The organism is Streptomyces sp. NPDC058650, assembly GCF_042717315.1.
Lineage (GTDB): Bacteria > Actinomycetota > Actinomycetes > Streptomycetales > Streptomycetaceae > Streptomyces.
The window spans coordinates 1-112,499 of the sequence record NZ_JBHXRL010000002.1 but is presented as its reverse complement, the minus strand read 5'-3'; the positions used below and the strand labels follow the sequence as shown (position 1 = coordinate 112,499).

Below are 112,499 nucleotides of genomic sequence, written 5' to 3'. Positions count from 1 at the left end.
GGTGGAGGCGTCGTCGTTCAGCACCTCACCGAGCGTGTTGAACACACGGCCCTTGGTGACGTCACCGACGGGGACCGTGATGCCCGTGCCCGTGTCGGTCACCGGGGCCTGGCGGACCAGGCCGTCGGTGGGCTGCATGGAAATGGCGCGGACGACGCCGTCACCGAGGTGCTGGGCGACCTCGAGGGTCAGCGTCTTGGTCGCGCCCTCCTCGGTCGGGTCCATGACCTCGACGTGCAGCGCGTTGTAGATCGCCGGCATCGCGTCGACGGGGAACTCCACGTCGACGACCGGGCCGATGACCCGGGCGACGCGGCCCGTGGCGGCGGCCGTCTCAACAGTGGTCGTCATTACTTGTCACTCCCCGCGGTCGCGTCGGCCAGGGCTGCGGTGCCACCGACGATCTCGCTGATTTCCTGGGTGATTTCGGCCTGGCGGGCCGCGTTGGCAAGTCGGGAGAGATTGTTGATCAAGTCTCCCGCGTTGTCGGTCGCCGACTTCATCGCGCGGCGCGTGGCGGCGTGCTTGGAAGCAGCCGACTGGAGCAGCGCGTTGTAGATACGGCTCTCGACGTACCGGGGCAGCAGGGCGTCGAGGACGTCCTCCGCCGACGGCTCGAAGTCGTACAGCGGGCGGAGCGTGTCCGACTCGCCGGCCTCCCTCGTCACCTCGTCGAGGCTGAGGGGCAGCAGCCGGGCCTCGACCGCCGTCTGCGTCATCATCGAGACGAACTCGGTGTAGATGATGTGGAGCTCGTCCACACCACCCTCGGCCGTGTCCTTCTCGATCGCCTCGATCAGCGGTGCCGCGATCGTCTTGGCGTCGCCGTACGACGGCTGGTCCGTGAACCCGGTCCACGTACCGGCCAGCTTCCGCTCGCGGAAGTTGTAGTGCGCGATGCCACGACGGCCGACGACGTAGACGATGACCTCGCGGCCCTCGCCTTCCAGCTTCGCCGTCAGCTTTTCCGCCGCCTTGATGGCGTTGGAGTTGAAGGCGCCGGCCAGACCGCGGTCGCTCGAGAGGAGCAGGACCGCGGCACGGACGGGGTTCTCCGCCTCGGTGGTCAGCGGGTGCTTGTCATTCGCACCCGTGGCCACCGCCGTGACCGCGCGGGTCAGCTCGGTCGCGTACGGAGTCGACGCCTGCACCTTGCGCTGCGCCTTGACGACACGCGAGGCGGCGATCATCTCCATCGCCTTGGTGATCTTCTTCGTCGCGGTGACGGATTTGATGCGACGCTTGTAGACCCGGAGCTGCGCTCCCATGAGTCAGGTCCCTTCCGTCGTCACTTCGAGACGTTGACGGCGGCAGGAGCGTCCTCGCCCAGCAGCTTGCCGTCAGAGGTCTCGAACTGCTTCTTGAACTCCGCGATGGCGTCACCGACGGACTGCAGGGTGTCGTCGGACATCTTGCCGCCCTCACGGATGGAGGTCATGAGACCCGAGTGGTTCTGGCGGAGGTACGCCAGGAGCTCGGCCTCGAAGCGACGGATGTCGACGACCGGGACGTCGTCCATCTTGCCGGTGGTGCCGGCCCAGACGGAGACGACCTGGTTCTCGGTGGGCATCGGCTGGTACTGAGCCTGCTTGAGCAGCTCGACCATGCGCTGTCCACGCTCCAGCTGCGCCTTGGAGGCGGCGTCCAGGTCCGAACCGAAGGCGGCGAACGCCTCGAGCTCACGGAACTGGGCCAGGTCCACGCGGAGGCGGCCGGAGATCTGCTTCATCGCCTTGTGCTGGGCGGAGCCACCGACACGGGAGACCGAGATACCGACGTTCAGGGCCGGGCGCTGGCCGGCGTTGAACAGGTCGGACTCCAGGAAGCACTGGCCGTCGGTGATGGAGATGACGTTGGTCGGGATGAACGCCGACACGTCGTTCGCCTTGGTCTCGACGATCGGCAGACCGGTCATCGAACCGGCACCGAGCTCGTCCGAGAGCTTCGCGCAGCGCTCGAGCAGACGCGAGTGCAGGTAGAAGACGTCACCCGGGTAGGCCTCACGGCCCGGCGGGCGGCGCAGCAGCAGCGACACGGCGCGGTAGGCGTCGGCCTGCTTCGACAGGTCATCGAAGACGATCAGGACGTGCTTGCCCTGGTACATCCAGTGCTGACCGATGGCGGAACCGGTGTACGGCGCCAGGTACTTGAAGCCGGCCGGGTCGGACGCCGGGGCGGCGACGATCGTCGTGTACTCGAGCGCACCGGCCTCTTCCAGGGCGCCGCGAACGGACGCGATGGTCGAGCCCTTCTGGCCGACGGCGACGTAGATGCAGCGAACCTGCTTGTTCACGTCGCCCGAGCGCCAGTTGTCGCGCTGGTTGATGATCGTGTCGACACACAGCGCGGTCTTGCCGGTCTGACGGTCACCGATGATCAGCTGACGCTGACCACGGCCGACCGGCGTCATGGCGTCGACGGCCTTGTAGCCGGTCTCCATCGGCTCGTGCACCGACTTACGGGCCATAACGCCCGGGGCCTGCAGCTCGAGGGCGCGGCGGCCCTCGGTCGCGATCTCGCCGAGACCGTCGATCGGGTTGCCGAGCGGGTCGACGACGCGACCCAGGTATCCCTCACCGACACCGACGGAGAGGACCTCGCCGGTGCGCTGCACCGACTGTCCCTCCTCGATGCCGCTGAACTCGCCGAGGACGATCGCACCGATCTCGCGCTCTTCGAGGTTCAGCGCGAGGCCGAGGGTGCCGTCCTCGAACTTCAGCAGCTCGTTCGCCATGGCCGAGGGAAGACCCTCGACCTTCGCGATGCCGTCGCCGGCCAGGCTGACCGTGCCGACCTCCTCGCGCGAGGCCGCGTCCGGCTGGTACGACTGGACAAAGTTCTCCAGTGCGTCCCGGATCTCCTCCGGCCGGATCGTGAGCTCCGCCATCTGGGTTCCCTGCTCTCCTTGTTGGGCCCGAAGTTTCTTAAGGGGTCTGGGGGCCGACCCCCAGGAATCTTCTGCAATCTCTGCACGGCCCAACCGGGCCGCTGGTGATGCTGTGATGCTTGTTGCTTTGGTGGCCGCAGCCGTCAGCCGGCCAGTCGCCGGGTCGCCTCGCCGAGGCGCTCCGCGATGGTCCCGTTGATGACCTCGTCGCCGACCTGCACCGTGATCCCGCCGAGGACCGCCGGGTCCACGTCGAGGTTCAGGTGCATCTCCCGGCCGTACAGCTTGGCCAGAACGGCACCGAGGCGCTGCTTCTGCTGGTCGGACAGCGGCACCGCCGTGGTGACGACGGCGACCATCCGGTTCCGGCGCGCCGCGGCGAGCTTGGAGAGGGACTCGAGTCCCGCTTCCAGGCTACGTCCCCGGGGCTGGGTCACCAGACGGACGACCAGACGCTCGGTGGTCGCGTGGGCCTTGCCGCCGAGCAGGCTGCGGAGCAGCGCGCCCTTGGCGGTGGCCGTGGCGGCCTTGTCCGTCAGCGCCGAGCGGAGCTCGGGGCTGGAGGACACGATCCGGCCGAACCGGAACAGCTCGTCCTCGACGCCATCGAGCGCGCCCGCCTTCTGCGCCGCGGTGAGGTCGGCGATGTTCGCCAGCTCCTCCGCGACGTCGACGAGGTCACGCGAACGCGACCAGCGGTTGCGCACCATGCCCGAGACCAGGTCGACGGTCTCGCCGCCCACCTGACCGCTCAGGAGTCGCTGCGCGAGCTCGGCCTTGGCCTCACCCGACTGCGCGGGGTCGGTCAGGACCCGGCGCAGCGACACCTCGCGGTCGAGGAGCGCGGTGACGGCGGTCAGCTCGTCCGAGAGCTTCGTCGCGTCGGCCGACGTGTTGTCGGTCAGCGCGTCGAGGGACTCGCGGGCGGCGGACAGTGCCTCGCGGCTCGCTCCGTTCATCGGACGGCCTCTGCCTTCTCCTCGAGCTCATCGAGGAAGCGGTCGATCGTCCGGCTCTGGCGGGCGGTGTCCTCAAGGGACTCGCCGACCAGCTTGCCGGCCAGGTCGGTGGCGAGCTTGCCCACGTCCTGACGCAGCGACGCGGACGCGGCCTTGCGGTCGGCCTCGATCTGCGAGTGGCCGGCCGCGATGATCTCCTCGCGCTGGCGCTGGCCTTCCGCCTTCATCTCCTGGATGATCGCGGTGCCCTGCTCCGTCGCCTCCTGGCGAAGACGCGCGGCCTCGTGGCGGGCCTCGGCGAGCTGGGCCTTGTACTGCTCCAGCACGCTCTGGGCCTCGATCTGGGCCGACTCGGCCTTCTCGATGCCACCCTCGATGGCCTCGCGACGCTCGTCCAGAACCTTGTTGATGTTCGGGAGGAGCTTCTTGGCGAGGAAGCCGAAGACGATGACGAAGGCGATCAGGCCGATGACGAGCTCGTCAAGATGCGGCAGCAGAGGAGGCTGGGGCTCCTCCGCCTGCGCAAGAAGAAGCGCGTTCACATCAGTGCCTTCCGTAAAAGAATCGGGCTGTCGGTCCGGCTTACTGGTAGACGAAGCCCATGACGATGCCGATGAGGGCGAGCGCCTCACAGAAGGCGAAGCCCATGATCTGGTTGGTGCGGATCAGACCGGCGGCCTCGGGCTGGCGGGCGAGGGCCTGCGTACCGTTACCGAAGATGATGCCGACGCCGACGCCGGGGCCGATCGCGGCGAGGCCGTAACCGATCGAGGCGACGTTGCCGACGACGTTTTCCTTGGCGCCGGCGGCGAGGTTGACCATGTCGAGAGCAGCGGACATGCCGTTACTTCCTTCTCTTTCAATGACCCGGTGGGGGTTGGCCACCGGACGACTGATGGTTTCGGGGGTGGAGCTACGGGGCCGGGACGGCTCAGTGGTGCTCGGAGAGCGCGCCCTGGATGTAGCTGCAGGCCAGGAGCACGAACACGTACGCCTGGACGGCCTGGATGAAGAGCTCGAAGGCGGTCATCACGAGGACCATCACGAACGAGGCGCCGGCGTAGACGAAGCCGAGACCGTTCATGAGGTACCAGGTGGCCAGCGAGAACATCACGATCAGCAGGTGACCGGCGAACATGTTCGCGAACAGTCGCACCGCGTGCGTGAAGGGCCGGATCAGGAGGTTCGAGAAGAACTCGAGGACGACGACCATCGGGAGGATGGCACCGAGGGACTTGTCGTACCCGACGATGTTCTTCCAGCCGCCCACGAAGCCGTGCTTCTTGAAGGTGAGCGAGATCCACATGACGTACACGATCAGCGCGAGACCGGCCGGGAAGGCGATCAGCGAGGTGACCGGGAACTGGGCGAGCGGAACGATCGACCAGAGGTTCATGATCCAGACGAAGAAGAACAACGACACCATGAAGGGGACGTACTTCTCGCCGTCCTTCTTGCCGATGATCTCGTAGACGATGCCGCGGCGCACGAAGTCGTAACCGGCCTCGCCGACCATCTGCATCTTGCCGGGGATCAGCTTGGGCTTGTTGAAGGCGGCCCAGAAGAACCCGACGACCACGATCGACCCGAGCACGGCGAGCAGCATCGGCTTCGTGAGCTCGATGCCGGCCACCGTGGCGATGGGCTCGTACATGAACGTGTGCAGGCCCGGAGCCGGGAAGCCGCATCCACTGAAGATGTGGCAATCCGGGTCGAAGGCAAGCGTCTGGTCAGCACTCACCGCGGGCTCCTTCAGCGTGGCGCATAGGTACGGCAACCTCGTTGTGTCGGCGCGGCACGCAGCCGCGGGTCGGCACTGGACTGGTCTTACGGATAAGGGGGCGGCGGTTCGGCATCGAGCCTCGCGCTGGGACAGGCGTCAGCTCGGATGCCCGCGCCCGCAGTGCCGCAGTTGGCACCGGACGATAGCAGGAAGCCGAACGTGGCTTTATCCCGGCCCTACCCTTCACGACTTCGACCCCGTGTTTCCGGGGTCGATGTACGTGATCTTGGCCTTCATGTACGCACGGGCCTGCGCGGCGACCCACACCACGGTCGTCGCGAGCAGCGTGAAGGCGAAGGCCTTGAAGTCGAACAGCGTCGTGTTCTTGAGCAAGGCAAGGAAGATGAAGAGCACCAGCAGCTGGGCCGTGTAGAGCATCAGCCCCATGGCCTGGAAGAGGTGCGGAAGCGACTTCGCCGTCCGCTGCAGAACCAACTGCCCGATACCCATGAAGAGGATCACGACCAGAGTGCCGACGACGGCGCCGATCGCCCCCTTGCCACCCGCGAGCACGCCGCTGATGGCCGTGGCGACAGCGCCGACGACAGCGGTGGGAACGATGGTGTGCAGAAGGATGCGTGCGTCGTTGGACGGCATGGCGGTGTCTCCGCTTGCTGGAGGGGGCGATGGTGTCGTCATGGACGAGCGTAAGCCCGGTCCGAGGTGGGTCTCGGGGCCAACGGACCGTCGCACTACGGTCTTTCGGCTCTGTCGCCGGGTCTCGTGAACGGTATCACAAACTATTTGAGTAGTTCTTTACCCACAAGGTGTGCCAACTGTCACACATGAGGGCTACACCGCGCGTGTGTGCGCGACACGAGGGCGAGTTGTCTGCTAATGGCCGCCGAAGCGGCTTTCGTCAACTCGGTGTTCCGGCCTTCCGCCGATCGGAGAAGCGCCCGCGGTTGCCGATGGCGGTGGCCCCGTGGAGCCCCGCGGGCACCGGAACCAGCTCCTCCGCCGCGACCGCGTCCCCATCGACGTCGACGCTTGCGGCCGTCTCCGGTACGGGGGCCGGCTTGCGGCGCCGGTAGCGCGGCGGGACGACGGCCTCCGCCCAGCGCGGGGCCCGCGGCGTGAAGCGCGGCAGCAGGAGCAGCACCAGGCCGATCGCGCTGAGCACGGTGATGCCGAGGACGATCCACATCGACGCCGAGTGGACCGAGTACGCCAGCGTCCCGAAGGCGATCAGCGCCGACCAGAAGTACATGATCAGCACCGCGCGGCTGTGCGAGTGCCCGATCTCCAGGAGCCGGTGGTGCAGGTGCCCGCGGTCGGCCGCGAACGGCGACTGCCCCTTCCACGTACGGCGCACGATCGCGAGGACCAGGTCCGCCATCGGGATCGCGATGATCGTGAGCGGCAGCACCAGCGGGATGAAGACGGGCAGGGCGGCGTGGGTGGCCTGCCGGGTCGAACCCTCGAAGATCTTCAGCGCGTCCGGGTCGACCTGGCCGGTGATCGAGATCGCCGAGGCGGCCAGGATCAGACCGATCAGCATCGAGCCCGAGTCGCCCATGAAGATGCGCGCCGGGTGCATGTTGTGCGGCAGGAAGCCCAGGCACATGCCCATGAGGATGGCGGTGAAGAGCGTCGCGGGGGCGGCGGCCTCGATCGTGTAGCCGTACCAGAGCCGGTAGGCGTACAGGAAGAAGGCCGCGGCGGCGATGCAGACCATGCCGGCGGCGAGGCCGTCGAGACCGTCGACGAAGTTGACGGCGTTGATGGTGACGACGACCAGGGCGACCGTCAGGAGCGTGCCCTGGCCCGGGGTCAGGGAGACCACGCCGACGCCGGGGATCGGCAGCCACAGGATCGTCAGACCCTGCGCGACCATCACGCCCGCCGAGATCATCTGGGCGCCCAGCTTGATGAGCGCGTCCAGCTCGAACTTGTCGTCGAGGACGCCGATCAGCCAGATCAGCGCGGCGCCGGAGAGCAGCGCGCGCGGTTCGTTGGACAGCTCGAAGACACTGCTCAGGTTCTGCAGGTGGTCGGCGACGAGCAAGCCCGTGCACAGCCCGAAGAACATGGCGATGCCACCGAGCCGCGGAGTCGGTTCTCGGTGTACGTCGCGGGCCCGGATCTCCGGCATCGCCCCGGTCGCGATGGCGAACTTCCGCACCGGACCGGTGAGCAGATAAGTCACCGCGGCCGTGACACAGAGCGTCAGCAGGTAATCACGCACGGGCTGCCCCACAGGAATCGCTGGCCATCTCAGCCCCACACCCTAGCCGTGCCGTCCATGTGCTTGGAGACACGCGGGCCACCCGAACGGTTGCGCTCGGGCTTTCCTCAGCGTCCAAACGGGGGAAATCGGCCGGTCAGGGCACGTACTTCCGCCCTGACCCGGGCGGTCTCGGCGGGATCATCACGCAGCGCGGCGGTGAACAGTGCGGCAATTCTCGCCATCTCCGGGGCGCCCATGCCCTGTGTGGTGACGGCGGCAGTGCCCAGCCGGATGCCGCGCCCCTCCCCGTAGGGCAGGGCGCAGGTGTCGAGCACCATGCCGGCGGCGGCGAGCCGGGCCCGTGCGGTGCGGCCGTCGACGCCGAGGGGCGCGGGGTCGGCGGTGATGAGGTGGGTGTCGGTCCCGCCGGTGGTGAGCGCGAAGCCCTCGGCGGCGAGCGCGGCGGCGAGCACCCGTGCGTGTTCCACCACCTGATGGGCGTACGTGGCGAACGCCGGAGTGGACGCCTCGCCGAACGCCACCGCCTTGGCCGCGATCGTGTGCATCTGGGCGCCGCCCTGGGTGAACGGGAACACCGCCCGGTCGATCCGGCCCGCGAGCTCGGCGCCGCACAGGACCATCCCGCCGCGCGGACCGCGCAGGACCTTGTGGGTGGTCGCGCAGACGACGTCGGCGTACGGGACGGGGCTGGGGGCCGCTCCCCCGGCGACCAGCCCGATCGGGTGGGCCGCGTCGGCGATGAGATAAGCCCCGACCTCGTCGGCGATCTCCCGGAAGATCCGGTAGTCGAGGTGGCGGGGGTACGAGATGGAGCCGCAGACGATCGCCTTGGGGCGGTGGTGCCGGGCGAGCGCGGCGACCTGCTCGTAGTCGACGAGGCCGGTCTCGGCGTCGACTCCGTACGGGACGAAGTCGAACCACCGGCCGGAGAAGTTGGCGGGCGATCCGTGCGTGAGGTGCCCGCCGTGCTCCAGGCCCATGGCGAGGACGGTGTCCCCGGGCCTCAGGAGGGCCGCGTAGGCCGCCAGGACGGCCGAGGAGCCCGAGTGTGCCTGGACGTTCGCGTGGTCGGCTCCGAAGAGCGCGGTGGCCCGTTCCACGGCGATCCGCTCGGCGGCGTCGGCGTACTCGCAGCCGCCGTGGTGGCGGGCGCCGGGGTAGCCCTCGGCGTACTTGTTGGCGAGGGCGGAGCCGAGGGCGGCGAGGACGGCGGGCGAGGCGAAGTTCTCCGCGGCGATCAGCTGCAGACTGTCGCTCTGCCGCCGCACCTCGCCGAGCAGCACGTCGGCGATCTCCGGGTCCTGCCGGCGCAGGACGTCGAGATCCTCATCGGGGGGCGCGGTGACCGGCATGCCCCCAATGTAGACACGCTCCCCGCACCCCGCGCGTCGACGCCTCCCGACGCATTAGTCCGTCGCGCGCGGCGACACCCGAGGCCGTCAGTCGCGCGACGCGACACCCGTCAGCGCCGTCACCACGGGCTCCAGCGCCTGGTTGAGCCCCTCTTCCCGACACGCCCCTCGCACCGCTCGGCCCCAAAGGGCCTCCCCGGCAGCGGGACGCTGCGGCGGCCTCCGACCGCCGGACGTCGCAGACCTCAGTCGCGCGACGCGACACCCGTCAGCGCCGTCACCACGGGCTCCAGCGCCTGGTTGAGCCCCGTTCCCGACGCGCCCCTCGCACCGCTCGGCCCCAGGGGGCCTCCCCGGCATCGGAACGCTGCGGCGGCCTCCGACCGCCGGACGTGGCAGACGTCAGTCGCGCGACGCGACACCCGTCAGCGCCGTCACCACGGGCTCCAGCGCCTGGTTGATCTCGTCGCCGATCGAGCGGAAGAAGGTGATCGGCGCGCCGTACGGGTCGTTGACCTCGTCCGCGTCCACCGAGGGGGCGAGGAGCCACCCGCGTAGAGCCGCGGCAGCCCGGACCAGGGCTCGGGCGCGTTCGACCATGCCCTCGTCGTGCGCGTCCGGGAGCGTCGCGGGGTCGATCGCGCGGACCAGGCGGGTGAACTCCTTCAGGGTGAAGGTGCGCAGGCCCGCCGAGTGGCCCATCGAGATGACCTGGGCGCGGTGGTCGCGGGTCGCCGTGAGGACCAGGTCCGCCCGGATGACGTGCTCGTCGAGGAGCTCGCGCCCCACGAAGCCGCTGTAGTCCGCGCCGAAGTCGGCGAGGACCAGTTCGGCGTTGGCCTCCATGGGGGCGCCCTCGTGGCCCCAGGTGCCCGCGCTCTCCACGATCAGGCCGCCGCCGAGAGGGTCGCCCAGGCGGTCGCACAGGGCATGGCGGGTCAGCCGCTCGGTGATCGGCGAGCGGCAGACGTTGCCGGTGCTGACGTGGAGGATGCGGAAGGTGCTGCTGTCGTCGAACCCCGCTATGCCACGCCCCTCAGGGGCGGTCAATGTGCCACCTCGAGGTCGGGTACGACCTTCCGGAGCTCCTCCGGGGACAGCGCGCCCTCGCGCAGCAGCACCGGCACCTTGCCCGTGACGTCGACGATGGAGGACGGGACGATGCCGGGCGTCGGGCCGCCGTCGAGGTACACGGAGACGGAGTCCCCCAGCATCTGCTGGGCCGCGTCGCAGTCCTCAGGGGACGGGTGGCCGGTGAGGTTCGCCGACGAGACGGCCATCGGGCCGACCTCGGTGAGGAGCTCGATCGCGACCGGGTGCAGCGGCATGCGGATGGCGACGGTGCCCCGGGTGTCGCCCAGGTCCCACTGGAGGGAGGGCTGGTGCTTGGCGACCAGGGTGAGCGCGCCGGGCCAGAAGGCGTCGACGAGCTCCCAGGCCTGCTCGGAGAAGTCCGTGACCAGGCCGTGCAGGGTGTTCGGGGAGCCGATGAGCACGGGCGTGGGCATGTTGCGGCCCCGGCCCTTGGCGGCCAGCAGGTCCGCGACGGCCTCGCTGCTGAAGGCGTCCGCCCCGATCCCGTACACGGTGTCGGTGGGCAGCACGACCAGCTCGCCCCGGCGGACGGCGGACGCGGCCTCGCGCAGACCGGTCACACGATCGGTGGCCTCGTTGCAGTCGTATCGCCGTGCCATCAGTTCCCGGCCTCCTCGTACGCGTGGTTCGTCATGGCAGTCATGCCGGTCATGGCATCGCCTTGCGGGCGGTCGCGAAGCGCGGCCGGTTGTTCAGGTCCGGGTGGTCGGCGGCGTCGGCCCAGCCGGCCTCTTCGTTGAAGATCCACGGCACCTGCCCGCCCTGGGTGTCCGCGTGCTCGATGACGACGAGGCCGCCGGGGCGGAGCAGCCGGTGGGCGGTGCGCTCGATGCCGCGGATGGTGTCGAGGCCGTCCTCGCCGGAGAAGAGGGCCATCTCCGGGTCGTGGTCACGGGCCTCGGGTGCCACGTACTCCCACTCGGTGAGCGGGATGTACGGCGGGTTGGAGATGACCAGGTCGACCTGGCCGTCCAGCTCCGGGAGGGCGCTCAGCGCGTCGCCCTGGTGGACGGAGACGCGGGACCCCTCGGCGTTCTTCCGGGTCCAGACGAGGGCGTCGTCGGAGAGCTCCACCGCGTGCACGCGCGAGCGCGGGACCTCCTGCGCCATGGCGAGGGCGATGGCCCCGGAGCCGGTGCAGAGGTCGACGATGAGCGGTTCGACGACGTCCATGGCGCGTACGGCGTCTATGGCCCAGCCGACGACCGACTCGGTCTCGGGGCGGGGCACGAAGACGCCGGGCCCCACCTGGAGCTCCAGGTAGCGGAAGAACGCCCGGCCGGTGATGTGCTGGAGCGGTTCGCGGGCCTCGCGGCGGGCGATCGTCTCCCAGTAGCGGGCGTCGAAGTCCGCGTCCTTGACGTTGTGCAGCTCCCCCCGCTTGACGCCGTGCACGAACGCGGCGAGCTCCTCCGCGTCGAAACGCGGTGAGGGCACGCCGGCGTCGGCCAGCCGCTGGGTGGCCTGGGCCACCTCGGCAAGCAGCAGGTTCACGCTGGTCCTCCGTGGTGCGGGGTGGGGCTTACGGAACTTACGCCGCGGCCAGCTTGGCGGCCGAGTCGGCGTCGACACACGCCTGGATCATCGCGTCCAGATCACCGTCGAGCACCTGGTCCAAGTTGTACGCCTTGAAGCCGACGCGGTGGTCCGAGATGCGGTTCTCCGGGAAGTTGTACGTCCGGATCTTCTCGGAGCGGTCGACGGTACGGACCTGGCTGCGACGGGCGTCGGCGGCCTTGGACTCGGCCTCCTCCTGCGCGGCGGCGAGCAGCCGGGAACGCAGGATACGCATGGCCTGCTCCTTGTTCTGGAGCTGGCTCTTCTCGTTCTGACAGGAGGCGACGATGCCGGTCGGCAGGTGGGTGATGCGGACGGCGGAGTCGGTGGTGTTGACCGACTGGCCGCCGGGGCCCGACGAGCGGTAGACGTCGATGCGCAGGTCGTTGGCGACGATCTCGACCTCGACCTCCTCGGCCTCGGGCGTGACGAGCACGCCGGCGGCGGAGGTGTGGATGCGGCCGGCGGACTCGGTCGCGGGCACGCGCTGCACGCGGTGGACGCCGCCCTCGTACTTGAGGCGCGCCCAGACGCCCTGGCCGGGCTCGGTGGCGCCGTTGCCGCCCTTGGTCTTCACGGCGACCTGGACGTCCTTGTAGCCGCCGAGCTCGGACTCGGTGGCGTCGATGATCTCGGTCTTCCAGCCGACGCGCTCGGCGTACCGGAGGTACATGCGGAGCAGGTCGCCGGCGAAGAGGGCGGACTCGTCGCCACCGGCGCCCGCCTTGATCTCCAGGATGACGTCCTTGTCGTCGCTGGGGTCGCGCGGGACGAGCAGGAGGCGGAGCTTCTCGGTGAGCTCCTCCCGCTGCTTGTCCAGCAGCTTGACCTCGGCGGCGAAGTCGGGGTCGTCGTGCGCGAACTCGCGGGCGGTCTCGATGTCGTCACCGGTCTGCTTCCAGGAGCGGTAGGTGGCGACGATCGGGGTCAGCTCGGCGTAGCGCTTGCTCAGCTTGCGCGCGTTCGCCTGATCGGCGTGGACCGAAGGATCCGCGAGCTTCGTCTCGAGATCGGCGTGTTCGCCGACCAGTTCCTCGACCGCCTCGAACATCGGGGGCTCCTGGGTTTTCGTCAGTTGCTACGGGGACGGCAAAGCGCCGGTCCCGGCCACCCGCGCGGGGCGACCGTGGACCGGCGCAGGGGCTCGCTACTTCGCGGCGGAGCCGGCCTTGCCGAAGCGGGCCTCGAAGCGGGCGACGCGGCCGCCGGTGTCGAGGATCTTCTGCTTGCCCGTGTAGAACGGGTGGCACTCGGAGCAGACCTCGGCACGGATGGCGCCGTCGGTCAGGGTGCTCCGGGTGGTGAACGACGCGCCACAGGTGCAGCTGACCTGGGTCTCGACGTACTCGGGGTGAATCTCGCGCTTCAAGGTGTCTCCTAGTTTCGGGAGGGCTCCGGGTCGCTTCCGCGGGTTGCGGCAAACGTGAACCGGGGCCGACGTACCAGTCTGCCAGGACCGGCCGCATCTCCCCAAACCGGGGTCCGGCCGAAACTATTCCTCGGTTGTCCGGGGAGCTACTTCACGACGCCGTCCGCCTTGCCCGTGGCGGCGTCCTTCGTCGCCGACGCGGGGATCGGCTCGTCGGTCTTGAGGGCGGTCCAGACCTGCTGGGACTGGGCCTCCAGCGGGATGACGCGGTTGAGGTCGGCGGGGTCGTACTCGACCGGCAGCGTGACCATGTGGACGTTCTGGGGGCCGATGCCGGAGAGGCCCCGGGCGAAGCCCATGAGCTCCTGGACCGAGTCGAGGTCGGAGTCCGGGGTGATGGCCTTGGTGGCCGCGTCGGCGAGGTCGAGGAGCTTCGCCGGGTTGGTGAGGACGCCGACGTCCTTGACCTGGTCGATGAACGCCTTCATGAAGGCCTGCTGGAGCTGGATGCGGCCGAGGTCGCTGCCGTCGCCGACGCTCTTGCGGGTGCGGACGAGGCCGAGGGACTGTTCGCCGTCGAGGGTGTGGGTGCCCGGGGCGAGGTCGAGGTGGCTCTTGGAGTCCTGGATCGGCTGGGTGGTGGTGATCTCCACGCCGCCGAGTTCGTCGATGAGCTTCTTGAAGCCGGTGAAGTCGACCTCGATGTAGTGGTCCATGCGGATGCCGGACATCGCCTCGACGGTCTTGACGGCGCAGGCAGGGCCGCCGACCTCGTACGCGGTGTTGAACATCGCGCGCCGCTCGCCGGGGACGGACGTGCCCTTGCCGTCGGTGCACCGCGGCCGGTCGACGAGGGTGTCGCGGGGGATGGAGACCACACTGGCCTTCTTGTGGCCCTCGTTGACGTGGACGACCATCGCGGTGTCGGAGCGGGCGCCGCCCTCGTCCTCGCCGTACGCGGCGTTGTCGCCGGAGCGGGAGTCGGAGCCGAGGACGAGGATGTCCAGGGAGCCGTTGTCGACGTCGTCGGGGCGCTCGGTGCCGAGCTGGGCGTTGATGTCGACGCCCTTGATGTTGCCGTCGAGCTTGACGTACACATAGCCCAGACCGGCCCCGCCCAGGACGAGGACCGCGGCGGCCCCCGACAGGAGGACCGTCAGGCGGCGTCGGCGCTTCGCGGGCGGCTTGCGTCGGCGGCCGCTTCCCGCGCCGGATATTCGGCCGCTGTTGTTCTGTTCGGTCATCGTCTTCCCTCGGGCCTTCGGTTCACCATGTGTGACGGCGAAGCGCCCAAAAGGGTTGCATACGGACCTGCGAGGTTTCGGTGGGCAACGCACTGCGCCCACCGTGCGGGGCACGGTGGGCGCAGTGGTTTACGCAGGTCACGACAGGGTTACGAGACCGGGGTCTCACCCTTGCCGCACGCCTGGCGTGTGACGCGGGTCACACGTCAGTCGTCGTTCTTGCCGCCAGGCGTCGTCTTCTGGATCTGGAGCAGGAACTCACCGTTCGACTTCGTCTGCTTCATCTTGTCCAGGAGCAGCTCGATCGCCTGCTGCTGGTCGAGCGCGTGCAGCACACGGCGCAGCTTCCAGGTGACGGCGAGCTCGTCGGCGCCGAGCAGGATCTCTTCCTTACGGGTACCGGACGCGTCGACGTCCACCGCCGGGAAGATGCGCTTGTCGGCGAGCTTCCGGTCGAGCTTGAGCTCCATGTTGCCGGTGCCCTTGAACTCCTCGAAGATCACCTCGTCCATGCGCGAACCGGTGTCGACGAGCGCGGTGGCGAGGATGGTCAGCGAGCCGCCGTCCTCGATGTTGCGCGCGGCACCGAAGAAGCGCTTCGGCGGGTAGAGCGCGGTCGAGTCGACACCACCGGACAGGATGCGGCCAGAGGCCGGCGCCGCGAGGTTGTACGCGCGGCCCAGGCGGGTGATCGAGTCGAGCAGGACGACGACGTCGTGACCCAGCTCCACGAGACGCTTGGCGCGCTCGATGGCCAGCTCGGCGACCGTCGTGTGGTCCTCGGCCGGACGGTCGAAGGTCGAGGAGATGACCTCGCCCTTGACCGACCGCTGCATGTCGGTGACCTCTTCCGGACGCTCGTCGACCAGGACGACCATCAGGTGGCACTCGGGGTTGTTGACGGTGATCGCGTTGGCGATCGCCTGCATGATCATGGTCTTGCCGGTCTTCGGCGGGGCCACGATCAGACCGCGCTGGCCCTTGCCGATCGGCGCCACGAGGTCGATGATCCGCGTGGTCAGCACGCCCGGGTCGGTCTCCAGACGGAGCCGGTCCTGCGGGTACAGCGGGGTCAGCTTGTTGAACTCCGGGCGGCCGCGGCCGGAGTCGGCCGCCATGCCGTTCGCGGAGTCCAGGCGGACCAGCGCGTTGAACTTCTCGCGGCGCTCGCCGTCCTTCGGCTGACGCACGGCACCGGTGACGTGGTCACCCTTGCGCAGGCCGTTCTTGCGGACCTGGGCGAGGGAGACGTACACGTCGTTCGGGCCGGGCAGGTAGCCGGAGGTCCGGATGAACGCGTAGTTGTCGAGGATGTCGAGGATGCCCGCGACGGGGATCAGGACGTCGTCGTCGGAGACCTGCGGCTCGCCGGCCTGGAAGTCGTCACGGCCACGACGGCCACGACGGTCGCGGTAGCGACCGCGACGGCCACGACGGCCACCGTCTTCGTCGAAGTCGTCCTGGGGGCCGGACTGCTGGCCACCCTGCTGACCCTGACCCTGACCCTGGCTCTGGCCCTGGCCCTGGCCCTGCTGGCCCTGGCCCTGGCCGCCCTGACGCTGGCGCTGGCCGCCCTGGCCACCGCCCTGCTGCTCGTCGCCCTTGCCGCGGTCGCGCTGACGGTCACGGCGGTCGCGGCGCTCGCCACGCTCCCCGCGCTCGCCGCGGTCACGGCGGCCTCGGCCCTCGGCGCCGTCGACGGCGGCCTCGGCCTTGGCGTCGGCCTGCGTGTCGGCCTTGGCCTCGGTACGGGTCTCGGCGCGGGCCTCGGTCTTGACGACCTGGGCGGCCTCGGCCTTGGCCTCGCCCTCCGGCGAACCGGCGGGCGCGGTGGCGCGACGACGACGGCGCTCACCGGCCGGCTGGTCGTCACTGGCCGGCTGACCCGGGATGTCGATCTGCTGCTGGGCGACGGCCTTCTCGGCCTTCTCCGCCTGGGGCGCGGCGGCCTCGGCCGCGGTCTCGCCCGTACGGGTCTTGGAGGTGGCGCGGCGCTTCGGCTTGGTCTCAGCGGCCTCGGCGGTCTTGGCGGGGGCGGCGGAGCCTCCACCGGCCTGCGCTTCCTTGATGACCTCGATCAGCTGGCTCTTGCGCATGCGCGCGGTGCCCCTGATGCCGAGGCCGGACGCGACCTGCTGCAGCTCGGCCAGGACCATGCCGTCGAGGCCGGTGCCGGAGCGGCGGCGCCGTGCGGTGCCGCCGGTGGCAGCACCTGCGGCGGGCGCGGCGGTGTCGACACTGTTGTCGGCAGTCACGCCCATCAGATCGGTGGTGTCGCTCACGAAGGGTCCTTCCCTGGAGCGGACGTCGGCCATCTGGCTCGGCGACCGGTTGTGCTGTCCGGCAGGGTCCTGGCTTGTGGACCGTGTCCGGGGCGGTGGTCCCGCCGGGTACGGCGGAGAGAGAAACGTGCTGTGGGTCCGGCCCGAGCGCCCCACTGCTCGGCCCTCACTACGAAAGAGCGAGGGGTGTCGTGCCGGTTCCGGAGCGTGCTCGAAACTGCTCAGGCAGGCTGCTCAGGCAGTTGGGGAGGCTCCCGGAAGAATCGGTGGTCCCTGATGGGGACACTCAGCACCGCGCCACAAAGGCGCCGGGTGCTGACTTGAGGTTAACACTACCGGCTCCGACAAACATTCCCCCTCTCCCTCACCGGCAATCTCGTGTCCGGAGCACTGCGGGGGTGCTGCCCGGCGCCCCCGCCGCCGCGCCCTAGGGCGCCAGTGGCAGCACGCTCGCTCCGGACGCGTCGAGGTCGAGCCGGTTCGCGGCCCAGCCCTCGCCCGCCAGTCGGGCGACCTTGTCGGCCGTCCCGTGTTCGGCCAGCGCGAGCACCGTGGGGCCCGCGCCGGAGATGACCGCGGGGACGCCGTCCGCGCGCAGTCGGTTCACAAGGGCGATGCTCTCCGGCATCGCGGGGGCCCGGTACTCCTGGTGCAACCGGTCCTCGGTGGCCGCGAGCAGCAGCTCGGGACGACGGGTCAGGGCCTCGACGAGGAGCGCGGCGCGTCCGGCGTTGGCCGCGGCGTCCACATGCGGGACCGTGCGCGGCAGAAGTCCGCGGGCGGTCTCGGTCAGTACGGCCTTACCGGGAACGAAAACCACCGGAACGATGGAATCCGAGGGATCCATCCTGATCGCCCGCGCGGCACCGGACTCGGTCCAGGCGAGCGTGAATCCGCCGAGGAGACAGGCGGCGACGTTGTCGGGGTGGCCCTCGATCTCGGTGGCGAGTTCGAGCAGGGCCGCCTCGTCGAGCTTCGCGTCCCCGCCTATGGTCACGGCGCGGGCGGCGACGATGCCGGCGCAGATGGCGGCGGAGGAGGAGCCGAGGCCGCGGCCGTGCGGGATGCGGTTGGCGCAGACGACCTCAAGGCCGCGCGGCTGCCCGCCGAGCAGGTCGAAGGCCGTGCGCAGGGACCGTACGAGCAGGTGGCTCTCGTCGCGCGGGAGGGTCTCCGCACCCTCGCCGGCGATGTCGACGTGCAGCCCCGAGTCGGCGACACGGACGACGACGTCGTCGTAGAGGCCCAGCGACAGGCCGAAGGCGTCGAAGCCCGGGCCGAGATTGGCGCTGGTGGCGGGGACGCGCACCCGTACGGCGGCGGCGCGGAACGCTGGACCGGCCATCGCTCGATGACTCTCCTTGATTGCGACAACGGTGTTTCGAACAGCAGGTGTTGCAGACAGAAGGTGGTGCGGACTGCGGGTGTTTCGGACAGCGGGTATTCACGACGGGTACACGGGGACCCGGGGTCCGTTTCGGCCTTGGGGGCGACAACGGCAACAACACCGCGCATATGCGTCGGGGCGGGTTCGGTACAGCCTATCGAAGGAAGGTTCTGTCGCGACATAGGGCGCACAGGAGGCGCACGATGCGTGTCGCGAGCCAACCTGTGCGCCTATGTACGTTCCTGATCGGGTTTCGATCAGTGCTTCACCCCGCGCGAGGGCGGGGTGAAGCGGTGGGATCAGGCCAGACCGAGACGCTCGGCGGCGGCCGCGGCGTCGACCGGGACGGTCACCGGCTGCGGCGCGCCGGCCACGGCCCAGTCGGGGTCCTTCAGGCCGTTGCCCGTGACGGTGCAGACGATCGTCTGGCCCGGGTCGACCTTGCCCTGCTCGGCGGCCTTCAGCAGACCGGCGACCGAGGCGGCCGACGCGGGCTCGACGAAGACGCCCTCCTGGGCGGCCAACAGACGGTAGGCGCGCAGGATCTCACGGTCCGTCACCTCGTCGATGAAGCCGCCGGACTCGTCGCGTGCGGCGATCGCGTAGTCCCAGGAGGCCGGGTTGCCGATGCGGATCGCGGTGGCGATCGTCGACGGGTCCTTGACGATCTCGCCGCGCACGAGCGGCGCGGAGCCGGAGGCCTGGAAGCCCCACATGCGCGGCCGGTGCGTGGACATGGCGTCGGCGGCGTACTCGCTGTATCCCTTCCAGTACGCCGTGATGTTGCCGGCGTTGCCCACGGGCAGCACGTGGATGTCGGGGGCGTCGCCCAGCATGTCCACGATCTCGAACGCGGCGGTCTTCTGGCCCTCGATGCGGACCGGGTTGACCGAATTGACCAGCGCCACCGGGTAGTTCTCGGAGAGGCTGCGGGCCAGCGTCAGACAGTCGTCGAAGTTGCCGTCGACCTGGAGGATCTTCGCGCCGTGCACGAGGGCCTGGCCCATCTTGCCGAGCGCGATCTTGCCCTGGGGCACGAGGACGGCCGACACCATGCCGGCCCGTACCGCGTAGGCCGCGGCCGAGGCGGAGGTGTTGCCGGTGGACGCGCAGATGACGGCCTGCGCGCCCTCCTCCTTGGCCTTGGTGATGGCCATGGTCATGCCCCGGTCCTTGAAGGAGCCGGTGGGGTTGGCGCCCTCGACCTTGAGGTGCACCTCGCAGCCCGTGCGCTCGGAGAGGACCTGAGCGGGGACGAGCGGCGTACCACCCTCACGGAGCGTGACGACCGGCGTCGTGTCCGTGACCGGAAGGCGGTCCCGGTACTCCTCGATGATGCCGCGCCACTGGTGGGTGCCCTTGCTGGTCATGGGTCCTTACTCCCCTTCAACACGCATGATGCTGGCGACACCGCGTACGGTGTCGAGCTTCCGCAGCGCGTCGACGGTCCCGGAGAGGGCTGCGTCGGGCGCTCGGTGGGTGACGACGACGAGGGAGGCCTCGCCGTCCTTGCCCTGCTGGCGGACCGTGTCGATCGACACGCCGTGCTCGGCGAAGACCGTCGCGACCTGGGCGAGGACGCCCGGCTTGTCGGCCACGTCGAGGCTGATGTGGTATCGCGTCACCACGTCGCCCATGGGGCTCACGGGCAGCTGGGTGTACGCGGACTCGCCGGGGCCGGTGGCCTCGTTGAGCTTGTTGCGGCACACGGCGACGAGGTCGCCGAGGACGGCCGAGGCCGTCGGGGCGCCGCCGGCGCCGGGGCCGTAGAACATGAGCTGCCCGGCGGCGTCGGCCTCGACGAAGACCGCGTTGTACGCCTCGCGGACGGAGGCCAGCGGGTGGCTCAGCGGGATCATCGCCGGGTGCACGCGCGCGGTGACGGACTCGCCGTCGGCGGCCCGCTCGCAGATCGCGAGCAGCTTGACGGTGCAGCCCATCCGCTTCGCCGAGGCGAAGTCGGCGGCGGTGACCTCGGTCATGCCCTCGCGGTAGACGTCGTCGAGACGCACGCGCGTGTGGAAGGCGATCCCGGCGAGGATGGCGGCCTTGGCGGCCGCGTCGAAGCCCTCGACGTCGGCGGTCGGGTCGGCCTCGGCGTACCCGAGGGCGGTCGCCTCGTCGAGCGCCTCGCTGTAGCCGGCGCCCGACGTGTCCATCTTGTCGAGGATGAAGTTCGTCGTGCCGTTGACGATGCCCATCACACGGTTGATCTTGTCGCCGGCGAGGGACTCGCGGAGCGGCCGGATGAGGGGAATGGCCCCCGCGACGGCGGCTTCGTAGTACAGGTCCTGCCCGTGCTGCTGGGCTGCGGCGTAGAGCGTCGCGCCGTCCTGCGCGAGGAGCGCCTTGTTCGCGGAGACCACGGAGGCCCCGTGCTCGAAGGCGGTGGTGATGAGGGTGCGGGCCGGCTCGATCCCGCCGATGACCTCGACGACGACGTCGATGTCGCCCCGTTTGACGAGGGCGGTCGCGTCGGTGGTGATCAGCTCGGCCGGGATGCCCCCGCGGACCTTGTCCGGGCGGCGGACGGCCACGCCGGCGAGCTCGACCGGGGCGCCGATGCGCGCGGCGAGGTCGTCGGCGTGCGTCGTCATGATGCGCGCCACCTCTGAGCCGACCACTCCACAGCCCAGCAGCGCCACCTTCAGCGGACGCGTACGCATCATCCGACCTCTTTCTCGTACTTCTGCTTCGTATCTCTACGTTCGTATTTCTACGGTGGAACCAGTCTCACTCACCGGACGGGGGTTTCTGCCCCTTGTCCGGATCCTGAGACATCTATTTCATCACTCGACTATTACTCGACTATTTCATCACCCGACGTCGAGGCGCAGGAGATCTTCCTCCGTCTCGCGCCGGACGATCACGCGGGCCTCGCCGTCACGGACGGCGACGACGGGCGGCCGGAGCGCGTGGTTGTAGTTGCTGGCCATGGAGCGGCAGTACGCGCCGGTGGCGGGCACGGCGATGAGGTCGCCGGGCGCCAGGTCGGCCGGCAGGAACGCGTCCCGTACGACGATGTCACCGCTCTCGCAGTGCTTGCCGACGACCCGGGAGAGCATCGGCTCGGCGTCGCTGGTCCGCGAGACGAGGCTGACGCTGTACTCGGCGTCGTACAGGGCGGTGCGGATGTTGTCCGACATGCCGCCGTCGACGCTCACGTACGTGCGCAGCCCTTCGAGGGGCTTGACGGTGCCGACCCGGTAGAGCGTGAAGGCGGTGGGCCCGACGATGGCGCGCCCGGGCTCGACGGAGATACGGGGCGTGGCGAGCCCGGCAGCGTCGCACTCCCTTGTCACGATCTCGCCGAGCGCCTTGGCGATCTCGTGCGGCTCGCGCGGGTCGTCATCGGAGGTGTACGCGATGCCGAGGCCGCCACCGAGGTCGATCTCGGGCAGCTCGACCCCGTGCTCGTCACGCACCTCGGCGAGCAACTGGACGACACGCCGCGCGGACACCTCGAAGCCGGCCATGTCGAAGATCTGCGAGCCGATGTGCGAGTGAATGCCGATGAGCTCGAGACCGTCGAGCTTCAGCGCGCGGCGCACGGCCTCGGCGGCCTGCCCGCCGGCGAGCGCGATGCCGAACTTCTGGTCCTCGTGCGCGGTGGCGATGAACTCGTGCGTGTGGGCCTCGACGCCGACGGTGACCCGGATCTGCACGCGCTGCCGCTTCCCCAGCGACTGGGCGATGTGCGCGACGCGGACGATCTCCTGGAAGGAGTCGAGCACGATCCGCCCGACGCCGGCCTCGACGGCCGTGCGGATCTCGTCCTCGCTCTTGTTGTTGCCGTGGAAGGCGATGCGCTCGGCGGGCATGCCGGCGGACAGCGCGGTGGTGAGCTCCCCCCCGGAACACACGTCAAGGTTCAGCCCCTCCTCCTTCAGCCACCGGACGACGGCCCGCGAGAGGAATGCCTTACCGGCGTAGAACACGTCGGCGTCCGTGCCGAAGGCGTCGGCCCAGGCGCGGCAGCGGGCGCGGAAGTCGGTCTCGTCGAGGAAGTAGGCGGGGGTGCCGAACTCCTCGGCGAGCGCGTCGACCCCGATCCCGCCGATGGTGACGACCCCCCGCTCGTCCCTGCTGACGGTCCTGGCCCAGACCTTCGGGTCGAGGACGTTGAGGTCGGCGGGCGGCGCGGAGTAGTGGCCCTCGGTGAGGACGTCTGCGTGGCGGGGCCCTGCGGGGTGGGCGGAACGGCTCATGTCTGTTCTTCTGCTCTTTCAGATCCGGTCGGGTGCGCTGATGCCGAGCACGGAGAGGCCACCGGCGAGCACCGTCCCGGCGGCTTCGGCGAGCGCCAGCCGGGAGCGGTGGGCGGCCGAGGGTTTCTCGTCGCCGAGCGGCAGAACGGTGTGCTGGAACGCGAGCAGCGCGTCGGCGATGGCTTCCAGGTGCCGGGCGACCCGGTCGGGGGCGCGGTGGCGGGCGGCGGCGAGGAGGACGACGGGGTGGTCGCCGAGGGCGCCGAGAAGTCGGGGTGCGTCGACGGGGACCTCGCAGGCCGGCGTGACGCCCAGCTGCTCCCCGTTGACGAGCAGCCTCCGCACCCGGGAGTACGCGTACCGCACCCGGAAGAGGGAGTTGCGCTCGTGCTGGTCGAGGAGGGGCGCCCCGTCGAGGGGCCGGTCGTGCGGCGCGGCCCGCAGGAGGGCCCACCGGGCGGCGTCGGGCCCGAGCGACTCGACGTCGTACGCGCCGGGATGCACGTACACCCGCTCGCTCCCCCCGAACCCGGCATCGGCTCCCTGGGAACGCAGCAGTCGGACGACGACGTGGGTGACGAGAACGCCGCGCGACTCTGTCACGTCGGCGAAGCGGACGGTGGTGCCGGCGAGAGCGGTGCCGTGCCCGTACGCGGCTCCGCCGGCGAGAACGGTCCGGACGAGGTCACTCCCCGCATCGCTACGGAGGGTGAAGTTCAGGAACCCTGGCCCGGTGATCTCGACACCGCGGAGCCCGGGTGCGTCACGGAGGCGTTCCTCGATGATCCCGGCGACCTCACGTGCGCTGCGCCCGGCGGAGCCGGCGAGGGTGAGGGCGATGTTGCTGGCGTACTCCCCGGCACCGCCGGGCCGGGCCCGCTCGACCTTGACCCGCGGGGGCACCTCGACCCGCAGCGCACCATCGTCGACCGCACGGCGCACGGCGTGCAGCACGGTGAGGGAGAGGTCCGCGGGGGTCACGGGACAAGCGTAGGGGAGGAGGGGGGTCCGAACGCGAACCGGTTTCGCCATGCGGGCACCGGGGTCCCGCCGACTCGCTCCTCAGTGAGCGCCGGGCGCACTCCCGAGGCGCCGGGATTGATCCCGCGCGTCCTGCCGCGCGTCCTCCCGAGTGGTGTCCTGCCGGGAGTCCTGCCGCCCGCCATCTGCGGGCGGCTCCTCTCCCCCGTCCGGCCCGGCGGCCTCCCGGCGCTCCCGGCGCTCGTGGTGCATCAACTGACGCACGACACGGACGAGCTCGGAGGGCTCGAAGGGCTTGGCGAGAAAGGCGTCGACACCGGAACCGGCCCCGCCGACCACCTCGTGCTCACCGCAGGCACTGATGATCGCCACCGGCAGATGTCTGGTCCGCGGATCGGCCCGCAGCCGCTCGGCCGTCTTGATCCCGTCCAAGCGGGGCATGACGACGTCCAGGGTGACGACATCAGGACAGACCTGATGTACGACATCCAGACACTCGGCACCATCGGCCGCGGTCACGACCTCGAACCCCTCGAGTTCGAGATTGACCCTGATCAACTGCCGGATCACCTTGTTGTCATCGACAACGAGCACCCGACCGGACACGCCTGACACACGAACGAGAGTAGGACGCCCCGAGGGGCTGCGTCCGGGTTTTGCCCACTTCCGACCCGCGCGGGGGACCCAGCCCCTGGTGACGCCCCGGAAATACCTGTTCACAGCCACTCCCCACGAGCTGGTAGGGTTCTACCCGTCGCCGCCGAACGCGGCGGACGCCCCCGTAGCTCAGGGGATAGAGCAACGGCCTCCGGAGCCGTGTGCGCAGGTTCGAATCCTGCCGGGGGCACTTCGCGAGAAGTGCCAAAAGACCCCGTTCACAGCGGAAACGCTGAGGACGGGGTTCTTTGCTTGTGCGCTCAAGGGCATCTCCTCACCGGCTTGGCCAACAGCTGCCGACGCCGCCGATCCGGTACGAGGACTGCCGGCGGCTCCGACAGGCGATCATGCGGTGAACTGGGGGTACCAGTGGCGGGCCGGAACGATCCTTACGCGCGGGAGTTGGCGCGACAGGCCAGGGAGCAAGAGCGGGCTTTGATCTGGCGATCCGCCGTTCGTCCGGGACGTGGTCACGGTGCGGTCCGACGGTCCCCCGCACCGGGCCACCACTCCCGGGCGGGGGCCGCCGGCGGTTCGCCGGGCGGCCCCTGGGGGTATCGCAGGACTACTTGACGTTGATCGCCGTCCAGGCCTTGGCGACCGCCGTGTACTCAGGGCTCGTTGCGCCGTAGAGGTCAGTGGCCGCCGAGAGGGTGGCCGTGCGGGCGCCGGCGTAGTTGGTGGAGGAGGTCATGTAGGTGGAGAGGGCCTTGTACCAGATCTTGTAGGCCTTCTGGCGGCCGATGCCTGTGAGGGTGGAGCCGTCGTAGGTCGCGGAGGAGTGGACCACGCCGTTGATCGTCTTCGTGCCGCTGCCTTCGGCGAGCAGGTAGAAGAAGTGGTTCGCCGGGCCCGAGGAGTAGTGGACGTCGAGGCGGCCGACCGAGTTGGACCAGTAGTCGGCGGAGTTGCCGTCCTTGCTGGGCTTGTCCATGTAGCGGAGCGGGGTGCCGTTGCCGCGGATGTCGATCTTCTCGCCGATGAGGTAGTCGCCGGCGTCGGTGGCGTTGGCCGCGTAGAACTCGACCGAGGTGCCCAGGATGTCGGAGGTGGCCTCGTTGAGGCCGCCCGACTCCTTGCTGTAGCGGAGGTTCGCGGTGGCGGCGGTCAGGCCGTGGGACATCTCGTGGCCCGCGACGTCGAGGGACGTGAGCGGCTTGAGGTTGCCCGCGCCGTCGCCGTACGTCATGCAGAAGCAGGAGTCCGACCAGAAGGCGTTGACGTACGCGTTGCCGTAGTGGACGCGGGAGTAGGCGGCGACGCCGTCGCCGCGGATGCCGTTGCGGCCGAGTTCGTTCTTGTAGAAGTCCCAGGTGACGGCCGCGCCGTAGTGGGCGTCCGCGGCGGCGGTCTCCCGGTTCGTCGCCAGGCCGTTGCCCCAGGTGTCCGTGCTGTTGGTGAAGAGGGAGCCGGTGCCGTTGGTGCCGCCGTTCAGGTCGTACGTCTTGTGGCCGCCGCGCGTCGCGTCCGTGAGCGTGTACGAGGGCGCCGTGCCGAGCGTGACCTGGCCGCTGTACTGGGTGTTGCCGGTGCCCGTCTCGATCGCCTCGTAGGAATAGAGCTCCTTGCCCGTGGCGGCGTCGGTGATCACGTGGCGCTCGCTCGGGGTGCCGTCCGGCTGGGTGCCCGTGACGGTCGTCTCCCAGGCGAGCGTCGGCTTTCCGGTGGCCGCCCAGATCACCTTGCGGGCCGTGCTCCTCGCCGTCGCCGCCGGGGCCTTGGCCTCGGTCGTCGGCACCGATATTCGGGCGCCGGTGGCCTTCGTCGTCGCGCGCGAGCCGTCCTTCTTCTGGTGGACCACCAGGTCGCCGCCCAGGACCGGCAGGCCTTCGTACGTGCGCTCGTAGCGCGTGTGGACCGTGCCGTCGGCGTCCTTGACGACGTCCCGGACGAGCAGCTTCTCGCGGTCGGCGAGGCCGATCGCCTTGGCGGTGGCGGCGGCTCCCGCCTGCGCCTCCTGGACGGCCGCGGCGCGCTGCGGTCCGGTGAGGACGAGTGCGGTGGCGCCCGCCTCGCGCTGGGCGTCGGCGCTGGCGGATCCGGTCTGGACTCCTACGACGAGCATGGCCGCCGAGGCGATGAGGGCGGTCGAGACGACGGTGCGGCGGTGCGAGGACTGCTGGCGGGTCACGCGGGCTCCTTCGCTGAAGCACGTGGGGGTTGTGGGGGGGGTGGCGGTGGTGGCGCGGCTGTGAGCGTGCCAGCGAAGGGAATTTCCTGACAGGTCTGCGACAAGAATTTGACCATCTGTTGTCCGAACGTCGGTCACGTCCGTCCGGATTGCGGGGAGTTGACGACCTGCCCCGGACGCAGCCCAGAGGCCCCCGGCGCTGTGTCCGGGGGCCTCTGGGGGTGCGGTGCGTGGTTCAGGCCGGGCGTTTGCGTGACGTCTTCTTCGCGGCCGTCTTCGTCTCCGCCGATTTCTCCGCGGGTTTCTTGGCCGTCGTCTTCTTCGCGGTCGTCTTCTTGGTCGTCGTCTTCTTGGCCGTCGTCGTCTTCTTCGCCGCCCTCGCGCGCGGTTTGAGTTCCGTGACCTCCGCGTCCTCGCCCCGGGCTTCCTTCGCCGCCCGTACGCTGTTCTCCAGCGCCGCCATCAGGTCGATGACCTGTCCACCCCTCTCCTCGCCCGGCGTCGGGAGTGCCACCGCCTCGCCGCCCTCCGCCTTGGTCGCGATCATCTCCTCCACCGCCGTGCGGTAGTCGTCGTGGAGCGTGTCGAGGTCGACCTCGCCGAGGGTGGCCATCAGGGCGTCCGCCAGGTCGAGTTCCGCTTCCTTCACCGTCACCGGCGTCTCCGGGGCCACGCCCTCCGGTGCCCGGATCTCGTCCGGCCAGAGCAGGCCGTGCATCGCGATCACGTCGTCCACGACCCGGAGCATGCCGAGCCGTTCCCGCCCCCGTAGCGCGAACTTCGCCACCGCCACCTTGTCGCTGCGCTTGAGGGCTTCGCGGAGCAGGGTGTAGGGCTTCGCGGCGGGTACGCCGTTCGCCGAGAGGTAGTACGCCGCCTCCATCTGGAGCGGGTCGATCTCCCCGGCCGGCACGAAGGCCACGATCTCGATCGTCTTCGCCGTCGGGAGCGGCAGCGCGGCCAGGTCCTCGTCGGTGATCGGGATCATGGTCCCGTCGGCCTCCTCGTACGCCTTGCCGATCTCCGCCGCGGAGACCTCCTCGCCGTCGAGTTCGCACACCTTCTTGTAGCGGACCCGGCCGCCGTCCTCGGTGTGGATCTGGCGGAACGAGACGGACCGGCTCTCGGTGGCGTTCACCAGCTTGATCGGGATGCTGACCAGCCCGAAGGAAATGGCGCCGTTCCAGATGGATCGCACGGTTTTCTTCTCTTTCGCGCAGAGATGCCCGGTAAACGTGGGATTCTCATCGTATGACGCCCATCACAGAGGTGGAGGGGCGGCGCCTGGCGCTCAGCAACCTGGACAAGGTGCTCCACCCGCTCACCGGCACGACGAAGGGCGAGGTGCTGCACTACTACGCCACCGTCGGGACCGCGATCCTGCCGCATCTGCGCGATCGGCCCGTCTCCTTCCTGCGCTATCCGGACGGTCCCGACGGGCAGCTCTTCTTCACCAAGAATCCGCCGCCCGGCACACCCTCCTGGGTGAGCACCACCCCCGTGCCCCGCTCCGAAGACCCGCGGGCGCGGCAGGTCGTGGTCCAGGACCTGGCCTCTCTGATGTGGGGCGCGAACCTCGTCGTCGAGTTCCACACGCCCCAGTGGCGGACCTCCTCCCCCGCCGTCGCCGACCGGCTCGTGTTCGACCTCGACCCCGGGCCGCCCGCGACGGTCGTCGAGTGCTGCCGGGTCGCGCTCCACCTGCGCGAGCGGCTCGCCGCCGATGGTCTGGAGGCCTTCGCCAAGACCTCCGGGTCCAAGGGGCTCCACCTCCTCGTTCCCGTCGTGCCGACGCCCTCCGAGCGGGTCTCGGCGTACGCGCGACGGCTCGCCGTCGAGGCCGAGCGCGAGCTGCCCCAGCTCGTCCTGCACCGGATGGCGCGGGCCCTGCGCCCCGGCAAGGTCTTCGTCGACCACAGCCAGAACGCCGCCGCCAAGACCACCGCCACCCCCTACACCCTGCGGGCCCGGGCCCTTCCCTCCGTCTCGGCGCCCGTCACCTGGGAGGAGGTGGCGGACTGCGCCACGCCCGCGGCGGATCCGGAAAAGCTCGTTCTTCTGATGGATGACATCACGCCACGTCTGGAGCGGTACGGGGAGCTCCTGGCGCCCCTTTTCGCGCCCGAGCGCGCCGGGGTCGTGCCGTGAACGAGGGGCGTGCGAGCCGCGCGGAGGCCGGGGGCGACGGTGCCGTGGCGCTGCCGCCGCCCGTCGACGTCATGCGGCCCCGGTCCGCCGACGAGATCCCCGCCCAGGCGGAGCCGCCCCGGGAGCTCCAGTACTCCCTCAAGCTGGACGGGTTCCGCGCCCTCGCCTTCGTCCTCGCCGACGGGAAGGTCGTCCTCCAGTCCCGCTCGCGTCGGGATCTCGCGCCCGAGTTCCCCGAGATCGCCTCCCACCTGCGTGAACAGCTCCCGCCCGGGATCGTGCTCGACGGCGAGCTGTGCGCCTACCGGGAAGGGCGGCTCAGCTTCACCGACCTGCTCCGCTCGCACGGCGACCGGGTACGGGCCGGGGTGCCCGTCTCGTACATCGCCTTCGACCTCCTCGCCGTGCCGGGGCGTGACGTGCGGGGACTCCCCCTCCGCGACCGGTGGGAGCTGCTCGGGGCGGCCCTGCGGGAGGCGGAGCCGCCCCTCCAGCGCGTCCTCGCCACCCAGGACGAGGAGACCGCCCGGGGCTGGTTCCGCGACCTGCGGGACGCCGGCGTCGAGGGGATCGTGGTCAAGTCCCTCGGCTCCGTCTACCGGGCCGGCGGCACCTGGGCCTGGCGCAAGATCCGGCACGCCGACACGAGCGACGGTCTGCTGCTGGGCGTGATCGGCCCGCCCGAGCGGCCCCGTGACCTGCTCGTACGGCTGCCCGACGGCCGTACCGTGACGACCTCGCCCCGGCTGACCCCGGCGCAGTCCCGCCAGGTCGGCGCGCTGGCGGCCGACCGCGTCGGCGCCCTCGCCGAGGACCCGGAGCACGGGCCGGTGCGATGGGTGGCCCCACCCCTTCCCGTCGAGCTGCGCCGGCTCGCGGGGCGACACGAGAACGTGGCGTTCGTCCGCGTCCGATCGGAGGGGTGAGCGGAGGGGTGAGCGGAGAGGTGATCGGAGGGGCGATCGGAGGGGCGGTTGGAGGGGTGGTTGGAGGCGTGAGAGGTGGATACCCAGAGCAACCGCCCTGCTCCGCCCCGTACATGGCGCAAAGAGACCGCAACCAGGGCCCCGCGCGCGGCCGGTGGCGCCGGCACGGCGTTGTTGCCCTTCCTGTGGTGCACACTTGCTCCCTGGTACAGCGCTCACGGGGAAGGCGGCCTGGCAATGCTGACGGGGATCGAGGAGGTCGACTGGGCCTCGCTGGGGCACGCCTACGGCCCCGCGGACGACGTGCCGGCGCTGCTCCGCGGACTCGCCTCCGCCGATCCCGCGGAGCGTGAGACCGCCCTCGACGGCATGTACGGCGCGGTGCACCACCAGGGCGACGTCTACGACTCGACACTCGCGTGCATCCCCTTCCTCATCGAGCTCGTCGCCGACCCTGCCGTCCAGGACCGGGGCGGCATCGTCGAGTTGCTCACCAGCATCGGCGGTATCGAGCTCGACGACGACGAGGAACTGGACGAATTCGACCCGGACGACGAGGACTTCATACCGGCGGCCAACTATGCGATGGCCGCGGCCGCCATCGCCGCCGGGGCCGACGTGTTCCTCGGGCTCGTCGGCGACCCCGACCCCGAGGTGCGGCTCGCCGCGCCCTGCGCGCTCGCCTCGCTGCACCCCGAGCCCTCACGCGTCCTGACGCTGCTGCGGGAGCGCCTCACCGTCGAGCGGGATACCGAGGTGCGGCTCGCCCTGGTGGCCGCGGTCGGGCGGATCGCCCTGCGGCACGCGTCGCTGCGCTCCGAGACCGTCGAGTGGCTCGACTGGCTCGCCCGCGCCGCGCAGGACCCCGGGCTCCGGCTCGCCTCCCTCGCCCAGCTGGCGCGCTGCGCGCCGGGCGAGATCCCGGACGACATCGTGCGGTGGGTGACGGAGCTCCTGGAGGAGATCAGGACGGCCGCGCTCAGGACCGGGGGCGGGGCCGGGAGCGGTGGCTTCACCCTGGGTGCCGAGGGCGGTACCGGCACCGACGGCGGTACGGGAGCCGACGGCGCGTGGCCCGGCGACGGCGCGTGGGCCGGTGAGGGCGGGTGGCCCGGTGAGGGCGGGTGGCCCGGTTCGCCCACGCTCGCCGGGCAGGTCCGGGAGCTCCTGGAGGAGCACGCGGCCGGTCGGCCCGCGCCCTGGACCGAGGAGCTGCTCCGGACCCTGCACGCCGCGCTCGACGACCGCGTCGACGACCGGATCGCGCTGATCCTCGCCCAGCTGCGCAGCCCCGACCGGTGGCAGCGGTCGGACGCGATCTGGCTGTGCGGTGGGTTGATACGCGTGTGGCGCGGGCGGTACGAGGAGATCGTCCGGCTCGTCGGCGCGCAGCTGCACGATGCGGAGCCGCGGCTCCGGGAGGCCGCCACCTCGTTCCTGGAGCGGCTCTTCGAGCTGGGCGGGCCCGCCGCTGACGCGCTGGCGGTCCGGCTGACGGACGACCCGGGTGTGCCCGGTGCCTCGCGGGACGGCTCCGGCGGGCTCGTCGGGCGGTCCGGGCGGGACGGGGCGCTCCTCGCGTTGGCCCGTGCCGGGGACACCCGCGCGGTCCCGCTGCTCGCCCGCGCCCTGGAGGAGCCCGACGTGCGGCGCGAGCTGCTGTACGCCATGGACGGCCTCGGGCCGGCCGCGGCGGGCCTCGCCCCGCTGCTGCGGCGCAGGCTCGCCGAGGTCGAGCTCGACGAGGGGCTGTTCGACCGGGCGGCGCCCTTGCTCTACGCCCTCGCGGCCGTACGGGGCGGACAGGCGCTCCCCGAGGTGCTGCGGGTGCTGCGCGGTGCGCCGGAGCACCGACGCGACTGGGTGCGGGAGGCGGCCCTGCGGACCCTGGCGGCCTTCGGCCCGACGGCCCGGGAGGCCGTACCGGACCTGCGCGGGCTGCTGGACGCCGAGTCGGCGGCGGTCTCCACGATGGCGGCGCGGGCGCTGTGGGCCGCGGAGGGGGACAGGGGGGACGTGCTGCCTGCCCTGGAGCGGTGGCTGCGGCCCGGCTCCTCGGCCCCGGACTGGTGTTGCGCGGCCCTGGCCCTGGGGGCGATCGGCCCGGCGGCGGCCGGTTCGGCGGCCTCGCTCCGGCCCGGTCTCGCCTCGCGGGACCTGTGGGTACGGGTCCGCAGCGCGACGGCCCTGTGGCGGGTCTCCGGCCGCGCCGACCAGGCGCTGCCGGTGCTGCTCGCGGCCTGGGAGGAGAACCGGCACGCGCGCGTGGACATCGCGGAGTGTCTGGCGGAGATGGGCCCGGCGGCGTCGGACGCCCAGCTGACGATCCTCACCGAGCTCACCCGAAGACGCCGTCACAACGCCCGCGAGGGCGGCTCGGGCAGCCACGACATCCATCAGGACGAGAAGCTCCTGACCTTGTGCAGGGCGGCCCTGGCGCGGATGGAGCGGGGCGCCTTCTAGGGCACGGGGCGGGGCGCTTTCCAGGGGTCGGGGCGGACGCTTTCCAGGGCAAGGGGCGGACGCTCACCAGGGCACGGGGCGGACGCTTCCCGAAGCCCTGGGGCGGTTGCTTTCCGAAGCCCTGGGGCGGTTGCTTTCCGAAGCCCTGGGGCGGTTGCTTTCCGAGGTCCTGGGCCCTCGGGCGGCAGGCCCGGCAGGTGGGCAAATGGGGCGTGCCGTTGAATAGGCTCCATGGGGAGACCCGTCGTGCCGTCGTCCGTCCCGAGGAGCAGAGTGAGACCGCGCGGAGTGCTGCTTGCCTGCGGCGTGCTGTGCTCCCTCCTGCTCACCGGCTGTGGCGGGGAGCGGGAGGGCGGGCTCAAGAGTGCCGGGCCCACGCCGACCGCCGTCGGGCCCGTACGGCTCTGGCCCGAGTTGCCGCCCGCCACCGATCCGCCGTTCGACTACGGCGAGTCGGACACCCAGCGCGTCCCCGGTGTGAAGGTGCCGGACAACGACGTCCGCCGCGTCGCCCCCGTGGCGGTCGTCCTCGCCGAGGTGCGCGCGGATGCCGAGACGTATCCCGGTGCGGACGGCGTCCCCGAGGAGACCCTCCGGGCGATCGAGGCGTGCGTCGCGAAGCCCGACGCGTGCCCCGTCATGCCGCCCTACTACCGCGACCTCACCGGCAACGGCCGTGACGAGCTGATCGTCGGCATCCGGCTGCCGGACCAGCAGGTCGGGGTCCGCGTCTACCTCGCCGAGAACGGCGGGCTCACCCGGATCATGTCCACCGTCGACCAAGTCATCAGTGTGGAGCTGGCCGGCCGGGACCTGATCATGCGGGTGAGTTCGGCCGGCATTCCCGGGTACGAGTACCGCACGGCCTGGTCCTGGGACGAGCAGCAGCACAGCATGCTGCCCACCCGGGACGAGATCGTCCGCGTGGCGCCGCCGGGCGCCCGGGCGTCGGTCGTGCCGCCCGCGCCCGATCTGGTGAGCCCGGCGCCCACGCCCGCGCTCCCGGCGCCCGTACCCGCGCCCGTGCCCACCCCCGCGCCCCTGTCCGAGGAGCCGGGCCCGTGAGAGCGCCCCGGCTGCCCGCCTGGACGGCGACCCTCACCTGGAAGGCCGCGGTCTTCATCGCGGTGATGTGCTGCGCCCTCGCCGCGCTCCTCGGCGTCCTCGTGCACGTCTCGGTGACCGGCCAGACCGTGGGCGACGCGCGGGAGAAGGCCCTCACGCGGCTCACCGAGGTCAGCCGTCTCTACGAGGCGGGCGAGCCCCTCCCCCGGTTCTCCGGCCTCGACCCGGAGGGGCTCCCAGCCTCACTGCGGGCGCTCGCCGTCCGGGGCGAGCACGGCACGATGGTCGCGGACCACCAGGGCCGGCCGACGATGTGGGCGGCGGGTCCCGCGGACGGCCGCGCGCTCGCCGTCCGGTTCGACTACACGCAGAGCGCCGAGACGATCGACGCGCTCGACCGGTCGATCGTCGGCTCCTCCGTCCTCGCGATCGGGGCGACGCTGCTCGTCGGCGCCTTCGCCGTCACCCGGGTCACGCGCCGGCTGCACCTCACCGCCCAGGTGGCCCGCCGGATCAGCGCCGGGGACCTGGACGCGCGCGTCGACGACCCCCGTACAGAGGACCCTTCGCGCCCCCAGGACGAGGTGGCGACGGTCTCCGGGGCGCTCGACACGATGGCCTCCTCGCTCCAGCGGAAGCTGCAGAGCGAGCAGCGGTTCACCGCCGATGTGGCGCACGAGCTGCGGACCCCGCTGACCGGGCTCTCGGCCGCCGCCGAACTGCTGCCGGACGGACGGCCGTCGGAGCTCGTCCAGGACCGGGTGAAGGCGATGCGCGACCTCACCGAGGACCTCCTGGAGATCTCGCGGCTCGACGCCCGCAACGAGGCCGTGGACCTCGCGGTGCACGAGCTCGGCCCGCTCGCCGCGCGGGTGGTCCGCGCCTCGGGCACGCCGACGGAGGTGCGGGTCGTCCGGGACGCCACGGTGGAGACGGACCGGCGGCGCCTGGAGCGGGTCCTGGGCAATCTGATCGCGAACGCGCACAGGCACGGCGCGCCTCCGGTGGTGGTGACGGTGGACGGGCCGACGGTGACCGTGCGGGACCACGGGCCCGGCTATCCCGGCTACCTGCTGGAGTCGGGGCCGCAGCGGTTCCGTACCGAGAGCGGGGGCAAGGGGCACGGTCTCGGGCTGACGATCGCCGCGGGACAGGCGGAGGTGATCGGCGCCGAGCTGGTGTTCGCCGACGCCGCGGACGGCGGGGGCGCCGTCGCCCGGCTCCGGCTGCCGGAGTACGTACGCCTCGCCGAATCCGACCCCGACCCCGTACCGACGGACTGAACGGCGCCACACGACGCCACGCAGCGCCACACGGCACCACACGGCACACCGTCACACAAAAGGGACATAGGGCATACCGCTTGCTACGTTGCGGACCATGACCGCCACTCCGCGCACGGACGCTCCCCCGCCCGGGGTACGCATCCCGAAGCGCCGCGGCGTGGAACTCTCCCTCCTCGTCTGCGCCGTCCTCATCTCCGTCTCCGGCTACGCCGCCGTCGGCCTCGCCCGCAGCGGCGCCGTGCCGCCGGACGCCGCCCGCTACGGCGCCGGGCTCGGGCTGCTCGCGCTCGTCGCCCATCTCGCGGTCCGCTTCCGCGCCCCGTACGCCGATCCGCTGCTGCTGCCGATCGCGGTCCTGCTCAACGGCCTCGGCCTGGTGCTGATCTACCGCCTCGACCTGGAGACGCCGAAGGACCAGGCGGCGGCGACGCAGCTGGTCTGGTCGACGCTCGGGGTCGCGCTCTTCATCGTGGTCGTCCTGCTCCTGCGCGACCACCGCACGCTCCAGGGGTACGCGTACGTCTCCGTGGCCGCCGCGCTCGGCCTGATGATCCTGCCGATCTTCTTCCCCGCGGTGAACGGCGCCAAGATCTGGATCAGGATCGGCGGGCTCTCCTTCCAGCCCGGTGAGTTCGCGAAGATCCTGCTCGCCGTCTTCTTCGCCGCGTACCTCTCCGCCAACCGCAACGCCCTCGCGTACACCGGCCGCCGGATCTGGAAGTTCCAGTTCCCCACGGGCCGGGTGCTCGGGCCGATCGTGGCGATCTGGCTGCTGAGCGTCGGCGTCCTCGTCCTGGAGCGGGACCTCGGCACCTCGCTGCTCTTCTTCGGCCTCTTCGTGATCATGCTGTACGTGGCGACCGGACGGATCGGCTGGATCGCGGTCGGGCTCGTCCTGGCCTCCGCCGGGGCCTTCCTCGTCGGCTCGCTCGAACCGCACGTGCACAGCAGGGTGGAGGACTGGCTCGACCCCTTCGCCTCGATCCGGGCGGGCGAAGGGCCGGGACAGCTCGCGCAGTCGCTGTTCGCCTTCGCCGCCGGCGGGATGCTCGGTACGGGGCTCGGTCTCGGCCATTCCGTCCTCATCGGCTTCGCCGTGAAGTCGGACTTCATCCTGGCGACGGCGGGCGAGGAGCTCGGGCTCGTCGGCCTCACCGCGCTCTTCCTCCTGTACGCGCTCCTCGTCGCCCGCGGCTACCGCGCCGGCCTCGCGCTGCGCGACCCCTTCGGGCGGCTGCTCGCGATCGGGCTCGCCTCGATCGTGGCGCTCCAGGTCTTCGTGATCGCGGGCGGGGTGATGGGGCTGATCCCGCTCACCGGCATGGCGATGCCGTTCCTGGCCCAGGGAGGCTCGTCGGTGGTCACCAATTGGGTGATCGTGGCGCTCCTCATCCGGGTCAGCGACTCGGCCCGCGCGCCGCAGCCGGACTCCGCCGACACCGGGACGCTCGCCCCGGTCAGGGAGGACGCCCCCTTCCGGGAGGACGCTCCGTGATCCGGTGCATCCGGGAGGACGCCCCGTGACCCCGCACATCCGGGAGGACGCCCCGTGACCCCGCACGTCCAGGAGGACGCCCCGTGATCCGGTACATCCGGCGGGCCGCCGCCCTCTGTCTCGTCCTCCTCGTCGCCCTGCTCGTCAACGCGGCCCGCGTGATGGTCTTCGAGGCCGAGGAGCTCGACGACGACCCGGCGAACCGGCGGATCGCCATCGACCGGTACGCGGAGCCGCGCGGCGAGATCGTCGTCGACGGGAAGCCGGTGACCGGCTCCCGGGACAGCGGGCAGCAGCTGCGCTGGGAACGGACCTACCGGCAGGGGCCGTTGTACGCGCCGGTGACCGGCTACGCCTCCCAGACGTACGGCACGACGCTCGTCGAGCACGCCGAGGACGCGGTCCTCGGCGGGACGGACCCGATGCTCGCGCCGCTGCCGCTCTGGAGCGACCTCACCCGGGGCCGGCAGCCGGGCGGCGACGTCCTGACGACGGTCCGCGCCCCGATGCAGGAGGCGGCCTACCGGGGGCTCGACGGGAAGCGGGGCGCGGTCGTCGCGATCGAGCCGTCCAGCGGGCGGATCCTGGCGCTCGTCAGCTCGCCCTCGTACGACCCGGGGGTCCTCTCGGGGACCGGCAAGGGGGTCAAGGACTCCTGGAAGCGGCTCATCTCCTCGCCGAACCAGCCGATGCTGAACCGGGCGCTGCGCCAGACGTACCCGCCGGGCTCCACCTTCAAGATCGTGACGGCCGCGGCGGCCCTCGACGCGGGCGTGGTGCGGGACGTGGACGCGCCGACCGACACCCCGGACCCGTTCGTCCTTCCCGGCACCCGGCAGGTGCTGCCGAACGAGGCACGGGGGTGCGCGGACGCGTCCCTCGCGTACGCGATCCAGTGGTCGTGCAACACGGTGATGGCCGGGCTCGGGGTGGAGGTCGGGCTCACCGGGATGGTCGACGCGGTCGAGGACTTCGGCTTCAACGACACGGGCCTCCGGGTGCCGTCCTGGGTCGCGAAGTCCGGCTTCGACCGGGAGATGAGCCCGGACCAGCTCGCGCTCTCGTCGATCGGGCAGTTCGACACGACGGCGACCCCGCTCCAGATGGCGATGGTCGCGGCGGCCGTGGCCAACCATGGCGAGATCGCCCAGCCGTACCTCGTCGACCGCACCACGACCTCCGGCGGCACGACGGTGGACCGTACGGGCCGGCGCAGCTACCGGCAGGCGATGAACCCCTCGACGGCGATCCAGCTCCAGCGGCTGATGGTGAAGGCGGTCGAGGAGGGCACGGGCACGAACGCGGCGATCCCCGGCGCCCGGGTCGGCGGCAAGACCGGCACCGCGCAGCACGGGTTCGGCAACACGGGCACCCCGTACGCCTGGTTCATCGCCTGGGCGCAGGCGGAGGGCACGGCTCAGCCGGCCGTCGCGGTGGCGGTCGTCGTCGAGGACGCCGAGGCGTCCCGTACGGACATCAGCGGGGGCGGCAGCGCGGCCCCGATCGCGAGGGCGGTGATGGAGGAGGCGCTGCGGCTGGAGGCGAAGGCGCGGGGGTAGGAGGCGTCCTGCCGATCAGGCCGGGCGCGCGGCGGCGACGCCCTATTCGGGCCGGGCGCCCGGCCTGAAGCCCTATGCGCGCCGGGCGCCCGGCCCGAAGCCCTATTCGGCCGCCGCGCCGTCCGCGATCGCGTCCGCCACCTCCGTCACCCGCGCCCGCTCCTCCGCCGCGAAGCGCTCCGCGTCGAGCCGCTCCGCGATCTCCTCGTCCTGGGTCATCAGCAGATCGAGGTTGGAGTCGCCGAGGTCAAAGACCCCCATGTCCAGATAGGCCTTCTGGAGGCGTTCGCCCCAGAGGCCGATGTCCTTCACGCAGGGCACGATCCGGCTGAAGAGGAGCTTGCGGAAGAGCTGGAGGAACTCGCTGCGCTCGCTCAGCTCCTCGGCCTCCTTCCGGGGGATGCCGAAGTTCTCCAGGACCTCGACCCCGCGCAGCCGGTCGCGCATCAGGTAGCAGCCCTCGATGACGAACTCCTCGCGCTCGCGGAGCTCCGCGTCCGACAGCTGCCGGTAGTAGTCGCGCAGGGCCATCCGGCCGAAGGCCACGTGCCGGGCCTCGTCCTGCATCACGTACGCGAGGATCTGCTTGGGCAGCGGCTTGTCGGTGGTGTCGCGGATCATGCCGAAGGCGGCGAGGGCGAGCCCTTCGATGAGGACCTGCATGCCGAGGTAGGGCATGTCCCAGCGGGAGTCGCGCAGGGTGTCGTCGAGGAGGCCCTTGAGGTTGTCGTTGATCGGGTAGAGCATCCCGATCTTCTCGTGGAGGAAGCGGCCGTAGATCTCGGCGTGCCGGGCCTCGTCCATGGTCTGGGTGGCCGAGTAGAACTTGGCGTCCAGGTCGGGCGCGGCCTCGACGATCCGGGCGGCGCAGATCATGGCGCCCTGCTCGCCGTGGAGGAACTGGCTGAACTGCCAGGAGGCGTAGTGCCGGCGCAGGTCGCCCTTGTCCTTCTCGGTCATCTTCGCCCAGTGGCGGGTGCCGTAGAGGTTCAGGACCTCGTCGGGGGTGCCGAGCGGGTCGTACGGGTCGACGTCGAGGTCCCAGTCGATGCGGGTGGCGCCGTCCCACTGCTTGTCCTTGCCCTTCTGGTAGAGGGCGAGGAGCCGCTCGCGACCCGCAGCCTCCATGTCGTATTCCCAGGTGAAACGGGCGGCGCCGGTGGCCGGCACCTGCCAGGTGAGGGTGGGCTGGGCCGTGGTGTAGAGGTCGCGCGTCGACACTGACGCCTCCTTCGGGGGTCGGATGGACGTTCCCGTGGTGCGATTCCTTCGTGCGAGTCCACCGGTCAGTTCACACGGTGGTAGACGGATGGTCAACAAGTCGCGCGCAAGGGATTGACGACGTTACTGACGGGCAGTCTCATAAGGGTGACCCCCGGTAACGCGATGGCGAGCGCAGTGAGGTGCCTCCACCATGACCCCCTTCACCGAGCCCGACTTCAGCCTCCTCCGGGACGCCCTGGGGCCGCTGCGCGACCGCGAGCAGGTCGCCGAGCGGCTCCTGGAGTCCTCCCGCAAGCACGCGTACGACCCGGACACCGAGCTCGACTGGGACACCCCCTTCGAGGACGGCAAGTGGTTCTGGCCGCCCGAGCTCGTCTCGCTCTACGACACCCCGCTGTGGCTCCGCATGTCGGAGGAGCAGCGGATCGCGCTCTCCCGCCACGAGACCGCCTCGCTCGCCTCGCTCGGCGTCTGGTTCGAGATCATCCTGATACAGCTGCTCGTCCGGCACATCTACGACAAGTCCCTGACCAGCCATCACGTCCGCTACGCGCTCACCGAGATCGCCGACGAATGCCGGCACTCGATGATGTTCGCCCGGATGATCCAGCGGGGCGGCACCCCCGCGTACCCGGTCCCGCGGGTCTACCACAACCTCGCCCGCCTCCTGAAGACCGTCTCCACCACCCCCGGCTCCTTCGCCGCCACCCTGCTCGGCGAGGAGATCCTCGACTGGATGCAGCGGCTGACCTTCCCGGACGAGCGGGTGCAGACCCTCGTCCGCGGGGTGACCCGGATCCATGTGGTCGAGGAGGCCCGCCATGTCCGGTACGCCCGCGAGGAGCTGCGCCGCCAGATGGTGACCGCCCCGCGCTGGGAGCGGGAGTTCACCCGGCTGAGCTGCGGCGAGGCGGCCCGCGTCTTCTCGACCTGCTTCGTCAACCCGCAGGTGTACGAGGCCGTGGGCCTGGACCGGCGGGAGGCGGTCGCGCAGGTGCGGGCGAGCGGGCATCGGCGTGAGGTGATGCAGTCGGGCGCGCGACGCCTGACGGACTTCCTCGACGACATCGGGGTGCTGCGCGGGGCGGGACGCCGGCTGTGGAAGTCCTCGGGGCTGCTGGCCTGAGGGGGGCGGGCCGGGGGCGTCCGCCCGATACCGGAATCGGTCCGGGACCGAACGCCTGACGCGGTTGGGGAACGCGCGCCTTCCCGAGCCGGTTCCGGACCGCACGCCTGGCCGTCGCGTTCCGCGGTTACGCTGCGGGGCATGACGAGCGCCGCCACACCCGCGTACCGCAGGCTCACCGTCGAGGAGCGGCGGGGGCAGCTCCTCGACGCCGCCCTGGGGCTCTTCGCCCACCGGGCGCCCGAGGACGTCTCGCTCGACGACGTCGCCGAGGCGGCCGGCGTCTCACGGCCCCTCGTCTACCGCTACTTCCCCGGCGGCAAGCAGCAGTTGTACGAGGTCGCCCTGCGGTCCTCGGCCGACGCGCTGAACCGCTGCTTCAGCGAGCCGCCGGTCGGGGCGCCGACCGAGCGGCTCGGCCGGGTGCTCGACCGGTACCTGACCTTCGTCGACGAGCACGACGCCGGGTTCAGCGCCCTGCTGCGGGGCGGCAGCGTCGCCGAGACCTCCCGGACCACCGCGATCGTGGACGAGGTCAGGCGGGCCGCGGCCGAGCAGATCCTCTTCCACCTCGGGGTGGCACGGCCGGGCCCCCGGCTCTCCATGCTGGTGCGGACGTGGATCGCGGCCGTGGAGGCCGCCTCGCTCATCTGGCTCGACGAGGAGAAGCAGCCCCCGGCGCGCGAACTGCGCGCGTGGCTGGTCGACCATCTCGTCGCCCTCCTCGCGGCGACCACGGCGAGCGACGAGGAGACGGCTGCGGTCGTCGGGCGGCTCCTCGCCCAGGAGACGCCGGAGGGGCCGGTGGCGACGCTCGCCCGCAAGGTGATCCCGGTGGTGGGCGAGGCGGCCCACCTGCTGTGAGCGGGGAAGGCGGGAGAGACTGGAGGGGTGAGAAGCGAGAACACGCCCTTCCGCGGCGGCCCCCTCGACGGCCGGGTCCTGCCGATCCTGCTCGGTCCGACCGGGCACCCGCCGAAGTGGTACGAGGTGCCGGTCCCGGCCCATGACGGACGCCCGCCGATGCTGCACGCGTACCGGCGCGAGCCGGCGGGGCACACGAAACGGCTCGGGATCCAGCGCGGCTGGGTCTACGAGTACGCCCCCGAGGGCCGCGAGCGGCGCGAGCTGAAGTGGCCGTGGTCCAAGCCGGGCGGCGCGGGGAGCGGCGGGGCGGCGAGCGGCGGGGCGGCGAGCGGCGGGGCGGGGCCGACGGGTGCTGAGCCGAACGGGTGAGCGCGCCGAGAGCCTCCCGATTCGTACAGTAATCAGATGAAGTGACGCGTCATCATCCCTCTGGAGGTGGTGACGTGTCGGGAAGGCTGCTGCGCACGGTGTGCACGGGGGCGCTGGCCGCGGCGACGGCTCTCGCGGGGGTGGTCCCGGCGGTCGGCGCGGGGCCGGCGGACCCGCCCGTGGACCCCTCGGCGGAGGCCCCGATCGCCTGGGCGGACCCGGCGGCGGAACCGGTCGGCCCGGTGGATCCGGAGGCGGGTGCGGATCGGGTGGATCCGGAGGCGGGTGCGGATCCGGTGGGCCCTGAGACCGGGGAGGATCCGGTGGGCCCGACCGACAGCGCGGATCCGGTGGATCCGGTGGATCCGACCGACGGCGTGGCCCCTGAGTCGGCTGACGCTGCTGACACCCATGACGCCCCGGACACCCCCGACGCCCCGGACGCCCCGGACTCGCAACGCGATCCCGTCGACGACGACGCCGCCGCGCTGCCACCGCCCGGTGGCGACTCCGTCGCCGGGCTCCTCGGCCGGCTGCGGACGCTCTACCAGCAGGCCGAGGAGGCCACCGAGCGGTTCAACGCCGCCGAGGAGGCGCTCAAGCTCCAGGCCGCCGACACCAAGAAGGTCACCGCCCGGCTCACCGCCGCCCGGACCGACCTGGCCCTGGGCCGGGCCGAGGCCGGGCGGCTCGCCAGGGAGCAGTACCAGGGCAGGACCGAGGCCTCCTCCTACCTCCGGGTGCTCTTCGCGCAGGACCCCCAGTCGGCCCTGGACCAGGCGCGCCTGGTGGCCCGCGCGGCCCGCGACCGGGCCGGCACCATCTCGCGGCTCGAAGGTGCGGAGCGGCGCGCCGGCGCGCTCGCGAGCGCGTCCCGCAAGGCCCTCGACCGGCAGCAGTCCCTCGCCGCCGCGCAGCGCACCCGGCGCGACGACGTGACGGCGAAGCTGCGCGAGGTCGAGAAGCTGCTCGCGTCCCTCTCGCCCGAGCAGCTCACCCGGCTCACCGAACTGGAGCGCGTCCAGACCGCGGGCGCCCAGCGCGAACTCCTCGGCTCCGGCGTGCTGGACGGCCTCCGCACCCCGTCCCGTGCGGGCGCCGCGGCCCTGCGCTTCGCCGTGGCGCAGATCGGCAAGCCGTACGTGTGGGGGGCCGAGGGGCCGGAGTCGTACGACTGCTCGGGGCTGACCCAGCGGGCGTGGGCGGCGGCGGGGCGGGAGATCCCGCGGACGAGCCAGGAGCAGTGGGCGACGCTGCCCCGAGTGTCGCTGTCCGAGCTCCGCCCGGGCGACCTGGTGCTCTACTTCCCGGGCGCCACCCATGTGGCGCTCTACCTCGGCGAGGGCCTGGTGGTGCACGCCCCGCGGCCGGGCGGGAAGGTGAAGGTCTCCCCCGTCGCGGCGAACCCGCTGCTCGGTGCGGTCCGTCCGGATCCGGGCGGGGAGGCCCTGGAGACCTACGCGCCGCCGGCGCTTCCGGCGGGGGCCACGGACGGCGGGGACGAGGGGTACGACCGGTCGTGAACTCCCCTCCACCGACTGCCCCTTGCCCTCAGCGGTAATAAGCGCAAAGCTTGACGGGTCCTTACAGTTGCCCGCCCCGGACTCGGAGCCCCGTCATGCCCAAGCTGCTGCCGGACACCGGACCACAGCGCACCCTCGCCGCCTCGAACTTCGTCTACACCGTCGGCAGCGGCCTCTTCCTGACCGCCGGGGTCCTGTACTTCACCCAGGCCGTGCACCTCCCGGCCGCCACCGTCGGACTCGGGCTCGGCATCGCCGGGCTCCTCTCGCTGGCCGTGGGCATCGCCGTCGGCCATCTCGCGGACCGGCACGGAGCGCGCACCGTCTACGCGGCGACGCTGGTGGTCCAGGCGGTGGCCACGGCGGGCTTCGTCCTCGCGGACGGGTTCTGGCCGTTCGTCCTCGCCGTCTCGACGGCCACCGGGGCCAAGGCCGCCGGGCTCGCCGCCCGCGCGCCGCTGATCCGGCACTACGGCGGCGACCGGCCGCAGGAGTTCCGCTCCTACCTGCGGGCCGTGACCAACGTCGGCATCTCCCTCGGGGCACTGCTCGCGGGCTGGGCCGTCCAGGTCGGCACCCTCGACGCGTACCGGATCCTGGTCGCCGGCAACGCCCTCGCCTTCGCGGCCGCCGCGGCCGTCCTGCTCCTCCTGCCGCCCGTCCCGCCCGCGCCCGCCACCGAAGGACCCCGCTGGAGCGCCCTGCGGGACCGGCCGTACCTGGTGCTCACCGCGCTCGACGGCGTCATGGCCATCCAGTTCAAGGTGCTCACGGTGGCCATCCCGCTCTGGCTGGTCGGATCCACCACCGCCCCGGACTGGCTGGTCTCGGGGGCGATGCTCGCCAACACCGTCCTGGTCGTCGGACTCCAGGTCCGGGCGAGCCGCGGCATCGACTCGCCCCGGGCCGGCGGCCGCGCCTACCGGCGCGCCGGAGCGGCCTTCCTCGCCTCCTGCGGTCTGGTCTCGCTCTCCGCGGGCGTCCCGGCGTGGGCCGCCGTCGCCCTGCTCCTGACCGCCGTGGTGGTCCACACGGTCGGCGAACTCTGGCACTCGGCGGGCGGCTTCGAGGTGTCCTTCGCGCTCGCCCCACGCCACGCCACCGGCCAGTACCTGGGCGTCTTCGGCCTCGGCGCGGGCCTCTCCGAGGCCCTCGGCCCCGGGCTCCTGATCGCGCTCTGCATCACCTGGGGACGCCCCGGCTGGTTCGTCGTCGGCGCCCTCTTCGCGCTCGCCGGGCTCCTGGCCCCGCTCGCGGTCCGCCGGGCGGAGGCGACCCGGGTCCCCGAGCCAACGGCCGAGCCCACGCCCGAGCCCGCACCCGCGCTCACGCCTGTGCCCGCCGCCCGCTGGACCGTCACTCGAACAGGGCGATGAGCCCGCGGATCCAGATCCCGGTCATCGCGGAGACCACGAGGAAAACCCCGATCGCCACCATGACGGCGGTGAACCGGCCACCCCCGCCCGGAGCCTCGTGCTCCTCGTACTCGTCGCCCTCACAGGGGATCGGGTCACCCCAGGCGACCGGCCGCCCCGCCGCCTCCGAGCAGGCCTCCCGCACGGCGGCCAGCTGCCCCTCGGCAAAGGCGGTGCCGGCCAGGGCCTCGGGGCCGCGCCACGCGAGGGCCTTCATGCGCCACCCGGGAGACCCGTACCGCTCCTCGAAGGCGGCGGTCTCGTCCGCGTCCCGGTCCTCTTCGAGGTACATCCAGCGCCCCGCCTCCGCCGCGTCGCCGTAGAGGCGGTACACCTCGGCCAGGCGGCGGCGGAGGGTCAGGTCGTACGGGAAGGACGAGACGAGGCCGCGCAGACGCTGGCGTGCCATCGGCACGCGGCCGGCGGCCAGGTCCGCGTCCGCGCGGGCCAGGGTGTTCGACAGGGGCATGCCCCATTGTCGAACACCCCGATGCGTCATCACGACCGGATTTCACCGGCCGGATTTCGCCGTCAGGCGCCGGTGACCTCCGCCAGGTAAGCGGCCGTCTTCTCCGGCTCGAAGAAGAAGTTCTCGAAGTCGGCCGGGTCGTTGAAGCCGTTCGCGAAGCGGTCGGCGACCGGCTGGAGCTCGCCCGCCGCGCCGAGCAGGTTGAGGACGTGCTCCGGCGGTACGCCCAGCATCGCGTTCGTCCACTTGGTGACGTGCCGCGCGGTGTCCCAGTACCGGTCGAAGGTGGCCTGCATCCAGGCCTCGTCGAAGGGCTTGTCGCCGTGCTCGACGATGGACGCGAGGTACGCGGCGGCGCACTTGGACGCCGAGTTGGAGCCCTGGCCCGTGATCGGGTCGTTGGCGACGACGACGTCGGCGACACCGAGGACCAGGCCCCCGCCGGGCAGCCGGCCGATGGGGTTGCGGACGGTCGGCGCGTACCGGCCGGCGAGGGTGCCGCCCGCGTCGGTCAGCTCGACCTTGGTGGCCCGCGCGTACTCCCAGGGCGTGAACTTCTCCATCAGCTCCAGCGTCAGCGCCAGGTGCTCCGAGGGGTCCTTGACGCCCTGGAAGACGTCGAGCGGGCCGCCGGGGATGCCCTCCCAGAAGAGAATGTCGGCTCGGCCGCCGGTCGTCAGGGTCGGCATGACGAAGAGCTCGCCGACGCCCGGGACCAGGTTGCAGCGGACCGCGTCGAAGTCCGGGTGCTCCGGGCGCGGGCCGAGGCCGTGGACGTACGCGACGGCCAGCGCCCGCTGCGGCTCCGCGTACGGCGAACGGGACGCGTCCCGGCCGAACATGGAGACCAGCTCGCCCTTGCCCGCGGCGACGAGCACCAGGTCGTAGTTGCGGGAGAAGTAGTCCAGGTCGCCGACGGCCGCGCCGTGTATGACGAGCTGGCCGCCGCGCTGGGCGAAGGTCTCCATCCAGCCGGCCATCTTCACGCGCTGGTCGACGGACTGCGCGTAGCCGTCGAGCTTGCCGACCCAGTCGATCGCGCGGCCGGCGTCGGGAGCCGCGACGGAGACGCCGAGGCCCTCGATCCGGGGGGCCTGGGACTCCCAGAAGTTGAGGCCGAGGTCCCGCTCGTGCTGGAGGGCCGTGTCGAACATGCACTGCGTGGACATGACGCGCCCGGCGCGGATCTCGTCCGCCGTCCGGTTCGACATGAGGGTGACCTCGTACCCCTGCGTCTGAAGTCCGAGGGCGAGCTGCAGACCGGACTGGCCGGCGCCGACTATGAGTATCTTCCGCATGGGTGGTGCTCCTGGCGACTGTGTGAACTGCTCGTGTGAACTATTCGGGGGTGGCTTCGAGCGCGTGCGCGACCATGGAGAGCAGGGTCTCGACGACGCTGTAGCGCTTGCGCGCGTCCATGACCACCACCGGTACGTCCGGGGAGACCGTCAGGGCCTCCCTGACGTCCTCCGGCTCGAAGCGCTCGGTGCCCTCGAAGTGGTTGACGGCCACGATGTACGGGAGGCCGCAGCTCTCGAAGTAGTCCAGGGCCGGGAAGCAGTCGGTCAGCCGGCGCGTGTCGGCGAGCACGATCGCCCCGATCGCGCCGCGCACCAGGTCGTCCCACATGAACCAGAAGCGCTGCTGTCCCGGCGTACCGAAGACGTACAGCACCAGGTCGTTGTCGAGGGTGATCCGGCCGAAGTCCATCGCCACCGTGGTGGTGAGCTTGTCCGGCGTGGACGTGAGGTCGTCCGTGTCCTCGCTCGCCCGGGTCATCAGCGCCTCGGTCTGGAGCGGGGTGATCTCCGAGACCGCGCGGACGAAGGTGGTCTTGCCCACGCCGAAGCCGCCCGCGACCACGATCTTCGTCGCGATGGGGGCCCGGGTGTGGTCGAGCTGCCAGTCCTGGGCGCCGTCCTCGGCGCCCGGTTCCGGTTCGTACGGATCGGCCTGGGGCTGTGCGGGGATTCCGGCGGCCGCCGGAGCTTCCACCGGTGATTCGGAGACGGCGGTGGCGTCAGAGACGACGGAGTCCACTCAGCACCCTTTCGAGGAGCGCGCGGTCGGGCTGGCCGGTGCCGTGACCGGTCCCGTACACACGGATCTTTCCCTGGTCGGCCAGGTCGCTGAGCAGCACCCGGACGACTCCCAACGGCATCTTCAGCAGCGCCGAGATCTCCGCGACCGTCCGCATGCGACGGCAGATCTCGACGATGGCCCGCATCTCCGGCATCAGACCGCGGGCGCCGGGCCCGCCGTCCGTCAGGACCTTGCGCGCGGGGGCCGCTTCGAGCGCGGCCACGAAGGTCTCGACGAGCAGGACGTGGCCGAACCGGGTACGGCCTCCGGTCAGCGAGTACGGGCGTACGCGCGAGGGGCGCCGCCCGTCTCCGCGTACCGGCAGTTTGTGGTCGTGAAAGGTCGCGGACGCAGACGTCACTGGGTGCTCTCCATCACTGGGTGCTCTCCATCGATTTGCGCAGCTCACTGCGGACTTCGGGGGTGAGTACGTGTCCGGCGCGGCCCACGAAGAGCGCCATGTGGTACGCCACGACGCTCATGTCGCAGTCGGGGGTGGCGTGCACGCCGAGCAGCGAGCCGTCGCTGATCGACATCACGAAGACGCTGCCCTCCTCCATCGCCACCATGGTCTGCTTGACCCCGCCGCCGTCCATCAGCCGGGCCGCGCCGATGGTGAGGCTGCCGATGCCCGAGACGATGGTGGCCAGGTCGGCGCTGGAGCCGCGCGGCCCGTCGGGACGGACGGCGTCGGCGGCCGTCGTGGCCGCCTGCTGGGTGGCCGGGTCGGACGAGAGCAGCATCAGCCCGTCGGAGGAGACGACGGCGACCGAGCGGACTCCCGGTACCTCCTCCACGAGATTGCCCAGCAGCCATTGCAGGTTGCGGGCCTCCGTGCTCAGTCCGAACGTTCCCGTCGCAGTCAACTGCGTGCCTCCTCGACTGTGTCCCCCGTCATCTCCTCTGTACGTGCGGGTCCTACGGCGTCTATCCGCGGCGTTTCCGTCTCCATCTCCGCCTCCACGTCCCGGCGTCCGGCCTTGGCGCCCTGATGGAAGCCGCCGAGCCGGCGGCGCAGGGCCTCGGCGTCCACGCCTCCCTTACGGGGAGCGGTGGAGTCTTCGGCCTTGCGGACCACCTGCGGGGTGCGCTTCGGGAGTCCCTTGTCGGTGACCCGCTCCCACTGGGCGGCACGGGGGCCGGGAACCGTCTGGTCGGAGACCGGTTCGGGGGCCGAGGGGGCGGAGGGGTCGTATGGGGCCGACGGCGCCGCCGGGGCGGGCGGGGCTGCCGGGGCGGGCGGGGCTGCCGGGGCCGGGGGCTCGACGTGGTCGGCGGCGAGCGGGTCCCCGTCGGCGGCGCGCTCGTGGGCGTCCGGCTCGGGCTGCGGGTCGGGCAGGCGGACCTGGAGCGTGGTCTCGGAGACGGACTCCACGAATCCGGCGGGCTCGTACGTGTCCACGGGCTCGGACGCCCGCGTCGGCTCGTACGTGTCCACGGGCGCGGGCTCGGGCGTGTCCACTGACGCGGGCTCGTACGTCGGCTCGGGCTCGGGCTCGTACGTCGGCTCGGGCGCCGGCTCCTGCTGCGGCTCCGGCTCCTTGGCCTGGGCCTCCGCCGCGAGGAACGCGCGCTCCGCGGCCTCCACCAGCGGGTCGCGGTTCCGGGACGGCAGCGTGTTGGAGTTGGCCTCCGCCGCCGATCCGGGCAGGTGGAGCGTGGGTGCCGCGCCCGCCACCCGTACCGGCTCCGACACCACGGTCGGCGGGGTCGTGGGCAGCAGGGGCAGCGGCAGGACCACGACGGCCGCGATGCCGCCCGGCTTCTGCTCGCGCAGCTGGACGCGTACCCCGTGGCGGGCGGCGAGCAGGGCGGTCACCCGCATGCCGAGCCCCTCGCCCTCGAAGCCGTCCGGATCGGCCTCGGCGAGGCGCGCGTTGAGCTCGGTGAGCCGGGAGTCGGTCATGCCGATGCCCGCGTCCTGGACGGAGAGCATGACCTCGCCGGTCTCCAGGAGCCAGCCGGAGAGCTGGACCTCGGCGTCGGGCGGCGAGAACGACGTGGCGTTCTCCAGGAGCTCGGCGATCAGGTGGCTCAGGTCGTCGGCGGCGAAGCCGGCGATCTGGGCGTGCGGCGGCAGCGACTGGATGGTGACCCGCTCGTACCGCTCGATCTCGCTGACGGCGGCGCGCAGCACGTCGACGAGCGGGACGGGCCCGGCGTGGCCGTGGACGTGCTCGTGGCCGGCGAGGACGAGGAGGTTCTCGCTGTGGCGGCGCATGACGGTCGCCAGGTGGTCGAGCTTGAACAGCGTCGCAAGACGGTCCGGGTCCTGCTCGCGCTCCTCCAGCTTCTCGATGACGCCGAGCTGCCGCTCGACGAGCCCGAGGCTGCGCAGCGAGAGGTTGACGAAGGTGTGATGGACCGTGTCCCGGAGGCGTTCCAGGTCGGCGGTGAGGAGGGCGACCCGGCCCTGGAGTTCGGCGCGCTGGGCGGCGAGCTCCGCGCCGAGGGCCTCCTTGGCGGCGGCGGTCTCGGCGTGCTCGCCGGTGAGCCGCTCGCTCTGGGCGGCGAGGCCGGTGAGCTTGCCGTGCAGGGTGTTGAGGGAGCGGACGACCTGGGCGAACTCGTCGTTGCGGCCGGTGAAGCGGACCGACTCCTCGCGGTGCGGCTCGGCCGCCCCGGCGAGCCGGGCGGCGCCGATGCGGAGCACGGCGAGCGGCCGGGTGAGGGTGCGGGCGACGTACGTGGAGATGCCGATCGCGACGAGGAGGCAGCCGCCGAGGAAGGCGATGCGCAGTTCGAGGGCGGTGACGTCGTCGTCCCGGAGCGCGACGAAGTGCTCGACCCGCTCGGCGGCGAGACGGGACTCGACGCCGCGCATCTGCTCGATACGGGCGGACAGCGCGGCCTCCAGGCCGTCCTGGTCGGTCTCGCGCTCGGATTCGGTCAGCCGGGGCTGGTCGGTGAGGGTGGCGAGGGAGCGTTCGGCGCTCTTGACGTCGGGTCCCGCGACGGTCGCGGCGATCGCGTCGCGGGCCGCGGCGCCGGCGGCCTGGTCGAAGTCGCCGAGGGCGGAGAGTTCGCGGACACGGGCCTGCTGGGCGGCGGCGGTGAGGGCGTCGCGGGCGTGCTCGGCCTCTTCGGTGCCCTCGGGAACGTCGGGGACGTAGGTGCCGGTGTCGGGGTCGTAGTGGACGTCGCCGGTGGGCTCGGGCTGCGGCACGGCGAGGGCGGCGAGGAGCAGGCCGCGGGTGGCGGAGGCCTGCTCGACGGCGCGGCCGAGGGCGGCCGGGGCGCGGGTGGCCTCGGTGAGGGCGGTGCCGGCGGCGCCGACGGCGCGGGGCGGGGTCTCCTCGGCGAGTTCGTCGGAGAGGGCCTGGAGCTTGGTGATGACGTCCGAGTAGGCCCTGTGGGCCTCCAGGGCCGTGCCCTTGCCGGTGAGGGCGGCGCGGCGGATGGAGGGGACCCCGGCGAGGTCGCGGCGGAGCTCGGTGGCGGCGGCGGGCCGGATCTCGTCGATCTGGCGGTCGACGCGGGTGGACCGGGTGTCGGTGATCTGGCGCTTGTCCTCGGCGTCGCCGGTCTGCGCGTCGCGGCCCGCGGCGACGTACGCGACGACCTCGTCGCGCTCGTCCGCGAGGGAGTGCGCGAGGGTGACGGCCTGCCGGTCGAGTTCGGCGAGGGTGACCAGGCGCTGGGAGTCGGTCAGGTCGGCGGAGGCCGTGAGGATCGCGGGGGCGCCGGCGGCGAGGACGGTCACACCCACGAGGGCGACACCGGCGACCAGGCGGTTACGGACGCGCTTGGAGCGTCCGGCCGGGGGCTGCTGCTGCGCGGGGAGCGTCGTGGCGGGCTCCGAGGGGTGGCCGGAGGTGGGCGCCGTCGCGGTGCCGACCGGGGTCGGCGGTACACCGGGGGTCTGGCTCCGCGCGCCGTTCTTGCTCCGAGGCCGCTTCTTCTCCACCGGTGCTCGCATTCTTGACTCGTCCGCCCACAAAGCAGAGGTGACGACCGGTCACGTGGAGCGCCCCCACCCCTGGTACGGCTTCCGACCATTCCAGCGGTTCTGGGAAGGGGGCGCGCATCGGCCGCTCCGCCACCCGAACGAGTGAACAACACTCATGAGTTGGCGAACAACTCCCCGGGGTGGGGGTCCAGGCCCTCCGCTGACCGCCGGTTGGATCTTCCGCGCGGGCTTTGGCAGGATGCCCGCCCGCAGCTCGGCGGAGGTCCCGGTTCCGCCTCTCGCGCCGCCTCCGGCAGGTTGGTACAGGCCTTTTCCGGCCGTTTGGAGGTGCCGTGAAGGAGTACGGCGGAGCGGGCACACTGGGCATCATGCGCAGCGACGTCGCCACCCTCCCCGGCAGCCCCGAACGCCCTAACGAGGACTGGGCAGCCGCAGCTCTGCCCGCATCGGGGGGCGGGGGGGCGGTCGTCCTCCTCGACGGCGTCACACCACCGGCCGGTGATGACGGTTGTGTGCACACGGTGCCGTGGTTCACCGCTCGCCTCGGCGGGGCTTTGACCGAACTGTCCGCTTCCCGCCCGGACATACCCCTGTTCGAGATCCTGTCCGTGGCAATCCGGCGCACCGCGGACGCCCACCGGGACACCTGTGACCTTTCTCACGTGCGTACGCCCCAGGCGACCGTGGTCCTCGCGCGCTGGGACGAGACCTCGGTCGAGCATCTCGTCCTCTCCGACTCCGCTCTCCTCCTGGAGGCGCCGGACGGGTCGGTCCGGGCGGTGCTCGACGACCGGCTCGACCGGGTCCCGGTCGAGGTCCTGCGGTCCTTGGCGGCGACGGACCGGCTGCGGAACCGGGAGGGCGGCTTCTTCACGGCGGCGGCCGACCCGTCGGTCGCCGGGCGTGCCGTGACCGGGACGACCCCGCGCGCGGAGGTACGGGCCCTGGCGGCGCTCACTGACGGGGCGAGCCGCTGGGTGGAGCTGTTCGGCGCGGGCGACTGGGCGGAGTGCTTCGGCGTCCTGCGCGAGGAGGGGCCGTCGGGCCTGCTGCGGCGGGTGCGGGCGCTGGAGGCGGGGGACGCGGAAGCCGGCGGGGTGCGCCGCTGGAAGCTCCACGACGACGCGACGGCGGTGTACGCGGAGCTGTGAGGTCCGGGACCGGGCTCAGCCCTCGGAGCGGACGTTGAAGTGGTGGAGCAGTCGCGCCAGTTCGGCCACCTCGGCGCGGTCCCAGTCGACGAGCTTGCGGACGTACCGCTCGCGCCGGGCGTCCCGGACGTGCCGGAAGCGGTCCCTGCCCTCCTCGGTGAGGCGGACCAGCGAGGCGCGCCCGTCGGCGGGGTCGGGGTCGCGGACGACGAGCCCGAGCATTTCGAGCGCCCGCAGCTGGCGGCTCATGGTCGCCTTGCCGACGCCGAAGTACGCGGCGAGTTCGGTGGCCCGCTGGGGGCCGGCGTCGTCGAGGCGTACGAAGAGCCCGTAGGCGGCGGGCTCCAGTTCGGGGTGGACCTCGCGGGCCATCTCGCCGGACTGGGCGCGGGCGCGGCGCAGGAAGACCGCCAGCTCCCGTTCGAGCGCGAGGAATTCCGGGTCCACCCCGGCGGGCACGACGCCCCGGCCGTCACTTCCCGTACCGCTTCCGTGCACGTCAGCACCTCCCACACGCTCTCCGGCGGCTTCCCGGCAATGTTCCCGGCCGCTGAGTGTTCTTGCCGCCACGGCTGTCGCCGTAGCTTCTCCAGTATTTCGCAGGCTTGAAGCGCTCTCCCACACGGATGCGGGAGATTCCCGCCTACCTCGCGGTGGTGGGCTTGACGCGACGAGCGCGCCTGGCGACTGCCCTCCCGGCAGCCGGGACGAGCGCGAGGCCCATCCTGTACAGGTGCAAGATGTTGCGGGATGCATTGTGGTCGGCGTTGCCCGACCATCCGCATTCCGGGTTCTTGCACACGAATGTCGCCTGGTCCTCCCGGCTGCCCGGGGTGATGACGCCGCAGGCCGAGCACCGTCGTGATGTGTTGGGCGCGGGGACCTGGACGAGGACGCCACCCCGGCGGGCGGTCTTGTGGCCCAGGAGTTCAACGGTACGTCCCCATGCCTCAGCGCTGATGGAACGGTTCAGACCCGACTTCTGGGCGACGTTTCTCCCCGGTTCCTCGACGGTGCCCTTCGCGGACTTGACCATGTTCGTGATGCCAAGAGCTTCAACGACCACGGTTCCGTACCTGCGGGCGATGTCGGCGGTGGTCCTGTGCTGCCAGTCGAGGGCTCTGCGCTTGGCTTTCGCACGGAGTTCTGCGATCTGGTCATAAGTGGCCCGCAGCCGCCCGGAGGTGACCCGGTCGGGCCTGCGGAATGTCCTGCGGTGTGCGGCCCGCCGCTCCAGCCGGAGGAGTTTGGCCTTCTCCTTGACGGTCAGCCACTCTCCATGGCCGTACGTCGTCCCGTCCGAGAGGGCAAGAGGCACGGCGACGCCCATGTCGATACCGATCTCCGGGCCGATGTGCGGCTCGGGCCCAGGCTCCAGGGCCTGGACACGGAACGCGATGTGCCAGCCGCGTGCGTCCTTGACCAGCCGGGCCCCGGCGATCCGATTGTCGGCATCTGCTCGCCGGCCGATCGGGAGGTCCTTGGTCCAGCGAAACCGGACGCGCCCGATCTTGGGAATGTTGACCAGACCCCACCTTCGGTGCGCTCGAGCGATGCACAGGTCCCTGCCCTGCGGTACGTCCACCGCCATGACCGACCGGAACCGGCCCTTGAACTTCGGCGCTCCGGCACGCCCGGCCCAGCAGTTCTTCCACGCCTGGAAGTACGTCTTCAGAACCGCCTGCGCGGCCTGGGCTGGTAGGGCTGCGAGGAAGTCGATGTCAGCCCGCGCCTGTCGAATCGCGGCGTCCGCGTTCGCCAGAGTCCGCTTGTCCTTCGGCATCATCCGCCACCACGCATGAAGCAGATTCCACATCGCGCGGGCAGCATGCGCCTGATCATCGGCCTTCCGCGAGAGCACGGGGTCCAGCGCCAGCCTGGCGCGAAACCCGAACTGCCGCTTCACCATCGCACGTCCACTCACACTCCGAGGCTAGATCGTCTCCACCATCCAGCAGAGCTATTGCCATAACTCGACACATGTTGATCGAAATTGGGCGATATGGGTAACCTTCACCACTACGCACCGACGCCGGGGTTTCACGCTGCGGGGCGCGGTGACTCCCGCATAACCCAGGCCGCACAGCGCTCCATAGGCGTAGACCAACGGCAGCACCCACACCCCCTTCCATCAGCCGGGTCTACGTGCGTAGCGTCTCCTATGACATGTCCACACCAGGATGTGTCGACATCGGTCCCCCACCGCCTTTCGGAGGCACGCATGCGTGTGCACAGATCCGGAACGACCCTCGCCGGTGCCGCCCTCGCGGCACTGGCCCTCCTTCTCCCCCTCGCCGGCTCCGCCGGCGCCGCCCAGGACCCGGGCACCCGGCAGGTGCCCGCCCGCGGCTCCGCCTCCATGGGCATGGGCGTCCTGAAGCACGACGGCCGCGACGGCGCGCCCGGCGGCATCTCGGTCCAGGCCGTCCAGACGGAAGGCGTGGACGTCTCCGGACACCAGGGGAACGTCGCCTGGTCCACGCTGTGGAACAGCGGGGTCAAGTGGGCCTACGTCAAGGCGACGGAAGGCACGTACTACAAGAACACCTACTTCACCCAGCAGTACAACGGCTCGTACAACATCGGCATGATCCGGGGCACGTACCACTTCGCCACCCCGGACACGACGACCGGCGCCGCCCAGGCCGACTACTTCGTCAACAACGGCGGCGGCTGGTCGAAGGACGGCAAGACCCTGCCGGGCGTCCTCGACATCGAGTGGAACCCGTACGGCGCGACCTGCTACGGCAAGACCCAGGCCGGGATGGTCACCTGGATCCGCGACTTCCTGAACCGCTACAAGGCCCGGACCGGGCGGGACGCCGTCATCTACACGGCGACGAGCTGGTGGACCCAGTGCACCGGCAACTACTCCGGCTTCGCCACGACGAACCCGCTGTGGATCGCGCGGTACGCCTCGACGGTGGGCGAACTCCCGGCCGGCTGGCAGTACTACACGATGTGGCAGTACACGTCGTCCGGCCCGACGGTCGGCGACCACAACCACTTCAACGGCGACCTCTCGCGCGTACAGGCGCTCGCCAACGGCTGACCTCCCCCTCCTCGCTCCATGGCGGCTCTCCGGGTGCACGGCACCCCGGGGGCCGCTTCGGCTTTTTCCGCCCACCCCCTTGCCCATTGGTATGGACCAATGCGACGCTCTACGGCGGTCGCACGGAATTCAACTTCCGTGCACCCAGCGCGCGTTGCTCGTCCCGTACTCCCCCACGCACGAGAGAGAGCCCCCGCATGCCCTCGTACCGTCGCACTTCGGCCGTCGCCGCCTCCGCTCTGTCCGCCGCCGCCCTCGTCGGCCTCACCCCCGCCACGGCCGGCGCCCACGGTGCCGTCTTCAACCCCGTGAGCCGGGTGGCGGCCTGTTACGCCGAAGGCCCCGAGACGCCCAAGTCGCAGGTGTGCAAGGACCTCGTCGCCGACTCCGGCACCCAGCCGCTCTACGACTGGAACGAGGTCAACATCGCCAACGCCGACGGGCAGCACCAGGCCCTCATCCCGGACGGCAAGCTCTGCTCGGCGAACCGCGCCAAGTACCGGGCGCTGGACTGGGCTCGCACCGACTGGCCGGCGACGGCGGTCGCGGCGGGCTCCTTCGACTTCAAGGTCCGGGCGACGGCGGCCCACTCGGGCACGATGACGGTCTACATCACCAAGGCGGGCTTCGACCCCACGCAGCCCCTGAAGTGGTCGGACCTGGACGCGACCCCGGTCGCCGTCCACCACACCACCCGCACCGCCACGGACGGCTACTACACCTTCACGGGCACCCTGCCGGCCCGCACCGGCCGCCACATCGTCTACAAGGTGTGGCAGCGCAACGACAGCCCCGAGGCCTTCTACAGCTGCTCGGACGTCACCTTCGGCGGTACGGCGGCGGCGCAGAGCCAGAAGCAGACCCCGGGCCAGGGCCAGACCCAGCTGACGGCCCAGGCCCCGACCGAAGCGAAGATCGCGGCGGGGGCCGACCTGTCCACCGTCAGCCACGCCGGCCACGGCGGCGACGAGCAGGCCCCGGCGCTCTCCGCCGAGACCGCCGCCACCCCCTCCTCGCCGCTCCCGCTCGCCCTCGCGGGCGCGGGCGCCCTCGCCGCCTTCGCGGGGGGCACCCTGCTCCTGGGCCGGCGCCGGAACCCGTCCGCCTCCTAGGAGCCGGACGACCCGAGCGGGAAGAGGGCGGCGAGCCGGGGCAGGGCCACCCCCTCCGGCCGGGCGCCCTGGCGCTCGACGCCCTCTTCCCACTCCTCCGCGGACTCGTCGGCCAGTTCCTCCTCGGCCTCTTCGACCGCGTCGAGGAACTCGTCCCCCTCGTCGTCCTCCTGGCCGGTCAGCTCGTCGTACGCGTCCTGGGCGACGTAGTCGAGCTCCTCCCACTCGGGCCACTCGGCGTCGTCCCACTCGTCACGGTGCCGCCCCACGAGGGCCCGGATCCCCGGCACGTCGGCCAGGGCGTCCGGGTCGGCGACGACCGACTCGTACACCTTCCGCCCCTGCCCCACCAGCCAGAGCGTGAAGTAGTGGAAGCCGTCGTCCGTGCAGCCGCCGCCCTCGACGCGGTTCGCCGCCGTCCAGACCGCGCGGGTGTCGGCTCTCTCGCACGCCTTCTCCAGGCGCACCTGGAACGCCACGCTCTCGGCCTCCGGGCTCCGCACCAGCTCCGCCCGCAGCCACTCCAGCCGCTCGTCCCGGTCACCGGGCCGGCGGCTCAACTCGTCGATGAGATCCCAGAAGGCGTCGTCGTTCATGCGTACGAGCATGCCAGCCTCGACTGACATCCGGTGACATCCGGGTACCGACAGCCGCGCACGCCGGAGCGGGGTGTCCCCGAAAAGGACACCCCGCTCGCCGCTGGGGAGTTCGGCCCGGTCAGGCGGCGACGGCCACCGGCACCGCCGCCGGTGCCAGCGCGATGTCCAGGACCTGCCGGACGTCGGTCACCGGGTGGACCTCCAGCTTCTCCAGGATCTCCGCCGGGACGTCGTCCAGGTCGGCCTCGTTCCGCTTGGGGATCACGACCGTCGTGATGCCCGCCCGGTGGGCCGCGAGCAGCTTCTGCTTCACGCCGCCGATCGGGAGGACCCGGCCGGTGAGGGAGACCTCGCCGGTCATGGCCACGTCCGTACGGACCTGCCGGCCGCTCAGCAGGGACGCGAGGGCGGTCGTCATCGTGACGCCCGCGCTCGGCCCGTCCTTGGGGACCGCGCCCGCCGGGAAGTGGATGTGCACGCCCCGGTCCTTGAGTCCGGTGACGGGCAGCTCCAGCTCCGCGCCGTGCGAGCGGAGGAACGAGAGCGCGATCTGCGCGGACTCCTTCATCACGTCGCCCAGCTGGCCGGTGAGGGTCAGCCCGGCGGCGCCGGTCTCGGGGTCGGCGAGGGACGCCTCCACGAAGAGGACGTCACCGCCCGCGCCGGTCACCGCGAGCCCGGTGGCGACGCCCGGCACCGCCGTGCGCCGCTCGGCCGGGTCCTGCGCCGACTCCGGTACGTGGTGGGGCCGGCCGATGAGGTCCCGCAGGTCCTCCGGGGTGACCGTGAACGGCAGCTCGCGGTCGCCCAGTTCGTGCTGGGCCGTGACCTTCCGGAGCAGTCGCGCGAGGGCGCGCTCCAAGGTGCGGACGCCGGCCTCGCGGGTGTACTCCCCGGCGAGCTTCCGCAGGGAGGCGTCCTCCAGGACGACCTCGCCGGGCTCCAGGCCGGCCCGCTCCAGCTGGCGCGGGAGCAGGTGGTCGCGGGCGATGACGACCTTCTCGTCCTCGGTGTACCCGTCGAGCCTGACCAGCTCCATGCGGTCGAGGAGTGCTTCCGGGATGGCTTCGAGCACGTTGGCGGTGGCCAGGAAGACGACGTCGGAGAGGTCGAGTTCGACCTCCAGGTAGTGGTCGCGGAAGGTGTGGTTCTGCGCGGGGTCGAGGACTTCGAGGAGGGCTGCCGCCGGGTCGCCCCGGAAGTCGGAGCCGACCTTGTCGATCTCGTCGAGCAGGACCACCGGGTTCATGGACCCGGCCTCCTTGATCGCCCGGACGATCCGGCCGGGCAGGGCGCCGACGTAGGTCCGGCGGTGGCCGCGGATCTCGGCCTCGTCGCGGACGCCGCCGAGGGCGACGCGGACGAACTTCCGGCCCATGGCGTGGGCGACGGACTCACCGAGCGAGGTCTTGCCGACGCCGGGCGGGCCGACGAGGGCGAGGACGGCTCCGCCGCGGCGGCCGCCGACGACGCCGAGCCCGCGCTCGGCCCGCCGCTTGCGCACGGCGAGGTACTCGGTGATCCGCTCCTTCACGTCCTCCAGGCCCGCGTGCTCGGCGTCGAGGATGGCCTGGGCGCCCGGGATGTCGTACTGGTCCTCGGTCCTTTCGTTCCAGGGAAGTTCGAGGACCGTGTCGAGCCAGGTGCGGATCCAGGAGCCTTCCGGGGACTGGTCGCTGGACCGCTCCAGCTTGTCGACCTCCTTGAGGGCCGCCTCGCGGACCTTCTCGGGCAGGTCGGCGGCCTCGACGCGGGCGCGGTAGTCGTCGGACTCGTCGGCCGGCGAGTCGGTTCCGTCGCCGAGCTCGCGGAGCTCCTTGCGGACGGCTTCGAGCTGGCGGCGCAGGAGGAACTCGCGCTGCTGCTTGTCGACGCCCTCCTGGACGTCCTTGGCGATGGTCTCGGCGACGTCCTGCTCGGCGAGGTGCTCGCGGAGCTGGGCGGTGGCGAGCTTGAGGCGGGCGACCGGGTCGGCGGTCTCCAGGAGCTCGACCTTCTGCTCGACGGTGAGGAAGGGCGAGTAGCCGGAGTTGTCGGCGAGGGCGCCGACGCCGTCGATCTGCTGGACGCGGTCGACGACCTGCCAGGCGCCGCGCTTCTTGAGCCAGCTGGTGGCCAGCGCCTTGTACTCCCTGACCAGCTCGGTCACGGAGCCGGGCAGCGGGTCGGGCAGCGTCTCCTCGACCGTGCTGCCCTCGACCCACAGGGCGCCGCCGGGTCCGGTCGTACCGGCACCGATGCGGACGCGGCCGAGGGCGCGGATCAGCGCACCGGGGTCGCCGTCGGACAGGCGCCCCACCTGCTCGACGGTGCCGAGGACACCGGTCCCGGCGTAGGTCCCGTCGACGCGGGGCACGAGCAGCACCCGCGGTTTGCCGCCGCCGGGGCGGGCGGCGGCCTGGGCGGCCTCGACGGCGGCCCGTACGTCGTTGTCGGACAGGTCCAGCGGCACCACCATTCCGGGCAGCACGACCTCGTCGTCGAGCGGCAGCACAGGCAGAGTGAGCGGCGCGGACGCCGTGGACGCAGAAGCCATGATCTCCCCTTCGGCAGTCAAGTTGAGCTGTACGGACTCAATGCACGTGAGCCCAGGAATGTTCCCCGACGGCAGTTCGCTCTGAGCGATCACTCTCGCGCTTGTCGTGTAGCGGTGAACCTTGCGAGGTCCGGTTCAACATTGCGAGGGATCTTGCGGCGTCCGGGGTGACCTTGCGAGGCAGGTGCTGGTAGCTCGGCGTGGACCAGGGATTGCACGTTGTACCCGGCGGAGTGGCGGGGCCTCCGATCGAGGGCTTTGAGGTCTCGTACATCGATCCGGACGGATCGGAGATCCGACGCCCGCTGTCGGACGCGTGGGCGGTGCGGTTCGAGTCAGTGATGCCCGTGCGCGGGTTCCACTCGTACGAAGGGCAGCGACACCTACCGGGGCTGTGGTGGTCGTCGACGGTCGGCGGACACATCAGCGGACCGGCGCAAGCCGCGGGACTGGGTGAAATTCGAGGCGACTCGGAAGGCATGTGAGGTCCTGGGATGGGAATTCCGGCTGGTCGGAATGCCTGATCCGATCGTTGTCGGAAATGTGCGGCGGCTGGCGGGCTACCGGCACCCACGGCACCGCTTGGAGCATGTCGATTCCACCTTGCTGAACGTGTTCGCCGAACCTCGCCCACTGATAGACGGCGCCGACCTCGCCGGAGATCCGATCGCCGTGTTGCCGGTGCTGTTCCACCTGCTCTGGCGCCACGAGCTGGCCGTGGATCTGTCGGTTCCGCTGCACGCCGCGTCGCTCGTCTCGCCGGAGGTGGGCTAATGCCGCTTCGAGGTGATGCTTTCGTCTGCGAACCGGTGATTGGGTGAGCTTCGACGACACCGACCACCAGGTGGTGGCTCTGTCGGGGACCTCGGTGCGGCTCCGCTCCTCAGACGGCTCGGAAACGGTGGTGCTGGCTTCCTACTTGACGGCCTCGCCAAGGTTCGCGGTCACCGGCGCGGACCTTCTGCCCGAACTGGAGCCGGCCGGGCTGCTGAGTACGGTTCCGGCACCAGTGCTGGCCGCCGCACAGGAGTGGGAACGCCATGTGGTGGAAGTCGAAACGGCCCTGCCCTCGGACGCGCCAGTCGGGTCTACCCCACGGCCCGAATACAACCCGTCCACCCGCTCCCTTGCCGATCGCGATACCGCCAAGGCGGCAGAGCTCGGGGTCGGGATCCGCACCGTCCAGGGACGGCGATACGCCTATGCCCGGCAAGGTCTGTGGGGATTGGTGGACCAGCGCACGACCCGGCTCGCGGACACGACAGGACGGGCCGATGCCCGCCTGGTCACCGTCATCGAAGAGGCTGTCGCCGCGGAGACCTCCTCGTCCACCGGCACCCGTTCACGGCTGATCCGCCGCGTGATCAAGCAGGTCGAGGAGACGCACGGTCCGGGTGTGGTGCCCATCCCGGGCCGCAGCACCCCCTACAAGCTTGCGGACCGACTCTCCACCGGACGGCACACCTTCGGCTCTGCTGTCACCCGCCGGCAGACCGCGAACCGACCGCAGAAGCCGTTCACACCGACCTTCGCCGCACGGCCTGGTGAACAGGTGCAGATCGATTCCACACCGCTGGACGTGATGGTGGTCCTCGACTCCGGGCTGACGGCTCGCGCGGACCTGACGATCGCAGTCGACGTCGCCACACGCACCATCTGCGCCGCCATGCTGCGGCCGGTGGGCACCAAAGCGGTGGACGCCTCCCTGCTCCTGGCCGGGTCTCGCGGTGAGAGGATCGGTGTGCTGTCCGTTGGGAGCCCGCATGCGGGTATCCGTGTCCAAGGTTGAGCTGTATGTGACGATCCGCCGTGACCGTCGTGCTGGCCCGTCTGGTTCGGAGCCAATGTTGGTGCGGTAGGCGTCTCCCTGGGGAAATCCGCTACCGGCTGCTTTCCATACCCCGTGCCTACGGGATGACGAGTAGCTTGCCGGTGGTACGCCGAGCCTCCAGATCGCGGTGAGCTTGGGCGACCTCGGCGAGCGGGTAGCGGGCCGTCACGGTGGTCTCAAGCACCTTGGTGCGCACCAATTCAAGCACGTCGGCGGCGCGTCGGAGCAACTCGGACCGATCGGCGATGAAGTGCCCGAGGCTTGGCCGGATCAGGGTCAGCGAACCGCCCTGGGCGAGCCGGATGGGGTCGAAGGGCGGCACCGCACCACTCGCGGCACCGAAGAGCACCAGGTGGCCGCGGGTTCGCAGGCTGGCGAGGCTCGCATCGAAGGTGTCCCTGCCAACGCCGTCGAAGACGACAGGCAGGCCCTGGCCGTTATGGAGCCGCTTCACCTCGGCCGCGAGATCGTCCACTGTTGAGTAGAGGATCACCTCGGCGGCCCCGGCGCGCCGCGCCAGCTGGGCCTTCTCCGGTGTCGAGGTTGTGCCGATCACTCTGCCGCCGAGATGGGTGATGAGCTGAGTCAGCAGAAGCCCCATGCCGCCGGCAGCAGCGTGCACGAGCACCGTGTCGCCTGGCTGGACCGGGTAGGCGTCTTTGACGAGGTAGTGCGCCGTCATGCCCTGCAGCAGCACGGCGGCGGCGGCCTCGAAGTCGACGCCGTCGGGCAGGGGCACGAGCCGGGAGGAGTCCACGACGGCCTGCTCGGCATAGGTGCCGGGAATCTCCACCCAGCCGACCCGGTCTCCCACAGCGACGTGGGTGACGCCGGGTCCGACCTCGAGGACCGTGCCCGTGCCCTCAGTGCCCGGGGTGAAGGGCAGCGGGAGAGTGTACCGGCCCTGGCGGTGGTATATGTCGAGGAAGTTGACGCCGGACGCGGCGACCTCCACGACCGCTTGGCCCGGGCCCGGCGTCGGTTGATCGATATCGACCAGTCGCAGCACCTCGGGACCGCCCACTTCGGACATCTGAATCGCTCGCATGACCCCTCCTGAAACGGCAAACTTCCCTCACCAACTCCACTCGTGGCGATCCTATTTCCGCTCGCGGTGAGGTGTCGTAGCCGTCACGTTCAGGTCAGCGACATGAAGCCGGCCGTGCCGCGGCAACTGCCCTAGGGCCTGTCGTTTGGATCGTGCCGGGCTCGCGGCGCCTGGCACCGCGCCTCGCCGCGTTGTCGTCACTCGCCGACGTCCCCCGTAGCCCTTCGGGCACGGGAGGTACCCCCACCACGTCGACTCCCTCCTCCGCCTTGCGATGCACGCCACCAGACGCCGCTCCCTGATCCGGCCTGATCCAAACGACAGACCCTAGAGCCCGAGGCTGCGGTCGAGCATCGTTCAGCGTGCCAGCTCAGGAGGTTCGGTGGGCCTGTCGAAGGAGGCATTCCCGTTCGGAGCGGCTGGTGGTCTGCTCCGCGGCGGCGCGACAGTGCGTGACTGCGGTCTCGTGGTCACCGGCCAGGTCGAGCAGTTGGGCCCGCACCGCCGCGAGGCGGTGGCTGCCGGTTATGCGAGGGTCGGCGTCGCGGGTGTCGAGCAGGGCCAGACCCGCACCTGGCCCCTGGGCCATCGCGATGGCCAGCGCCCGGTTCAGCGTGAGCACAGGCTTCTGCGCCGCAGACAGCAGACCCGACAAAGCTGCCGAACCAGCGCGATGGTCTTCATCAACTCATCTGGCGGATAGTTCTCATTGACCTGGCCGACCGCCTGGGCATGGCGCTGCGCCCGCCAGGAGAGCAGCGCGATTTCCTCGCTGACACTGCGGCAGCCGGCCGCGTTGAACGCCTGCCCGGTGGCCTCACCAATGTCGTCGATCGCTGCTCCGACCGATCGGGCGGCCTGCTCGGCGCGCATCGCGTACTGCTCAGCCGCCCCGATCAACCCGTGCGAGAGACCGAGGACCAGATCCACTTTCTTCCCGGTGTCAGGGCCGGTGCTGAACTTGACGCCCAGCACCTCGAGAACCTTCAGCAGGTCGGACGGGGCAACGGGCGGAGGCAGCAGCGGATTGGTCACCCCAGGGAGCGTAGTAGCGCCCACACGCCGCAAAGAGGCATTCGCCGAATCCCGAATCCCAAACCCGTACACCGGACCGCTCCGGACCCGCCGGCGTCACATCAATGCAGGTCAGCGATTTCCGTTGGTCTTACGGCAATTACTACCGGGACCCTGTGCCTTCAAAACTCACCGACATTGGTCAAGGAACCGGCCCTCGACCGCCTCCCAAAGTAAACGACAAACGCCTCCCGAAGAAGCCGACGCAGCCACTCAATCCATCCCCGGGAGTCGCCCGTGACACCATGCAGCCATGAACTTCGAGCTCGCCCCTCCCATCGGAGTCGGACCGCTGCGCATAGGCATGTCGCGTCGGGAAGCTGACAGCGCACTCCAGTTGCTGCGCGAGCCCACAGATGTCTCGCCGTCCGACCGCCCGGGGCAGCACATCTTCCGACCGAGCGGCCTGATGATCAGCATGGGATACATGCGCGACAGCCTGGAATCGGTGGAGTTCGGACGCCCGTCCAACTCGTCGGACGCTGTCCTCTTCCGCGGCATCGACGTCTTCGCCCTTCCGGCCCGCGAAGTCGTGAGGCGCATGGCCGCGCTGACGACGATCGCCGCCGATCCAGACGATCCCGCGTCGTTCGTCGCGCCGGATCTGTTGCTGAGTTTTTGGCGCCCGTTCGAAGCCGATGACGAACCCCATGAAGAGCAGGGCTACTACTTCACTACGGTCCTCCTGGCCCGGCCCGGCTACTACGATGGCCCGGGCCAGACCGACGCCTGAAAAGCCCTCCAGCCGACATGCCTGGGACCTGATCTTGTGTCGGGATGAACCGTTTGAGCTGGCCCCCTGTCGTCAGACCGATAGCAGCGTGGGCATGGCGTCCACTCGCCCATAGGTGAGCACCTGCGCGAGGACCTCGCGGAACCGCGCGACATCTTCGGCCGGCGCCTCGATGACAGCCTCGATCTCACCCCCGTTCAACCGAAGACGGCCACTCCAAATCGCTCCTCGGTCGGGGCCAGACGAAGTCGTTACAGCGGGCTACGAAGAGGCCGTCCTGGCCACGCGTTCAGCCGAACGTTCCCTCCTCGCGAACGGCGAAGAGCTCGCAGCCGTCGTGCTCGAGCCGCAGGCCATCGAGTCATGGTGTCGCAGACATCACATGCAAAGGACACTCGCGCAAGGCCGCGAGCTGCCGATGTAATACCTCCATGGATATGGGAGCTATTACCTCTGCCTGGGTGGCCGGCTGGACCGTCTCCCGGGCGACGCCGCCCGCCGTCGCCGAGCCCTGGGGCTACCGGATCGACGTCGGCCTGCCCCGGCACGTCGTACGCCACGTGCTGCCCGCCCCCGACGCGGCCTCCGTCGGCGCGCTCTGCGCGCGGCTCACCGAGCCGTACAGCTGGCTCAAGGTGATGGCGACCCCGGAGGAGGTGGCGCCGTGGATCACCGAGGGGTGGACGGTCCCCGACGACCCGGGCTTCATGATGGTCAAGCCGCTGGATCCCGGGGCCCGCCCCGCGCCGCCCGAGGGGTACGCGCGGACCACCGAGGTCCGGGACGGGGTCATCCGGGTCCGCGTCCTCGCCCCGGACGGCACCCTGGCCGCGCGCGGCCAGATCGCCCCGACCGGCTCCACCGCCGTCGCCGACCAGATCGAGACCGACCCCGCGCACCGGCGGCGCGGCCTCGGCGCGAACGTCATGCGGACCCTGGAGGCGGCCGCCGCGCAGGCCGGCGCCGAGACCGGTGTCCTGGCCGCGACCACGGACGGCCTCGCGCTGTACGACGCCCTCGACTGGCGCTACCACGGGCCCCTCACCGGGATCGTCCGATCGGGAACCTGACCGTCCGGCTGCGCGGGCCACCCCGTACGGGGCATGCTCGATCCATGGTGCGAGGCCGAGGCGTACGGGGGAAGTGGTGCGGGGCCCTGCTGCTGGCGGCGGTCCTGGCCGGCGGCGCGAGCGCCTGCGGGCCCGGGGCGCCCCCGGCGCCGGGCGGACCGGCGTCGGGCGGACCGACGGACGGACCGACATCGGGGGCGAGCGCGCCGGACACACCGGGCGCACCGACCGGGACGACCGGGACGACCCGTACGACCGATCCGAGCCGGACGGCGGAGCCGACGCGTACGACCGAACCGTCTCGGACCGCCGAGCCGACGCGTACGGCTGACGCGAGCGCGCCCGTGACCGCGAGCGCGACCGCTCCCCGTGACGAGCCCCAGCCCGGGGAGGTCCTCGTCGAGGTGGTCGTCAGCGGCGGCCTCGCCGGGGTCCGCAATCAGCTCGTCGTCCACTACGACGGCAGCTGGACCAGCCGCTCCGGCACGAAGCCGCCGCGGACCGGGCAGCAGACGCCCGCGGAGGCCGCCGAACTGCGGGCCGCCCTGGAGGACCCGGCGTACGCGCGGGTCCCGAACCGGCCCACCGGCAGCCCGATCGCCGACGGGTTCCAGTACGTCATCACGCACCGCCACCGCCTCGTCGTCTCGGGCGACGGCGAACGCCCGCCGGCCCTCCAGCGCGTCTTCGCCGCGCTGCCGGACGGCGGGCCGCCGACGAGCCCGTAGGGCGTGCCGGACCCGCCGTGAACCGAACCGGGGTCCGTACGCGATAGAGAGGGCGTGAGACTGTTGCGCCCCTCAGGGGCAGGCCCCACAGGGGGAGACGAGGACGACGACGCGGCGCTGCTGCGTGCCGTCGCCCGCGGGGACACCGAGGCACTCGCCGTCCTCTACGACCGGCACGCCGGCTGGCTGCACGCCCGGCTCGCCCGCCGCTGCCCGGACGAGGAGACCGTACGGGAGGTCCTCCAGGACACCTTCGTCACGGTCTGGCGCTCGGCCGGCGGCCACCGCGGCCGGGGCGAGGCCGGCGGCTGGCTCTGGGTGATCGCCGCCCGGCGGCTCGTCGACGCCCAGCGCGCCCGGGCCCGCGCCGAACGCACCGAACGGGCCGCCGCCGCGCCGCCGGAGCCCGCCGCCCCCGCGCCCTCCGCCGAGGAACGCGTGCTCGCGGGCCTGGAGTACGGGGAGGTGGGCGCCGCCCTCGACCGGATCTCGCCCGAGCTCGCCGAGGTCCTGCGGGCCACCGTCGTCGACGGTCTGACGACCCGCGAGACCGCCCGGCTGCTCGGCATACCCGAGGGCACCGTCAAGACCCGCGCCCTGCGCGCCCGCCGCGAACTGCGCGCCGCCCTCGGCGCCGGCCCGTATCCCCTGGGAGGCACCGCATGACGTCCCCCCGACCCGCCTCCGACTGGCACGTCACCGACGCGCTCGCTCTCCGGTACGCGGAGGGCTCGGCCCCCGAGACGGACGCCTGGTCCCTGGAGAAGCACGTCGAGTCCTGCTCCGCCTGCGCGGGCCGCGTCTCGGCCGCCGTCCGCGCGGGGGCCGCGGGCCCGGTCCTGGCCGCCGTACGGGCGGAGCTCCTGACCTCCGTGGAACACCGGCCGGCCGTCGCGCCGGCGGCCCCGGCGAGCCCTCTCGGGCGGTGGGCGCGGCTCTGGTGGGCCGCGGGGCCCGCGCTGCGCGGATCCTGGGTGGTGGCCGTGGCGCTCGTCCTGGGCGGTGCCTTCGCCCTGGCCTACGGCGCCGGGTTCCAGGGCGCGCGGAGCTGGCTGCTCGCCATGTCCCCGGTCCTCCCGCTCGGCGGGGTGGCCGTCTCGTACGGACGCCACGCCGACCCCCTGTACGAGATCACCGCCGCCACGCCCTCCGGCGGGCTGCGGCTGCTGCTCACCCGTACCGCCGCCGTGCTCGCCGTCTGTGTGCCGCTGCTGACCGCGGGCGGGGCGCTGCTGCCGCCGGTGGCCGGGTTCCCCGGGGCGGCCGCCTGGCTGCTGCCGGGGCTGGCACTGACTCTGGCGACCCTCGCGCTCGGCTCGTTCGTCGGCTGCCGGGCGGCGGCCGCGACCCTCGCCGGCGGGTGGCTGCTCGCCGTGACGGGCCCGCTCCTCGGACAGACGGGGGCGGGCACGGGCAGTGCCGCCGACGCGCTCGCCCGCTACTACTCCGGCCCTACGGCACAGGGGAGTTGGGCCGCCGCCGCACTCGCGTGCGCGGCCCTCCTCGTGCTGCGGCGCCGTTCCTTCGACCACTTGGAGACCCGGTGAACCACCCCGCCACGGTCGCGGTGACCGGACTGACCGTCCGCCACCGCCGTACCGTCGCCCTCGACGCGCTCGATCTGTCCCTCTCCCCCGGCGTCCACGGCCTGCTCGGCCCGAACGGCGCCGGGAAGACCTCGCTCATCCGGGTCCTCGCGACCGTCGCCGCGCCCACCTCCGGGCGGGTGGAGCTCCTCGGCGGGGACGTCGGGAGCCACCGTGAACGCACCGCGATCCGGCGCCGACTCGGCTACCTGCCCCAGGAGTTCGGCTACTACCCGGGGTTCACGGTCCGGGAGTTCGTCGCGTACGTGGCCTGGCTGAAGGAGGTGCCGGCGGACCAGGCCGCGGCGGCCGTGGAGCGGGCCGTCGAGCGCGTCGGGCTGGCCGACCGGATCGACGCGCGGATGAAGACGCTCTCGGGCGGCATGCTCCGGCGGGCGGGCATCGCCCAGGCCGTCGTGAACGAACCGGAGCTGCTGCTGCTCGACGAACCGACGGCGGGCCTGGACCCGGAGCAGCGCGTCGACTTCCGGGCGCTGCTGCGCGAGCTCGGCGCGGAGGCGACGGTGGTGGTCTCCACGCACCTGGTGGAGGACGTCGCCGCGGCGTGCAGCGAGGTCGCCCTGATCGAGGCGGGACGGCTCGCCTTCCGCGGCTCGACCGCCGAACTCGCCGCGCTCGGCGGCGAGTCGGCCGATCCCGGCGACACGACGACGAACGCGATCGAGCGCGGCTACACGGCCGCCCTCCGCACCCACCGCGAGCGCACCGGCACGCCCGGCGCCGGGCAGCGCGTGAAGGAGCCGCTCCGATGACCGCCACCCTCACCCCGCCCCGCGCGGAGAGGCCGGCGCCCGTGCGTGCGCCCGCCCCGCTGCGCTCCGAGCTGCGCCGCGGCCTCGGCCCCTGGGCCGGCGCCGCCGTCGCGCTCACCGTGCTCGTGACGATGTACGGCAAGGCGCCCGAATGGCAGGGCCGTTGGGCCGATGCGACCAACCTGCTCCACGTCGCCGCCGGACTGCTCTGCGGGCCCCTCGCGCTCGCGGCGGGCTGCTGGCAGGGCGGCCGGGACCGGCGGCGCGGGACGACGGAACTGTGGGAGTCCGTCCCCCGCTCCCCGCTGCGCCGCCTCCTGGTCACGGTCGCCCCGTCCGCGCTCTGGCCCGCCGCCGGGCTGCTGCTCGCCGACGCCGTCTGCCTCCTCGCCACCTGGCCGTACGTCTCCGCGGGGCGCCCCTACCTCGAACTCCTCGCCGCCGACGCGGTCGCCGTCGCCGCCCTCGGCGCGCTCGGCCATCTCGCCGGTCGGATCATCCGGTGGCGGCTGGCGGCTCCGCTGCTCGGGATCGTCGGGTACGTCGTCCTCGGGCTCGCCGCCTACACGACAGGTCCCGCGCGCTGGCTCGGCCCGGCGGGCGAGCACCAGTTCTTCTGGGACCGGCCGGTGTGGTGGTTCGGCCCGGCGTCGATGGCGTGGACGGCGGGGCTCGCGCTCGCCGCGCTCCTCGCGTACGGGCTGCGCCCGGCCCGCCTCCGGGTGCTCGCCCTGGTCCCGCTGGCCGTCGCGGTCGGCGCCGCCGCCCTGATCCTGCGGCTGCCGGCGGACGAGGGTCCGTGGCGCCAGGACCCGGCCCTGTCCCGGCAGGTCTGCGACGACGGCACGCCGCAGGTGTGCCTGACGGCGGTGGACGAGGGGCTGTTGCCCGATGTCTCGGCGGCTCTCGCCCCGCTGAACGCCCGCCTCAAGGGGGTGCCCGGCGCCCCGGTCCGCTGGGTGAGCGGCCTGGGCGGACCCGCGCGCCCCGGAGACGTCGCGCTGCCCGCCGTCCGGCAGGACGCGGTACGCGACCGGCTCGCCCACCCCGATCTGTTCCTCAACTCCGCCGTGAACTGGCTGTTCTCGGACTCCTGCCAACCCGGCGACGGCACAGGTCCGGACGCCGAGCGGGCGAGCACCGTCAACCTCGCCGTGATCGAGTGGCTGGCGCCGACCCCGGACGGCTACGGCCCCGACACCACCGCAGCCCAGCCCTACATCGACCGGCTGGAGGCCAAGTCCCCGGCCGAGCGGCGTGCTTACCTCACCCGCTTCCTGGCCGCGAACACCTGCCACCCGGACGAGGTGCCGATCCCGTGAGGCACTACCTGCGCTCCCGTGGCCTGCCCGGCGCGCTGGCCGCCCTGCTCGGCACGGCGGCGGCCGCCGCCTGGGCGGCCTGGTGGCTGGTGTCGCTGCCGGACTTCGACCACACGGCGCGGCTGCCGGTCGTGGTCCTCGGCCCGCTGCTCGCGGCGGGGGTGATCGGGACGAGTCTGCACACGCCGAGCGACGAGCTGGACCGTACGGCGGTACGGGCCTGGTGGCCCCGCCGTCTCGCGCACGTCCTCGCCCCGACCGCGCTGGCCGTGGCCCTGCTCGCGCTCGGGGTGCCGGGGCACGCAGAGGAGTTCGGCGCGCCCGCCGTCGTACGCAACACCCTGGGGCTGGTGGGCGTGGCGGCGGCCGCCGCCGCCCTCGTCGGTGCCCGGCTGAGCTGGCTGCCGCCGACCTTCTACGCGGGCGTGGTCTATCTGGCGGCGCCCTCCGGCGCGGACGGCGGCGCGGCGTGGTGGGCCTGGGTGACGCGCCCCGGCCCGGAGGGCGAGGCGTGGGCGGTCGCCGCCGTCGCCTTCGCGGCGGGTACGGCGCTGTACGCGTGGCGGGGCTCCCGGCGTACAGCCGGCGAGTCCTGAGCCTCCCGTCACCCCCGCGGCGCCGCCATCTCCGCGTACTGCCGCGCCAGGAAGGACCGGACGCGCGCGGGAACGTCCATCGACTCCGGGTCCAGGGCCCACTGGATCTGCGGGCCGTGCATGACGGCGATGTGCTCCTGGCCGACGGACCGGCAGTCGATGCCGGCGCGCAGCTCCCCGCGCCGCACGGCCTCCTCCGGCCCGGGTGATCCGCAGCCGTCGGCGATCCGGGCGACCCCGTGATTCCGGTCACTCGGTAACCGCGCGACTCCGTTAAGTGTTTGTCCCGGCCGCCCCCGCCCCGCGAGGATGGCCGGGACCGACTGCCGAGCCGAGAGCGGAGACATCGACGATGCCCTCCCCCGTGACCCTCGACCGCCGCGAAGGACCGTACGGAGAGGTCGTGCTGCGCCGCCGGGCCGAGCACTTCGAGATCATCGCCAACGGCACCTTCCTGATGGACACCTCCGACGGGCGCTCCGAGCGGCTGCTCGTCGACGCGGCCCTGGCCGCCCTGCCCGAGGAGTCCCGCTCCGGCGCCTCCGTCCTCGTCGGCGGCCTCGAGGTCGGCTTCTCCCTCGCGCACGCGGCGGCCGACCCGCGCTGGGGCCGGATCGCCGTCGCCGAGCGTGAGGGGGCGATCATCGACTGGCACCGGGAAGGGCCGCTCTCGTCGATCTCCGGGAGCGCGCTGGCCGATCCGAGGACCGTGATCCTGCACACGGACCTGGTGACCTACCTCCGCACCTCCTCCGACACCTACGACGCCCTCTGCCTGGACATCGACAACGGGCCGGACTGGACGGTCACCGAGGACAACGAAACCCTGTACTCGGCCGAGGGGTTGGCGGCCTGCGCGGCCCGCCTGAACCCCGGCGGCGTCCTCGCCGTATGGTCCGCACGCCCCTCGGTCGATTTCGAAGACTCGTTGCGGAATGCCGGATTCAGCGGGGTACGGACCGAAGAGATCCCCGTTGCCCGGGGCGTCCCCGACGCGGTCCACCTCGCCGTACGCCCCCGATAGCTCCTGGATAGCCGGGACACCACCCGTACCTCTAGGCTGCTGCACCGACATCGGCGACGCGAGGCGGGGCAATGGAGCAGACACACACCACTCACCACGGTGCGGCGGCCACTCCCGGGGCCCAGCGGCGGGTGCTCGTGGTCGAGGACGACGCGACGATCGTCGAGGCGATCTCCGCGCGGCTGCGCGCCGAGGGCTTTCTCGTCCAGACCGCGACGGACGGCCCCGCGGCCGTCGACGCCGCCGAGGCATGGCAGCCGGACCTGATGGTCCTGGACGTGATGCTCCCGGGCTTCGACGGCCTGGAGGTGTGCCGCCGGGTCCAGGCGCAGCGTCCCGTCCCCGTCCTCATGCTCACGGCACGGGACGACGAGACCGACATGCTGGTCGGGCTCGGCGTCGGCGCGGACGACTACATGACGAAGCCGTTCTCGATGCGCGAGCTCGCGGCCCGGGTGCACGTCCTGCTGCGCCGGGTCGAGCGGGCCGCGCAGGCGGCCGTCACCCCGCGCAGCGGGATCCTGCGCCTCGGCGAGCTGGAGATCGACCACGCGCAGCGCCGGGTCCGGGTGCGTTCCGAGGACGTGCACCTGACGCCGACCGAGTTCGACCTGCTGGTCTGTCTGGCGAGCACCCCGAGGGCGGTCCTCTCGCGCGAGCAGCTCCTCGCCGAGGTGTGGGACTGGGCGGACGCCTCCGGCACCCGGACCGTGGACAGCCACATCAAGGCGCTGCGCCGGAAGATCGGAGCCGAGCGCATCCGTACGGTCCACGGCGTGGGGTACGCGCTGGAGACCCCGGCGCCGTGAGCCGGCGGCCGGGGAGGCGCATCGTCATCTCGATCAAGACCAAGCTGGGGGCCCTGGTCGTCGGCGCGGTCCTGTTGACCTCGTGTCTCGCCCTGGTGGCGATCCGCACCTCCACCGAGTTCCGGTACATCACGATCTTCGCGATGATCGCGACGCTGCTGATCACCCAGTTCGTGGCGCAGTCCCTGACGGCTCCGCTCGACGAGATGACCACGGTGGCCGGATCGATCTCGCGCGGCGACTTCAGCCGCCGGGTGCGGGGCGCGGACCGGCGGGACGAGCTGGGCGACCTCGCCTCGACGATCAACCGCATGGCGGACGACCTGGAGGCCGTCGACCGGCACCGCAAGGAGCTGGTCGCCAACGTGTCGCACGAGCTGCGCACCCCGATCGCCGCGCTCCGGGCCGTCCTGGAGAACGTCGTGGACGGGGTGTCCGAGGCCGATCCGGAGACGATGCGCTCGGCGCTGAAGCAGACGGAGCGGCTGGGCCGGCTGGTGGAGACGCTGTTGGACCTGTCACGTCTTGACAACGGTGTCGTCACGCTGAAGGCAAGCCGTTTCGAGGTCTGGCCGTACCTGTCGGGCGTACTGCGGGAGGCGAACCTGGCGGCGTCCCAGCGCGGCCTGTTCTCCACCTCGGGGCTGCACAACCGTACGGACGTGCATCTGCACCTGGACGTGTCGCCGCCCGAGCTGGTCGCCCACGCGGACGCGGAGCGGCTCCACCAGGTGATGGCCAATCTGATCGACAACGCGGTGAAGCACTCGCCGCCGCACGGCCGGGTCACGGTCCGGGCCCGGCGCGGACCGTATCCGGACTCGCTGGAGCTGGAGGTCGAGGACGAGGGCCCCGGCATCCCGGAGTCGGAGCGGCACAAGGTCTTCGAGCGGTTCAACCGCGGCACGGCGGCGCACCGGCAGGGTCCGGGCAGCGACGGCGGCACCGGGCTCGGGCTCGCGATCGCCCGCTGGGCCGTGGATCTGCACGGTGGCGGGATCGGCGTGGCCGAATCGTCACGCGGCTGCCGCATCCGGGTCACTCTTCCGGGCAGCCTTCCCCCAAGAGATTGACGTAGGGTTCGAACCGGAAGAGCACGTTCTGCGTGTAGGTGAGCGGGACCTGCGTGCACGTGAACGAGGTGCGATCAGGGATGCGGTCGAAGAGGGCCGTGCCCCCGCTTTTCCGTACCCTCACACGTTCGGAACCGCGTTTGTTTCCCGCCATTCACGGTCCCGAAACACCTCGCCAAGTGTGACTTGCGCGACGTTGGAGTGCCCGGCCTGCACCTCCCGGCCGGGTAGGCGTAGCCTTTATTTCCGCTGTCCATCACCTTGTGAAGCGGAAGAGGGCGGTTGCCGCCGTGTCGTCTCAGTCCCCCAGTACCCCGAGCTCCCCGACCGACCAAGACGGGCAGGGTCAGAACCCTGCAGCCGCCTTCGGTGCCAACGAGTGGCTCGTCGACGAGATCTACCAGCAGTACCTCCAGGACCCGAATTCGGTCGATCGTGCCTGGTGGGACTTCTTCGCCGACTACAAGCCGGGAGCGTCGGCGACCCCGACCGCCCCGGCCCCCACCACGACCACTCAGAGCGCGCCCGCAGCGCCGCAGGCGGGCCCCGCACAGGCCGCACCTGCCGCTCCGGCGGCCGCTCAGGCCTCCGTGCCCGCTCCGGCGCCGGCTCCCGCCGCGGCTCCGGCTCCGGCTCCGGCTCCGGCCAAGCCCGTCGCGGCCCCGGCCGCCCCGGTCGCCGCCAAGCCCGCCGCCGCTCCGGCGCCGGTCAAGGCCCAGGAGGCCACCACGGCCCCCGTCGGCCCCGAGCTGGTCACGCTGCGCGGTCCCGCCGCCGCGGTCGCGAAGAACATGAACGCCTCGCTGGAGGTGCCGACGGCCACGTCCGTCCGCGCCGTCCCGGTGAAGCTGCTCTTCGACAACCGGATCGTGATCAACAACCACCTGAAGCGTGCCCGGGGCGGGAAGATCTCCTTCACGCACCTCATCGGCTACGCGATGGTGCAGGCGATCAAGGCCATGCCGTCGATGAACTACTCCTTCGCGGAGAAGGACGGCAAGCCGACCCTGGTCAAGCCGGAGCACGTCAACTTCGGTCTCGCGATCGACCTGGTGAAGCCCAACGGCGACCGCCAGCTCGTCGTCGCGGGCATCAAGAAGGCCGAGACGCTCAACTTCTTCGAGTTCTGGCAGGCGTACGAGGACATCGTCAAGCGGGCCCGCGTGGGCAAGCTGACGATGGAGGACTTCACCGGCGTCACGGTCTCCCTGACCAACCCCGGCGGCCTCGGCACCGTCCACTCCGTGCCGCGTCTGATGCCCGGACAGTCGGTCATCATGGGCGTCGGCTCGATGGACTACCCGGCCGAGTTCCAGGGCACGTCGCAGGACACCCTGAACAAGCTGGGCATCTCGAAGGTCATGACCCTGACCTCGACGTACGACCACCGGGTCATCCAGGGTGCCGCCTCCGGCGAGTTCCTGCGCGTCGTCGCGAACTACCTCCTCGGCGAGCAGGGCTTCTACGACGACATCTTCAAGGCGCTGCGCATCCCCTACGAGCCGGTCCGCTGGCTCAAGGACATCGACGCGTCGCACGACGACGACGTCACCAAGGCCGCGCGCGTCTTCGAGCTCATCCACTCCTACCGGGTCCGCGGCCACGTCATGGCCGACACCGACCCGCTGGAGTACAAGCAGCGCAAGCACCCCGACCTGGACATCACCGAGCACGGCCTCACCCTGTGGGACCTTGAGCGGGAGTTCGCGGTCGGCGGCTTCGCCGGCAAGTCGATGATGAAGCTCCGCGACATCCTCGGCGTCCTGCGCGACTCGTACTGCCGCACCACCGGCGTCGAGTTCATGCACATCCAGGACCCGAAGCAGCGCAAGTGGATCCAGGACCGCGTCGAGCGCCCCCACGCCCGTGTGGAGCGCGAGGAGCAGCTGCGGATCCTGCGCCGCCTGAACGCCGCCGAGGCCTTCGAGACCTTCCTGCAGACGAAGTACGTCGGCCAGAAGCGCTTCTCCCTGGAGGGCGGCGAGTCCGTCATCCCGCTGCTCGACGCGGTCATCGACTCGGCCGCCGAGTCGCGCCTCGACGAGGTCGTCATCGGCATGGCCCACCGCGGCCGTCTGAACGTCCTCGCGAACATCGTGGGCAAGTCGTACGCGCAGATCTTCCGCGAGTTCGAGGGCAACCTCGACCCGAAGTCGATGCACGGCTCCGGCGACGTCAAGTACCACCTGGGCGCCCAGGGCACCTTCACCGGTCTCGACGGCGAGCAGATCACGGTCTCCCTGGCCGCCAACCCCTCGCACCTGGAGGCGGTCGACCCGGTCCTGGAAGGCATCGTCCGCGCCAAGCAGGACGTCATCAACAAGGGCGGCACGGACTTCACCGTCCTGCCGGTCGCCCTCCACGGTGACGCGGCCTTCGCCGGCCAGGGCGTCGTGGCCGAGACCCTGAACATGTCGCAGCTGCGGGGCTACCGCACCGGCGGCACGGTCCACATCGTCATCAACAACCAGGTGGGCTTCACCGCCGCCCCGGAGTCCTCGCGTTCCTCGATGTACGCGACCGACGTGGCCCGCATGATCGAGGCGCCGATCTTCCACGTGAACGGTGACGACCCGGAGGCCGTGGTCCGCGTCGCGCGGCTCGCCTTCGAGTTCCGCCAGACGTTCAACAAGGACGTGGTGATCGACCTCATCTGCTACCGCCGCCGCGGTCACAACGAGGGCGACAACCCGCAGTTCACCAACCCGCAGATGTACAACCTGATCGACAAGAAGCGTTCGGTGCGCAAGCTGTACACCGAGTCGCTCATCGGTCGCGGCGACATCACCCTCGAAGAGGCGGAGCAGGCGCTCCAGGACTTCCAGGGCCAGCTGGAGAAGGTGTTCGCGGAGGTCCGCGAGGCCACCGCCGCCCCGGCCGCGGCGACCGTGCCGGACGCCCGCGCCGAGTTCCCGGTCGGCGTCATCACCGCGGTCTCCCAGGAGGTCGTGAAGCGGATCGCCGAGTCGCAGGTCAGCATCCCGGAGCGGATCACGGTCCACCCGCGTCTGATGCCCCAGATGCAGCGCCGCGCCGCCTCCATCGACGACGGCACCATCGACTGGGGCTTCGGCGAGACCCTCGCCATCGGCTCCCTGCTGATGGAGGGCACCCCGGTCCGGCTCTCCGGCCAGGACTCCCGCCGCGGCACCTTCGGCCAGCGCCACGCGGTCCTGGTGGACCAGGAGACCGGCGAGGACTACACCCCGCTGCTCTACCTGGCCGAGGACCAGGCCCACTACAACGTCTACGACTCGCTGCTCAGCGAGTACGCGGCGATGGGCTTCGAGTACGGCTACTCGCTGGCCCGCCCGGACTCCCTGGTCGTCTGGGAGGCCCAGTTCGGTGACTTCGTCAACGGCGCGCAGACCGTCGTCGACGAGTTCATCTCCTCGGCCGAGCAGAAGTGGGGCCAGACCTCCGGCGTCACGCTGCTCCTGCCGCACGGCTACGAGGGCCAGGGCCCGGACCACTCGTCCGCGCGCCCGGAGCGCTTCCTCCAGATGTGCGCCCAGGACAACATGACGGTCGCCATGCCGACGCTGCCGTCGAACTACTTCCACCTGCTGCGCTGGCAGGTGCACAACCCGCACCACAAGCCGCTCATCGTCTTCACCCCGAAGTCGATGCTGCGTCTGAAGGCCGCGGCGTCGAAGGTGGAGGAGTTCACCACCGGCGGCTTCCGCCCGGTGATCGGCGACGCGACGGCGAACCCGGCGGACGTCCGCAAGGTCGTCTTCTGCGCGGGCAAGGTCTACTACGACCTGGAGGCCGAGCGTCAGAAGCGGGGCGACACGGAGACCGCGATCATCCGTCTCGAGCGTCTGTACCCGCTGCCGGGTGCCGAGCTCCAGGCCGAGATCGCCAAGTACCCGAACGCCGCGAAGTACATCTGGGCGCAGGAGGAGCCGGCGAACCAGGGTGCCTGGCCGTTCATCGCGCTCAACCTGATCGACCACCTGGACCTGGCGGTCGGCGCGGACATCCCGGCGGGCGAGCGCCTGCGCCGGATCTCGCGTCCGCACTCCTCCTCCCCGGCGGTCGGCTCGGCCAAGCGCCACCAGGCGGAGCAGCAGCAGCTGGTCAACGAGGTCTTCGACGCCTGATCGACCACTCCGTACGCGTACGGAAGGAGGCCCGGAACCCCGAGAGGGGTGCCGGGCCTCCGGCGTTTCCGGATTGCCTATCCTGGTCGCATGTACTTCACCGACCGTGGCATCGAGGAACTGGAGAAGCGGCGCGGCGAGGAGGAGGTCACCTTCGAGTGGCTCGCCGAGCAGCTGCGGACGTTCGTCGACCTCAACCCCGACTTCGAGGTGCCGGTCGAGCGCCTCGCGACCTGGCTGGCCCGTCTGGACGACGACGAGGACGAGGACGAGTAGGAGGCTCCGCTCCCCCGTCAGCGGTCCCGCAGTCGGTCGTAGGCCAGTCCGAGCGCGCCGTGCGCGACGAGCAGCGCCCCCGCCGTCGTCCAGCCGCCGCTGCGCCGGCCGATCCCCCAGACCAGCAGCGGCACGCCCGCCGCGAGTTGCGCCCCGCCCAGCACCCGCGCCCTGGGGCCGCGCAGGTACGGGCCGAGGGGCCCCTCCTCCACCGCGTCCAGCTCGGCCCGCACCGCATCGCTTCCCCAAGCTCTCAGCTTCGTTCGAGCAGGGGAGACCCCAGCGCCCGGCCATTCGAGCTGCTCGGCTCCCTGCGCGAGGGCGACGGAGCGGAGCCGGTCGGCGTTGTCGCCGGGGACGAGTCCGGTCGGCAGGGCGAGGCCGGTGCGGGCGAGGACCGCGACGACACCGACGAGCCGACGGTGGGCGTCGGCCTCCGGGTCGGGTTCGGTGAGCGGTTCCAGGGCCTGCACGTCCAGGACGGGGTCGAGGGCGAGCCTTGCGGCGAACGTACGCATGGCCTCGTCCTCGCCGACGGGCGTGCCGTCCGCGAGCCAGGTGTAGCCGACGGTGCGGCGGAAGCCCGCGGCGAGCGTGATCCCGGCCCGGTCGCGGTCCCACCACAGGGCGAGGACGGGCCAGGTCGCGGCGGAGACGGCGAGGGCGGTGGCCCAGCCGGTGACGACCTGTTCGACGGGCTCCCCGCCGTGGAGCCAGGGCTTCCCCTCCGGTACGAGCACGCTCCAGTCGTCGCCCGCGGGGGCGAGGAGCAGCTGTTCCCGCAGGAGCTGGGCCGGCGGCCTGACCGCCGGGGGGTCGGCACGGCAGAGCAGCAGCGCCCCTGAGGGGCTCGATCCGGATGTCGCGTTCATGCCCCCACGCTAGCCAATTTGTCCGTATACGGCGGTGATTGCCCCCGCGCATCAGGGAAGAGTCAGGGTTGACTTCCCCCGACCGCGATATATCGTGTCTATCGAGAGTCGCGATATGTTGCGTTGCCGAAACGGGAGGTCAGCACCATGACAGAGTGGTCCGTCACCGAGCCGACGAAACTTGCCCCGGCCGCCCCCGTGACGCGCCTGCAGGTCCGCATCGTCAACGGCACGGTGAACGTGGTGGGGACGGACGAGAGTTCCGCCCGCGTCGAGATCTCCGAGATCGAGGGCCCGCCGCTGATCGTGACGCAGGACGGCTCCACCCTGACCGTGACCTACGAGGACCTTCAGTGGAAGAACCTCCTCAAGTGGTTCGACCGCAAGGGGCACCGGCGCCGGGCCGTCGTCTCCGTCGCCGTCCCCGCGGGCGTCGACGTCGAGGTCGGCGCGGTCGACGCCGAGGCGGTCGTCTCCGGCATCAGAGGGCGTACGGAGGTCCGCGGCGTCACGGGCGACACGACCCTCGTCGGGCTCTCCGGTCCGGTCCGCGCCGAGACCGTCTCCGGAAGCCTGGAGGCCCAGTCGGTCACGGGCGCGCTGCGGATCACCTCGGTGACGGGCGCCGTCACGGTGATCGAGGGCGCGGGCGGTTCCGTGAAGGCCGAGACCGTCAGCGGGGACATGGTCATCGACCTCGACCCGGGCGAGCTCGACGGGCCGCCCGCCGACATCCGGCTCACCAGCGTCTCCGGCCAGGTCGCCATCCGGCTGCCGCATCCGGCCGACGCCCGGGTGGAGGCGAGCACGACGAGCGGCTCCGTGTCGAACGCCTTCGAGGATCTGCGGGTGACCGGTCAGTGGGGCACCAAGTCCGTCACCGGCACCCTGGGTTCCGGGCGGGGCACGCTCAAGGCGACCACCGTCTCCGGCTCCATCGCCCTGCTCCGCCGCCCCGAGGCGGCCGAGGACACCGAGTCCGCCGCCGCCCCCACCACGTCCTCCTCCGCGACCGGAAAGGTGCTCTGACATGTCGCCCGTCTTCGCCCATGGCCGCCTCCGCCTCTACCTGCTCAAGCTGCTCGACGAAGCCCCCCGCCACGGCTACGAGGTGATCCGGCTCCTGGAGGAGCGCTTCCAGGGGCTGTACGCCCCCTCGGCCGGCACGGTCTACCCGAGACTCGCCAAGCTGGAGGTCGAAGGCCTCGTCACCCACGCCAGCGAGGGCGGCCGGAAGGTCTACTCGATCACCGACGCGGGCCGCGCCGAGCTGGCCGGCCGCGGGGCCGAACTGACCGACCTGGAGCGGGAGATCCGCGACTCGGTCTCGGAGCTGGCCGCCGAGATCCGCGACGACGTGCGCGGTGCGGCCGGCCGGGTGCGCAGCGAGATGCGCGCCGCGGCGGGCCAGACGCGGAAGGCGGAGGGCTCGTCGTTCGCCGACGCCAAGGAGGAGCTTCGCCGGGCGAAGCACGAGTGGAAGGAACAGGCCCGCCAGGCCAAGGCGGAGGCCCAGTCGGCCCGCCATCAGGCGAAGGAGTTCCAGCGCATCGCCCAGCAGGTCCAGGAGGAGGTCCAGGACCGCTTCTCGCGGGGCGACTGGCCCAAGGGAGTCTGGGAGGGCCTCTCGGACATCACGGCGCAACTCGGTGGCCTGGTGGCGGGCACGACACATCCGAAGGCGGCGGCCCAGGCGGCCGACGCCGCGGGAACCGCCGGTGCCACGAGAGAGGGCGCGGCGTCCGACCCCGTCGACGAGGCCGGGCGGGCGCCGGAGTGGGCGCGTGACACGGAGGGTTCGGGTGATCCGGGACGCGATCTCGACCGGCTGCTCGACCGCTTCCGGGACGAGATCCGCGACGCGGCCCGTGACCACGGGGTGAGCGGGGAGCAGCTGGCCGAGACCCGCCGCCATCTGTCGACGGCGGCGGTCCGGATCACGGACGTGCTGAACCCGCGGCGCACGAGCTGAGCGAGCCGGGTCAGCCCCGGGTGGCGGTGACCGTCACCCGGGCACCCGGGACCGCGAGGATCCAGGCCCTCCCCCGGTCCTTGCGGAGGACGAGCGCCCCGCCCCGGGCCGTCACCCGCCAGTCGCCGGGCGGGAGCGAGAGCTCGGTGACGCGGGGACCGCGCCGCCCCGCGGAGTCGTACGACAGGCGGTAGACGCCCGTCGCCGCGTCGTAGGCCGCGGCGCGGACCGTGCCGGCGACCGCCTCCGCGTACGGCTCGGCGGTCAGTTCCTTGTTCGTGCGGAAGGCGCCGGTGCCGTCCACCGCGCAGTACCCGCCGCCGTAGCACCACTCCCAGCCCGCCCAGCCCGAGCTGTAGCGGCCGAGGGAGGACATCGCCTCGCGGTAGAAGCGGTTCATGTTCGGCAGGGAGTTGTTGAGCGGGCCCCACTCCCCCACCACCACGGGCACCTTGTACTCCTTGGGGTACAGGGTGACGGCCTGCTCGTAGTTCTCGACCCAGCGGGCGGCGGGGTCGTAGTCGGTGCCTGCCTCCATGCCGGCGTTGTAGAAGTGCGGCGCGTAGACGATCCGGGGGTCGTCGATCCGTCCGAGTCCGGTGGGCACGCCCTCGCCCACGATGGGGGTCGGCTCGACGAAGATCCAGGTGTCCGGGTCGACCGAACGGATGGTGTCCGCCATCCGGTTGTACATCGGGGTCAGCTGCTCGCGTTCGATGCGGCGGGCCGCCGTGGCCAGGTCCTCGCCCTCCCCCATCTCGCCCATCGGCTCGTTGATCAGGTCGTAGCCGAGGACGGCCGGGTGGTCCTCGAAGCGGTCGGCGAGCACCCGCCACATGCGGGCCTGGGCGAGCCTGAGGTCCTCGTCCTCGTACAGGTGGGTGAAGGCCCGCTGGACGGCCGGTTCGAAGTACTCGGAGAACCAGTCGTCGGGGTGCGGGGTGAAGGGCAGGCCGTCGGTCCTGGTCGCCCACTCGGGGATGCCCCGATGGCCGAAGGCCGGGCCGAAGACGTCCTGGTGGGCGTCGAGGAGCACCTTGACGTCGTGCTTCTCGGCCCAGCCCAGGATCCGTTCGATCTTGCGCAGATAGGCCTGGCTGTACTGGCCGGGGCGGGGCTCCAGGTCGTCCCAGAAGACGAGGAGGCGGGCGAAGTTGAAGCCCTTGGCGCGCATGTCGCGGATGTGCTTCTCGGTGATCGCGGAGAGGGCTGCGTCGCCGCTGTTCGCCTTGTCCGCGAGGTTCCAGCCGCGCAGGGTGAGGGTGCGGCCGTGCTCGTCGGTGAGCGCGGGTATGCCGTCACCGCCCGCGCCCCCGGTCTCGGCATGGGCGGCCGTCGGGGTGAGCAGCGCGGCGACGACGGCACTCGCCACAAGGGTGGTTCGCAACAAGGAAGACCTCCGGCACGAGGATGTGAGAGATGTTCATGTTTCGTTGCCGGAGATCCCATCAGCACGACTGACGAGTCATCAAGAGGTCGTGAGGACGATCTTTCCGAAGAGCTCGCCGGAGGCCATCTTCTCGAAGCCCTCGCGGGCCCGGTCCAGCGGCAGGACCTCGTCGACGACCGGCCGGACGCCCGTGGCCGCGCAGAACGACAGCAGGTCCTCCAGCTCGTCCTTGGAGCCCATGGTCGAGCCGACGACCTTCAGCTCCAGGAAGAAGATCCGGGTCAGCTCGGCGTGCGCGGGCCGGTCCCCGCTCGTGGCGCCCGAGATGACCAGGGTGCCGCCCGGCCGCAGCGACTTGACCGAGTGCGACCAGGTCGCGGCGCCGACGGTCTCGATGACCGCGTCCACGCGCTGCGGCAGCCGCGCCCCCGGCTCGTACGCCTCGACGGCGCCGAGCTCGACGGCGCGCTTACGCTTGGCCTCGTCGCGGCTGGTGGCGAAGACTCGCAGGCCCGCCGCCTTGCCGAGGGCGATCGCGGCGGTGGCCACGCCGCCGCCCGCGCCCTGCACGAGCACCGAGTCCCCGGGCCGTACACCGGCGTTGGTGAAGAGCATGCGGTACGCGGTGAGCCAGGCGGTGGGCAGGCAGGCGGCCTCCTCGAAGGAGAGCTCCTTCGGCTTGGGCAGCACGTTCCAGCGGGGCACGGTCACCCGCTCGGCGAACGTGCCCTGGTACCGCTCGGTGAGGATGGAGCGGGGCTCGTCCGGCCCGACGCCGTGGCCGGTCTGGCCGATCACGGAGTGCAGGACGACCTCGTTGCCGTCCTCGTCGATGCCGGCGGCGTCGCAGCCGAGGATCATCGGCAGCTTCTCCTCGGGCAGTCCGACCCCGCGCAGCGACCACAGGTCGTGGTGGTTGAGCGAGGCGGCCTTGACGGTGACGGTGGTCCAGCCGGGCCGGACCTCGGGCTCGGGGCGTTCGCCCAATTCGAGCCCGTTCAGGGGCTGGTCGCGGTCGATTCGGGCAGCGTAGGCAGCGAACATGGCCCCGACCCTAGGGTCGGACAGGCGTGTGGCGGAACCACGCACCCGTGTGACACATACCTCCGCCGTGCGCGACGAGGCCGCGCCCCCGCCTACGCGGCGAGACCGGCCCCGGCCCACGCGACGAGGCCCGTCCCGACGTACACGACAGGGCCCCGTCCCGGCGGTGCGGAACGGGGCCCTGTCGGGGCTCAGGTGCGGGCTCAGCGGCGCGCGATGCCCTCCGCGCGGGCGGCGGCGGCGACCGCGGCCGCGACGGCCGGGGCGACCCGCTCGTCGAACGGCGACGGGATCACGCAGTCGGCGGCGAGCTGGTCGCCCACCACGTCCGCGATCGCGTTCGCCGCGGCGATCTTCATGCCCTCGGTGATCCGGGAGGCCCGGACCTGGAGCGCGCCGGCGAAGATGCCGGGGAACGCGAGGACGTTGTTGATCTGGTTCGGGTAGTCCGAACGCCCGGTCGCCACGACGGCCGCGTACTTGTGCGCGACGTCGGGGTGGACCTCGGGGTTCGGGTTGGCCATGGCGAACACGAAGGCGTTCGGGGCCATGGAGGCGACGGCCGCCTCGGGGACCGTTCCGCCGGAGACGCCGATGAAGACGTCCGCGCCGGCGAGGGCGGTCTCCAGGGAGCCGGTCAGGCCCGCCTTGTTCGTGATCTCGGCGAGCTCGCGCTTGACGTCGGTGAGGTCCTCGCGGTCGCGGCTCACGATGCCCTTGCGGTCGGCGACGGCGACGTCACCGAGGCCGGCCTCCAGCAGGAACTTGGCGATGGCGACACCGGCCGCACCGGCGCCGGAGATGACCGCGCGCAGGTCGCCGAGGGTCCGGTCGGTCAGCTTCGCCGCGTTGCGGAGGGCGGCGAGGGTGACGATCGCGGTGCCGTGCTGGTCGTCGTGGAAGACGGGGATGTCGAGGCGCTCCTGGAGCTTGCGCTCGATCTCGAAGCACCGCGGCGCCGAGATGTCCTCCAGGTTCACGCCGCCGAAGGACGGGGCGAGCCGGACGACCGTCTCGACGATCTCGTCGGCGTCGGTGGTGGCGAGGGCGATCGGGACCGCGTCCACGCCGCCGAACTGCTTGAAGAGGATGGCCTTCCCCTCCATGACCGGGAGGGAGGCCTCCGGGCCGATGTCGCCGAGGCCGAGCACCGCCGTACCGTCGGTCACGACGGCCACGACCTGGGACTTCCAGGTGTAGTCGTTGACCAGCTCGGGCTGCTCGGCGATCGCGGTGCACACCTTGGCGACGCCGGGCGTGTACGCGAGGGACAGGTCGTCCTTGTCCCGGAGGGGAACGGTGGCCTGCACGGCCATCTTGCCGCCCCGGTGAAGGGCGAAGACAGGATCGAAGGGCTCGGGTGCCCCATCCGTACCACTGTCATTGCGAGGATTGACGATCTCCGCTGCCATTGGGAAGACCCCTTAAGTCTGTTTCATTTGAGGGTGGCCACTCCTGGTTGAGGAGGGGTGGGGAGGCACCGCGGCCGCCTTGTCTGGCAGCCGCGCGGGCGCGCCGCACAACGCGCCCTGAGCCCCGGATGAGGGGTGTAAGGATCCTTCTTACCGGACGGACGGCACCGCAGACGAGTCCATAACCGCTCGGTGACGCGACTCATACCGAGTGCATCCGGACACGGACGGAGCGCGACACGTCACCCGTTGTCCCGATAGATACTCACCACACCCGAATGGCCGCCTTCGGCTCGTCCGAATGGCGAGATCTACCGGAGATTTTCCGGTGACGGGGAAGGGATTCCGAAGAAGGTCCGGCCTTGATGTACCGGCCTGTCGTGATTCGGGGGTCACCCGTTACCCGATTTTGACATCCATGGCCGTCGGTTTGAGGCGGTCCGAATGGCAAGATGCCGTAATCACACGAGGTCGCGGCACTCGAAGACGCGTACGCGACCTACTGGCAACTCCCTCACACGCCGGAGGAACCCGACCATGACCGCACGCGCCACGCGCTGTACGACCGCCGCCAAGACCCGCACGTCCCGTCTTGCCGCGGTCGCCGCCATCGCGGTCGCCGGCTCGATGCTGCTGACCGCCTGTGGCGACCAGACCGAGGGCGGTTCCGCGACGCCGACGAAGGACGGCGGCTCCGCGCCGCCCGCCAACGCCGCACCGCTCTTCTCCAAGCTCCCGGCCGACATCCAGAAGGCCGGCGTGATCAAGGTCGGTACGGACGCCTCGTACGCCCCGATGGAGTTCACCGAGGGCGGCAAGATCGTCGGCGTCGACCCCGACATCGCCGCGGCCCTGAGCAAGCAGCTCGGCGTCGAGTTCAGGTTCACCTCCGGCACCTTCGACGGTCTGATCACCTCGATCTACACCGGCCGCCAGGACCTGATCATGTCCTCGATGACGGACAACAAGAAGCGCCAGGAGGGCCTGGACGACAACGGGAAGAAGATCGGCAAGGGCATCGACTTCGTCGACTACTTCAGCTCCGGCGTCTCCCTGCTGGTCAAGAAGGGCAACCCGCAGGGCATCAACTCCCTCGACGACCTCTGCGGCAAGACCGTGGCCGTCCAGCGCGGCACGATCTACGAGGACACCTTCAAGGCCCAGGCCGCGAAGTGCGGCGCGAACAAGCTGACGATCCAGGCGTTCGACACCGACGCCGAGGCCCAGACCCGCGTCAAGGCCGGCGGCGCCGTGGCCGACCTCAACGACTACCCGGTGGCCGCGTACATCGCGAAGACCTCGGGCGGCGGCAACGACTTCGAGGTCGTCGGCAGCCAGAGCGACGTCGGCCTCTTCGGCATCGGCGTCTCGAAGGAGAACACCCAGCTGCGCGACGCCGTCAAGGAGGCGCTCGACGCGATCATCAAGGACGGCACCTACGCCGATGCCCTGAAGAAGTGGGACGTCGAGGACAGCGCCGTGAAGTCGGCCACCGTCAACGCCGGCAAGTGACCTCCCCGCTCCACTGAAGGGCAGTCGTCATGACTGACAAGATCAGCAAGGATCCGGCCGCCGCTCCGGCCGGGTCCGGCGCCTCGGGCTCCCCGTACGAGGCGATCAAGGCCATCCCCGTGCGGCACTACGGGCGCTGGATCAGCGCCGTCGTGGTCGTCGCACTGCTCGGCTGGCTCGTCTACGCCTTCTCCCAGGGCAACATCATCTGGGACACGGTGTGGGACAAGGTGTTCGACCCGTCGGTCATCAGCGGCCTGTGGAACACGATCATCATCAGCGTCGCGTCCATGGCCCTCGGCCTCGTCCTCGGCGTCCTCTTCGCCGTGATGCGGCTGTCGAAGAACCCGGTGACCGGTGCGGTCGCCTGGCTCTACATCTGGTTCTTCCGCGGCACCCCGGTCTACGTCCAGCTGCTCGTCTGGTTCAACCTGTCGCTGATCTTCGAGTACATCGACCTCGGGCCGATCTACAAGAACGAGACCGTGGACGTCATGACGCCGTTCATGGTGGCGCTGCTCGGCCTCGGCCTCAACGAGGGCGCCTACATGGCGGAGATCGTCCGCGCGGGCATCCAGTCGGTCGACGAGGGCCAGACCGAGGCGGCGCATGCGCTCGGCATGTCCCAGACGAAGACGATGGGCCGCATCGTGCTCCCGCAGGCCATGCGGGTCATCGTGCCGCCGACGGGCAACGAGTTCATCAACATGCTGAAGACCTCGTCGCTGGTCTCGGCCGTGCAGTACACCGAGCTGCTGCGGGCCTCCTCGAACATCGGCAGCACGGCCGGTGCCGTGATGGAGATGCTCTTCGTCGCCTCGATCTGGTACCTGGCGCTGACCAGCGTGTTCAGCGTCGGCCAGTACTACCTGGAGCGCCGCTTCGCCCGCGGTTCGACCCGTAACCTGCCGCCCACCCCGTGGCAGCGGGTCAAGACGAACCTGACCACGTTCAAGCGTTCCCCGGAGGCATCGGCATGACCGGTCAGCCCATGGTCAAGGCGGAGGGCGTCCACAAGTCGTACGGCGCCGCCCACATCCTCCGCGGTATCGACCTCGAGGTGCAGAACGGCGAGGTCTTCTGCCTCGTCGGCCCGTCCGGCTCCGGCAAGTCGACCTTCCTCCGGTGCATCAACCACCTGGAGCGGGTCGACGGCGGCCGGCTCTCGGTCGACGGCCAGCTGGTCGGCTACCGGGAGAAGAACGGCAAGCTCTACGAGCTGAAGGACAGCGAGGTCGCGGCCCAGCGCCGGGACATCGGCATGGTCTTCCAGCGCTTCAACCTGTTCCCGCACATGACGGCCCTGGCCAATGTCATGGAAGCGCCGATCCAGGTGAAGGGCGAGACCAAGGCCGTGGCCCGCGAGCGGGCCGAGCGGCTGCTGGACCGGGTCGGCCTGGCCGACAAGGCCGGGAGCTACCCCACGCAGCTCTCCGGCGGCCAGCAGCAGCGTGTCGCCATCGCCCGCGCGCTGGCGATGGAGCCGAAGCTGATGCTCTTCGACGAGCCGACGTCGGCGCTCGACCCGGAGCTCGTGGGTGACGTCCTGGACGTCATGCGGGACCTGGCCGAGTCGGGCATGACGATGATCGTCGTCACGCACGAGATGGGCTTCGCCCGTGAGGTCGGCGACTCGCTGGTCTTCATGGACGGCGGCGTGGTCGTCGAGTCGGGCAACCCGCGGGACGTCCTGGGCAACCCGCAGCACGACCGGACGAAGGCGTTCCTGTCCAAGGTGCTCTGACACGGGACAGGAAAGGGGCGGTACGGGGTCACCCGTACCGCCCTTTCCCTCTTTCGGGTTACCGGGCTACTTCACGGCGAGGAGCAGGGTGTCGGAGGGCGACGCCCACACCGGGCGGGCCTCGCCGAAGCCGGCGGCGCGGAGGGTGTCCGCGTGCCAGCGGGCGGAGGGCATGTCGCCGTCGGCGTGCTCGCCGTAGATCTCGAAGCGGCGGGCGGTGGGCTCGGCGAGGGCCGGGTCCTTCGCGGCCTCGGCCCACCACGCGGCCCAGTCCAGGGCGCCGCCGGCCTTGGCCCTGTCCATGACGGCATGCCGGTGCGCCCGCTCGGCGGCGTTGATGCGGGGCGTGCTCTCGTCGATCATGTGGTCGGCGTTCATGAAGACGCCGCCGTCCCGGACGAGACCGGCGACCTGCCCGTAGAGGGCGGTCAGGGGCTCGCTGTGGAGCCAGTGGAGTGCGGTGGCGGTGAGGACGGCGTCGTACGAGTCGTGGGGCAGCCGCGCGACCCACGCGGGGTCCTTGAGGTCGGCGGTCACGAAGGTGACGCGCTCGTCGCCCGCGAAGTACCCCTCGGCGATGGCGAGGAGCGCCGGGTCGAGGTCGACACCGGTACTGGTCGCCTCCGGGAACCTCTGGAGGAGCCGATCCGTGATACTTCCCGTACCGCACGCGAGGTCGAGCACGCGGGGCTTCGGTCCCACAACGGCCTCGACCATGTCGAGCATCACCCGGAACCGCTCCTCACGGTCCGGCATGTACCACTCCTGCTGACGGTCCCAGCTCTGCTGCCAGCCCGCCCAGTCGGTTCCGGTCATCGCCGTACCCTCCCCGCTTCGTAATACCCTCGATAGGGGAACAGCCGTTACCCCTTCCGACCGAGACACTAGCCCGCCGGAGTAAGGACTACAAGTGGAACTGGCCTATTACTCGGATTACGCCGTGCGTCTGGTCAACACCGAGGAGCCGGCCCGTAACAAGGACGCCCTGACCTCCGTCGAGGTGATCCGGGAGCTCTTCGGCCCGGCCACCCAGATGGCCCGGCGGGCGACCGACTCCGACGTGACCCGCTTCCGGTCGGTACGCACCCGCCTGCGGGCCGTCTTCACCGCGGCCGACGAGGGCGACCACACGGGGGCCGTGGACCTGCTGAACTCGCTGCTGCTGGAGTTCCCGGTCAGCCCGCAGATCTCCGGCCACGACACCCTCGACGAGGACGGCCGGCCCCGCTGGCACATGCACCTCGCCGACCACCCCTCGAACGCGACCGCGGGCTACGCCGCGATCGCGGCGATGGGCCTCGCCTTCCACCTGACGGAGTTCGGCGCGGACCGGCTCGGCCTGTGCCAGGCGCCGCCCTGCCGCAACGCCTACCTCGACACCTCCACCAACCGCTCCCGCCGCTACTGCTCGGACCGCTGCGCGACCCGGGCCAACGTGGCCGCCTACCGGGCCCGCAAGCGCCTGGAGGCCGAGCGGTCCGACCACACGGGCCTGACCGAGGAGAACAGCCAGGAGAGCACCACCCAGGCCGACCGCTGACGCCCCGGCGTCACCGGCCGGTACCGCGCCCGTACCCGCCCGAGGACCAGCTCGGGCGGTACGGCCCCGAAGACCCGGCTGTCCCCCTCGGCGTCCGGATTGTCGCCCAGCACCCACCAGCCGCCGTCACGTCGCTCGATCAGCCGCTTCACGATGAGCAGATCCTGCTGGAGCGGATGCCGCAGCACGGCGACGGCGCCGGGCCGCAACCGGGCGCCGTAGCGCACGAGCAACTGGTCGCCGTGGAGCAGCGTGGGCACCATCGACACCCCCGTGACCTCGGCGATCCCGAACGGCGCCCCGGCCTCACCCACGCGCTCCGGCCCCGCTTCCCTCATCGGCACTCCCACCCTGCTCGTACCCGTCCCGTCGACACGTCCGCCGACCCGTCCCGTCGACACGTCCGCCGACCCGTCCCGTCGACACGTCCGCCGACCCGTGCCGCCGACCCGTCCGTCGACACGTCTCGTCCACTCGTACACGAGTCCCATGGTGACCCTGGACTTTTGACCTAAGCCCCAGGGGGCGCCCGCGAAAACGCCCTTCTCACCGAGTAATGTCCCACCTGAGAAGACGATCACGAGGAAGGACGGCTCAATGCTCTCCCGCCTGTTTGCCCCCAAGGTGAAGGTCAGCGCCCACTGCGACCTCCCGTGCGGCGTGTACGACCCGGCCCAGGCCCGCATCGAGGCCGAGTCGGTCAAGGCTGTCCAGGAGAAGTACCTGGCGAACGAGGACGCGCACTTCCGTGCCCGTGCCACGGTCATCAAGGAGCAGCGCGCGGAGCTCGCGAAGCACCACGTCTCGGTGCTCTGGAGCGACTACTTCAAGGCCCCGCACTTCGAGAAGTACCCCGAGCTCAACCAGCTGGTCAACGACACCCTGAAGGCCCTCTCGGCCGCCAAGGCGTCGACCGACCCGAAGACGGGCGAGAAGGCGCTGGAGCTCATCGCCGAGATCGACCGCATCTTCTGGGAGACCAAGAAGGCCTGACCTCTGGTCACGCCTCAGGGCCGGCGGGTCTTCCCGCTTGCCCGGCTTCCCGGTCCGCACCCGGTCCGCAGGCCGCCGAACACGGCGTCCATGCGGCCCGGGTGCGGTCTTTTTTCGCCCGTCGGCGGCCACCGGGGAGACACCCTCGATACCTTCGGGTCGCGACGGTGGAGAGGGCGCTGCGCTGGGCGGTGGCCGCGGCGACGTCGGCGGCCGTGGTGTCGGCCGCCGGGTGCGGCGAAGAGCGGGCGGTGTGCACCTTGATCGGTGCGGAATCCCAGGTGCATGTCGTCTGGGACACCGCGCACTTCCCCGTCGAGGCCGGGTACCGGCTCTGCGCCGACCAGGTCTGCCGGAACGGGCAGGCGCGGCAGGACGGCCCACTCGGGACGTTCCGGCTGCCTCTGCCCGAGGCCACGGGAGAGCAGCGGGTGGCCGTGCGCTTCCGGGTCACCGACCCGGCCGACGGCCGGGACCTCTACGACCGCACCGCCGAGGTCACGCTGCGGAAGGTCACGCCCAACGGCGAGCGTTGCGGGCCCGTGGTCTGGCAGGCGGGCGTCCGGGCCGATCCGGAGCGGGGTCTGGTCGACACCGCCCGCTGAGCGTCAGCGTCGCCGCCCTAGGCCGGGTCCACCGGCAGGGTGTAGCGGCGTTTCTCCTTGGACGTCGCGCCCAGGCGGTCGTAGAAGCGGATCGCGCCCTCGTTCCAGGCGGGCGTCTGCCACTGGATCTCCGTCAGGCCCAGGGCGCGCGCCTCCGCGCGGACGGCGTCGACCAGGAGCGGGCCGAGGCCGTGGCCCCTGGCCGTGGACGTGAGGTAGAGGCAGTCCATGTGGAGGTACGCGACGCCGTCCCAGGTGGAGAGTTCGGGCGCGCAGGTGGCGTAGCCCGCGAGAGTCCCGTCCGGGAGCTCGGCGACCAGGCAGCGGAGGCGGGGCACCTCGGCCCCGGGCCGCACCGGTCCGTGCGACTCGCCACCGGGCTCTGCCGATCCGTGCGACTCGGGGCCAGGCCCCGTCGGTTCCTGCGACTCGCCGCCGGGCTCAGTCGGTCCGTGCGACTCGTGGCCAGGCCCCGTCGGTCCCGGCGACTCGCCGCCGGGCTCTGCCGGTCCGTGCGCCTCGTCGCCCGGACCGGACCCGCCGAAGAGGAGGCCCGCGAGGCGGGTCGCGAGGTCCGGGGTCGGGGGTGGGGCCTTCTCGTACTCGGCGTGTTCGGCGACGAGTTCGACGACCCGCCCCAGGTCCTCCGCGCGGGCGCGGCGCACCACGGCCCTTCCGCCCCCACCGTCACGATCGCTCATACGGCCATCATGCACGGCCCCACCGACAGCTCGGCCGCCGCACCCTGGCGCCGCAGCCACTCGCGGTACGGGGCGGCGCGCAGGGCCGCTTCGCGATAGGCGGCGGCCAGCTCCGCGTACAGCGTGTCCAGGGCCGTCCCCGGGCGCGCGTACAGCAGCAGCCGGACCGCCAGCGGGTCGCCGCGCAGCGGCCGGATCGCCATGTCCTCGCGGGGCACCGAGGTCGGCTGGCAGGGGGCGACGGCCTCGCCGAGGACGATGAGGGACGCTGCCGTGTGGTAGTCGCCGTGGAGCAGCGGCGGGTCGATGCCGGCCGCGCCGAGGACCCGCCGGAGGCCGTCCCATTCGCCGTCCACGGTCGGGTCGACCATCCAGTGGTCGCGGGCGAGGTCGGCGAGGTCGACGACGGGGCTGGCGGCGGCGGGATGGTCGCGGGCCAGGGAGACGAACTGCGGTTCGCGGGCGACCAGGACCCGCCGCTGAAGTCCCTCGGGCACCCGGAGGGGGCAGCCCTCGACCTCGTGGACGAAGGCCACGTCGAGCTGGCCCGCGGCGACCGTGCTCAGCAGCGCGTTCGCGGAGACGTCCACGCGGAGCCCGACGTCCGTGCCGGGCAGGCGTTGGCGGAGCCGGCGCAGCCAGCCGGGGAGCGCCCGGCTGGCGGTGGAGCCGACGCGGAGTCCGGGACCCTCGGTGCGGGCGACCGCGGCCCGGGCCTCGGTGACGAGCGCGGCCATGTCCGCGACGAGGGGGCGGGCCCGGCTGAGCACGGAACGGCCGAGCGGGGTGGGCAGGCAGCCGGTGCGGCCGCGGGAGAAGAGCTCGGCGCCCAGGGAGTTCTCGATCCGGCGCAGTTGGGTGGTCAACGAGGGCTGACTCATGCCCAGTTGGCGCGCCGCCTTGTGCAGGCTGCCCGCGTCCGCGATGGCGCAGAGCGCGCGCAGATGCCTCACCTCCAGCTCCATGCCCCGAGGGTAGGGCGGCGACCTGCGTCGCACCAGACAGCCGGAGCGCGTCATATTCCTTGGTTTGCAAGGCAGTTGGAGGCGGCGGGCAGGGTGATGCGGGCGGGCTATCGGCAGTTGACATCATCCCCACGCTCCCCGGCTTCCCCGAGACTCGCTCCGACCCCCTACAGGAGGAGCCCCCCATGCGTCACCCCAAGGTCCTCAACACCGTACTGACCGCCGCCCTCGGCCTCGGTCTCGCCGCCTCGCTCGGTACGGCTCCGGCGGCGGCCGCTCCGGACGCCGTTCCCCCCGCCGGCGCCGCAGCCGTGGCGTACGCCGGTTCGGCCGAGGAGGCCAAGGCCAACAAGGCGTTCTTCGACGCCGTCGTGAAGTCGGTGGCGAAGAAGCGGGCCGCCAACCCGGGCGCGGCCGCCGTCACCGTCGTCTACAGCGCGTCCAACGCGCCGAGCTTCCGCACCCAGATCGCCCGCTCCACCCAGATATGGAACAGCTCGGTGGTGAACGTCCGGCTCGTCGAGGGCAGCAACCCCGACTTCCGCTACTACGAGGGGAACGACTCCCGCGGCTCGTACGCGAGCACCGACGGCCACGGCAGCGGCTACATCTTCCTCGACTACCGGCAGAACCAGCAGTACAACTCCACCCGGGTGACCGCCCACGAGACCGGGCACGTCCTCGGCCTGCCGGACCACTACAGCGGGCCGTGCAGCGAGCTGATGTCGGGCGGCGGTCCCGGCACGTCCTGCCAGAACGCCCAGCCGAACGCCCAGGAGCGCTCCCGCGTCGACCAGTTGTGGCGTTACGGGCTCGCTTCCGCGTTCAAGGTTTCCTGACCCCGGAAAGCGTCCGCACCGGACGAAGAGGACGGCGGCGCCCGTGAGGGGCGCCGCCGTCCGGCGTTCGGGTGGGGTTCGGGACCCGGGTGTCAGGCCGCCCGCAGAAGACGGCGGCCGAAGTCGGCGCCGGGCGGGAGCTGGCGCCGGACCCGGTCGAGCGCCCCGTCGAAGTCACCCCCGGCGACGCACGATTCGAAGGCGGCGCCACCGTAGTGGAGCGTCAGGCTGAGGTCCGAGCGCTCGCCGAGCGTCAGCAGACAGCTCAGAGTGGCCTGCTGGGCCACGCCGTCCATGACGACGGGGAGCGGCAGGTCCCACTCCAGGACGCAGCCGCCGAGGGCCTGTCCGCCGCTCTCGGCGGCGCTGAGCGCGGCGAAGGTCGCGCCCGTGTACTCGACCCCCCTGATCCGGGTGGCCACGTGCCGCCCGGTGGCCGTGATGACGATCGCTTCCGCGCCGCTGCGGTCCCGGTACCAGCCGGTCCAGACTTCTGTCGACTCCGATGACATGCGCGGACTGTAGCGGTATGACCGGCTCCGGCGCGCGGCCGGTCACCCGGTGGCCGGACTTCTCCCGTTCTCGCCGTTCTTGCCGGTCACCTGCGTGCTCGTGGCTTCCGCGCCCGCGCCCGGACCTCCCTCGGCACCCGCCTCCGCGCCCTCGCACCGCGGGCAGTCCGGGTTGCGACAGGGCTGCACTTCCCACTCCGGCACCCAGGCCCCGAGGACCTTGTGCCGGGTGGCCAGCTTGGCGCGCGGTCGACCGCAGGCCGGGCACCCGCTCTCGGCCAGCGGGTCCCGCGTCGTGCGAGGCGCTTCGTCACCCATGGTTCCAGGGTAGGACGCCTCGCACGGGCCCGCTCTCCGCCGCTACCGCTTCCTGGTGTACGTGCGGAGGAGCACGCCGTTGTCGAAGGTGCGCACGTCGCCCAGCACGAAGTCGCGGGGCTCGAAGCCGGCGCCGAACATCGGCATGCCGGAGCCGTAGACCTGCGGGTACGTCTTGATGACCAGCTCGTCGATCTCCTCGATGAGCTCGCCCGCGATGGTGGAGCCGCCGCAGAGCCAGATGCCCAGGGGGCTGTCCTCGGCCTTGAGCTCGCGGACGCGTCCGACGAGGTCGTCGGCGATCAGCTCGACGTTGGGGTCGGGCGACTCGGCCAGCGACCGGGTGGCGACGAACTCGCGCAGGTGGCTGTACGGGCTGGTGACGTTGATGTCCAGAGCCAGCTGGTACGACCCGAGCCCCTGGATGACGGTGTCGAAGCACCGGTTGGGGCCGTCGATCCCGAGCGGCTCCCGAGCCTGCGTCGGGATCGTCTCCGGGTACTCGGCGTTCATGAACTGCAGGTACGGCGCGTCCAGGAACTGGAACATGGACGTGGCATCGCCCTCGGGGTCACCGATGAAGCCGTCGATGGTGCAGGCGATGTAGTAGGTGAGCTTGCGCAAACCGGTCCTCTTCGTCTTCGGGGAGTGGACTGCAGTCGCAACCACGACGGCTATAGTGCTTCACCTGTAGTGGTTACGCAAGCCCCATTCTCGAAAGAAGGGAGCCGGAAGTGGCGAGGAACCCGGAACGCCGTACGGCACTGCTCGACGCCGCGATCGAGGCCCTGGCCGACGAAGGTGCCCGCGGGCTGACCTTCCGGGCCGTCGACGCCCGGGCGGGGGTCCCCACGGGCACCTCGTCCAACTACTTCAGCGACCGGGACCGGTTGCTCTCCGAGGTCGCCGACCGGATCTTCGTCCGGCTGACGCCCGAGCCCGGCGCCATCGACACCGCGCTGCTCGCGAAGCCCAGCCGCGCCCTCGTCGTCGAGCTGATGCGCTGGCTCGCCCGGCGCATGACCGCCGAGCGCACCTGCTACCTGGGCCTCTTCGAGCTGCGCCTGGAGGCCGTGCGCCGGCCCGAGCTCCAGAGCCGGTTCACCCAGGTGCTCCGGGACGACCTCGCCTTCAACATCCGGCTGCACGTCGAATCGGGGATGCCCGGGGACGCGGACACGGTCCGGGTGCTCTACTTCGCCCTCACCGGGCTGCTCCTCGACCACTTCACCGTGCCCGGCCTCCATGCCGAACGGGACCTGGACGACCTCGTCGAGACCGTGGTCGACCGGATCGTCCCGGACGCCTGACCTCGACCCCGCTCTCCGATCCCGTCAGCGCGTACGCCGGGTGACGAACTCCGCGAGGGCGAGCAGGTCTCCCGCCGCCGCCAGGTCCGGGACCGCCTGCGCCAGGAACTCGATGGCGCGGCCCATGCGCTCGGCCGCCTGGGCCTGTGCCCAGTCCCGGCCGCCGGCCCGCTCGACCGCGTCCGCCGCGGCCCGTACCGCCGCCATGTCGAGGGTCGGACGGGAGTAGAGCTCGGCCAGTTCGTCCCCCGCCGGGGTCCCCGAGGCGAGCGCCGCCACCACGGGCAGCGACTTCTTGTGGGCGACGAGGTCGGCGCCGGCCGGCTTGCCCGTCCGGTCCGGGTCGCCCCAGATGCCGATGAGGTCGTCGATCAGCTGGAACGCGAGTCCGGCCTCGCGGCCGAAGGAGTCCATCGCCGCGACCTCCTCCTCGCCCGCGCCCGCGTAGAGGGCGCCGATGGCGCAGGAAGCGCCGAGCAGGGCCCCGGTCTTGGCGGTGGCCATGGCCAGGCACTCGTCGAGCGAGACCTCGTGCGGCGCGCGCTGCTCGAAGGCGCAGTCCGCCTGCTGGCCGGCGCAGAGCTCGATGATGCAGGCGGCGAGGCGCGCGGAGGCGGCCGGCGACGCGGGGTGCGGGTCCTCGGCGAGCATCCGCAGGGCGAGTGCGCTCATCGCGTCACCGGCGATGAGGGCGTCCGGGATGCCGAAGACGGTCCAGGCGGTGGGCCGGTGTCGTCGGGTCGGGTCCTGGTCCACGATGTCGTCGTGGAGCAGGGTGAAGTTGTGCGCGAGCTCGACCGCCGCGGCCGCCTTCACGGCCTGGGCCGACTCGGCTCCGAGGGCGCGGGCCGCCGCGAGGACCAGGGCCGGCCGGATCGCCTTGCCCGCCTGTCCGGCGGCCGGGGTGCCGTCGGCGTGCTCCCAGCCGAAGTGGTACATCGCCACCCGGCGTATGGAGCCCGGCAGGGACTCGACGGTGGAGCGGAGTTGGGGATGGACGGCGGTCCGTGTCTGGTCCAGGAGCATCACGGCCCCCTGACCGTCGGTGACGGCATCCGTGCTGGTCATGATCACGGTCACTTCCTTCGTGTCCTTCGCGGCGCGAGCGCGGGGAGACGCCCGGGGGCGGGAGGTTCGGGTCCCGCCCCCGGGCACCGCCGGCTCAGTGCCAGCGACTGACCTCGACGTTCTCCAGGACGCCGAGCGCGTCCGGGACGAGGATGGCCGCCGAGTAGTAGGCCGTGACGAGGTAGGAGATGATCGCCTGCTCGTCGATGCCCATGAAGCGGACGGAGAGGCTGGGCTCGATCTCGTCGGGGAGGCCGGTCTGGTGCAGACCGATCACGCCCTGGTCGGCCTCGCCCGTACGCATGCAGATGATCGAGGTGGTCCGCGCGTCCGAGACCGGGATCTTGTTGCACGGGTAGATCGGCACGCCGCGCCAGGTCGGAATGCGGTTGCCGTTGACGTCGATCGTCTCCGGCACGAGGCCGCGCTTGTTGAGCTCGCGGCCGAAGGCGGCGATGGCGCGCGGGTGGGCGAGGAAGAGCTTCGAGCCCCGGCGGCGGGAGAGCAGCTCGTCCATGTCGTCGGGGCTGGGAGAGCCGTCGTGGGGCTGGATCCGCTGCCCGTAGTCGCAGTTGGAGAGGAGACCGAACTCCTTGTTGTTGATGAGCTCGTGCTCCTGGCGCTCGCGGAGCGCCTCGACCGTCAGCCGCAACTGCTGCTCGGTCTGGTTCATCGGCTGGTTGTAGAGGTCGGCGACGCGGCTGTGGACCTTCAGCACGGTCTGGGCGACGCTCAGCTCGTACTCGCGGGGCGAGGCGTCGTAGTCGACGTACGTGTGCGGGACGACCGCCTCGCCGACGTGACCGGCGGAGAGGTCGATGGCGGCCTCGCCGTAGTTGTTGGTGCGCTGGTCGGGCAGGGCGGCCACGCCCGCGAGGTGCGCGGCGAGCGAGTCGACCCGGTCCGCGAGGTTCCGCACGTCGTCGCGGGTGAGTTCCAGGACCGTACAGGCGGTGGCGGCCCGGGCGGTCCAGCCCCAGACGGCGTCGTCGCGGATCAGTGCGGACTCGCCGAGGTAGGCGCCGTCGGCGAGGACGCCGAGGACGGCCTCGTCCCCGTAGGGCCCCTCGCCGATCTGCTCGATCCGGCCGTGCGCGAGGAGGTACACGCGGTCGGTGGCGGCGCCGGCGGTCGCGATGATCTCGCCCGCCGCGTACTCCCGCTGCGAGCAGCGGGACGCGAGCTCGGTCAGGGCGTCCTCGTCCTCGTATCCGCGCAGGGCCGGAAGCTCTCCGAGCTCGGCGGGGATGACCGCGACGCGCTGCCCCGTCTGGACGAAGGTGACCCGGCCGTCACCCACGGAGTAGCTGAGCCTGCGGTTCACCCGGTACGTACCGCCCTGCACCTGCACCCACGGCATCATCCGCAGGAGCCACCGAGAGGTGATCTCCTGCATCTGCGGCGCGGACTTGGTGGTCGTGGCGAGGTTCCGCGCGGCGGCGGTACCGAGACTCTGCTGCGGTGCCTGGTCCGTACGGACCTCGTCGCCAACCGAACCAACGGACATGGAACTCCCTCTCGTATACGTGAGTTGCGAGAGAAGCCTTTCAGCACGGAGCGTGTCGGCGCCATTACACATTCGGGTGGGACTGTTCGACGATCTTCGGGGCATGTCACGCGATTTCCCCCCGAACAGCGGCGCACCACGCGCCCCACGCCACCGTGTCCGGATCGGCTCGCACAGCACCCGAACGGATGGCCGCGGAGTGGCTGACTCCGGTACTCCGGAAGCTCACCCCGTTCCCCCGAAGGGAGTCGGTCATGGCCTCACCCATGTCCGCGAGCAGGTTCCTCGACGCGCTGCGCGACGAGGGCCTCGCGGTCGTCCAGGTCGGCGACTGGTCCACCCACAACCGCAACCACAAGGGCCCCTGGGGCCCCGTGCACGGTGTGATGATCCACCACACCGTGACCAAGGGCACCGCGAGCACCGTCCGCATCTGCAAGGACGGTTACGAGGGTCTGCCGGGGCCGCTCTGCCACGGCGTGATCGCCAAGGACGGCACGGTCCACCTCGTCGGCTACGGCCGCGCCAACCACGCGGGCCTCGGCGACGACGAGGTCCTCAGGGCGGTCGTCGCCGAGCAGGGGCTGCCGCCGGACGACGAGGCCACGACGGACGGCAACCGGCACTTCTACGGCTTCGAGTGCGAGAACCTCGGCGACGGCGAGGACCCGTGGCCGAAGGTCCAGCTGGCGGCCATCGCGAAGGCGGCGGCCGCCGTGTGCCGGGTGCACGGCTGGACCCAGCGCTCGGTCATCGGGCACCGGGAGTGGCAGCCGGGGAAGGTGGACCCGCGCGGGTTCACGATGGCCTCGATGCGCGAACGGGTCGCCGACCTGCTGCGCTGACCGCCGCCGGCGCGGCCCGTTCGCGCTGCCGGACAATGACCGGGTGAACGCCTTCGACCTCTCCCGTCTGCGGCCCCGGCTCCCCTCGCCCCTGGAGCCGGTGGAGGACGAGCGCTTCGCCCGGCGCGGTCTCACGCTGCTGCTCAAGCGCGACGACCTCATCCACCCCGACCTGCCGGGCAACAAGTGGCGCAAGCTCGCGCTCAACCTCCGCGCGGCGGACGGTCGGCCCGTGCTCACCTTCGGCGGCGCGTACTCGAACCACCTGCGCGCCACGGCCGCCGCCGGGCGGCTCCTCGGCTTCCCCACGATCGGCGTCGTCCGCGGCGACGAGCTTGCCGGGCGCCCGCTCAACCCGTCCCTCGCGCGGTGCGCGGCGGACGGGATGCGGCTGGAGTTCGTCGACCGGGCCACGTACCGCGCGAAGAGCGAACCCGCCAGGCTCGCCGCGCTCTTGGAGCGGGCCCCCGCGGGGACGTACGTGGTCCCGGAGGGCGGCAGCAACGCGCTCGCCGTGCGGGGGTGCGTGGAGCTCGGCCGCGAGCTCGCCGGGGCGGCGGACGTGGTCGCCGTCGCCTGCGGCACGGGCGGCACCCTCGCGGGCCTCGCGGCCGGCCTCGCGCCGGGGCAGAGGGCACTGGGCGTTCCGGTCCTCAAGGGCGGCTTCCTGGGCGCGGAGGTCCGCGCCCTCCAGGAGGCGGCGTTCGGCGGCCCGCGCGGCGACTGGGCCCTCGACGAGCGGTTCCACTGCGGCGGTTACGCCCGTACCGGCCCGGCACTCGAGGCGTTCGCACGGGACTTCGAGGCGCGGCACGGACTCGCCATCGAGCGGCTGTATGTCGCCAAAATGCTGTTCGGCCTCGTCACCCTCGCGGAGGAGGGCGCGTTCCCGGCGGGTACCCGGATCTCGGCGGTGGTGACGGGCGCCCCGGAGCCCCTTCCGGGGGACTAGTCCACCGCCTCCTCGCGGTGCGCGGCGGCCTCCTCCAGGTCGAGGCGGCGGAGCAGCGTACGCATCATCTCGTCGTCGATCCGGCGCGCGTCGCGCAGCCGCACGAAGACCTCGCGCTCGGCTTCGATCATCTCGCGGGAGAGCCGCCGGTACGTGTCGTCCGCTGTCTCCCCGGTGGTTTCGTTGACCGCCCCGAGCCGCTCCCACACGGAGTTCCGGCGCCGTTCCAGAACCGTGCGGAGCCGGTCGGCCAGGGGCTTCGGGAGGGCGTTGTGCTCGTCGGCGAGGAGGGCGTCGAGGCGTTCCTCGGCGGCCCGGGAGGCCTCGCTCTGGGCCTGCGCCTCGGCGAGGGTCTCGGCGTACCGGTCGCGTCCTGGGAGCTTCAGGAACCGGATGAGCGGGGGCAGGGTGAGGCCCTGCACCACCAGCGTGCCGATGACGGTGGTGAAGGTGAGGAAGAGGACGAGGTTGCGGGCCGGGAACTCCACGCCGTCCGTGGCGACGGGGATGGAGAAGGCGATGGCGAGGGAGACCACTCCGCGCATGCCGGCCCAGCCGACGACGAGCGGGGCCTTCCAGTCCACTCCCGGCTCGCGTTCGCGTACGCGCGCGGAAAGCCGGCGGGGCAGGAAGGTCGCCGGGTAGACCCAGACGAACCGGACGGCGACGACGGCCACGAAGACCCCGACCGCGTACCAGACCGCCTCCCCGATGCCGTACTGGCCGAGGCCCTGGACGACGTACGGCAGTTGGAGCCCGATCAGGGCGAAGACGGCGGACTCCAGGACGAAGGCGACCATCTTCCAGACGGCCTCCTCCTGGAGCCGGGTCGCGAAGTCGACCTGCCAGGCGCGGTGGCCGAGGAAGAGGCCGACCACGACGACGGCGAGGACGCCGGAGGCGCCGACCTCCTCGGCGGCCGCGTAGGCGACGAAGGGGATGAGGAGGGAGAGGGTGTTCTGGAGCAGGGAGTCGCCGAGGCAGCGCCGCAGCCAGTGGATGGGGACCATGAGGACCAGGCCGACGCCGATCCCGCCGAGGGCCGCGAGCGCGAACTCGCCGATGCCGCCCGCCCAGCCGATGCCCGCGCCGACCGCCGCCGCGAGGGCGACCTTGTAGGCGGTGATGGCGGTGGCGTCGTTCACCAGGGACTCGCCCTGGAGGATCGTGGTGATCCGGTGGGGCAGACCGAGCTTGCGGGCGATGGCGGTGGCGGCGACCGCGTCCGGCGGGGCGACCACCGCGCCGAGCACGAGCGCGGCGGTCAGCGGCAGGTCGGGGACGAGGACGTACGCGAGCCAGCCGACGGCCACGGTCGCGAAGAGGACGTAACCGACGGAGAGCAGGGCGACGGGCCGGATGTTGGCCCGCAGGTCGAGGTAGGAGGAGTCGACGGCCGCCGTGTAGAGGAGCGGGGGCAGGATCAGCGGCAGCACGATGTGCGGGTCGAGCGTGTAGTCCGGGACTCCCGGTACGTACGAGGCGGCGAGACCGGCGGCGACCAGGAGCAGCGGGGCCGGCACCGGGGTCCTGCGCGCGAGCCCCGCGATCGCGGCGCTCGCCGCCACCAGTGCCACCAGCTGTAGTGCGTCCATGCCCGTCCCCGTCTTTGTCGCGCAACGTAATCTGGCCATCATGAGCGAGTGCCCGCACGTTGCCGAAATGCCGCGCCCCGAACCGGCGCCGCTGGCCGACACCTGCCCGGAGTGCCTGGCGGACGGGACGCACCCGGTCCAGCTGCGGCTCTGTCTGAGCTGCGGGCACGTCGGCTGCTGCGACTCGTCGGCGGGGCGGCACGCTACGGGGCACTTCTCCACCACGGGGCATCCGGTGATGCGGACCTTCGAGCCGGGCGAGGCCTGGCGCTGGTGCTTCGTGGACGGTTCGATCGTCTGACGGCCGGGTCGCTCGGTACGGCGGCCCTTCCGACGGTTCGACGGCTTCCCGGTTGGGTACGTCATCCCTCCGCCGTTCGCTCGATTTCGCCCCCCGCAGGCCTCTACCCACCGTCCGCATCCATGGGCCTACCATGGGTGACGAGCGTGAGCGGGGGCCCGGGGGGCTGACGGCGACACGGCGGGACGTATCGCGATAGCGTCACGGCGGACTGCGCAGCCCCCTGCGCACCGCCCGGTTCGGGGCCTCTCCCCCCGGACCCCGAATGAGCTTGTGCCACCTTGGAGGTGAGGGTGTCCCAGATCACAGGCGAGCCCGGGACCCAGGACTTCGTGGAAGTCCGGCTGCCCGCTGCGGGTGCCTATCTGTCCGTGCTGCGTACGGCTACGGCCGGCCTCGCGGCGCGCTTGGACTTCACCCTCGACGAGATCGAGGACTTGCGGATCGCCGTCGACGAGGCCTGCGCGATCCTGCTCCAGCAGGCCGTGCCGGGGTCCGTCCTCAGCTGTGTCTTCCGGCTGGTCGACGACTCGCTGGACGTGACGGTCTCCGCCCCGACGACCGACGGCCGGGCGCCGGAGCGGGACACCTTCGCCTGGACGGTGCTGTCGGCACTGGCCGGGAAGGTGGAGTCGTCGGTGGCCGACGACCGTACGGTCTCGATCAGCCTGTACAAACAGCGCGGCGCGGGGCCAGGCCCGGCGTGAGGAGCGGGGACGCGACGGCCGGCATCCCTGAGCAGCAGGCGCGGCCGCATGAGGTCGCTACGGAGCAGGCGGACCAGATGAGCGAGCACGAGCAGCACCACCAGGTTCCCGAGACGCCCGGCCTCCCGGAGGCCTCGACGACCTCCGGGACCTCCGGGACCTCCGAAGTCTCCGAGGTCGCCGGGGTCTCCGAGGTCGCCGGGGATTCTTCGGGCATGCCGAGCGCCGAAGAGGCCAAGGCCGCCGAAGAGGCCGACGCCACCGCGGAAGGCAAGGCCTCCGAGGAAGCCAAGGTCGCCGGAGAGGCCAAGGTCGCCGGGGCGGAGCAGGGCGACGAGGTCCCGGCGACCCCCACCGTCCCCGCCCCGAACGACCGGAGCGGCGCCCGCGCCCTCTTCGTCGAGCTGCGCGGGCTGCCGGAGGGTTCCCCGGAGAAGGCGGAGCTGCGCAACCGGCTGGTCCGGATGCACCTGCCGCTGGTGGAGCACCTGGCCCGGCGCTTCCGCAACCGCGGCGAGCCGCTGGACGACCTGACGCAGGTGGCGACGATCGGCCTGATCAAGTCGGTGGACCGGTTCGACCCGGAGCGCGGGGTCGAGTTCTCGACGTACGCGACCCCGACGGTCGTCGGCGAGATCAAGCGCCACTTCCGTGACAAGGGGTGGGCGGTCCGCGTGCCGCGCCGCCTTCAGGAGCTGCGGCTCTCGCTGACCACGGCGACGGCGGAGCTCTCCCAGCAGCACGGCCGTTCCCCGACGGTGCACGAGCTGGCGGAGCGGCTCGGGATCTCGGAGGAGGAGGTCCTGGAGGGGCTGGAGTCGGCGAACGCCTACTCGACGCTCTCCCTGGACGTCCCGGACACGGACGACGAGTCGCCGGCCGTGGCGGACACCCTGGGTGCGGAGGACGAGGCCCTGGAGGGGGTCGAGTACCGCGAGTCGCTCAAGCCGCTCCTGGAGGGTCTGCCGCCGCGGGAGAAGCGGATCCTGCTGCTGCGTTTCTTCGGGAACATGACCCAGTCGCAGATCGCGCAGGAGGTCGGCATCTCGCAGATGCACGTGTCTCGGCTGCTGGCTCGGACCCTGGCGTCGCTTCGGGAGAAGCTTTTGGTGGAGGAGTAGGGCCGAAGGCTCTACAGAGCGTCCTGACCGGGGCGCCGGATGCCGAGCGCCTCGGTCGTGGCCGGATGCACCAGGAGGACGAGCCCGGTGACGGCGAGGGCGCCGAGGGCGATGCCGGCCGGGATCATCACGCTGTTCGCCTGGAGCAGCTGCCAGGCGACCGGCAGGGCCAGGATCTGGGTGATGACGGCGGGGCCCCGGCTCCATGCGCGGCACAGCCAGAGGCCGCGTGCGGCGGCGAGCGGGATCAGGCCGAGTGCGACAAGCGTCACCGCGCCGGTCAGGGCGCCGGTGAGGTCGCCCGTCCCGTCCGTGAGGGATTTCACCAGCATGTACACGCCGCCGGCCAGGAGCCCGAGGGCCTCGATGCCGGCCACGGCCGCCGCGGCGGCGAGGCGGGTGGGGCGGGAGGTCTGCTCCGTACTGCTGCTCATAGAGGGCAGGGTAACCGGGGCGCCCGCCGGGCCGGGCGGGCCGGGGTGGACCGGACCGTGCTGGGTGTCCGACGGGTGGCCTGGGCTGGGATAGGTACCGCCGGGTAGGTACCCTGGCGCTCATGCGCGCACTTCTCGTGGTCAACCCGGCAGCCACCACCACCAGTGCCCGCACCCGCGACGTGCTCATCCACGCGCTGGCGAGCGAGATGAAGCTGGAGGCGGTCACCACCGAGTACCGCGGCCACGCGCGCGACCTGGGACGGCGCGCCGCCGACTCGGGCAACATCGATCTGGTCGTGGCCCTCGGCGGCGACGGCACGGTCAACGAGGTCGTCAACGGACTGCTGCACGGCGGGCCCGATCCGGACCGGCTGCCGGGTCTCGCGGTCGTCCCCGGCGGCTCGACCAATGTCTTCGCCCGCGCGCTCGGACTGCCGAACGACGCCGTGGAGGCGACCGGAGCCCTGCTCGACGCCCTGCGTGAGCGGCGGGCACGCACAGTGAGCCTCGGGCTCGCGGCCGGGACGCCGGGCACCGAGGACGAAGCGGTGCCTTCGCGCTGGTTCACCTTCTGCGCCGGCCTCGGATTCGACGCGAGCGTCATCGGCCGGGTCGAACAGCAGAGGGAGCGCGGGAAGAGATCCACGCACGCCCTCTATCTGCGCCAGGTGTTCCGCCAGTTCCTGGAGGAACCGAACCGGCGGCACGGGACGATCACCCTGGAGCGCCCCGGCGCCGAGCCGGTCGAGGACCTCGTCCTCTCCATAATCTGCAACACCTCCCCCTGGACCTACCTGGGCAATCGTCCGGTGTACGCGTCCCCGGAGGCGTCCTTCGAGACCGCTCTCGACGTGCTCGGACTGAGCCGTCTCTCCACCCCGGCGGTGGCCCGGTACGCCACTCAGCTGCTCACCTCCACGCCGGAGCGGGGTCCCCGCGGCAAGCACGCCGTGACTCTGCACGACCTGACCGACTTCACCTTGCATTCCAAGGTCCCCCTCCCCCTCCAGATGGACGGTGACCACCTGGGACTGCGTACGAGCGTGACGTTCACAGGCGTACGCCGTGCACTGCGTGTGATTGTGTGAGTGGAAGGGCCGAAAGTCCTTTCACTCGAACGTTTAGGCGCGCATCCACCCCTTAGAAGTACGGCTGTGACCTAGCCGACACCGAGGAATCAAAAAAAACTTTCCGGAAGGGGTTGTATCCGTTGCTGGGGTTTGGGAGTCTCTTCTTGGCGATCGGGACGGCCCGCAACACCGGCCTCCACTGAGAGCCAGAACCCCTCCTCAGTCTTAGGACCACACCAGTTCATCTGGCAGTCGGCCCTTCCCTTGCGGGGGGATTCGTGAAAGCGTTCACATTCACAAGCAACCGCATGTCACACCAAGAGAGGTAGCAGCCATGGACTGGCGTCACAACGCCGTTTGTCGTGAGGAAGACCCCGAGCTGTTCTTCCCCATCGGCAACACCGGTCCTGCGCTGCTGCAGATCGAGGAAGCCAAGGCCGTCTGCCGCCGCTGCCCCGTCATGGAGCAGTGCCTGCAGTGGGCGCTCGAGTCCGGCCAGGACTCCGGCGTCTGGGGTGGCCTCAGCGAGGACGAGCGCCGCGCGATGAAGCGCCGTGCCGCTCGCAACCGGGCGCGTAACGCCACCGCCTGACACCCCGCCGAAAGCCTGAGGCCAGCGGCGCATACATCGCGTATGCAATCACCGCTCTCGAGTCGCAGCGCGCAGCAGTAACCCACAGCATTCGAGCCCCGGACCGATCTCCTCGGTCCGGGGCTCGCTGCTGTGTTCGCCTTGCTGCTACCGACTTCCGCTTACTTCTGCGCCAGTACGGGGATGTCGAGGATCACCTTCGTGCCGCGCTCGGCGCCGGGGACCATGTCGAACGTTCCGCCCAACTCCCCTTCCACCAGCGTCCGTACGATCTGGAGGCCGAGATTTCCGGCCCGCTGCGGGTCGAAGCCCTCGGGCAGACCGCGGCCGTCGTCCTGGACCGTGATCAGGAGCCGGGCGTCGACGCGGGGCTCGCCGCGGACGGCGGTGACCTCGACGGTGCCCTGCTCGCCCTGGGAGAAGGCGTGTTCAAGGGCGTTCTGGAGGATCTCCGTGAGCACCATGGAGAGCGGGGTCGCGACCTCGGCGTCGAGAATGCCGAAGCGGCCGTTGCGCCGGCAGGTGACCTTGCCCGGGGAGATCTCGGCGACCATCGCGATCACCCGGTCGGCGATCTCGTCGAACTCGACGCGTTCGTCCAGGTTCTGAGACAGCGTCTCATGGACGATCGCGATCGAACCGACGCGCCGCACGGCCTCGTTGAGCGCCTCGCGGCCGCGGTCGGAGTCCATCCGGCGGGCCTGGAGACGCAACAGGGCGGCCACGGTCTGGAGGTTGTTCTTCACCCGGTGGTGGATCTCCCGGATGGTCGCGTCCTTGGTGATCAACTCGCGCTCGCGGCGCCGGAGTTCGGTGACGTCGCGGAGCAGGACGAGCGAACCGATCCTGGTGCCCTTGGGGCTGAGCGGGATCGCCCGCAGCTGGATCACCCCGCCGTTGCCCTCGACCTCGAACTCGCGCGGCGCGTAGCCCGAGGCGACCTTGACCAGGGCCTCGTCCACGGGGCCGCGGGAGGGGGCGAACTCGGCCGTGATCTGGCCGAGGTGCTGGCCGACGAGGTCGGCGGAGAGGCCGAGCCGGTGGTAGGCGGAGAGGGCGTTGGGCGAGGCGTACTGGACGACGCCTTCCGCGTCCAGGCGGACCAGACCGTCGCCCGCCCGGGGCGAGGAGTCCATGTCGACCTGCTCGCCGGGGAAGGGAAACGTTCCGGCGGCGATCATCTGGGCGAGGTCGGAGGCCGACTGGAGGTAGGTGAGCTCCAGCCGGGAGGGCGTGCGGACCGTGAGCAGGTTGGTGTTGCGGGCGATGACGCCGAGGACCCGGCCCTCGCGGCGTACGGGGATGGACTCGACCCGCACCGGGACCTCCTCGCGCCACTCGGGGTCGCCCTCGCGGACGATGCGGCCCTCGTCGAGGGCGGCGTCGAGCAGGGGGCGGCGGCCGCGCGGCACCAGGTGGCCGACCATGTCGTCCTGGTAGGAGGTGGGGCCGGTGTTGGGCCGCATCTGGGCGACGGAGACGTATCGCGTGCCGTCGAGGGTCGGAACCCACAGGACGAGGTCGGCGAAGGAGAGGTCGGAGAGCAGCTGCCACTCCGACACCAGCAGGTGGAGCCACTCGAGGTCGGAGTCGCTCAGGGCTGTGTGCTGGCGCACGAGGTCGTTCATGGAGGGCACGGTGCGAGGGTACCTGCGGAATTGCAGGGGCGGTGAACCTGGATCTCCGGGCGTCCGTGTTGGAGGATGGGCCGGGAAGGACCGCGCTCGTGTGGATGGACAGACAAGAATGGTCTAGTCCACAATGGCGCTACAAGCCTCCATCCTCCCCGCACAGGAGGATGGAACGAGGTACCCGACGCTCTCTGCCCTGACTGCGTCGAGACCTCCCACACGGCCGAGGGACCGCACACCCCCGGCCGAGCAACTCCGGGCTGCGGTGCCGGACGGGCTGAGGGTCCCGTCAGGCGCCGTAGCCCGCGGGTGTTTCCGGGGCCGTTTCCCGGGCTGTTCCCGGGACCGCTTCCGACGTCGTTTCCGCAGGCCAGGCCTGCATCGCCCACTCCGCCACCGCCGCGAGGTCCTCCCGCGTCGCCCCGTCGCGGGCCTGCTGGGACATCCCCTGGAGCACGGCACCGCTGAAGCGGGCGAGCGCGCGGGCGTCGGTGCCGGATGACAGCTCCCCCGCCTCGACGCCCCGGCGGATCCGGGCCTCGAAGGAGGTCAGATTGGCCTCGCGGCGCGCCCGCAGGGCCTCCTCGACCTCGGGGGTCGAGCAGTTGATCGCCGCGGAGATCATCAGACAGCCGCGCGGATGGCCTGACTCCGTGAAGAGCTCCGCCGCCTCCCGCAGGACGCGCCCGACGGCGCCGCGGGCCGTCGGCTCCTCGGCGAAGGCACGACCGCCGTACGCGCCGTACGACCCCGCGTACGCCTCGACGACCTCCTCGAAGAGCGTCCGCTTGTCGCCGAAGGCCGCGTAGAGGCTGGGTGCGCTGATGCCCATGGCGCGGGTGAGGTCGGAGACGGAGGTCGTCTCGTAGCCGTGCTCCCAGAAGGCCATCGTGGCCTGCTCCAGGGCTGTGAGCCGGTCGAAGGAGCGGGGGCGGCCGCGCTGTCTCGTCACCATGGAGTGAATTCTATAGCGCGCGCTAGGAAAAGTGGGGTACGGTCTTTTCGTAACGACCACTACACAAACGAGGGGGGCGTCGCCATGGGCGTGCTCGCAGGGAAGACGGCACTGGTCACGGGCGGCAGCCGGGGCATCGGGCGCGGGATCGCGGAGCGGCTCGGCCGGGAGGGCGCCCGGGTCGCGGTGCACTACGGGAGCAACGAGACGGCGGCGAAGGAGACGGTCGCGGCGATCGAGGCGGCCGGCGGCGAGGCCTTCGCGATCGGCCAGGAGCTCGGGGTGCCGGGGGACGCGGCGGCCTTGTGGACAGCGTTCGACGCGGCGGTCGGCGGCGACGGCGGCCTGGACATCCTGGTGAACAACGCGGGGGTCGCGGCGTCGAAGCCGTTCGCGACGCTCGACGAGGAGGAGTACGACCGCGTCTTCGCCATCAACACGAAGGCGCCGTTCTACCTCGCGCAGCTGGGCGCCGAGCGACTCCGGGACGGCGGCCGGATCATCAACGTCTCGACCGGTCTGACCAAGGCGGCGCTCATGCCGGACCTGATCGCGTACTCGATGTCGAAGGCAGCGCTCGACGTGTTCACCCGGGACCTGTCGAAGGTCCTCGGGCCGCGGCGGATCACGGTCAACGCGGTGGCGCCGGGGGTCGTGGACACGGACATCAACGCGGGCTGGCTGCGGGGCGACGACCAGGCCTGGGCCGGGGCGGCGGCGATGTCGGCGCTCGGCGGGGTCGGCACCCCGGCGGAGATAGCGGACGTGGTGGCCTTCCTGGCCTCCGAGGACGCGCGCTGGGTGACGGGCCACTGGATCGACGCCACGGGTGGCTCGCTGGCCTGAGCCGGGCGCGTGGAGGGCGCCGACCAGGGCGGGTTCGAGTGGCTGGTGGGACAGGCGCGGCACACGATGGTGACGGTGCCGTCCGTACGTCGGAACGGCATGAGGAGACGGCCTCCCCTCTGCTAGATTTGGCTTTGATTGGTCTATACCACACGGCCCCTCCCCAGCCCCTCCACCAGATCGGCAGGCACAGCGTGGAAGTTGTCATCGTCAAGGACGCCAAGGCGGGCGGCGAGCTCATCGCGGACGGCATCGCCGGCCTCCTGCGCCGCAAGCCCGACGCGCTGCTCGGCGTGGCCACGGGTTCGACTCCGATCCCCATCTACGACGCCCTGACCGCCCAGGTCGCGGCCGGTTCCGTGGACGCCTCCCGCGCCCGGATCGCGCAGCTGGACGAGTACGTCGGGCTGCCGTCCGGGCACCCCGAGTCGTACCGCTCCACCGTGCTCCGCCAGGTCGTCGAGCCCCTCGGGCTCTCCCACGACGCCTTCATGGGCCCCGACGGCTCCGCCGAGGACGTCCAGGCGGCCTGCGAGGCGTACGACAGGGCGCTGGCCGAGGCCGGCGGTGTCGACCTGCAGATCCTGGGCATCGGCACCGACGGGCACATCGGCTTCAACGAGCCGTGCTCCTCGCTCGCCTCGCGCACCCGGATCAAGACGCTCACCCAGCAGACCCGCGTGGACAACGCCCGCTTCTTCGACAACGACATCGAGCAGGTGCCGCACCACGTCATCACCCAGGGCATCGGCACCATCCTGGAGGCCCGTCACCTGGTGCTGCTCGCCACCGGCGAGGGCAAGGCCGAGGCCGTGGCGCAGACCGTCGAGGGCCCGGTGGCCGCGCTCGTGCCGGCCTCCGCGCTCCAACTGCACCCGCACGCCACGGTCGTCGTGGACGAGGCCGCGGCCTCCAAGCTGAAGCTCGCGGACTACTTCCGCCACACCTTCGCCGACAAGCCCGCCTGGCAGGGCATCTGACGGCGTCCGCGGAAGACGACGAAGGGGCCCGGCACCTGGTTCAGGTGCCGGGCCCCTTCCCGTGCGGGCGTCGCTACGGGTGTCGGTGGCGGCGCTCAGGTGCCGGTGCCGACCACGGCCTCGGCGGCCGCGCGGCCGCAGACGCGGGCCGCGCCGTGCGTGGCGATGTGCAGGGCCCCGCGGGGCTCCGCCTCGTTGAGGCCCATCTCGACCACGACGGTGTCGGGGCGGGCCGCGAGGAGACCGTCCAGGGCCTCGGTCATCCACGGGTGGCGGTGGGCGTCACGGACGACCGCGACGATCCGGCGCTCCCCCGCGGCGGCGAGGATCGGTTCCACCGAGGCCTCGTCGTACGAGCCGGTCTCCGTGCCGGGCAGCAGGCGCTCCAGCTCCGCCGCGATGCCCCAGGGCGTCTCGTCGCCGACCGCGAAGTTCGCGACGGGGGTGAAGGAGGCCACGTAGGGAGCGCTGCTCACCGGGGTGTACGGCCGCTCCCCCCGGGTCACCTTCAGGGCCCGACGGGCCGCGACCAGTCCGATCTCGGCGCCGGGCGCGATCCCCTCCTGCACTGCCGCGCCCGGCACCGATTCAGCCCCCCTGGCCCGGTGGGACTGGGTCCAGGCCGCCAGGGCGCGCACGCGCGCCGCGGCGTCGGCCAGCCGCTCCTCGGGCAGTTCACCGGTCCGTACCGCGTCGACCAGCGCGTCGCGCAGCCGCAGTACGGTGTCCTCGTCGCACAGCCCGCCGCCGACGCAGATGGCGTCGGCGCCCGCGGCGATCGCGAGGACGGATCCGCGCTCGATGCCGTACGTCGCCGCGACGGCCTGCATCTCCATGCCGTCGGTGACGATCAGCCCCTCGAAGCCCAGCTCCTGGCGCAGCAGACCGGTGAGGATCTGCGGGCTCAGGGTGGCCGGACGGTGCGGGTCGAGCGCGGAGAGAAGAATATGCGCGCTCATGACCGCTTTGGTACCCGCGGCGATGGCGGCGCGGAAAGGTACCAGCTCACGGGCGTGCAGTGTGGCGAGGTCCACATCGATCCGGGGCAGCGCGTCGTGCGAGTCGACGTTGGTGTCGCCGTGTCCCGGGAAGTGCTTGGTGCAGGCCGCGACCCCGACGCCCTGGAGGCCGTCGACGTACGCCACGGTGTGCCGGGCGACCAGGTCCGGGTCCGGCCCGAAGGACCGGACGCCGATGACCGGGTTCTCGGCGTTGGAGTTGACGTCCGCCGAGGGCGCCCAGTTGAGGTCGACGCCGCACTGGGCGAGCCGGCGGCCGAGCTCGCGGGCCACGGCCCGAGTGAGCTCGACGTCGTCGACGCTGCCCAGCGCGTAGCTGCCGGGGAAGGAGGAGCCCTGCTTGACCTCCAGGCGGGTGACGTCCCCGCCCTCCTCGTCGATGGCGACGAGGACGTCGTCCCGTTCCGCGCGCAACTGCGCGGTGAGCGCGGCGAGCTGCTCGGGGCTGACGATGTTCCGGCCGAAGAGGCCGACGGAGGACAGGCCCTCGCCGATGTGACGGCGCAGCCAGTCAGGGGCGGTGGTGCCGACGAAACCGGGCTGGAGAACCGTGAGCGCGTCCCTGGTCAGGGTGGACGTGCCGTGTACGAGAGTGGTCATGAGACGCCGTTATCCCTTCACCGCGCCGGCGGTCATGCCGCCGACGGCCTTGCGCTGGAGGAAGAGGAACACGATGAGCACGGGGAGGGCGAAGAGCGTGGAGGCGGCCATGGTGGCGCCCCAGTCGCTGCCGAACGCGGTCTGGAATTCGGTCAGCCAGCGCGTCAGGGTCTGCGACTCCTTGTCCTTGTTCAGCATGAGGACCATGGCGAACTCGTTCCAGGCGGTGATGAAACCGAAGAGCGAGGTCGACATGAGGCCGGGAGCGAGGAGCGGGAAGATCACCTTGCGGAAGGCCTGACCGCGAGTGCAGCCGTCGATCTGCGCGGCCTCCTCCAGCTCGACCGGGACGGCGGCGATGAAGCCGCGCAGGGTCCAGATGGTGAAGGGGAGGACCATCACGAAGTAGATGAGCGTGAGCATCGGGATGCTGTTCAGCATGTCGTTCTCACGGGAGATCAGGTACATCGCGATGACCATGACCTCCCAGGGGGCCATCTGCGCGAGCATCACGATCAGGACGATGCCCTTGCGCCCCTTGAACTTCATGCGAGCGATCGCGAAGCTCGCGGCCAGGGCCACGAGGAGGGCGAGCAGCACGGCGCCGAGGGTGACGACGAGGCTGTTCTGGACGTACGTCCAGAAGAGGTCGACACCGGTCGCGGTCGTGTAGTTCTCGAACGTCGGCGAGAAGACGAAGACGGGGTCCTTCGTCATGATCTCGTGCTGCGGCTTCAGCGAGGACGAGAACATCCAGTAGACGGGGAAGACGAACACCACGGCGAGGACGAGGGCGGTGAGGTTCTTGGCGACCACGCCGACCGTGAGCGGCTTCCTGGTGCGCAGCTTCTGCGGAGTCTGGGTGGTGGCGCTCACAGCTCCTCCTCCTGCTTCAGGATCAGGCGGAAGTAGAAGGACATGATCGCGATGAGCATCACGATCGTCAGGACGGAGATGGCGGCGGCGACACCGTAGTGGAACTGGCCGACGCCCTCGATGTAGGCGAAGACCGGGAGGGTCTCGGAGCCTCGGTCGGGGCCGCCCTGGTTCATGGCGTAGACCTGCGCGAACGCCTTGAAGATCCAGATGATCTCCAGGAACGTCGTGATCATGAAGAAGGACTTGAGGTTCGGGAAGACCACGGCCCAGAAGGTGCGCCAGCCGCTCGCGCCGTCCATCTTGGCGGCCTCGTACAGCTCCGACCCGACGGTGGTCAGGGCGGCGTACATGTTGAGGGCGACGAAGGGGACGGAGCCCCAGACGAGCAGGATCAGGATGATGACGAGCGTGGAGAAGCCCGTCTCGAACCAGTTGTGCTGCTCGTAGCCCGAGAAACCGAGCGTGCGCATGAGCCAGTTGGCGACACCGAACTGCTCGTCGAAGAGCCAGCGGAAGACGGTGACGGAGGCGATGATCGGCATGGCCCAGGCGAGCATCAGGGCCAGCGAGAGGACCAGTCGCATCTTCTTGCCGAGGCGGTTCAGCAGCAGGCCGATGCCCGTACCGATGGCCATGATCAGGGCGACGTTGACGGCGGTGAAGACCACGCTTCGGACGACGACCGTCCAGAACTGCGAGTCGCTCAGCAGGTCCGTGTAGTTGTCGAAGCCGGTCCAGACCGTCTCACGGGTGATGAACTCTTTCCGGTTGAGCTCCTGGAAAGAGAGGATCACGTTGCGGATCAGCGGGTAGAGCAGGAGCACGGCCATGGACAGCAGGGCCGGCGTGACGAGCAGATAGGGCAGCAGCCCACTCGGCAGCGAGCGTCTGCCGCGCGAGGGCTGAAGGACTTCCTTCGAGCCGGAAGGGGGTGGCGGAGTCTGAGACTTCCCTGCCGCCCTCCCGGGCGCGTCCTGAGGAGCGGCGCCGGCCGTCCTCTGGGAGTCCACGGTCATGGTCTTATTCCTCGCGGTTCTGGGGCTCCCGCGCCCACCGGGGCGCGGCCCGGGGGAGCGGGCCGCTGATCACTGCATGCGATGCGTCACTGCAAAGCGTCACTGCAAGCGCCGGTGGTGCGGCCGGTGCGACACCGGCC

The 112,499-nt window shown here is 71.4% G+C and carries 108 protein-coding genes, 1 tRNA gene and 1 pseudogene (1 of these 110 running past the window's edge); 50 read left to right on the top strand and 60 right to left on the bottom strand.

Annotated features, from left to right (window positions below):
• From atpD to ACFWWU_RS04180, 23 genes are all read right to left on the bottom strand, one after another.
• Positions 1-351, bottom strand: partial view of a F0F1 ATP synthase subunit beta gene (atpD, locus tag ACFWWU_RS04290; RefSeq protein WP_317599169.1) — the 5' end (the start) only. Its footprint begins 1,092 nt before the window's first position; 351 of the gene's 1,443 nt are visible here — the first part of the coding sequence; it begins with the start codon at positions 349-351; its stop codon lies off the left edge, out of view.
• Positions 351-1,268 carry a F0F1 ATP synthase subunit gamma gene (locus ACFWWU_RS04285; protein ID WP_384138727.1) on the bottom strand — a complete coding sequence of 306 codons (918 nt, stop codon included), beginning with the start codon at positions 1,266-1,268 and terminating at the stop codon, positions 351-353. Before ACFWWU_RS04285 ends, atpD begins: the two co-directional genes overlap by 1 nt.
• Positions 1,269-1,288: 20 nt before the next feature.
• On the bottom strand, positions 1,289-2,887 hold the full coding sequence (gene atpA, locus ACFWWU_RS04280) for a F0F1 ATP synthase subunit alpha (RefSeq protein ID WP_024761912.1): 1,599 nt from the start codon (positions 2,885-2,887) through the stop codon (positions 1,289-1,291).
• Between the two features lie 143 nt (positions 2,888-3,030).
• A complete protein-coding gene (locus tag ACFWWU_RS04275; protein WP_384138724.1) occupies positions 3,031-3,846 on the bottom strand; it encodes a F0F1 ATP synthase subunit delta in 816 nt (271 codons plus the stop codon).
• On the bottom strand, positions 3,843-4,388 hold the full coding sequence (locus ACFWWU_RS04270) for a F0F1 ATP synthase subunit B (RefSeq protein WP_329621161.1): 546 nt from the start codon (positions 4,386-4,388) through the stop codon (positions 3,843-3,845). Before ACFWWU_RS04270 ends, ACFWWU_RS04275 begins: the two co-directional genes overlap by 4 nt.
• A gap of 40 nt (positions 4,389-4,428) precedes the next feature.
• Positions 4,429-4,686, bottom strand: coding sequence for an ATP synthase F0 subunit C (gene atpE, locus ACFWWU_RS04265; RefSeq protein WP_093874070.1), 258 nt, complete (start codon positions 4,684-4,686; stop codon positions 4,429-4,431).
• Positions 4,687-4,777: 91 nt separating this feature from the next.
• The gene (gene atpB / locus ACFWWU_RS04260; RefSeq protein ID WP_384138719.1) at positions 4,778-5,587 is read right to left on the bottom strand and encodes a F0F1 ATP synthase subunit A; all 810 of its coding nucleotides are present in this window, start codon (positions 5,585-5,587) and stop codon (positions 4,778-4,780) included.
• 225 nt (positions 5,588-5,812) lie between these two features.
• A complete protein-coding gene (locus ACFWWU_RS04255) occupies positions 5,813-6,226 on the bottom strand; it encodes a hypothetical protein (RefSeq protein WP_384138716.1) in 414 nt (137 codons plus the stop codon).
• A gap of 262 nt (positions 6,227-6,488) precedes the next feature.
• Positions 6,489-7,817 carry an MraY family glycosyltransferase gene (locus ACFWWU_RS04250; RefSeq protein WP_384138713.1) on the bottom strand — a complete coding sequence of 443 codons (1,329 nt, stop codon included), beginning with the start codon at positions 7,815-7,817 and terminating at the stop codon, positions 6,489-6,491.
• A gap of 107 nt (positions 7,818-7,924) precedes the next feature.
• Positions 7,925-9,172: a serine hydroxymethyltransferase gene (gene glyA, locus ACFWWU_RS04245; RefSeq protein ID WP_384138710.1), complete on the bottom strand. Its 1,248-nt coding sequence runs from the start codon at positions 9,170-9,172 to the stop codon at positions 7,925-7,927.
• A gap of 402 nt (positions 9,173-9,574) precedes the next feature.
• Positions 9,575-10,222, bottom strand: a complete 648-nt coding sequence (locus ACFWWU_RS04240) for a protein-tyrosine-phosphatase (protein ID WP_384138708.1) — start codon at positions 10,220-10,222, stop codon at positions 9,575-9,577.
• Complete coding sequence (locus tag ACFWWU_RS04235) at positions 10,219-10,866, bottom strand: L-threonylcarbamoyladenylate synthase (RefSeq protein ID WP_351895610.1); 648 nt, start codon at positions 10,864-10,866, stop codon at positions 10,219-10,221. Before ACFWWU_RS04235 ends, ACFWWU_RS04240 begins: the two co-directional genes overlap by 4 nt.
• 49 nt (positions 10,867-10,915) lie before the next feature.
• Positions 10,916-11,761 (bottom strand): peptide chain release factor N(5)-glutamine methyltransferase, encoded by an 846-nt coding sequence (gene prmC, locus ACFWWU_RS04230; RefSeq protein ID WP_384138704.1) that lies wholly within the window; start codon positions 11,759-11,761, stop codon positions 10,916-10,918.
• Between the two features lie 37 nt (positions 11,762-11,798).
• Positions 11,799-12,875: a peptide chain release factor 1 gene (gene prfA / locus ACFWWU_RS04225; protein ID WP_384138701.1), complete on the bottom strand. Its 1,077-nt coding sequence runs from the start codon at positions 12,873-12,875 to the stop codon at positions 11,799-11,801.
• 96 nt (positions 12,876-12,971) lie between these two features.
• A complete protein-coding gene (gene rpmE / locus ACFWWU_RS04220; RefSeq protein WP_360786186.1) occupies positions 12,972-13,193 on the bottom strand; it encodes a 50S ribosomal protein L31 in 222 nt (73 codons plus the stop codon).
• 146 nt (positions 13,194-13,339) lie between these two features.
• The gene (locus ACFWWU_RS04215) at positions 13,340-14,437 is read right to left on the bottom strand and encodes an LCP family protein (protein ID WP_384138697.1); all 1,098 of its coding nucleotides are present in this window, start codon (positions 14,435-14,437) and stop codon (positions 13,340-13,342) included.
• Between the two features lie 206 nt (positions 14,438-14,643).
• Positions 14,644-16,719: a transcription termination factor Rho gene (rho, locus tag ACFWWU_RS04210; RefSeq protein ID WP_384138694.1), complete on the bottom strand. Its 2,076-nt coding sequence runs from the start codon at positions 16,717-16,719 to the stop codon at positions 14,644-14,646.
• Positions 16,720-17,146: 427 nt separating this feature from the next.
• Positions 17,147-18,064, bottom strand: coding sequence for a homoserine kinase (thrB, locus tag ACFWWU_RS04205; protein WP_384138691.1), 918 nt, complete (start codon positions 18,062-18,064; stop codon positions 17,147-17,149).
• Positions 18,065-18,405: 341 nt separating this feature from the next.
• Entirely contained in the window at positions 18,406-19,476 is a 1,071-nt protein-coding gene (gene thrC, locus ACFWWU_RS04200; protein WP_384138688.1) for a threonine synthase, read from the bottom strand.
• Between the two features lie 6 nt (positions 19,477-19,482).
• Complete coding sequence (locus ACFWWU_RS04195) at positions 19,483-20,775, bottom strand: homoserine dehydrogenase (RefSeq protein WP_384138685.1); 1,293 nt, start codon at positions 20,773-20,775, stop codon at positions 19,483-19,485.
• Positions 20,776-20,922: 147 nt separating this feature from the next.
• Entirely contained in the window at positions 20,923-22,314 is a 1,392-nt protein-coding gene (gene lysA / locus ACFWWU_RS04190) for a diaminopimelate decarboxylase (RefSeq protein ID WP_384138683.1), read from the bottom strand.
• Between the two features lie 18 nt (positions 22,315-22,332).
• A complete protein-coding gene (nrtL, locus tag ACFWWU_RS04185) occupies positions 22,333-23,295 on the bottom strand; it encodes an ArgS-related anticodon-binding protein NrtL (RefSeq protein ID WP_384138680.1) in 963 nt (320 codons plus the stop codon).
• Between the two features lie 81 nt (positions 23,296-23,376).
• Positions 23,377-23,910, bottom strand: coding sequence for a response regulator (locus tag ACFWWU_RS04180; RefSeq protein WP_384138677.1), 534 nt, complete (start codon positions 23,908-23,910; stop codon positions 23,377-23,379).
• A gap of 160 nt (positions 23,911-24,070) precedes the next feature.
• On the opposite strand from ACFWWU_RS04180, the gene ACFWWU_RS04175 reads away from it, so the two are divergent.
• A tRNA-Arg gene (locus ACFWWU_RS04175) sits at positions 24,071-24,142 on the top strand.
• A gap of 375 nt (positions 24,143-24,517) precedes the next feature.
• Here the strand turns inward: ACFWWU_RS04175 and ACFWWU_RS04170 are convergent.
• Both ACFWWU_RS04170 and ACFWWU_RS04165 read right to left on the bottom strand, forming a co-directional pair.
• A complete protein-coding gene (locus ACFWWU_RS04170; RefSeq protein ID WP_384139556.1) occupies positions 24,518-26,017 on the bottom strand; it encodes a M4 family metallopeptidase in 1,500 nt (499 codons plus the stop codon).
• Between the two features lie 301 nt (positions 26,018-26,318).
• Complete coding sequence (locus ACFWWU_RS04165; protein WP_384138674.1) at positions 26,319-27,281, bottom strand: Ku protein; 963 nt, start codon at positions 27,279-27,281, stop codon at positions 26,319-26,321.
• A gap of 53 nt (positions 27,282-27,334) precedes the next feature.
• Here ACFWWU_RS04165 and ligD point away from each other — a divergent pair, with 53 nt between their 5' ends.
• The 7 genes from ligD to ACFWWU_RS04130 all read left to right on the top strand — a co-directional run bounded on the left by ligD (position 27,335) and on the right by ACFWWU_RS04130 (position 37,025).
• Positions 27,335-28,231 carry a non-homologous end-joining DNA ligase gene (ligD, locus tag ACFWWU_RS04160; protein ID WP_384138671.1) on the top strand — a complete coding sequence of 299 codons (897 nt, stop codon included), beginning with the start codon at positions 27,335-27,337 and terminating at the stop codon, positions 28,229-28,231.
• A complete protein-coding gene (locus ACFWWU_RS04155; RefSeq protein WP_384138669.1) occupies positions 28,228-29,157 on the top strand; it encodes a DNA ligase in 930 nt (309 codons plus the stop codon). Before ligD ends, ACFWWU_RS04155 begins: the two co-directional genes overlap by 4 nt.
• A 237-nt stretch (positions 29,158-29,394) precedes the next feature.
• Complete coding sequence (locus tag ACFWWU_RS04150) at positions 29,395-31,620, top strand: PBS lyase (protein ID WP_384138666.1); 2,226 nt, start codon at positions 29,395-29,397, stop codon at positions 31,618-31,620.
• Positions 31,621-31,893: 273 nt separating this feature from the next.
• Entirely contained in the window at positions 31,894-32,685 is a 792-nt protein-coding gene (locus ACFWWU_RS04145) for a hypothetical protein (protein ID WP_384138663.1), read from the top strand.
• The gene (locus ACFWWU_RS04140) at positions 32,682-33,968 is read left to right on the top strand and encodes an ATP-binding protein (RefSeq protein ID WP_384138660.1); all 1,287 of its coding nucleotides are present in this window, start codon (positions 32,682-32,684) and stop codon (positions 33,966-33,968) included. The genes ACFWWU_RS04145 and ACFWWU_RS04140 overlap by 4 nt, the downstream gene beginning before the upstream one ends.
• 97 nt (positions 33,969-34,065) lie before the next feature.
• Complete coding sequence (locus tag ACFWWU_RS04135; RefSeq protein WP_384138657.1) at positions 34,066-35,466, top strand: FtsW/RodA/SpoVE family cell cycle protein; 1,401 nt, start codon at positions 34,066-34,068, stop codon at positions 35,464-35,466.
• 83 nt (positions 35,467-35,549) lie between these two features.
• Entirely contained in the window at positions 35,550-37,025 is a 1,476-nt protein-coding gene (locus ACFWWU_RS04130; RefSeq protein ID WP_384138654.1) for a penicillin-binding transpeptidase domain-containing protein, read from the top strand.
• Between the two features lie 102 nt (positions 37,026-37,127).
• On the opposite strand, the gene ACFWWU_RS04125 is transcribed toward ACFWWU_RS04130, so the two are convergent.
• Positions 37,128-38,246, bottom strand: a complete 1,119-nt coding sequence (locus ACFWWU_RS04125; RefSeq protein ID WP_384138651.1) for a ferritin-like domain-containing protein — start codon at positions 38,244-38,246, stop codon at positions 37,128-37,130.
• Between the two features lie 193 nt (positions 38,247-38,439).
• On the opposite strand from ACFWWU_RS04125, the gene ACFWWU_RS04120 reads away from it, so the two are divergent.
• From ACFWWU_RS04120 to ACFWWU_RS04100, 5 genes are all read left to right on the top strand, one after another.
• A complete protein-coding gene (locus ACFWWU_RS04120) occupies positions 38,440-39,375 on the top strand; it encodes a diiron oxygenase (protein ID WP_384138648.1) in 936 nt (311 codons plus the stop codon).
• A gap of 141 nt (positions 39,376-39,516) precedes the next feature.
• Complete coding sequence (locus ACFWWU_RS04115; protein ID WP_384138645.1) at positions 39,517-40,239, top strand: TetR/AcrR family transcriptional regulator; 723 nt, start codon at positions 39,517-39,519, stop codon at positions 40,237-40,239.
• 27 nt (positions 40,240-40,266) lie between these two features.
• Positions 40,267-40,611: a hypothetical protein gene (locus ACFWWU_RS04110; RefSeq protein WP_384138642.1), complete on the top strand. Its 345-nt coding sequence runs from the start codon at positions 40,267-40,269 to the stop codon at positions 40,609-40,611.
• 74 nt (positions 40,612-40,685) lie between these two features.
• Positions 40,686-42,134 (top strand): NlpC/P60 family protein, encoded by a 1,449-nt coding sequence (locus ACFWWU_RS04105; RefSeq protein WP_384138639.1) that lies wholly within the window; start codon positions 40,686-40,688, stop codon positions 42,132-42,134.
• Positions 42,135-42,229: 95 nt separating this feature from the next.
• Entirely contained in the window at positions 42,230-43,510 is a 1,281-nt protein-coding gene (locus tag ACFWWU_RS04100; protein WP_384138637.1) for an MFS transporter, read from the top strand.
• Here ACFWWU_RS04100 and ACFWWU_RS04095 read toward each other — a convergent pair.
• From ACFWWU_RS04095 to ACFWWU_RS04070, 6 genes are all read right to left on the bottom strand, one after another.
• Positions 43,491-44,018, bottom strand: a complete 528-nt coding sequence (locus tag ACFWWU_RS04095) for a DUF6584 family protein (protein WP_384138635.1) — start codon at positions 44,016-44,018, stop codon at positions 43,491-43,493. The two genes, ACFWWU_RS04100 and ACFWWU_RS04095, sit on opposite strands and share 20 nt — an antisense overlap.
• A 62-nt stretch (positions 44,019-44,080) precedes the next feature.
• Positions 44,081-45,316 carry a styrene monooxygenase/indole monooxygenase family protein gene (locus ACFWWU_RS04090; RefSeq protein WP_384138632.1) on the bottom strand — a complete coding sequence of 412 codons (1,236 nt, stop codon included), beginning with the start codon at positions 45,314-45,316 and terminating at the stop codon, positions 44,081-44,083.
• 40 nt (positions 45,317-45,356) lie between these two features.
• Positions 45,357-46,058 (bottom strand): ATP/GTP-binding protein, encoded by a 702-nt coding sequence (locus ACFWWU_RS04085; RefSeq protein WP_384138629.1) that lies wholly within the window; start codon positions 46,056-46,058, stop codon positions 45,357-45,359.
• Entirely contained in the window at positions 46,039-46,461 is a 423-nt protein-coding gene (locus ACFWWU_RS04080) for a DUF742 domain-containing protein (RefSeq protein ID WP_384138626.1), read from the bottom strand. Before ACFWWU_RS04080 ends, ACFWWU_RS04085 begins: the two co-directional genes overlap by 20 nt.
• A gap of 13 nt (positions 46,462-46,474) precedes the next feature.
• Positions 46,475-46,966 carry a roadblock/LC7 domain-containing protein gene (locus tag ACFWWU_RS04075; protein WP_384138623.1) on the bottom strand — a complete coding sequence of 164 codons (492 nt, stop codon included), beginning with the start codon at positions 46,964-46,966 and terminating at the stop codon, positions 46,475-46,477.
• Positions 46,963-50,019, bottom strand: a complete 3,057-nt coding sequence (locus tag ACFWWU_RS04070; RefSeq protein WP_384138620.1) for a nitrate- and nitrite sensing domain-containing protein — start codon at positions 50,017-50,019, stop codon at positions 46,963-46,965. The genes ACFWWU_RS04075 and ACFWWU_RS04070 overlap by 4 nt, the downstream gene beginning before the upstream one ends.
• A 359-nt stretch (positions 50,020-50,378) precedes the next feature.
• Here ACFWWU_RS04070 and ACFWWU_RS04065 point away from each other — a divergent pair, with 359 nt between their 5' ends.
• Positions 50,379-51,161 carry a hypothetical protein gene (locus ACFWWU_RS04065; protein WP_384138617.1) on the top strand — a complete coding sequence of 261 codons (783 nt, stop codon included), beginning with the start codon at positions 50,379-50,381 and terminating at the stop codon, positions 51,159-51,161.
• Positions 51,162-51,176: 15 nt separating this feature from the next.
• Here ACFWWU_RS04065 and ACFWWU_RS04060 read toward each other — a convergent pair whose 3' ends face one another.
• Both ACFWWU_RS04060 and ACFWWU_RS04055 read right to left on the bottom strand, forming a co-directional pair.
• Complete coding sequence (locus ACFWWU_RS04060; protein WP_384138614.1) at positions 51,177-51,659, bottom strand: MarR family winged helix-turn-helix transcriptional regulator; 483 nt, start codon at positions 51,657-51,659, stop codon at positions 51,177-51,179.
• A 145-nt stretch (positions 51,660-51,804) separates the two neighbouring features.
• On the bottom strand, positions 51,805-53,070 hold the full coding sequence (locus ACFWWU_RS04055; RefSeq protein ID WP_384139553.1) for an RNA-guided endonuclease InsQ/TnpB family protein: 1,266 nt from the start codon (positions 53,068-53,070) through the stop codon (positions 51,805-51,807).
• Positions 53,071-53,382: 312 nt separating this feature from the next.
• On the opposite strand from ACFWWU_RS04055, the gene ACFWWU_RS04050 reads away from it, so the two are divergent.
• Together ACFWWU_RS04050 and ACFWWU_RS04045 are read left to right on the top strand one after the other, a co-directional pair.
• Positions 53,383-54,213, top strand: a complete 831-nt coding sequence (locus ACFWWU_RS04050) for a lysozyme (protein WP_384138611.1) — start codon at positions 53,383-53,385, stop codon at positions 54,211-54,213.
• A 197-nt stretch (positions 54,214-54,410) separates the two neighbouring features.
• On the top strand, positions 54,411-55,325 hold the full coding sequence (locus tag ACFWWU_RS04045; RefSeq protein ID WP_384138608.1) for a lytic polysaccharide monooxygenase: 915 nt from the start codon (positions 54,411-54,413) through the stop codon (positions 55,323-55,325).
• On the opposite strand, the gene ACFWWU_RS04040 is transcribed toward ACFWWU_RS04045, so the two are convergent.
• Entirely contained in the window at positions 55,322-55,921 is a 600-nt protein-coding gene (locus ACFWWU_RS04040; protein WP_384138606.1) for a DUF4240 domain-containing protein, read from the bottom strand. The two genes, ACFWWU_RS04045 and ACFWWU_RS04040, sit on opposite strands and share 4 nt — an antisense overlap.
• 121 nt (positions 55,922-56,042) lie before the next feature.
• Positions 56,043-58,460: an endopeptidase La gene (gene lon / locus ACFWWU_RS04035; RefSeq protein WP_384138604.1), complete on the bottom strand. Its 2,418-nt coding sequence runs from the start codon at positions 58,458-58,460 to the stop codon at positions 56,043-56,045.
• A gap of 453 nt (positions 58,461-58,913) precedes the next feature.
• On the opposite strand from lon, the gene ACFWWU_RS04030 reads away from it, so the two are divergent.
• Both ACFWWU_RS04030 and ACFWWU_RS04025 read left to right on the top strand, forming a co-directional pair.
• On the top strand, positions 58,914-59,234 hold the full coding sequence (locus ACFWWU_RS04030) for a TnsA-like heteromeric transposase endonuclease subunit (RefSeq protein WP_384138601.1): 321 nt from the start codon (positions 58,914-58,916) through the stop codon (positions 59,232-59,234).
• A 43-nt stretch (positions 59,235-59,277) separates the two neighbouring features.
• The gene (locus ACFWWU_RS04025) at positions 59,278-60,249 is read left to right on the top strand and encodes a hypothetical protein (RefSeq protein WP_384138598.1); all 972 of its coding nucleotides are present in this window, start codon (positions 59,278-59,280) and stop codon (positions 60,247-60,249) included.
• A 118-nt stretch (positions 60,250-60,367) separates the two neighbouring features.
• Here ACFWWU_RS04025 and ACFWWU_RS04020 read toward each other — a convergent pair whose 3' ends face one another.
• From ACFWWU_RS04020 to ACFWWU_RS04010, 3 genes are all read right to left on the bottom strand, one after another.
• Entirely contained in the window at positions 60,368-61,339 is a 972-nt protein-coding gene (locus ACFWWU_RS04020) for a quinone oxidoreductase family protein (RefSeq protein ID WP_384138595.1), read from the bottom strand.
• Positions 61,340-61,709: 370 nt separating this feature from the next.
• Positions 61,710-61,961, bottom strand: coding sequence for a hypothetical protein (locus tag ACFWWU_RS04015; protein WP_384138592.1), 252 nt, complete (start codon positions 61,959-61,961; stop codon positions 61,710-61,712).
• Complete coding sequence (locus tag ACFWWU_RS04010; RefSeq protein ID WP_384138589.1) at positions 61,949-62,374, bottom strand: hypothetical protein; 426 nt, start codon at positions 62,372-62,374, stop codon at positions 61,949-61,951. Before ACFWWU_RS04010 ends, ACFWWU_RS04015 begins: the two co-directional genes overlap by 13 nt.
• A 292-nt stretch (positions 62,375-62,666) precedes the next feature.
• On the opposite strand from ACFWWU_RS04010, the gene ACFWWU_RS04005 reads away from it, so the two are divergent.
• From ACFWWU_RS04005 to ACFWWU_RS03970, 8 genes are all read left to right on the top strand, one after another.
• Positions 62,667-63,146 (top strand): hypothetical protein, encoded by a 480-nt coding sequence (locus ACFWWU_RS04005; RefSeq protein ID WP_384138586.1) that lies wholly within the window; start codon positions 62,667-62,669, stop codon positions 63,144-63,146.
• Positions 63,147-63,577: 431 nt separating this feature from the next.
• Complete coding sequence (locus ACFWWU_RS04000; RefSeq protein WP_384138583.1) at positions 63,578-64,216, top strand: GNAT family N-acetyltransferase; 639 nt, start codon at positions 63,578-63,580, stop codon at positions 64,214-64,216.
• A 44-nt stretch (positions 64,217-64,260) separates the two neighbouring features.
• The gene (locus ACFWWU_RS03995; RefSeq protein WP_384138581.1) at positions 64,261-64,944 is read left to right on the top strand and encodes a hypothetical protein; all 684 of its coding nucleotides are present in this window, start codon (positions 64,261-64,263) and stop codon (positions 64,942-64,944) included.
• Positions 64,945-64,998: 54 nt separating this feature from the next.
• The gene (locus tag ACFWWU_RS03990) at positions 64,999-65,610 is read left to right on the top strand and encodes an RNA polymerase sigma factor (RefSeq protein WP_384138578.1); all 612 of its coding nucleotides are present in this window, start codon (positions 64,999-65,001) and stop codon (positions 65,608-65,610) included.
• On the top strand, positions 65,607-66,491 hold the full coding sequence (locus tag ACFWWU_RS03985) for a zf-HC2 domain-containing protein (RefSeq protein ID WP_384138575.1): 885 nt from the start codon (positions 65,607-65,609) through the stop codon (positions 66,489-66,491). The genes ACFWWU_RS03990 and ACFWWU_RS03985 overlap by 4 nt, the downstream gene beginning before the upstream one ends.
• On the top strand, positions 66,488-67,303 hold the full coding sequence (locus ACFWWU_RS03980; protein WP_384138572.1) for an ABC transporter ATP-binding protein: 816 nt from the start codon (positions 66,488-66,490) through the stop codon (positions 67,301-67,303). Before ACFWWU_RS03985 ends, ACFWWU_RS03980 begins: the two co-directional genes overlap by 4 nt.
• Positions 67,300-68,625, top strand: coding sequence for a hypothetical protein (locus ACFWWU_RS03975; protein WP_384138569.1), 1,326 nt, complete (start codon positions 67,300-67,302; stop codon positions 68,623-68,625). Before ACFWWU_RS03980 ends, ACFWWU_RS03975 begins: the two co-directional genes overlap by 4 nt.
• Positions 68,622-69,221, top strand: a complete 600-nt coding sequence (locus tag ACFWWU_RS03970) for a hypothetical protein (protein WP_384138566.1) — start codon at positions 68,622-68,624, stop codon at positions 69,219-69,221. The genes ACFWWU_RS03975 and ACFWWU_RS03970 overlap by 4 nt, the downstream gene beginning before the upstream one ends.
• An 8-nt stretch (positions 69,222-69,229) precedes the next feature.
• On the opposite strand, the gene ACFWWU_RS03965 is transcribed toward ACFWWU_RS03970, so the two are convergent.
• Entirely contained in the window at positions 69,230-69,409 is a 180-nt protein-coding gene (locus ACFWWU_RS03965) for a hypothetical protein (RefSeq protein WP_384138562.1), read from the bottom strand.
• Between the two features lie 164 nt (positions 69,410-69,573).
• Between ACFWWU_RS03965 and ACFWWU_RS03960 the strand changes: the two genes are divergently transcribed.
• From ACFWWU_RS03960 to ACFWWU_RS03940, 5 genes are all read left to right on the top strand, one after another.
• A complete protein-coding gene (locus tag ACFWWU_RS03960; RefSeq protein WP_384138560.1) occupies positions 69,574-70,245 on the top strand; it encodes a spermidine synthase in 672 nt (223 codons plus the stop codon).
• 71 nt (positions 70,246-70,316) lie between these two features.
• Positions 70,317-71,054: a response regulator transcription factor gene (locus ACFWWU_RS03955; RefSeq protein WP_384138557.1), complete on the top strand. Its 738-nt coding sequence runs from the start codon at positions 70,317-70,319 to the stop codon at positions 71,052-71,054.
• Positions 71,051-72,127 (top strand): ATP-binding protein, encoded by a 1,077-nt coding sequence (locus tag ACFWWU_RS03950; RefSeq protein ID WP_384138554.1) that lies wholly within the window; start codon positions 71,051-71,053, stop codon positions 72,125-72,127. Before ACFWWU_RS03955 ends, ACFWWU_RS03950 begins: the two co-directional genes overlap by 4 nt.
• Positions 72,128-72,417: 290 nt before the next feature.
• Positions 72,418-76,233, top strand: a complete 3,816-nt coding sequence (locus ACFWWU_RS03945; protein ID WP_384138551.1) for a multifunctional oxoglutarate decarboxylase/oxoglutarate dehydrogenase thiamine pyrophosphate-binding subunit/dihydrolipoyllysine-residue succinyltransferase subunit — start codon at positions 72,418-72,420, stop codon at positions 76,231-76,233.
• A 90-nt stretch (positions 76,234-76,323) separates the two neighbouring features.
• Positions 76,324-76,509, top strand: coding sequence for a DUF6104 family protein (locus ACFWWU_RS03940; RefSeq protein ID WP_018102711.1), 186 nt, complete (start codon positions 76,324-76,326; stop codon positions 76,507-76,509).
• Between the two features lie 17 nt (positions 76,510-76,526).
• On the opposite strand, the gene ACFWWU_RS03935 is transcribed toward ACFWWU_RS03940, so the two are convergent.
• The gene (locus tag ACFWWU_RS03935; protein WP_384138547.1) at positions 76,527-77,381 is read right to left on the bottom strand and encodes a hypothetical protein; all 855 of its coding nucleotides are present in this window, start codon (positions 77,379-77,381) and stop codon (positions 76,527-76,529) included.
• A 147-nt stretch (positions 77,382-77,528) separates the two neighbouring features.
• On the opposite strand from ACFWWU_RS03935, the gene ACFWWU_RS03930 reads away from it, so the two are divergent.
• Together ACFWWU_RS03930 and ACFWWU_RS03925 are read left to right on the top strand one after the other, a co-directional pair.
• Complete coding sequence (locus tag ACFWWU_RS03930; RefSeq protein WP_384138544.1) at positions 77,529-78,410, top strand: DUF4097 domain-containing protein; 882 nt, start codon at positions 77,529-77,531, stop codon at positions 78,408-78,410.
• Position 78,411: 1 nt separating this feature from the next.
• Positions 78,412-79,353: a helix-turn-helix transcriptional regulator gene (locus ACFWWU_RS03925; protein WP_384138541.1), complete on the top strand. Its 942-nt coding sequence runs from the start codon at positions 78,412-78,414 to the stop codon at positions 79,351-79,353.
• Positions 79,354-79,363: 10 nt separating this feature from the next.
• On the opposite strand, the gene ACFWWU_RS03920 is transcribed toward ACFWWU_RS03925, so the two are convergent.
• The 3 genes from ACFWWU_RS03920 to ACFWWU_RS03910 all read right to left on the bottom strand — a co-directional run bounded on the left by ACFWWU_RS03920 (position 79,364) and on the right by ACFWWU_RS03910 (position 83,199).
• Positions 79,364-80,701, bottom strand: a complete 1,338-nt coding sequence (locus ACFWWU_RS03920; protein WP_384139550.1) for a cellulase family glycosylhydrolase — start codon at positions 80,699-80,701, stop codon at positions 79,364-79,366.
• Positions 80,702-80,821: 120 nt separating this feature from the next.
• Entirely contained in the window at positions 80,822-81,787 is a 966-nt protein-coding gene (locus ACFWWU_RS03915) for a zinc-binding dehydrogenase (RefSeq protein ID WP_317599072.1), read from the bottom strand.
• 203 nt (positions 81,788-81,990) lie between these two features.
• On the bottom strand, positions 81,991-83,199 hold the full coding sequence (locus tag ACFWWU_RS03910; RefSeq protein WP_329621218.1) for an NADP-dependent malic enzyme: 1,209 nt from the start codon (positions 83,197-83,199) through the stop codon (positions 81,991-81,993).
• 537 nt (positions 83,200-83,736) lie between these two features.
• Here ACFWWU_RS03910 and ACFWWU_RS03905 point away from each other — a divergent pair.
• The 3 genes from ACFWWU_RS03905 to ACFWWU_RS03895 are packed head-to-tail and all read left to right on the top strand — an operon-like array spanning position 83,737 to position 86,455.
• Positions 83,737-84,711, top strand: a complete 975-nt coding sequence (locus tag ACFWWU_RS03905; RefSeq protein ID WP_384138536.1) for an ABC transporter substrate-binding protein — start codon at positions 83,737-83,739, stop codon at positions 84,709-84,711.
• A 29-nt stretch (positions 84,712-84,740) separates the two neighbouring features.
• A complete protein-coding gene (locus ACFWWU_RS03900; protein WP_384138533.1) occupies positions 84,741-85,691 on the top strand; it encodes an amino acid ABC transporter permease in 951 nt (316 codons plus the stop codon).
• Positions 85,688-86,455, top strand: a complete 768-nt coding sequence (locus ACFWWU_RS03895; RefSeq protein WP_384138530.1) for an amino acid ABC transporter ATP-binding protein — start codon at positions 85,688-85,690, stop codon at positions 86,453-86,455. The genes ACFWWU_RS03900 and ACFWWU_RS03895 overlap by 4 nt, the downstream gene beginning before the upstream one ends.
• Positions 86,456-86,521: 66 nt before the next feature.
• Here the strand turns inward: ACFWWU_RS03895 and ACFWWU_RS03890 are convergent, their stop codons facing one another.
• Positions 86,522-87,271, bottom strand: a complete 750-nt coding sequence (locus ACFWWU_RS03890; protein ID WP_384138527.1) for a class I SAM-dependent methyltransferase — start codon at positions 87,269-87,271, stop codon at positions 86,522-86,524.
• A gap of 94 nt (positions 87,272-87,365) precedes the next feature.
• On the opposite strand from ACFWWU_RS03890, the gene ACFWWU_RS03885 reads away from it, so the two are divergent.
• Entirely contained in the window at positions 87,366-87,995 is a 630-nt protein-coding gene (locus ACFWWU_RS03885) for a CGNR zinc finger domain-containing protein (RefSeq protein ID WP_384138525.1), read from the top strand.
• On the opposite strand, the gene sodX is transcribed toward ACFWWU_RS03885, so the two are convergent.
• Positions 87,899-88,333 carry a nickel-type superoxide dismutase maturation protease gene (gene sodX / locus ACFWWU_RS03880; protein WP_384138522.1) on the bottom strand — a complete coding sequence of 145 codons (435 nt, stop codon included), beginning with the start codon at positions 88,331-88,333 and terminating at the stop codon, positions 87,899-87,901. The two genes, ACFWWU_RS03885 and sodX, sit on opposite strands and share 97 nt — an antisense overlap.
• 259 nt (positions 88,334-88,592) lie before the next feature.
• Here sodX and sodN point away from each other — a divergent pair, with 259 nt between their 5' ends.
• Together sodN and ACFWWU_RS03870 are read left to right on the top strand one after the other, a co-directional pair.
• Entirely contained in the window at positions 88,593-88,988 is a 396-nt protein-coding gene (gene sodN / locus ACFWWU_RS03875; RefSeq protein WP_015036129.1) for a superoxide dismutase, Ni, read from the top strand.
• Positions 88,989-89,155: 167 nt separating this feature from the next.
• Entirely contained in the window at positions 89,156-89,593 is a 438-nt protein-coding gene (locus ACFWWU_RS03870) for a hypothetical protein (protein WP_384138519.1), read from the top strand.
• A gap of 17 nt (positions 89,594-89,610) precedes the next feature.
• Here the strand turns inward: ACFWWU_RS03870 and ACFWWU_RS03865 are convergent.
• Positions 89,611-89,928, bottom strand: a pseudogene (locus ACFWWU_RS03865) (GNAT family N-acetyltransferase); the annotation flags it as partial.
• A gap of 362 nt (positions 89,929-90,290) precedes the next feature.
• The gene (locus ACFWWU_RS03860) at positions 90,291-91,259 is read right to left on the bottom strand and encodes a LysR family transcriptional regulator (RefSeq protein WP_384138516.1); all 969 of its coding nucleotides are present in this window, start codon (positions 91,257-91,259) and stop codon (positions 90,291-90,293) included.
• Positions 91,260-91,444: 185 nt separating this feature from the next.
• On the opposite strand from ACFWWU_RS03860, the gene snpA reads away from it, so the two are divergent.
• Positions 91,445-92,098: a snapalysin gene (snpA, locus tag ACFWWU_RS03855; RefSeq protein ID WP_384138513.1), complete on the top strand. Its 654-nt coding sequence runs from the start codon at positions 91,445-91,447 to the stop codon at positions 92,096-92,098.
• A 92-nt stretch (positions 92,099-92,190) separates the two neighbouring features.
• Here the strand turns inward: snpA and ACFWWU_RS03850 are convergent, their stop codons facing one another.
• Genes ACFWWU_RS03850 through ACFWWU_RS03840 form a run of 3 tightly spaced genes read right to left on the bottom strand, consistent with a single transcriptional unit; the run spans position 92,191 to position 93,552 of the window.
• Positions 92,191-92,610 carry a DUF6304 family protein gene (locus ACFWWU_RS03850; protein WP_384138510.1) on the bottom strand — a complete coding sequence of 140 codons (420 nt, stop codon included), beginning with the start codon at positions 92,608-92,610 and terminating at the stop codon, positions 92,191-92,193.
• Positions 92,611-92,652: 42 nt separating this feature from the next.
• Positions 92,653-92,928 carry a hypothetical protein gene (locus ACFWWU_RS03845; RefSeq protein WP_384138507.1) on the bottom strand — a complete coding sequence of 92 codons (276 nt, stop codon included), beginning with the start codon at positions 92,926-92,928 and terminating at the stop codon, positions 92,653-92,655.
• Between the two features lie 42 nt (positions 92,929-92,970).
• Positions 92,971-93,552 carry a dihydrofolate reductase family protein gene (locus ACFWWU_RS03840; protein WP_384139547.1) on the bottom strand — a complete coding sequence of 194 codons (582 nt, stop codon included), beginning with the start codon at positions 93,550-93,552 and terminating at the stop codon, positions 92,971-92,973.
• Positions 93,553-93,662: 110 nt separating this feature from the next.
• Between ACFWWU_RS03840 and ACFWWU_RS03835 the strand changes: the two genes are divergently transcribed.
• Entirely contained in the window at positions 93,663-94,238 is a 576-nt protein-coding gene (locus ACFWWU_RS03835) for a TetR/AcrR family transcriptional regulator (protein ID WP_384138505.1), read from the top strand.
• A 24-nt stretch (positions 94,239-94,262) separates the two neighbouring features.
• Here ACFWWU_RS03835 and ACFWWU_RS03830 read toward each other — a convergent pair whose 3' ends face one another.
• Together ACFWWU_RS03830 and ACFWWU_RS03825 are read right to left on the bottom strand one after the other, a co-directional pair.
• Positions 94,263-95,306, bottom strand: coding sequence for a family 2 encapsulin nanocompartment cargo protein polyprenyl transferase (locus tag ACFWWU_RS03830; protein ID WP_384138502.1), 1,044 nt, complete (start codon positions 95,304-95,306; stop codon positions 94,263-94,265).
• A gap of 94 nt (positions 95,307-95,400) precedes the next feature.
• On the bottom strand, positions 95,401-96,813 hold the full coding sequence (locus ACFWWU_RS03825) for a family 2B encapsulin nanocompartment shell protein (RefSeq protein ID WP_384138499.1): 1,413 nt from the start codon (positions 96,811-96,813) through the stop codon (positions 95,401-95,403).
• A 254-nt stretch (positions 96,814-97,067) separates the two neighbouring features.
• On the opposite strand from ACFWWU_RS03825, the gene ACFWWU_RS03820 reads away from it, so the two are divergent.
• Both ACFWWU_RS03820 and ACFWWU_RS03815 read left to right on the top strand, forming a co-directional pair.
• Positions 97,068-97,658 carry an N-acetylmuramoyl-L-alanine amidase gene (locus ACFWWU_RS03820; protein ID WP_384138496.1) on the top strand — a complete coding sequence of 197 codons (591 nt, stop codon included), beginning with the start codon at positions 97,068-97,070 and terminating at the stop codon, positions 97,656-97,658.
• Positions 97,659-97,701: 43 nt separating this feature from the next.
• Entirely contained in the window at positions 97,702-98,610 is a 909-nt protein-coding gene (locus ACFWWU_RS03815) for a 1-aminocyclopropane-1-carboxylate deaminase/D-cysteine desulfhydrase (protein WP_384138493.1), read from the top strand.
• Here the strand turns inward: ACFWWU_RS03815 and ACFWWU_RS03810 are convergent.
• Positions 98,607-100,205: a Na+/H+ antiporter gene (locus ACFWWU_RS03810; protein ID WP_384138490.1), complete on the bottom strand. Its 1,599-nt coding sequence runs from the start codon at positions 100,203-100,205 to the stop codon at positions 98,607-98,609. The two genes, ACFWWU_RS03815 and ACFWWU_RS03810, sit on opposite strands and share 4 nt — an antisense overlap.
• A 40-nt stretch (positions 100,206-100,245) precedes the next feature.
• On the opposite strand from ACFWWU_RS03810, the gene ACFWWU_RS03805 reads away from it, so the two are divergent.
• From ACFWWU_RS03805 to ACFWWU_RS03795, 3 genes are all read left to right on the top strand, one after another.
• The gene (locus ACFWWU_RS03805; RefSeq protein WP_384138487.1) at positions 100,246-100,506 is read left to right on the top strand and encodes a UBP-type zinc finger domain-containing protein; all 261 of its coding nucleotides are present in this window, start codon (positions 100,246-100,248) and stop codon (positions 100,504-100,506) included.
• Positions 100,507-100,799: 293 nt separating this feature from the next.
• Complete coding sequence (locus tag ACFWWU_RS03800) at positions 100,800-101,213, top strand: anti-sigma regulatory factor (RefSeq protein WP_024761155.1); 414 nt, start codon at positions 100,800-100,802, stop codon at positions 101,211-101,213.
• Complete coding sequence (locus ACFWWU_RS03795) at positions 101,210-102,334, top strand: RNA polymerase sigma factor SigF (RefSeq protein WP_384138484.1); 1,125 nt, start codon at positions 101,210-101,212, stop codon at positions 102,332-102,334. Before ACFWWU_RS03800 ends, ACFWWU_RS03795 begins: the two co-directional genes overlap by 4 nt.
• A gap of 11 nt (positions 102,335-102,345) precedes the next feature.
• On the opposite strand, the gene ACFWWU_RS03790 is transcribed toward ACFWWU_RS03795, so the two are convergent.
• Entirely contained in the window at positions 102,346-102,768 is a 423-nt protein-coding gene (locus ACFWWU_RS03790; protein WP_384138481.1) for a hypothetical protein, read from the bottom strand.
• Between the two features lie 122 nt (positions 102,769-102,890).
• Here ACFWWU_RS03790 and ACFWWU_RS03785 point away from each other — a divergent pair, with 122 nt between their 5' ends.
• Together ACFWWU_RS03785 and ACFWWU_RS03780 are read left to right on the top strand one after the other, a co-directional pair.
• Positions 102,891-103,859: a diacylglycerol kinase family protein gene (locus ACFWWU_RS03785; RefSeq protein WP_356683484.1), complete on the top strand. Its 969-nt coding sequence runs from the start codon at positions 102,891-102,893 to the stop codon at positions 103,857-103,859.
• 316 nt (positions 103,860-104,175) lie between these two features.
• Positions 104,176-104,433 carry a WhiB family transcriptional regulator gene (locus ACFWWU_RS03780; protein WP_004937597.1) on the top strand — a complete coding sequence of 86 codons (258 nt, stop codon included), beginning with the start codon at positions 104,176-104,178 and terminating at the stop codon, positions 104,431-104,433.
• 161 nt (positions 104,434-104,594) lie between these two features.
• Here the strand turns inward: ACFWWU_RS03780 and ACFWWU_RS03775 are convergent, their stop codons facing one another.
• Positions 104,595-106,061: a sensor histidine kinase gene (locus ACFWWU_RS03775; RefSeq protein WP_384138477.1), complete on the bottom strand. Its 1,467-nt coding sequence runs from the start codon at positions 106,059-106,061 to the stop codon at positions 104,595-104,597.
• Positions 106,062-106,353: 292 nt separating this feature from the next.
• Entirely contained in the window at positions 106,354-107,019 is a 666-nt protein-coding gene (locus ACFWWU_RS03770; RefSeq protein WP_384138473.1) for a TetR/AcrR family transcriptional regulator, read from the bottom strand.
• 84 nt (positions 107,020-107,103) lie between these two features.
• Here ACFWWU_RS03770 and ACFWWU_RS03765 point away from each other — a divergent pair, with 84 nt between their 5' ends.
• Both ACFWWU_RS03765 and nagB read left to right on the top strand, forming a co-directional pair.
• Positions 107,104-107,865, top strand: a complete 762-nt coding sequence (locus ACFWWU_RS03765; protein WP_384138471.1) for an SDR family oxidoreductase — start codon at positions 107,104-107,106, stop codon at positions 107,863-107,865.
• A gap of 194 nt (positions 107,866-108,059) precedes the next feature.
• Entirely contained in the window at positions 108,060-108,845 is a 786-nt protein-coding gene (gene nagB, locus ACFWWU_RS03760; protein WP_384138468.1) for a glucosamine-6-phosphate deaminase, read from the top strand.
• 95 nt (positions 108,846-108,940) lie between these two features.
• On the opposite strand, the gene ACFWWU_RS03755 is transcribed toward nagB, so the two are convergent.
• The 3 genes from ACFWWU_RS03755 to ACFWWU_RS03745 are packed head-to-tail and all read right to left on the bottom strand — an operon-like array spanning position 108,941 to position 112,359.
• Complete coding sequence (locus ACFWWU_RS03755) at positions 108,941-110,464, bottom strand: glycoside hydrolase family 3 protein (RefSeq protein WP_384138465.1); 1,524 nt, start codon at positions 110,462-110,464, stop codon at positions 108,941-108,943.
• A 9-nt stretch (positions 110,465-110,473) separates the two neighbouring features.
• Complete coding sequence (locus ACFWWU_RS03750; protein ID WP_384138462.1) at positions 110,474-111,340, bottom strand: carbohydrate ABC transporter permease; 867 nt, start codon at positions 111,338-111,340, stop codon at positions 110,474-110,476.
• Entirely contained in the window at positions 111,337-112,359 is a 1,023-nt protein-coding gene (locus ACFWWU_RS03745) for a carbohydrate ABC transporter permease (RefSeq protein WP_384138459.1), read from the bottom strand. The genes ACFWWU_RS03750 and ACFWWU_RS03745 overlap by 4 nt, the downstream gene beginning before the upstream one ends.
• Between the last annotated feature and the right edge of the window lie 140 nt (positions 112,360-112,499).

Bases quoted from the DNA above. Each gene is read 5' to 3' on its own strand.
- ACFWWU_RS04285 (WP_384138727.1), bottom strand. From the start codon at position 1,268: ATGGGAGCGCAGCTCCGGGTCTACAAGCGTCGCATCAAATCCGTCACC.
- atpA (WP_024761912.1), bottom strand. From the start codon at position 2,887: ATGGCGGAGCTCACGATCCGGCCGGAGGAGATCCGGGACGCACTGGAG.
- ACFWWU_RS04275 (WP_384138724.1), bottom strand. From the start codon at position 3,846: ATGAACGGAGCGAGCCGCGAGGCACTGTCCGCCGCCCGCGAGTCCCTC.
- atpE (WP_093874070.1), bottom strand. From the start codon at position 4,686: ATGTCCGCTGCTCTCGACATGGTCAACCTCGCCGCCGGCGCCAAGGAA.
- ACFWWU_RS04255 (WP_384138716.1), bottom strand. From the start codon at position 6,226: ATGCCGTCCAACGACGCACGCATCCTTCTGCACACCATCGTTCCCACC.
- glyA (WP_384138710.1), bottom strand. From the start codon at position 9,172: ATGCCGGTCACCGCGCCCCCCGATGAGGATCTCGACGTCCTGCGCCGG.
- ACFWWU_RS04235 (WP_351895610.1), bottom strand. From the start codon at position 10,866: ATGGCACGGCGATACGACTGCAACGAGGCCACCGATCGTGTGACCGGT.
- prfA (WP_384138701.1), bottom strand. From the start codon at position 12,875: ATGTTCGAGGCGGTCGAGGAACTGGTCGGCGAACACGCCGATCTCGAG.
- ACFWWU_RS04215 (WP_384138697.1), bottom strand. From the start codon at position 14,437: ATGACCGAACAGAACAACAGCGGCCGAATATCCGGCGCGGGAAGCGGC.
- thrB (WP_384138691.1), bottom strand. From the start codon at position 18,064: ATGGCCGGTCCAGCGTTCCGCGCCGCCGCCGTACGGGTGCGCGTCCCC.
- thrC (WP_384138688.1), bottom strand. From the start codon at position 19,476: ATGACCAGCAAGGGCACCCACCAGTGGCGCGGCATCATCGAGGAGTAC.
- ACFWWU_RS04195 (WP_384138685.1), bottom strand. From the start codon at position 20,775: ATGATGCGTACGCGTCCGCTGAAGGTGGCGCTGCTGGGCTGTGGAGTG.
- lysA (WP_384138683.1), bottom strand. From the start codon at position 22,314: ATGAGCCGTTCCGCCCACCCCGCAGGGCCCCGCCACGCAGACGTCCTC.
- ACFWWU_RS04170 (WP_384139556.1), bottom strand. From the start codon at position 26,017: ATGCTCGTCGTAGGAGTCCAGACCGGATCCGCCAGCGCCGACGCCCAG.
- ligD (WP_384138671.1), top strand. From the start codon at position 27,335: ATGACGCCCATCACAGAGGTGGAGGGGCGGCGCCTGGCGCTCAGCAAC.
- ACFWWU_RS04150 (WP_384138666.1), top strand. From the start codon at position 29,395: ATGCTGACGGGGATCGAGGAGGTCGACTGGGCCTCGCTGGGGCACGCC.
- ACFWWU_RS04135 (WP_384138657.1), top strand. From the start codon at position 34,066: ATGACCGCCACTCCGCGCACGGACGCTCCCCCGCCCGGGGTACGCATC.
- ACFWWU_RS04120 (WP_384138648.1), top strand. From the start codon at position 38,440: ATGACCCCCTTCACCGAGCCCGACTTCAGCCTCCTCCGGGACGCCCTG.
- ACFWWU_RS04115 (WP_384138645.1), top strand. From the start codon at position 39,517: ATGACGAGCGCCGCCACACCCGCGTACCGCAGGCTCACCGTCGAGGAG.
- ACFWWU_RS04100 (WP_384138637.1), top strand. From the start codon at position 42,230: ATGCCCAAGCTGCTGCCGGACACCGGACCACAGCGCACCCTCGCCGCC.
- ACFWWU_RS04095 (WP_384138635.1), bottom strand. From the start codon at position 44,018: ATGCCCCTGTCGAACACCCTGGCCCGCGCGGACGCGGACCTGGCCGCC.
- ACFWWU_RS04090 (WP_384138632.1), bottom strand. From the start codon at position 45,316: ATGCGGAAGATACTCATAGTCGGCGCCGGCCAGTCCGGTCTGCAGCTC.
- ACFWWU_RS04070 (WP_384138620.1), bottom strand. From the start codon at position 50,019: ATGCGAGCACCGGTGGAGAAGAAGCGGCCTCGGAGCAAGAACGGCGCG.
- ACFWWU_RS04065 (WP_384138617.1), top strand. From the start codon at position 50,379: ATGCGCAGCGACGTCGCCACCCTCCCCGGCAGCCCCGAACGCCCTAAC.
- ACFWWU_RS04055 (WP_384139553.1), bottom strand. From the start codon at position 53,070: ATGGTGAAGCGGCAGTTCGGGTTTCGCGCCAGGCTGGCGCTGGACCCC.
- ACFWWU_RS04050 (WP_384138611.1), top strand. From the start codon at position 53,383: ATGCGTGTGCACAGATCCGGAACGACCCTCGCCGGTGCCGCCCTCGCG.
- ACFWWU_RS04045 (WP_384138608.1), top strand. From the start codon at position 54,411: ATGCCCTCGTACCGTCGCACTTCGGCCGTCGCCGCCTCCGCTCTGTCC.
- ACFWWU_RS04040 (WP_384138606.1), bottom strand. From the start codon at position 55,921: ATGAACGACGACGCCTTCTGGGATCTCATCGACGAGTTGAGCCGCCGG.
- lon (WP_384138604.1), bottom strand. From the start codon at position 58,460: ATGGCTTCTGCGTCCACGGCGTCCGCGCCGCTCACTCTGCCTGTGCTG.
- ACFWWU_RS04020 (WP_384138595.1), bottom strand. From the start codon at position 61,339: ATGCGAGCGATTCAGATGTCCGAAGTGGGCGGTCCCGAGGTGCTGCGA.
- ACFWWU_RS04005 (WP_384138586.1), top strand. From the start codon at position 62,667: ATGAACTTCGAGCTCGCCCCTCCCATCGGAGTCGGACCGCTGCGCATA.
- ACFWWU_RS04000 (WP_384138583.1), top strand. From the start codon at position 63,578: ATGGATATGGGAGCTATTACCTCTGCCTGGGTGGCCGGCTGGACCGTC.
- ACFWWU_RS03995 (WP_384138581.1), top strand. From the start codon at position 64,261: ATGGTGCGAGGCCGAGGCGTACGGGGGAAGTGGTGCGGGGCCCTGCTG.
- ACFWWU_RS03985 (WP_384138575.1), top strand. From the start codon at position 65,607: ATGACGTCCCCCCGACCCGCCTCCGACTGGCACGTCACCGACGCGCTC.
- ACFWWU_RS03975 (WP_384138569.1), top strand. From the start codon at position 67,300: ATGACCGCCACCCTCACCCCGCCCCGCGCGGAGAGGCCGGCGCCCGTG.
- ACFWWU_RS03960 (WP_384138560.1), top strand. From the start codon at position 69,574: ATGCCCTCCCCCGTGACCCTCGACCGCCGCGAAGGACCGTACGGAGAG.
- ACFWWU_RS03955 (WP_384138557.1), top strand. From the start codon at position 70,317: ATGGAGCAGACACACACCACTCACCACGGTGCGGCGGCCACTCCCGGG.
- ACFWWU_RS03940 (WP_018102711.1), top strand. From the start codon at position 76,324: ATGTACTTCACCGACCGTGGCATCGAGGAACTGGAGAAGCGGCGCGGC.
- ACFWWU_RS03935 (WP_384138547.1), bottom strand. From the start codon at position 77,381: ATGAACGCGACATCCGGATCGAGCCCCTCAGGGGCGCTGCTGCTCTGC.
- ACFWWU_RS03930 (WP_384138544.1), top strand. From the start codon at position 77,529: ATGACAGAGTGGTCCGTCACCGAGCCGACGAAACTTGCCCCGGCCGCC.
- ACFWWU_RS03925 (WP_384138541.1), top strand. From the start codon at position 78,412: ATGTCGCCCGTCTTCGCCCATGGCCGCCTCCGCCTCTACCTGCTCAAG.
- ACFWWU_RS03915 (WP_317599072.1), bottom strand. From the start codon at position 81,787: ATGTTCGCTGCCTACGCTGCCCGAATCGACCGCGACCAGCCCCTGAAC.
- ACFWWU_RS03910 (WP_329621218.1), bottom strand. From the start codon at position 83,199: ATGGCAGCGGAGATCGTCAATCCTCGCAATGACAGTGGTACGGATGGG.
- ACFWWU_RS03905 (WP_384138536.1), top strand. From the start codon at position 83,737: ATGACCGCACGCGCCACGCGCTGTACGACCGCCGCCAAGACCCGCACG.
- ACFWWU_RS03900 (WP_384138533.1), top strand. From the start codon at position 84,741: ATGACTGACAAGATCAGCAAGGATCCGGCCGCCGCTCCGGCCGGGTCC.
- ACFWWU_RS03895 (WP_384138530.1), top strand. From the start codon at position 85,688: ATGACCGGTCAGCCCATGGTCAAGGCGGAGGGCGTCCACAAGTCGTAC.
- ACFWWU_RS03890 (WP_384138527.1), bottom strand. From the start codon at position 87,271: ATGACCGGAACCGACTGGGCGGGCTGGCAGCAGAGCTGGGACCGTCAG.
- sodX (WP_384138522.1), bottom strand. From the start codon at position 88,333: ATGAGGGAAGCGGGGCCGGAGCGCGTGGGTGAGGCCGGGGCGCCGTTC.
- sodN (WP_015036129.1), top strand. From the start codon at position 88,593: ATGCTCTCCCGCCTGTTTGCCCCCAAGGTGAAGGTCAGCGCCCACTGC.
- ACFWWU_RS03860 (WP_384138516.1), bottom strand. From the start codon at position 91,259: ATGGAGCTGGAGGTGAGGCATCTGCGCGCGCTCTGCGCCATCGCGGAC.
- snpA (WP_384138513.1), top strand. From the start codon at position 91,445: ATGCGTCACCCCAAGGTCCTCAACACCGTACTGACCGCCGCCCTCGGC.
- ACFWWU_RS03850 (WP_384138510.1), bottom strand. From the start codon at position 92,610: ATGTCATCGGAGTCGACAGAAGTCTGGACCGGCTGGTACCGGGACCGC.
- ACFWWU_RS03845 (WP_384138507.1), bottom strand. From the start codon at position 92,928: ATGGGTGACGAAGCGCCTCGCACGACGCGGGACCCGCTGGCCGAGAGC.
- ACFWWU_RS03830 (WP_384138502.1), bottom strand. From the start codon at position 95,306: ATGACCAGCACGGATGCCGTCACCGACGGTCAGGGGGCCGTGATGCTC.
- ACFWWU_RS03825 (WP_384138499.1), bottom strand. From the start codon at position 96,813: ATGTCCGTTGGTTCGGTTGGCGACGAGGTCCGTACGGACCAGGCACCG.
- ACFWWU_RS03820 (WP_384138496.1), top strand. From the start codon at position 97,068: ATGGCCTCACCCATGTCCGCGAGCAGGTTCCTCGACGCGCTGCGCGAC.
- ACFWWU_RS03810 (WP_384138490.1), bottom strand. From the start codon at position 100,205: ATGGACGCACTACAGCTGGTGGCACTGGTGGCGGCGAGCGCCGCGATC.
- ACFWWU_RS03805 (WP_384138487.1), top strand. From the start codon at position 100,246: ATGAGCGAGTGCCCGCACGTTGCCGAAATGCCGCGCCCCGAACCGGCG.
- ACFWWU_RS03790 (WP_384138481.1), bottom strand. From the start codon at position 102,768: ATGAGCAGCAGTACGGAGCAGACCTCCCGCCCCACCCGCCTCGCCGCC.
- ACFWWU_RS03785 (WP_356683484.1), top strand. From the start codon at position 102,891: ATGCGCGCACTTCTCGTGGTCAACCCGGCAGCCACCACCACCAGTGCC.
- ACFWWU_RS03780 (WP_004937597.1), top strand. From the start codon at position 104,176: ATGGACTGGCGTCACAACGCCGTTTGTCGTGAGGAAGACCCCGAGCTG.
- ACFWWU_RS03775 (WP_384138477.1), bottom strand. From the start codon at position 106,061: ATGAACGACCTCGTGCGCCAGCACACAGCCCTGAGCGACTCCGACCTC.
- ACFWWU_RS03770 (WP_384138473.1), bottom strand. From the start codon at position 107,019: ATGGTGACGAGACAGCGCGGCCGCCCCCGCTCCTTCGACCGGCTCACA.
- ACFWWU_RS03765 (WP_384138471.1), top strand. From the start codon at position 107,104: ATGGGCGTGCTCGCAGGGAAGACGGCACTGGTCACGGGCGGCAGCCGG.
- ACFWWU_RS03755 (WP_384138465.1), bottom strand. From the start codon at position 110,464: ATGACCACTCTCGTACACGGCACGTCCACCCTGACCAGGGACGCGCTC.
- ACFWWU_RS03745 (WP_384138459.1), bottom strand. From the start codon at position 112,359: ATGACCGTGGACTCCCAGAGGACGGCCGGCGCCGCTCCTCAGGACGCG.